We start from the raw sequence: 115343 nt of genomic DNA on the forward strand, positions 1-115343 counted from the left end.
GAAGGCCGAGCTCGTCCACCGCGAGACGTTCGGCACGACGCGCGAGCTCCGGGCCAAGCTCTCGGACTACGTGCACTGGTACAACAACTTCAGGATCCACTCGACGCTGGGTTACATGTCTCCGGTCGAGTTCAGGGAGGCGGGGCTGTCCCTCCCGGAATCGTCCAAATAGGTGTTGCCAATCCACCGATCCGGCCCTCAGGGTATCGGGTTCCCACATTCATCCGCACATGTGCGGATGAATGTGGGAGGTGTTCGGATAAAGTTGATAATCAAGGTAGCAAACCGTTCGGCCAACAATTCAATCTCCTAACCCCAATTGAAACAAAAGCGGCGCATACTGATAAACGTTTGACGCTGTTTATCAGTTTTACCAACCACATCGGAAGGTGTTTCATGGTCGCATTCGATCGCAATCCGCAAGACTTCAAGTATCTGCGCCTGCTGTCGAGACAGTTCCCCACCGAGCAATCCGCATTCACCGAGATCATCAACCTCTCGGCCATCCTCAACCTGCCCAAGGGCACCGAGCATTTTATGAGCGATGTGCATGGCGAGTACGAAGCCTTTATGCACATCCTCAACAACTGCTCGGGCGTCGTGCGCGAGCATGTCGACGAAATCTTTGGCGACACGCTCTCCTTTAACGAAAAGGGCGAGCTGTGCACGCTCATCTACTACCCGCGCGAGAAGATCGATCTGGTCCGCAGCCGGCACGAGGACTCGCCCACCTGGTACAAGACCATGCTCAACCAGCTCATTGTGGTTGCCCGCTCGCTTTCGAGCCGCTACACCCGCTCCAAGGTACGTAAGGCCATCCCGCGCGATTACGCCTACATCATCGACGAGCTGCTGCACACGCATCCGGACGAGAACAACTACCGCGTGCGTTATCACGAGCGCATTATCGAATCCATCTTGGAGACCGCCAGCGCCGACGACTTTATCGAGTCGCTCGCCTCGCTCATCAAGCGCCTCGCTGTGGACCACCTGCACTTGGTGGGCGACATCTTCGACCGCGGCGGCGGCGCGGCCAAGATTATGGACCGCCTGCTCACCTATCATTCGCTCGATATTCAGTGGGGCAATCACGACCTGTTGTGGATGGGCGCCGCTGCCGGCGAGCCCGCCTGCATCGCCACGGTGCTACGCAACAACCTGCGCTACGACAACTACGAGATTCTCGAGAACGACTACGGCATCTCGCTGCGCGAGCTTGTCGCCTTTGCCAACGCCACCTATACCGCCGGCGAGCCCATCAGCCCGCTCATCAAAGCCATCAACGTTCTACTCTTTAAGCTCGAGGGCCAGATTATCCAGCGCCACCCCGAGTTCGACATGGCCGACCGTCTACTGCTCGACAAGGTCGATCACGATGCCGGCACGGTCACCCTCGCCGATGGCAGCGTGTGGCCGCTCACGACTAACGACTTCCCCACCGTCGATCCAGCGGACCCCTACACGCTCACGCCCGAGGAGCAGCACATCATCGACAAGCTCGTGTCCGAGTTTGTCACCGCCGATCATCTGCATCGCCACATCGATTTCCTCTATACCCACGGCTCCATGTATAAGGTCGCCAACGGCAATCTGCTGTTCCACGGCTGCGTACCGCTCAACGAAGACGGCACCTTTAGCAGCATGAACTGCCTGGGTACCTGGCACGCCGGCCGCGATTATTTTGATTTTTGCGACTATATCGCCCGTCGCGCCTGGCGCGTCGGCGACCGCGATGCCCTCGATTGGATGTGGTACCTGTGGATCGGCTTTAACTCACCCGCCAGCGGACGCGTGGTGCGCACCTTCGAGCGCGCCTACATTGCCGATAAGAGCACGTGGGTCGAGCCGATGGACCCGTACTACACGCTCACCACGTCCTCGTCCGTTTGCGACGACATCATGCGGGAGTTTGGCGTCGCCCCCATGGCTTGCTCGCCGACGGGCCATATCATCAACGGCCATACGCCCGTCAAGACCACCAAGGGCGAGCAGCCCATCCGCGCCAACGGAAAGTTGCTGGTCATCGACGGCGGTTTCTGTCGCGCCTACCACCCCAAAACGGGCATCGCCGGCTACACGCTCATCTCGAGCTCGCGCGGATGCCGCCTCAAGTCGCACCAGGCCTTTACCAGCGTTGCCGAGGCGCTCACCCGCAACATCGATATCGAGAGCGAGACCAACCGCTTTGACGAGGCCGACCGGCGCCGCATGGTGAGCGACACCGATACCGGCGTCAAGATTCGCAGTCAGATCCAAGACCTGCGCCAGCTCCTCGATGCATATAGAAACGGTGCTATCGAGGAGCGCTCCTAGCCCCGCCTGTGGGGATTGGTTAAACTTGCTAGGTTTGTCATCCCCGCGGCGCCCCGGCGCCACCCTAAGGCAGGTACCATGCAAAAGCTCCTTGCGCAGATCATAAAGTTTGGCGTCGTCGGCGTCGTTGCCACCGTCATCGACTTTGGCATCATGAATCTGCTCCACTACGGCCTGGGCCTCAACATCTTGATCGCCAACACCAGCGGTTTTATCGTCTCGCTCATCTTTAACTACGTCGCGAGCATGAAGTACGTGTTTGCACACAAGGAGGGCATGAGCCGCCGCCGCGAGTTCATCATCTTTGTCGTGCTATCCGTTATTGGCCTGGCGCTCAACGACGGCATCGTGCTTGCCCTCAACGCCGGCCTGGGCCTCGAGGCCAATATCGCCAAGATTTGCGCTACCGCGCTCGTCATGGTCTACAACTTTGTAACGCGAAAGATCTTCCTAGAGGGCGAGCAGGCCAAATAGGTCGGCCTCCTCGTTGCACCACGGGGATCTGCGGATGACGCGCGTCAAGCGCAGCGTTGCCTGAGCCTTGCTCGTTTACGGGAAGATTTGCAGCGTTTGCGGATTTCCACTTGAATATTTGGCGAGTTCGTATAGTTCTTGCCAAAGACCTTACGTTTGCCATGCAAAAGCTCTAAAGTATCTTGTTGCTCGATTCATCAACGCATTGGATGTGATTACGTGCGCAACGCGCTGGCACAACCTCATACCAAGCAGTTCCTCAAGTTCGCTGTCGTGGGTCTTATCTCCTTTGGCGTCGACTGGGGCATGCTTATTGCGCTCGTCGAGCTGTTTCACCTCGACTTTTTGATGAGCACGACGGTCTCGTTTACCACGTCCGTCGTGGTCAACTACTGGCTCAGCATGAAGTACGTGTTCGACCATCGCGAGGGCATGAGCCGTAAGCGCGAGTTCACGATTTTTACCATCCTGTCGGTGATCGGTCTGGGCCTCAACGACCTGTACATGTTTGTGGGCGTCACGTTTTTGAGCATCGGCTACCAGGCCATGAAGGCCATCGCCACGTTCCTGGTCACCTGGTACAACTACTTTAGCCGTCGCTTTTTCCTCGAAGGCGCACGGTCGTAGACGGCCAAACATAATCTCGCTTCGCAGCCGGTTGGAATTCTCGTTCCAACCGGCTTTTTGTTTGCAGAGTCTGCCGAGGAAGGCGGGCTACGGTGCATGAATGGGACGCAGTTTCCCCATGAACGCCGTTCCGGAAAGTGTATCCCAGATTGCAGCCTCAGAATGGGATGCAGCTTCCGCAACGCCGTCCTAGCGGAAAGTATGTCCCGGAATTCACCTTCAGGGTGGGATGCAATTTCCGGTTGAGCCTCGATTGAGGAACCCCATCCCATCCGTATTAAAAGCGGGCGGCTCGGGTGTTGGTCCGAACCGCCCGCTCCGTGCGGTATGTCAAGGCATTTAGCCCGTTACGTAATACCAGACCACGCTGTCGCCATTGGAGAGAACATAGTTGCTGCAAGCCGTGTTGGGCGTTACGCCGTTGACGGAATACATCCAGCCGCTTGTACCACCGTGCTCCTTCTCAGCCAAACCACCGATAGCGGCGACATATGTGCCGTACGACGAACCGTGCGCATTGACGGAAAGGCCCAGTGCACACAAAGCATCGTAGGCCGTAGCGCCCTCGTTGAAGGTGAACGTACCGCCAGAAGACACAGGATTGCCCACGGCACTCGACGTCACAGAGACCGTCACAGTAATGTAGCCAGGCTGCTGCGAGCCGCCCTGATTGCCAGCAGAGGCGCTGTCGCCTTTGGATACAGACCCACCGTCAGACACCGAGCCGCCGCCCGAAGAGGAGCCGTTTGAAGAACTCGATCCACCAGCGGATTCGGAGTCCTGTCCGGCAGACGCGTTGTTGGACTTCTTGCCGCCCTTGTCTTCGGACTTCTTCTCTTTCGATTCCTTGCCCGACTTCTTGTCCGAAGACTCGGAAGCGTCCTTGGAATCCGATTCATTCGAGTCCTTGGACTCGGAGTCCACAGCGTCGGAAGACGAGGAGCCCGCTGTCTCCATCTTGCGAGAGGCGATAGAGCCAGAGTCGGCAACGCTCCTCCCCGCCACGGCCCGAGTGATCCAATCGATGGACCAGGCACCGCTGGCGGAAGGGTGAACAAAGCCCAGCGAGACGACAATCAGCGCGATGCAGACGGCCGTCAGAGAGCCAAGCAGCGCCTTGCGCCGAGGGGCGGACGCCGCCGAGGCGGCGCCCTTTTGCTTAGCATCGTCGAGCTGAATGAACGACGAGTCGGGTTGCTTGGAGTCGGCATCCTGAGGTTTATTGGACACAGCTCTCACCTACCGGCGCTTGGTAAACACGAACACGCCAATGACCGCAAGCCCGATCACGCCGGCCGCTACGCCGACAATGGCGAGCGGGTTGAAGCCAGACTGCTGCGCCAGAGCCTCAGCGGACTTCTTAGCGGTAGTCGCGGCAGCCGAGCCCGTATCGGACTTGGAGCTGGACTTGCCGGACTTCTTGTCAGACTTCTTGCTGTCCTTCTTGTCGCCCTTGCCGGAATCCTTCTTGGAATCCTTGCCGTCCTTGGTCTCGGTCGTGGTCGACGACACCGGCTTCTGCCCAGGCGAAACAGCGCCGCCGCTCTGCTGGCCGTTTGTGCCGTTACCGGAACCAGAACCAGCACCGGCATTACCCGAGCCGCCATTGGAGCCAGAGCCACCGTTACCGCCAGGGTTAACGGCATTCTTGGTCCACTTGGCGTAGAGCGTCATATCGGCCGTCACGACGTCTTTGGAGAAATTCCAAGCCTGATTACAATCGGCATCCTTATACCAGCCTGCAAAGGTGTAACCGGAGCGCTCGGGGTTCGCAGGGGCAATCATGGTCTTGTTTTGTGCGGTCATAGCGCTGGGAACCGTGCTGCCACCGCGCGTATCGAAGGCCACCGTATAACCCGGAGCAGCCTTGAGAGCAAATAGCGTACCGGAATCGTTGGTGTAGTAAAGGTTGCCCTGGACATCGGCGATCACGCTTGCAGTGCAATAGTTCGCATTGGAGCCAGACGGCGTATAGATCTCCACAGCCTCGCCAGTTGACTGGTTAAAGCAGTAGACAGCGCCCGGAGTCTTGTTGCAGGTAAAGTACACGTAGACATCGCTGCCCTGCACAGATGCAATCGGAGAGGCTTTGACCTCGGCCATTTTGCCCATATCGAGAGTTTTCTCGACCTTCATGGACGCAAGGTCGACAACCGTGAACTGGCCGTTATTCGAGGAGTCGCTTCCGCCAACATAGACCTTGCCGTTTGCCACGGCAGGCGTAGAGGTCGAGACCTTTGCGAACTCACAGGAGTCAGCAAGACGAAGGGCATCGCCTTCGCGAACGATCTTATAGAGCGTAGCCGGCTGACGACCGATCGCCAAAAAGACCGGGTTGCCACCCTCGGTACCGGCAGAAACGATCGTTGCACGAACGGGATTTCCAGACAGGCTCACAGAAGATTTGACCTTGCCGGATTTGCCGTCAATGAGCTTCACGCAGCCGCTCTCGTCACCGATAACAAGATCGGAGCCGGAAGCGGCGGCACCCGCCCAGTAGTAACCCTCGCCGGTCGAGGAACCGGTCTTTGTGATGACATCCGACCAGACGATCTTGCCCGTCGCAATATCGATGCAAACCATGGCCCCGCCCGTTGCGGTACCGGAAGCGCCGGCACCCGTGACAAACTCGGCGTATACACAGCCGTTCGCTACCGTCATGGTCGAATTCGCCTGATAGCGCCCGCCCGCGGCAGGAGCCTCGAGCGCAGAGGTCTTCCACACGCACTCAAGTGTCTCGGCAGAAAAGGCGTACACGGAACCATCGTCGTTTGCCGAGATAATCAGACCATCCGCGTACACAGGACGCGAGAAATAGTTAGTGGTCCCGCCCTTGGAAACGCGCGCAACAACCTTGCCCGCGTTGTCGATCTTGACGAGCTCGGAGTTCGTGGTAACGAAAACGTAGCCGCCCGCAATGATGGGGTCGCCCAGCGAAACCCACTTATCGGCAGCCGTGGCCAGATTGACCTTCCACAGCTCCGCGGCAGACTCGGTGGGCGTCGGCGTGTTCACGAGCGTCGTGCCGCCCGCATTGCCAAAGCCGTTCCAGCTTGCGGTCCAGTCCGGACGCGAAGCGAAGGGATTGACGATGAGGCCCTCGAGGGGCTTCTCGTTATCTGCAGTGTAGACCCACTGAACCTTGTCTCCCGGCTTGAGGGTAATCTGGCCCGCCATCTTTTGAGAATACTCGCCGTTGACATAGAGCTGCCAGTACCTACCGGTCGACTGGTCCCAGCCATAGGTCTTGCCGTTGCGGGTGATGCTGGCAAGGTAGAACGACGCACCGGACGTATCCTGGCTGTCATAGGTGAGACCTGCGGCCTTGAGCTCCTGCTCGGTAAGATCGGCAGCGGTGGATCCATCAGACATCTTGACGTCGCTGGCAAACGCCCATACGGAGTTGCCGCCATTCTCATCCGGTCCGATGAAGCTCACCGAGGCTTTGACGGTAGCCTTACTCGCATCGTCAAGGCTTGCGCCAAAGGCGGAGTAATACAGCACGACGCTATCGCCGGGGGCGAGGTGAACCTGGCCGGCGCCGACCTCAGACGCCTTCCCGTTAACAAAAAGCTGCCAGTACTTGCCCGTCGACGCATCCCAGCCCAGCTTGCGACCATCCGCCGAAGTGATATCACTCAGATAGTACCCTGCCGTGCCCACACCGGTCGCGGTATGGGTCATGCCCTTTAAGGCGTCTTCAATCACATCGCCGGCAGTCGAGCCGTAAACGACGCTCTTGGCGGAATCGGCCCAAACCTCGTCGTTGCCGTTGGCGTCGACGCCGACGAGCTTAAAGGCAACGGAAATCTTGGGGTCGGAATGATCGGCCGTACCAACAACGCGATACGTCGCTTTAACGCTCTGGTTAATGAGGCTCTGCAGCTTAGCGTTCTCGGGATGCGCCTTCGCCAGAGATTCGTACTTGGCGTACGTCAGGTTGCTCTCGACCGTAACAAGGGTATCGGCCTTGGGGCGCGTCACCTTTAGATTTTCGTTCGAGATGACCGAGGTGTCGCTCGTACGATACGTGCGCCAGTCGTTCCCCGACATCGCGTCGTATCCAGGAAGGTCTGCTGCCACAACGCCGGACAGCTTGCTGTCCTTACCCTTGCGGTACTCGATGCCGCCGTCTGCCGTAGGCACCGCCTCGGCAAAGGTCGACAGATTCTCGGTAACCGCGTCAACCGAAGCGTTAGCGCCGAGCAGAGACTTTGCGTAGGCATCCTTGACCTGCTGCATAAATGCCACAGCTTGGTCAATCTCGGAATCGTCGATGGGCTTAACCTTGATGACGATGTCGCGCGTTACGGTTATGCCGTCCTTGGCAAGCGTAGCCGTAATAACTACTTCATTCGAGACGCCTTTGGTATCACGGGTAACAACCACGCGGTAGCCGTTGACCTTCGCAACAGCCTCATTGTTCGATGCGTAGGAGAGTTTGGCGCCGGATGGAGCGTCGATGCCAGAACGACGGGTATTGGGCAGCTGGATGTCGCCCTCAACGGCATTGGCATCGATTACCTTTTGGGTAGCGAAATCCTTGAGCACAATGCGGTCAAGCGCAGCTGACAGCTCGGCCTTTTCGGCATCGATCTGCTCCTGAGTTTTCGCCTTGACGGTATAGGTGACAAGATAAGCCGTCCCGTTTGACGGGGCATTATTGTAGCCAGGAACCGCCAGCGAGAGCGTAGCCGTGAGCCAAGCAGTCTGGTCGGTCATACCGTGAGTATACGTAACCGTCGGATCGCCGTAGCTGGAATTCACCTTGGCAACAGAGTCATCAAGACTCATCCAGTCAATAGAAGCAACCTTTATACCGTTGATGCTGATTGAGCTGGGAAGCGTTCCCTGCGTGACGCCCGCCTCAATCTCGTCGGGCAGACCCTCAGCATGAGCCCATGCCGCCTTAAGATAGGCGATGACCTTGCCGCCGTCCCATGCGAGCGTCGATGCGCGACCGGGTGTATACGACACACTCTCGGAGCCAAGCGTCAGCGTATACGTCGGCGTAAACTGGCGAAGCAGCGAGTAATCAAGCGCGGAAGTCTTATCTGCAGGAGACAGGAAGAAATAGGAGATCTTTCCATCATCCGCGATGCCACCATCCTGCTTGGGATCGCGGCCGCCATAGGTTACGCCCGCAAGCGAAACCTTGATATCCGAGTAGCCCAAGTTGGCAAGCTTCGCCGAAAGCATGGAGCAGATGTTGGTATCGGTTCCCTGGGATGGATTGGGATACCAGCCTGAATAGCCATCGGCTTTGAGCTTCGCAACCGCCTCGTCCAGTTTCTTAGCCTCATCAGACTTGGGGGCCTCGGGCTCGGCAGAAGCCTCTACGGGATACTTGAGGCTTGCCGTGAACTCGTAGTCGCCGGCGCCGGCGCCATACGTAACACGGCATGCGACATACTTGCCGGCAAGATTGGAGGTCAGCTTGAGCTCACGAGCAGTTGCGCCTTCGATAGCGGTGTAGCCCGACGCCGTCGGAGCGGCAGACTGGCTATTGCCGACATACCACTGGTAACCCAGTTTCGCGTACTCGGTCTGGGAAATCTCGACGTCGTCCCAGTCGTAGTCGTCCCAATAATAGGCTGCGACCTTAACGGTATCGCCAACCTTGGCGATACCGCTGCCATAGGCAAGCCCCTTGCCGTCAGCATCAATAATTTCAGCCGAGTTAACGGTCACATATGCCGAACGTGCGGAAACGGCGACGGAGTCGGACGCATCGCCCTGCTCGGAAGCGACGGATACCGGCGCAGCCGAACCCTCTGTATTGACAGCATCACCAGCCGTCGCGTTATCGCTGCCAGCGGCATTTTCGGCGGCATCATCGTCGGCGCCTTCGGCAGCCGCGCCCTCGCCGCCCGTCGCAGCCTGGGCCACAGTCTCGGCAATGCCCTCGGTGCCCTCGGCCCAAAGTTGCGCCGGCGTGGTACCAAAAGCCATGGCAAAAGCCAGGAACGCCACCAGACCGCGCTTGGCTATGCCGCGGGCAATCGCTCCATGACGACGCCACGAGGCGCGCTGGCACTCGTCCTCAAACATATCCATTTGTCTCCTACTGTCTACACTTGGAGCATAGCCCAGCGGCTGCCCCACGTCATCGCGCACATTGCGCTCGAGTACCCCCATCGGGGTCCCCCCTTCCCTCCAGAGCCCAACGCGTACCGGCGGCATGCGCCGCGGCCGCGTGCAAGATGGGAGGCGATCCGACTTAACCTTACCGACCCGGGCGCGCCGTCCGATCTGCGGCGCGACCATCCCGGGCCAAGAGGAATTACGGTTACTGGTACAGCCGGGGACTTGCACCCCGATTCTCCCAAACGCGCAGGAAAACCGCGCATTCGTGCGTCTCCGCACCACCATCTAGGCCATCGATTATTACTGTCAATATGGTAGCACGCAAAAGGACCCCGCACGCAGGCGAAGCCCAAGGTAAAAGCTATGGTTTGCGATAGGAGAATGCGGTGACGGTCGCAGTCTCTACCGCTTGCCGCCGTGACTGTTGCGCCAGATCTCGCGGCCCAGCATCAGCGCCAGCGCCAGCGCACTCACGTAGCCCATAAAGCCAATGACCGGGATACCGAACACAACCGGCTCGATGCGCGCGTAGTACACCACCGACGAGCCGATAAACAGGCCGGCGATCACAATTGCCATCGACATGCGGTCGACAATTCCACCCAGCTGTCGCAGCGCCTTATCGCTGCTCATGATCTGCGTGTTCACCTTAAGCTGGCCGCGCGTGAGCATGCGCGACGCCAAGCCCAGATACTCGGCCGCCTCGAGCGAGCCTTTTGCCGCGCGATAGCTGCTCGCGGCAAGATCGTGCCCCATTTCGCGGACGCGCGCATAGGTGCTCTTCTCGTTTTTGATGTGCGTCTGGATGATCTGGATCATGTTGACGTCGGGCATATACTCGGTCAGCAGACCCTCGAGTGTCACCATGCCACGCGCGAACATCGTCACCACGCTCGGCAGCTCAACGTCGTTTTTGCGCGCCAGATTTAACAGCGAGGTTAAAAACTCGCCGATATCCAGGTCCTTAAGGTCGAGCCCTGCAAAGTCGGCGACGATAAAGTCCAAGTCGGACAAAAAGGCCGAATGGTCGAGCTCGGCAGAATCGCCGCGCGTCACGGCAAAGCGCATAAGCGAATCCTTGAGCTTGGGAACGTCACCTTCGGCCACGGCGAAAATCATATCCTTGACGATACCGCGGTCGTGACTCGACATGCGCCCGACCATGCCCAGGTCGATAAAGTAGACGATGCCGTCCTTGAGGATAATGTTTCCCGCATGCGGGTCGGCATGGAAAAAGCCGTCGTCGAGCACCTGCGTCGAGTAGTCCTCGACGATCGCGGCGCCAATCTTTTCCAAGTCATAACCCTCGGCCTCAAGGCGTTTGGGGTCGGCAATGGAGATGCCGTCGATGTAGTCCATGACCACGACGTGTTCGGTGCAAAGGTCCAAGTAGGATTTGGGACACGAGACGCCATGCACGCTTTTGTGGAAGTCATAGAAATCGTTGAGGTTTTGGGCCTCGGCCAAAAAGTTGGTCTCCTCGCGAAACGAGGTCCACAGCTCTTCGACCACGCCATGCAGGTCCACAAACTGGTCGGTGTTGACGAACTTGGAAACGATGCGCACCACCGAACGGATGATGTCGATGTCCTGAGCCATCACCTGCTGCGCGCCGGGGCGCTGCACCTTAACGGCCACGTCCTCGCCAGTCACCAGACGGGCGCGGTGCACCTGCGCGAGCGACGCGCTACCGAGCGGGTTGGGGTCAATCGCGTCGAATATCTGCCCCAGGCGCTGGCCGTATTCCTCTTCCAAACAGCGGAGCACTACCTCATACGGCACCGGCTCTACGTCGGAGCGCAGACGGCGCAGCTCGTCGCAAAACCGCTGCGGCAAAATCTCGGAGCGGTTAGCCAGAATCTGCCCCATCTTAACGAACATGGGGCCGAGCTCTTCGAGCAGACGACGCAGGCGCACCGGCGTGAGGTTATCCCACACGCGGTACTTTTTGATCAGGCGAACGATCTGACCGATGCGCTCACGACGACCTGCCGGCGTGAGCTGGTATTCCTCGTCCGGCGCCATCGCGTCGGGCTCCTCGGGGACCATATCGACAGCGCGCGGCTTCTTGCGAGCGCCCGAGACGGCGGCCTCGACCTCATCGACAACCGCCGCCTCGTCACCCAAGGGATCTTGATTGCTGTAATCGGTGGTGGAATCTGCCATCTGCGCTGCTACTCGGCCTCTTCGGCGTCCTCTGCGTCGTCGGGCTCAACGGACTCGACGGGCACCGAGGTCACGTTGTCCTCGACCGAATCGACGATGTCGCGCACATGGGCCAAAAAGGCCGTGCGCTCGGGGGCGGTCATGACGCGCACGCGGGCGAGGATGAGCTCGTCGAGCACGCGCTGGGCCGCGGTCTCGCCCTGCATGCCCAGGCGCTCGGTCAGGTCGGAGATGGTGCCGCCGGCCTGTTCGAACATGTCGGACACGCTGCGGGCGATATCGGGGGTGCCGGCGTCCTTGCGCACCTGCTCGCCCTTGGCATTGAGGTCGTCGAGGACCTTCTTGCCGCCCTCGACGGCAACGGCGGCGGCACCGAAGCCCACGTTGATGGCACCGTTAACAAGCTGATCGAATTTCATAACCATGGTTGGCTCCAATCGTGAACAACTTCATTGGCCTACTTGTACCCAAGATTGAGCAAACGACACAAAATCGTTTGTCACCGGGATAGAAATCGAGCGAGGCAAAGCCTTTGACGGCGTTTGCCTCGCTCGTTCGCTGCAATGTGGCTTTTACCTAATGTTATCGTTCATCGCGAAGGAATTCTTCATGGCACAGCTCGTGGTGTAGAGCACCTTGCCCAACAGGGCATCGGTCTCCACGCGCACAAGCTCGGCAAAGGCCTCGTTGGCGCGGGCGAGCTCGGCGGGCACCTCAGCCTCGGGCAGTGCGGCTACAACGGCGTCGACGTCGTGAATCTGCTTGTGGCCCATGCCGCCAACCTTCTCCTGATAATCCTCGACCGCGCGACCGCACTCATGGAAGCGGACATCGGCCAAGGCGCCAATCAGGCGATTCGCCCAATAGAAATTCTCGGACGTCACGCGAGCCTGCGTGTCGGCATAGTACTCGGGCATGGTCTCGACGTTGGCGTACAGCGGTACAAGCGCGTTAAACGAGTTAGAGCCAAACGCCATCCACTGCACGGCGCGATACGCCGGCTGCGCATAGGGGCGCAGCTGCAGCACGGCGAGCTGGCTGTTGCGGTTGATGCCGATGGGACGATAGGCGCCGCGCGTGGCGGGTGTGCCCTTGCTGCCGTAGCAGTCGTACTCCGTGCCCTGGTAGTGGCTCGAAAGCACGTACTTGATGTCCTCGAGGGTCACCTTGCGCTCGGGCACGCGACTCCAGGGAATGTCGTCGCTCTCGGGCGTGTAGTCGGCGTCGGGACCGTCCCACACATCGCTGGGGTTGAGGCAGCGCTGCATGTACCAGGCGCGCGGCGTGTTGTAGACGTGGTCGCTGTCGCTGTGCGAGCCAAAGGCCTCGCGCGGGTTAAAGACCGCGGCGGGACCGTCGCCCTCGACACCCAACGTCAGGTCCAGATGCCACTCGGCCATCCAGGAGCGCAGGTCGGCCGAGCACATGTGGTCGACCTGCGCGCCCTCGGCGTCGTCCAAGTCAAAGCTGTCGATACCCAGCTGGTTGGGCATGGTCACATAGGCGTCGTCGGGCACGCGCTTGGCGATCCAGTGGTGGCCACCGATGGTCTCGAGCCACCAGATCTCGTCAACGTCACTAAAGGCGATGCCGTTGTTCTCGTAGGTGCCGTAGCGCTCGAGCAGGTCGCCCAAAATGCGCACACCGTCGCGGGCGGATTTGGCGTATGGCAGCACCAGGGTCACCATGTCCTCCTCGCCCAAACCGCCGGGCTGCGCCGGCACATAGCCGTCCTCGCCCTCGTTACCCTTGGCGGGCACGAAATCCACGAGCGGATCGGCGCCGCGGACGCGCTCGTTGGTGGTGAGCGTCTCGGTTGCGGACATGCCAACATTGAGCTCGTTGAAACCGGCCTCGGCCCAAATGCCATGACCCGGGACAACGTCGGGGACGCTTGTGTAACGCATGGGATTGTCGGGCAGCTCAACGGTCAGGTGGCTCAGGACACTCGTGTAGACACGCGGCTGCTCGTCGGGATGCACTACGCGCATGCGCTTGGGCTCAAACACCCCATTGGACGAGTCCTCGTTGCGGGCAACCAGCGTCGACCCGTCGTAGCTCGCGTTCTTACCGACCAAAATCGTTGTGCACGGCATGCGCATCCTCCTTGAGCGAAAAAATCAAACGGCAACAGTGTATCGCTTCGGTGCAAAAAGGGCGAAACCACAGCCTCGGCAGCCCCCGTGGTCAAAAGCCTATTTCGATGTGCGCTCGGCCGCTTCAATCACGTGTTTGGCGAGAATCGCGGTGGTCACAGCCCCCACGCCGCCCGGCACGGGTGTGATGGCGCCAACGACCGGCTCCGCAGCATCAAAATCGACGTCGCCGACCAGCTTGCCGGCGGCCTCGTCCCAGTTAATGCCCACATCGATGATCGTCTGACCCTCGCGAACCGCATCCGCGCCAATCGTGCGCGCGCGCCCAACGGCCGCAACCACAACATCAGCCGCACGACACTCGGCAGCAAGGTCGCGCGTATGCGTATGGCACGTCGTCACCGTGGCATTGCGAGCCGTAAGCATGGCGGCAACGGGACGGCCAATCACCAGAGACCGACCGACGACCGCGACCTTGGCCCCATCCAGCTCAACACCGTAATGGTCCAGCAACGCCAACACGGCCTCAGCCGTGCAAGGAGCAAAGCCCTCGCCTCGCCCCGAAAGCGTGGTAAGCAGCGAGGCCGGCGTCATGGAGTCGACATCCTTGGCAGGATCGAGTGCCGCGGCAACCGCATCCTCGTCAAGCCCAGCGGGCAGCGGGCGAAACACTAGGCAGCCATGAACGGCGGGGTCGGCATTGATGTCCTTAATAGCCGCCAGCAGCTCATCCTGCGAAGCATCGGCAGGAAGCAAAACGCGGCGAGCCTCAATGCCAGCCTTTTCACAGCGCTTGAGGGCGCCGCGCTCGTACGACAGATCGTCCTCGCGCTCGCCCACACGAACGATGGCCAGCGTCGGCACAATGCCGCGTTCGCGCAAAGCAACGCAGCGAGCGGCAAGCTCCTCGGTCAAAGTACGGGCAACGGGAGTCCCTTTGAGCAGCTCGGCCATGGCTATCCCCTCTTCCTGGCTGCGTCGGCGGCACGGCGCGCCAGCGCATCGGCACGCGGCAGCCACGTATCCAGCAGCTCATCGCACGCCGCCTCGAGCTCCTCGGCGCGTGCCCGGTCTTTCATAGACGTAGTGTTGGCAAAGAGTGTCAGACTCGCGCCCTGCATGGCGGCGCGGCAGAACACGGCGCCACAAGCCACGTCGGACAGCAGCTGGCGCGACCCCTTGTCCGCCATGTCCTCGAGCAGCGCCAGCGCGCGCCCGCAGGCATCCATAATGCGATACGGTGGCATAGCCGCCACGTGCAGCGCATCCTGAATCGCAGCCGGTCGAGCCGGATCGTCACGCGGAATACCGTACGCCGCGGACACCTGCCCGTAGGCACGAACGTCCTCGGCGACCAGACCCACAAGTTCCTGCGCCAACTCATCCGCCTGGGCAAATGCGCGCGTCAAATCGTCCGCGCGATCGGCAAGGGCGGGATTCGTCGCTCCGTAGCGAGCAACCATCCCGCACAGCGAGGCGCCCAGCGCGCCCACGAATGCGCTCGCGCTACCACCGCCGGGAACGGGCTCGCGCGCGGCAAGCGCCTCGGCAAACCCTCGGCAGGTCTTATCCATCATCTCTTGGCTCATGTGCATGCACCCTCAATGCTTGCCAAGCTAATCGGACAGTCGGCGCCGCCCGAACGCATCGTGTATTTCGTGGTGCCTAGTCTAGCCCATAAGAGCATTCGCGTCAGTGCGCCCAGTTATCGCACTTTTCTATGGCGGGCGATAGGCGCAACATCGCTGCGCTTATCGCCAAGCAATCAATCCCGACCCCCTGTCAAGGTCAGTCTTGCGCCCAGCCCATTGGGCCATAGACACACCAAATGCCATCGCGCAAACCACACCGGCAAAACAAATGCATCTTTGTTGCGCAATCCGATGCAACAAAGATGCAGGTATGCGGAATAAATATGCAAGAAGCGTGAGAAAGATTGGCGTACCGATAAAGGCGCGAAATAGGGGTTTAGCAAAATGCCAGAAGCTCTATAATATTTATGCTGATTTAATACTTTTAGAGTCGAAGGAGTCTCAGCATGAAGTCGTTTTTGAAAACGGTCTCTCGTGCGGTCGCAGCGCTGTTTGCCGTTGCGCTCGTCACGATGGGCGTAGCTTCGCCTGCTTTCGCAGACGGTGCCCCCGGCACGATTACTACCGGCACGGTTACAAACACCACCCAAAACAAGCCGTATGACAACTTGACTGTCGCTATTAAAGAGGCAAATGACGGCGACATCATTAATCTCGGACCGGGTAATTACACTACTTATGTAGAAAACCAAGGCAAGCTCGCTGTTGGCAAGAGCCTCACTTTTGTCGGCTCCGGCAAAGACACGGTTTGGGGCATTGGCGCTAAATTCCCCAAACCCGAAAACTTTGGAACGGAATACAACGGCGATTATTCGTTTGACGGATCCAAGACCATTACATTCAAAAACATGACGCTGCACTCCGATAAGGCGGACTACCTTGGTTTCATCCGCATCGACAACACCGTTGTCGATAACTGCATCGTTGAAGGCAAAACGTTCTACTGGGGCTATAAGACCGCCAAGTTCGAGAAGACGACGTTCTACCCTCCAACTGGCGACTATGCCCTCTGGGCGTACAGCTCGGAGGTCATGACGTTTAACAACTGCACCTTTAACGCAACCGGTAAGGTCATCAACGTCTACAGAGAAGCCAGCACGCAGAACGTCACCATTAACGTGAATGATTGCACGTTCAACTCGAATGGCGACAAAAGCAAGCAGGCGTTGAATATCAACGACTCGACTATGGGTGACAATAAGTACATTCTCAACATTACTGGCAATAATACCGTCACGGCTGCGCGCGACGACATCACCTGCTCGCAGCTCTTTGGCTTTGGTGGCAAGGCAGAAACTAACAACAAGGGCAAAACTGACGTCTACATCAACGACGAGCTCGTGTGGTCCGGCGGCGAGAAGAAGACCCACTCCTACACCGACGGCGAGCGTGACAAAGCCTACGATGTCACCTACACCAACTGGACCCCTGCCGGCGCAGGCACTTGGACTCGTACGGGAACCCCTAAGTGCAGGTACTGCGGCTTCGTCAACCCGGATTTCGAGGAGAAGGCCTACGATCTCTCCTACGACCTGAACGGTTCCGAGGACAAGCAGACCGGCGATTTCGCTAAAGTCGAGCACATTGCCAAGACTAAGGTCACGGCCGATAAGCCGGCACGCAAGGGCTATTCCTTCGCAGGCTGGAACACGGCCGCGGACGGCTCCGGCACGAGCTACGAAGCTGGCGCCGATATTGTGCTCGAAGCCCCGGTAACGCTCTACGCCCAGTGGAAGAAGGACGAGCCCGCGCCCAAGCCTTCCGACAACAAGCCTTCCGACAACAAGCCTGCCGGCAAGCCTGCAAATAAGACCAAGGCAAACAAGCAGGATCTGCCCAACACGGGTGACGCCTCCGCCAACATCGTCGCTGCTATGGGCATCATGGCAATCGCCTGCTTTGTCGCCAGCGCTGTCGTGTCTAAGGTTCGCAAGTAATTTCAACTTCGAAACACGCCGCAGCAACTTGTTGCAACGCAAAGGGGTCCGCACCGCAAAAGGTGCGGACCCCTTTTTACACAAAAAGCTGTGGCGAGGCACCCACGATGACCAACCGGATGCGTCCGTCGTCAAGATCCGCAGCCCCGGCTACGCTCCGCCCCACCGCACCAAACATGGGACCAGTGGAAGGACGGAAAGGCTGGCTCTCCCCTCTTTTGCGCCCGGACATATTGCCACTTAACGGCGCAAATCTGGCCCTCAGAATGGGACACATGGCCCACCCTAGCGAGCCGTCCACGCGTACAGTAAAGGCAGGTAATCCATGGGCGGTTACAGATGAGGAGACACGACCATGAAAAAGAAGGCCTTTGCGATTCTCACCCTCTGCATCAGTCTCTTTGCTGCAGTTGCCCTGGTGGGTTGCGGCGGAAGCGGTGGCGCTACCGGCAGTGGCGGTGGCGGCGGCGCGGAAAAACCAGCCGTGGATATGAGGACCGACTTCATCTGGTTTAAGGTCGAGGTCCCCGAGGGCGTCGAGATCACCGACGTCGCTGGCGACACCGCCGATAGGGCCCAGTTTAAGTTCACCGAGAGCGAGCACGCCAGCGATCGCTTCATCCCTGTCTTCGACTCTGACAAGAACGCCGACGAGCTGTTCGACTACGAGGCAAAGTGGAAGGCCAACTCCGGGTGGACCGAGAGCGACCCCGTTAAGTACAACGGCAAGACCTGGCGCAGCGCCTACTTCACGCACTCCGGCGGTGTGACGACCGAGTACTTCACCGACGTTGACGGTGGCAGCGTGTATGTGCGCATCGACAACGTAGAAGAGCACAAGGACGCCGTCGAGACCATGATGAAGTCCCTGGAGTTTGCCGATGACATCGCCAAAGCCAAGACCGAGGCCATGGACGTCAAGCTCGACGATATCGAGATCAAGCGCTAAAGCTCCAACGGCATGCAGCAGCGCCGTTTTAGCTCAGCCGGGATGCAAGGTGTGACTCCTTGCATCCCGGTTTTTTGTGTTCGAAAGCGCCCGGTCACATCACCATATTGAGCACGTTGACGAATTCCTGCGCCTGGGAGCGGCTGCTCAGGCTAAAGACACAGGCAGTCAACAGCCGGTTACGTAGAAAAACGTCGCGGTCCTTGATCCTGTCGACCCTTTTCGCGGTCGCGCGCAGAACACCAAATCGTGTCCGCACGAGCAAATAAACTAATACCACAAGGAATATAAGCCGCCATCCAAGGATGGCGAAGTGAGACAAAGGGTTAGCAATAGCGAAGATTTAAGTCTAAAAACCCTTAGGAAGTGCTAATATATAGTTATTGAAAGAGGCTAAGATGCAGAGACGCGAATTGATCCGCATCCTCGAAGAAGCCGGCTTCATCTCGAAAGGAGGCACTAATCACGAGAAGTTCGTCAAAGGAGATAAACTCGTGCTCGTGAAACGCCACCGAGAGATTGAGGATCAAATTACCAAAAGAATCTTAAGGCAGGCAGGACTTCGATAGCTCATCCTCATCACATTCCGCATCGAGTTTTAGAGGAGGTCTTACATGGTTTACATATGGGAATTCGAGTTCTTTGATTCGGACGGCGTTGTCGACGCTGTGCCATGTGGCTCGCTGGGCGGAGGTGGAACGTTCGGATCCGACCTAAACGACGCTGTCGAAAGCGCCGCTGATTTTCTCGCATGCATGGTCGATGACCACCTAATGGGCGGCGTCGACCTGCCTGCGCCGGACTTTGGCCACGAGCCGCAGCACGGTGGCAAGATTATCGCCGTGGCCGTCAGTCGCGAACTCGGCGACATCCCCGCCGTCACCGCAGCGGATGCCGCGCGTATGCTCGGTGTTAGCTCAGCACGGGTATCGCAACTGATAAATGCAGGACTGTTGGATTCATGGAAGGATGGCACCAAGCGCATGGTGTCCAAAGCTTCCATCGAGGCACGACTCGCCGACGCACCAAAGGCAGGGCGCCCAAAAGAGGTCCCTATTGCTGTATAAAGCAATAGCGTTGCGGGTTTTTTCATTTGTCAGATTAGCTGACAAGCTCTCTCAATTCGGGACTCGCTGCGTCCCGAATTGAGCTGGACACACTGCCGCAGGTAGCCGCGCATCCTCAATCCAAAGTACGAGAGGTGTTCCCATGACAGACAGACCGAAAACAACGCTACGCGACTGTATTTACGGGCTTGCCGTCGGCGACGCGCTGGGCGTTCCTTACGAGTTCAGGCTCCGCGACACGTTCGAATGCACGGACATGATCGGCTACGGCACGCATGGGCAGCCCGCCGGTACCTGGAGCGACGACACATCTATGACGCTTGCTACCTGTGACTCGATTAGGGAGCTCGGGCATATCGACACCGCGGACATGCGCGACAAGTTCGTAGGCTGGATTGCCCGTGGCGAGTATACGATTGACGGTGTTTTCGATTATGGCGGCACGACCGCCCGCGCCCTGCACGCCGGCAAAGGAGGCTCTGGCGAGCGCGACAACGGCAACGGATCGCTCATGCGCATCGCGCCCTTGGCGTTCACCGATGCGACAGACGAAGAGATCAGCAAGGTCTCCGCGATCACGCACGTTCACAGAACGTCGACCGAGTCATGCGTCACGTTCATCGAGCTGATGAGGTCCGCGATGGACGGCGCGCTTCCCTCATGGGTGCTCCAGCTGAAAGACGTGCCCGAGCGTGAAATCAGGTCTGGCGGCTTCGTGCGCGACACCCTTAAGGCCGCCAGCTGGTGCTTTGTCAACACTAACAGTTACGAAGATTGCGTCCTTGCCGCCGTCAACCTGGGCGACGACACCGACACCACCGCAGCCGTCGCAGGCGCCCTCGCCGGCACAGCCTACGGCATGGACGCAATTCCGCAGGAGTGGATCGACACCCTGCGCGGCAAAGAGCTGATTGAGAGCTGCTTGTTTTAGATCGCGGCGGCAACAGAAACAAGCCAGGAGGCATCATGGAGAGGTCGATGTTGCGTGCGGGTGCGGGGGTCTTTGCGCAACTCCTTCAGCGCGTTCTCGTAGAGCGCCTTGTAGTCGGGCTCTTGACCGATCTCTCCGCCCTGTGCAGGGTCGATCGGATCGGTCTCGGCGGGCGTGGTCTCCTGGGCCATGCTCCCTCCATTTCCGCCCCGCACGGGGCATCGTCTTGCCCCGTGCGGGGCGCTTTTCGACATGAAAAGGCCACCCGTGCGGATGGCCTGGTTCAACGTTTTGGTCGGGGCGGCGGGACTCGAACCCGCACGGGCGATGCCCACGTGCTCCTGAGGCACGCGCGTCTGCCATTCCGCCACGCCCCGATGTGGGGTATAATCAAGTCGACCGGAGAAAGCTTGGGCTACGGGGCCCGGGCAGACCTCCGGTCATTTTTTTAGCTCGTATATTCGGCCGTTTTTACCACGAAGATCTTCGTTATATCCGGATCATCGAGAAGCTGTGCCATGCGGACAAGTGCCTCATCTTCCGTGATTCGGCTTTCCGTAATATCCAGAAGAAACTCGGGGCCTTGCCTATCGAGCTTCGCGGTGATCTCCCCTACCGCCTTCTTGACCTTTGGGGAGCTGATTGTCTTGAAGTCGCAGGTGACGCCGTCGAGGAGGACGTCCGATGTGTTACCGTCCGTGCCTTTATGGTCGTTCGGGTTCCTGAATTTAATCTTATGGCCAGTTTTTGCCAGCCACATCGCCTCCTGAAGCTCCTTTCCGTCGAGTTTCGAGAAGTCCTCGATCTCGATTGGGTTTTCAGGAACCACGGAGCGGACAGCCTTTGCGTAGCATTCGCGATACGTAGTTTTTGTCGAACCGTTTTTTAGGTGAGCCGCCCACGCGTCGTCGAGGGCTCCTTGGAGCGCTTCGGCTTCCGCACCCGCATCATCAGGATAATCTGGAATCTCCTTTTTCGATTTCTTGGCATCCTCGACGCGATCGCTCCATCTCTGTGCGTCCTTCGGATCGTGCCCCTCGACGAGCACTTCGTACTTGTCACCCGAGAAGCTCGGCACGATCTTGCACGTGCAGTGCCTGTGCCAGTGGTCGAACTGTCCTGCCGTCTTCCGGCTATGGTAGACCGCCCCGCGCCCGGCGAGCATGAGGCAGAAGGGGCACGTGTTGCGCCCACTCGTCACGCGGGCGAACTTCGCCCTTTCCCCCCTGTCGCGCTTCACGTTTCGCAGGATCGTCTTGGGATCATCCCCGCGCGTGCGGGGAGCAGTCGAGAATGTTGCGCTCGAGCGTCGAGCGGGTGGGATCATCCCCGCGCGTGCGGGGAGCAGCTCTCTCACTCTCCTTCTCAAAAGAATTAGGCGGGATCATCCCCGCGCGTGCGGGGAGCAGGCGCAGGCCGAGTGCGACAGGTGGGCGGCCACGGGATCATCCCCGCGCGTGCGGGGAGCAGCGGTCCAGTCTTGCGATGCGTTCGGTTTCGGAGGGATCATCCCCGCGCGTGCGGGGAGCAGCCGCTGATTCGCTTTAGATCCTCGTTATCGAAGGGATCATCCCCGCGCGTGCGGGGAGCAGTAGTTGCATTGATTGGACGTAGTAAATTTAACGGGATCATCCCCGCGCGTGCGGGGAGCAGTCCACGCACTTGCCGCCCCACCCCATGACGATGGGATCATCCCCGCGCGTGCGGGGAGCAGTAGCTCTTCCATTGGCACAGCTTCGAGCGGTCGGGATCATCCCCGCGCGTGCGGGGAGCAGCAGTCCGGTGACAAGGCGAAGGGTACGTTCGAGGGATCATCCCCGCGCGTGCGGGGAGCAGACGGTAGTGGTGCCCTTGCCGTCAGTAGTGACGGGATCATCCCCGCGCGTGCGGGGAGCAGCCGACGATATCTCGGATTGGTCTGGCGCTATCGGGATCATCCCCGCGTGTGCGGGGAGCAGCCGCTCGCCACATCAGCCATTCAATCACCCCTGGGATCATCCCCGCGTGTGCGGGGAGCAGTGCGTCGCCCCCGCCGGTACCGACCCGACACCGGGATCATCCCCGCGTGTGCGGGGAGCAGCGCCGCATCAAGTCGCGCGAGTTCATCCGCATGGGATCATCCCCGCGTGTGCGGGGAGCAGCCGACGATATCTCGGATTGGTCCGGCGCTATCGGGATCATCCCCGCGTGTGCGGGGAGCAGGGTGTCGACTCGGCCGATTGCGCTCCCAAGAGAGGGATCATCCCCGCGTGTGCGGGGAGCAGGCGTTAGGGTGTTCCGTCCAGTAGTTGATTACGGGATCATCCCCGCGTGTGCGGGGAGCAGTCAATTTCGGAAACGAGATTGTACCGATAGTCGGGATCATCCCCGCGTGTGCGGGGAGCAGGCCTACTCAAACGACATGGGCGATTTGAAGGCGGGATCATCCCCGCGTGTGCGGGGAGCAGGATTGCAAGGAACCATATGAGAAGGATGTCGAGGGATCATCCCCGCGTGTGCGGGGAGCAGGCGGCGATGCGTCCGCGCCCATCGAGGCGGCTGGGATCATCCCCGCGTGTGCGGGGAGCAGGGCGACCTGAAGGCATTCCCGCAAATCGGAACGGGATCATCCCCGCGTGTGCGGGGAGCAGCGCCGTCTGACGGACTGTGTACGCCATTTGCGGGGATCATCCCCGCGTGTGCGGGGAGCAGTTCCTTGTTGCTAGCTCGGGACGGCTTTTTTAGGGATCATCCCCGCGTGTGCGGGGAGCAGGCCATCCCGCGAACGAGAGCATCGCTTCTAGCGGGATCATCCCCGCGTGTGCGGGGAGCAGCGTTTTTCAAGAAAACTGCTTCTTCGCCGTTCGGGATCATCCCCGCGTGTGCGGGGAGCAGACTTAAAAATCCCAGCTCAAAACACCCTATCCCTTTGATGTGGACCCCATTTTAATCAGTTTGCTAAACAAGCTCAAGGTCGCCTCACAATCAGACTCGGCACGATGGGGTATTTGATTGTCAAGGTTCAAAAGGCCGAGCAGGGTCTTCAAGCGATAGTTCGGCGCATCGGGCATCTTCTTCTTTGCCAGTGTAATGGTGTCGATGCACTCATTGTCAAAATCGTCTAGGTCGCATTCTTCGCACGCTGCCTGCACGAAGCCGGTATCGAACGAAGCATTATGCGCAACCACTATGCGGCTCCCGACAAAGGAAAGCAGGTCGCTCACCGCTCGCTCAAGCTCGATCCCCTTTTCGGCAAGCATTTCATCGGTAATGCCTGTTAGCTCGACTATCTTCTTTGGGATGCCTTTCTCGTATCGAATAAGCTCATGGAGCCTGCCCGCCTCAACACCCTGCTCAACTTTGATGGCGGCAATCTCGATAATCGCATCTTTGTCTGGGTCCAGCCCCGTGGTCTCAACATCAAGTACAACGTATTCGCGCGGCTCGTCCGTTTCGGCTGCCACGCTCCCGCGACGCGCCTTCGATCGCATCGCCGCGTAACTCCAACCCACTCTCTTCGTGCCAAGGGCCTTCATGCGCGAAGGCGAAGGCCGCATCATCAGCTTGATGCCATCAAAATCGATAGGTTCCCACGCGGTGTTGTGCACTCGATAGTTGAGGTGTTGCTCGTTGCGTGCAGAAAAAACCATCGTGGCACGCCCTGTTTTGCATTCTTTGCAAATACGGCTCCAAAGCTCGTCCCTTACACGCGCGCTCACCCTGCCGACATACACGCCTAGGCTAATCTCCTGCAACCATTTCGTTAGGTCGCCGCGAAGTGCAAGAGGGCATTTTTCCAAAACAACAACAATCACCCGTTATCCTTCCACAAGCACTCCGTTATTCTCTTCGGTGGCATCCACCTGGACGTCGTTTTCCTTGCCATAGGAAACTCCAAAAGCAACGGCAGGGCGCCTCTCATCCCAGAGGAACATCGTATCGATATCAGGCTCGTCCTCTGTCTCGAAGTCGCCCAGCAGCAGACCCCTGATATCGCGAGCACAGCGCTCCATTATCTTCCCGTCAAGAAACGCATCACGAGTGCACCGACGCGTGTCCGCCCCGATATCCTCTGGAGGATCGGAAGCCACTTCGAAAGCGATGGGAATCGTCACCTCTGCTTTATACAAATCGGCAATGTCATACACAAACGAGCGCTCATGGCCAACGTGGACAAATCCCAATGCCGGAGAGCACCCCAGCGCTACAATCACGCTGTGAACGACTCCGTAAAGGCATGCATGGGCAGCCGACAGCGCCTGATTGATTGGGCTTGCATCAAGAAAATCATCGGGGTTGTATTCCCTCCCCTCCCATGGGACGTCGTATTGCTTCGACAGCCGCCGATAGAGTGTTCGAATCCGAGCTCCCTCGCGGCCACGGAGCTGCTGCATCGTGTAATTCGATACGTCCTCGCCGGGAAAGCGCATGCCGTACATCGCTCGTGCCACGGCAAGACGCCTTCGAGTGTTCGACACGAGTTCAGCCTGCGCGACAACCAACCGAGAAGAATGGGTGAGCGGCCGGCCGTGCGCATAGTAGCGAACGCCGTGCTCGCCCACCCAAATCACGCTTGTCCCCGAATCGCCGAGCAACTCAACCGCACGATGAGAGATATTGGTCCCAGGCCCCAGCATAAGCACTCCAAGAGAAGCCGCGGGGACATACGCCGTTCCGCGCGCATCGGTTATGCTCACTGCGCTATCTTGCCTGCTCACAAGACATCGCTCGACATAAAGAAACGTCATTCGCTCCTTTATCGTGGGCAGTGCGCGCAAATCAGGCTTGATCATGCCAGGATTATCGCCCATGCCGCTCACCTATCCAGTGGAACCAGCGTGAGAAGGCCGCATCCGAATCCTTTGGCATGCCCGATGCCACACACAAGCGCATGGCGCAAGGCATCAGCATCGGTCACGCGCAACACGCCATCGTACTGGGCGCGCGTAAAGGTGACTTTGTTTCCTTGGACACCCTTGGTAAACGAGATTCTGTTGGAATTACTAACAATCAAGCTCGGGCAGCCCTCATCGTCGCTCAAAACCTCAAAACCATTCCTTTGGGCACGTGATCCCCGCTCGGGCGCAAAAATGCTTGGCACTTCCTTGTCGGCGCCCTTATATGCTTGAGCTCCAACGAGCCAGGCAGTTTGCTCCAGAATGGTCAGGTGGCCAATTCTATTTCTCTTAGGTTCGCCCTCGCTGTTTAGCAGGTCGCTTTTGCCGCCACGCGTGCTTCTGTTGAGCGACGGATTCGCTACCAAGCGAAACGAATAGGTCTGTCCGTTCGAGATGCGCCCCAAAAACGGATCGTATCCGCGCGTGCCCCACTGCGGTTCGCAGTCGGGCCACCCGATTTGTTCATCAAGCCCTACCAAGCTCGGCTTGCCAGGGCTCACGATATAAAGGCGAGAACCCCCATCAGGCATTCTATCCACGCGCCAAAGCACGCGGCCGTCCCCGCTCGTCTGAGAAAAGGGGAAGCTGCCTGCAATCGCCGCATGCATGCGATAGGGCGAGGCGAGCATCGCACGCGACTCCCTCCGCGTCATATTGATGGGAAACTGGGTAAAGAACATCGGCTATACCTCCTTTCCTAGAGCAGACCAAGGATCATGGTCGGCCTGCGTGCCAACATATTTCGGGTTCCTAACCGTTGCTGTTGTATGGGCAACAGTACGAAAGCTGTATTGGCGATGCTCCTGCGAAAAGCTGATGGGCACGTCGCGCAGCGGAACATCGTAGCCCTCGCCTTCGTCAGAACCCTGCTTATCGTAGAGAATCTCCAGGTCAACGCTTTCTTTACCGCGGAACTTCCAGTTGCCCTGATATCTCTCGCTTGCTTCCCAGGGGTGACTGCGCAAAGCTTGGAGCAACGCCGCATCCTCAAACAGCCCAATATGTACTCTGCACGCGGGTGGACAGGAACGGCGACCTAGAAACAGGGGGAACGCCGGAGCGTCAAGCGCCTCGGCGCACCTTTGCAAGAGTCCCAAATCGCCCTCAAGGGCCGCAACAAACACAGCATCGGCCAGATAATGCCGACAAGTTAAAGGCAGGGCATCGCCCGACACCCATCGAGCGCTCTGCGAGTCCCACTTTCGTTTGTGCTCGGTTTGAAAGTCACTTAGAAACGTTCCTGGCTGATCGATACGCACGCCAAAGCGTAGTGCCGCAAGGTCATCAACGGGATCTGTTCGGTAACGACCCAAGGCTGCGGCAAGCAGACCTACAACGCCGCTCTTCGTCGGCTCGTGCTCTGTTCCGCGCTCGGTGAACCTGCTCGACGACCCCCATGATTGTAGCGGACCCGCCAATTTGAGCAGCAGGACCGCCATAGCTAGTCCACCTCTTCGGTTTGGTGGCCATTTTCGGCCAGATAAGCAGCACACGCTTGCGAGATTTGCGCAATTGCGGCGTCAAGATCACATGCCCCTTCGACACCCATGGCACTGGGAAGAGACTGCGCATCCGGAGATGCAGTTATAACGAACGTCTTTTGCGGGGTCGTTCCAAACGCCTTGTCAATCGCCTCTTCCTGTTTGGCCAAACGCTCACAACCAATTTCAATCTGGCTTTTCCCATACGACGCCTCAACAGGTTTTTCAAAGGCATTCACCAAGCTCACCGGTTGCGTATCCCTCAGTTGAAGGACAACCGCTCCGGGGAGTGTGCGGTTTGCAAACGAATTCTGCTTTCCCGTGGGCATGGAAGTAATGAATGCCTTCAAAAACGCCTCGATGCCGCGGCAAGCAACCGCAGCCGAACCGAGATTTTTACACAGATGCAACACATCAATAGTTGCATAGCGATACATTGTCGATGACGTGAACTCCGTTGTCTCAATCATTGCTGCGCCCGCATTGTCTTCGGGCGAGCAATCGTCAAGAGCAGTGAAATAATCGAATTCTGGATTCATCTTCCCGATGCCAATGGCGTGGGCAACCTGAACGGAGGCGTCGACATTCAAACTGGGATCAGTGGCGACCATTCTTCCGAACAGTGAAATATCTACCGTATCTTTGGACGCGGATTCTTGACTCTTCTTGTTCTTTACCGCACTCTTTACTTTCGAAACATCCTGCAAGCCCGCAACGCACTTTGCAAGCTCCTGAACCTCATAAGGACTTATAAACAATAGCGCCTTAAGCTTATAAGGGTCTATTTTTTTATCCTCGAATTTTGGTTCGTTATTTCCCTTTAGATAGGCTTTTAGACTTTTCTTCGCACTCTCTAGAGCTTCCTGCTCATCAATCTGCGCATCAAGCTTAGTCGCCTCCTTCGCAATTAACCTAACGGCATATTTGGTACGTGTTCCAAGATTTGCCTCATCCAGAAAGTCAGGGAACAAATCGCGCGCGGCCTTCTTCCACGCTTGGCTTGAAACCCTTGAGCGCTTGACTCCGCCGAAATATGCCGTTTTTGGACTGCCCGTATCATCTCGATTGATATTGCTCGGGGGGACGGTCTGAAGAATGTGGATATCGATGAACTGGGGCTTTTTCATAGCAGGTCCTTTCTTGGTCATTTCCCTCATCAACTATTCTTCCGAAGGGCTGGCATCGATGCCGGACTCGGCCTTTGGTATTCGACTATATTCACGCCCCCACGCAAGACGCACCTTATCTGCTGTATAGGGGTTTTGCAGTGTGTATAGCTGTGCTGCAAAACGCGCGTAATCAACGGGAATCTCGGCAGCTCGCAGCTGCTGTATAAGCTGCCTTGCATAGTGAAGCGTCTCTTCCATGGAATCGGCCGTTATAAAGGCCCTAAACCTTCGAGGCATTTCGCCCTCTTCGAGATTCGAGTAACGTCCCTTATCACTCCGCACGAGCTGTCGCAGGGCCGCACCAAACGAATGTTCATCGCCAGGCACATACATTGGCTTGGTTTTGCCCTGTTGATGAACCGCATAGAGCGTGAGCGCGGCATGAACCGCCGTCTCGGCCCACGATGGTTCGGCGCCTCTCCCCACAAGCTCGGCAGGCAGGCCCTCGAACACAAGTGACCATGCATCTGCGCTTGAGCCCATGGGCAAAAGAAGCGCATAGCGCAATGTTGCCAACTTTCGCGCTCCTCGTGGTTTTCTGCTGGCAGACAGATAGTCGTTTTGGATAGAGCATATGCGCCCGTGCACGAATGCGAGCATAAGCTGCTCTGGGCGTTGCTCCTTGGTTTTCGTCATGCTTGAACCTCTTTATCGTTTGGCTCGTCTTCTTCAAGCGGCAGATACTTTTTAAGGGCGGCGTTCAACTTAGCCTCTGCTTTCGAGGCCGTCATCCAATCTGCGGTTTCTCCCTTCTCGTTTTGAGCAGGAGCGCCAACGATTGCCTCCGGACCAGCTTCGCGAAGGAGGACATCGGCATGCGCTTTGATAATCACGCGTGCGGTACGGCGCCATCGACGCCTCTCTACCTCCGCGTTGCTGGTCTCGTTAAGAGCGGCAAGCCACTGACGAAACGGCGAATCAATCTCAAAGAAAGCCCGAGCACTCGCTTTCTCTTTCGCTGTTTCTTTTGGTTTTTCGTCCGGCTTCGCTTTCTGATACTCCCTTTCCGCGCTTCCTCCCGACGCTATGCGGAGGTTTGCGGCAAAACAGCCCAAGGCAAAAACCGCCTTTGATGTCGATGTCACAAGTTCCTTTGCAAGATTTACCAGGTCCTCTCCCTTGTCAGAGAGCAGATATGCACTTAATTCGACCTTGTCATCAAAAACAACGGTAACAGCTCCGCACTTAGCATCAACATATTCAAATCCTACGGCGTGGACGTTAACATAATCGCTCCAACGAAGCAGCGATCCTGAGCTTCTGCCACTCATCCTTTTTACCCAAGAGATAACCTCAGGAGGAACAATGCGAGACTCTTGTTCGGCGGCCCCTCCGAATATAGAAATGATACCCCGCCACATAGCTTGATCTCTCTCATGTTTACGAGGCAAAAACTCAATTCCGGAAGTCCTGGACGCCCCAACCCTCTCTTTCCAGGCAGTCATGCTTTCAATTTGGCGGAGCCTCTGATTGCTCTTTTCCATCTTTCGCCCGGCACTTACGATTGCATCGATCACATTCCGCTCGCATGGAATCAGCCGTACCCATCTCGATTGCCATGTGAAAAGCTCCGCGCGCCCGCGGGGGAAAGACTCCTCATGGCCGTCTGAGACCAGCAACGGATTAACCTCCCAACAAGGCTTATCATCCTCGAGGAACAGACAGTCCTCATCAGAACGAGAGGCAGTAGGCAAAAAATTTAAAAGAAGGGTATCTGTCAAAGAATCGCCTTCTAGATACATACAGCCCAATAGGCCATCTGGGCCTGGACCGCCAGGATATACCTTCCCGCCTTTAATAGATTCCGCTTTCTCCCCCAAAACTGGCTGTCCAGGAATTCCAAGAGCAAAAGCTTGCAGATGAACCAGCCATCTCGCTGCCTCGGCAAACGTCAATCTAGCGAGCCCAGAGCCTGCCCTTTGAAGAAATAGACGCTTATCCTCTCGAGACCAACTATCTCCAATAATCCTGTACAGGTTGTTCTCTTTTTTCTCGTTATCCTTCCAGCGCAAACCAACAACCTGCATAAAAGGCTGTTCCTCGTCAAACAAATCGAAACGATGGTGCCACTCGTCGAGGTATTCGTGAATCTGGTCGATGGGCAGTTCGTGCGCACGCCATAGGCGCCCCCAAACCTCCGCTGGAACGTCGTCATCATCGAGCGTCGGAGAAATTGCCCTTTGCAGCACTGCCAGCAAAACGCGCAGAATCGCAAAATCCTGTGTGGGTAGATCGTTAGCCAAGCACTTGATGCTTGACGCTTGCTCAAATAGCTCGAGCAGTGATACCTCGCGCGTCGCCCCGCCCAAATCGCGAACGCAGATCCATGGTTCGTCCACGAGGTTAAAACTCACATTCTGGCTCATTGCGCATCTCCTTTCTTCCTCACTGTTTCAACAAGTTCAAGCCCGGCCTTACGCGAATAGTGCATGCGATAGATAGCATCTTTCGTTTCTATTACCGTATCTAGGTTTGAATCAAACGCCAAGACCAGTTGACCTTGAAGCCATCTTGACTCTTGCCATCTGAGCGCCTGAGATTTTGTCTCCAGGGCATCAATTACCTGCTCAGACGATAGCCAGAATGGCAGGCTCACGGTACAACTCGCCGCAAGGCGGGCAACCTCATCGTCAGGCGCTTCACTACCGTCCCCTAAATAGCCCTGACACGGACGGCTCCCCTTTATGTCGGTGACCCAGGGAAGCAGCGTGAAACCGTCGTTGCCTACTTGGACCGCAATAACCTCAACCGTGTCACCAGAATCGCGAACGGCAGCGCGTGCTTTTGTCTCGTCTGCAAGCGAGAAGGTTTCATTCAGCCAGCCAATAAGACTTTGCGTCCCCTTCTGTGGCTTGCTCAGAAGCCAGGCATTTGCCTTGAGCTGCTTGTTCTCTTTTGCCTTCTCCAGCTCTTCTTCTGCGCTTTGCAAAGCATGAACCCATTCCGGTGCTGCGCCCGCATCGCACAACTCTTCCGCCGCAATGCTTCGTGAATACGTCCGCTCGACAAGGCCAGCAATATCGTGAGGCAGATTGACCATAGCCGTCCCCCCATCGGTACTCTTTGCCCTCAGCGACAGCAAGCTGCGCAAAAGCATCGCAGGGTGATAGACCTTCTCTATACCCCCATTCACCTTAGGCGGAGCAGTCGCCCAGTCCTCGATGCCCGTGATAAAGCAACGTGCTTGCCTGAGCTTCTCCGGACGCTGTCCCTGATTTTCCCCGCGTTCATGGCGGTGTAGGCGTCCCATTCGCTGCAGCAAAAGGTCGATAGGGGCTACATCGGTGATCATTACGTCGAAATCAATGTCGAGGGATTGCTCGATCACCTGCGTACCCACTACGATGAGTTTACTGGGCCTGTCGGCAGAGTCGGGACCAAGCAGTCGCAGCAGTTCCGCATCATTTTCCATGCGGTCGACGGCAATAAAGCGCGAATGGACGAGCTTTACGCACGAATCGCCAAAGGCAGTCTTCAACTGCTCGTAGGAGCTTTGGGCACGGGAAACCGTGTCTCGCAACACGCATGCGCAACCACCATCGGACAATAAGTCCTCCAATTGTGCAACCAGCGCAGAATCGTCGTCTTCCAATCGTTCGACAATAACGTTTGTTCCGATCGAAGGGTCATCGCATGCTCGGTACATGCTATCGTCTAGCGCTCCATTTCGGGTTGCCGTTGTAACGAGCGGGTACGACGGCTCCCCCGGTGCTTTACGAGGAGCTTCCGGAATATCTTTCCGCTTTGATGCGCGACGAGTGGATTTTCTATCCCTACCCCGATAGGCGTGGATGAGCTCGTTGCGGCGCTCAGCGGGAAGCGTTGCCGAAAGCAGTATGGTCGGCACGCCGTAAGCGCCAAGCCACGTGAGCACACGGTCAAGATAGACATTCATATAGGCATCGTAGGCATGAACCTCATCGATTATGACAACCTTGCCGGCAAGGCCCAAGTGCCTAAGCTGCACATGGCGCGCCTTGAGCGCCGCCATAAGCAGCTGGTCGACCGTGCCCACAACAAATGACGACAGAAGACCACGCTTCCTTCCGCTAAACCATTGGTGGGCGATCGTGTCTTCCTCAGAGCACCTATTTGCATCGTCCCCCATCCAAGTGTGTCCCCAGCTTCGCAGGCTGTCGTAGTCCGGGTTCAAAGCCGCCTTGCTATGCAAAAGTTGCATCGACTGCGTACTGCGGCCCCGCGAATCGGGAACGCACTCGAGCCAATCTTTAACGCGCTTGAACATCGCGTTGGAAGTTGCCATTGTCGGTAGAAGATAGGCGATTCCCCCAGCCCCGGTTTTCGGAGCCATAATCTCTGAGCACATCAGTGCGGCCTCTGTTTTGCCGTTGCCCATGGGCGCTTCGATAATGAGTAGCCCTGCGCCGTCCATGTCGGATGCCGCCTGCATCGCCTGCTCCTGCGCGGGTCGCAAGCTCGCATCCTCAGGAAGACCAATAAAGCGGTGATGAAACAGCTCTTGTCCCTCTTCCTTTACCGGCATCGCCTGCCACGCCGGGGGCAACGCCAGCGAAGCCCATGCGGCATCGGTGCGCTTGATAAATTCGTCATAAGAGCCGATGCAAGAGTCAAGAGGGAACAGATCTGAATTTGAGGCAATCCAATCGGCAACGATAACCAGCGCAGAGACGAGTGCTTGTTCTGGTTGAGGAACAGGTGACGAGCTAAAGACACTCTCGAACTTCGCCATCCCCGACTCCTCAAACATCCAGTCAAGAAGTTCCTCTTGGACGGCGCACCAATCGTCATCACCCAAGTTCTCGTTGGGAAAATTGCGCGATGCGCTCGCTATACCTTTGAGCACACTATCGGACGATGGCGTGGTTCCATGGTGCGCTCCCAGAATGCACCCGAATGTCCACGAGCAACTCCAACCGCGCCTATCAAGCCAATCTTCGAGGATCACCTCACTCATGAAGGCGTGCGATGGAGGGCGGTTCATGATGCGGGGGCTCGGAACCTGAAGCCCCGCTTGTTCAACAAGTTCTGCCCGCTCCGAGACCTTGTACTGGAAGCCCGGCGTCGCCTTACCAATGTCGTGAATACCAGCAAGCCAGGTAACGAGCGCCGCCGTTACAGAGTCGCCACAGCCAAATGCGTTCGCGATTTGGTGCTTGACAGGTTCCGCAAGCCATTCGTTCCAAAGCTTGCACGCAACACCCGCAGAATCGGCCATATGAACATAAAGAGGCGACCACAGGTTACGCTCTTCCGCACCGCCCGTTTTTGCCCATAGTGTACAGGCCCGTGAGCTTATGGGAATAGAGTCCATCATGGTCTTTTGCATTGCTCTCCCGTCCGCTTCTTCCTAGAACCCGAGAGGCTGGGAAACGCCTTGCGATTAGACTACTACCGCAAGCGGACATTTTTTAATAGCTATCGGCAGACGTAATGTTGCTCAACGTTTGTGCTGTGAGCATGAGCGTTTAATTGAGCGCCCACATGCCTTGTCGCCGCACAAAAATAGGGCGGCCCGCACCCCTGCGAGCCGCCCCTTCTCCTGGCTTTCACGCTACAGCAACAACTGGCACCGCTCCCCTACTTCCCAAATAGCGCACCCAGCAGGCCGCGACGTTTGGGCTTCTCTTCTCGGTAGGAGCCCTCGACTGCCGCCGCCGCCTGCCGCGGCTGTTCACCGCCTCCATGGCGCACGATCTGGTACAGAAACGGCGATTTAACGTATTTGACCTCGATGGGCGTGGCATGCACGGTACTTTCGCCAGACAGGTGCAGGCTCGGGTTGAGCGGTGCCACTACATGCGTCTCGCGCTTGTCGCTAAACACCACCGCGGCCGCGCGGCCCGTCTGGCCGTTTACGGCAATGCGCACCTGCTCGCCTTCGCGGCTGTCCGACGCCGGACGATCGACAAAGTAGACCGGCACCATCACCAGACCATCCTTGTGTTTGCGGGCCTTGCGCGCCCACGTGCGGATACTCTTTTTATTGAGCCCCAGCATCGCCTCGGCATCGTTGCCGGCAACGTCGAGCGCCAGCTTATCAATGACCACCTGGTCCTTGGTAGATGCATCGACGGAAACGACGCGGAAGTCGCCTTCCTGCATAGCGGGATCGAACGGCCCCACCTTGCCAAAGTCCCACGGCTCCAAAATGCCCATAAGACGAACGTCCAGGTAGTTTGCCCGCGGATATGCCCAGTCGAGCACCTCGTAGTACACCAAGGTCTCCTTGCTCAGCCCCTTGCCCGGGAAGGACGCCATCATGCGCAAATCCGCGAGCGCCATGGGAAAGTAGAAGAGCATCATGTCGTTTTGGATAGCGTCTTCTACATCGTGACCGGCAAAGACTTCCGCATACTGGTGCACCAGCTGCAGCGCGTTGGCACGTGCCTGCTGCGGCGAGATTTCGCAGGGAATACCCTGCTCGGGTACATACTCCGCACCAACGCCCATGGTCAGGCGCTTGCTAAAGGTACCGGGCTTGAGTAGGTCTGCAACGCCGATCTTATTGCCGCAGGACGGGCACTCAAACACGCGCTGGGTCGACTCGCCTTCGAAGGATGCGCCACAGAAGGGGCACGGGATGCTCACGTGCGTGGCCTCCTGGAACTCCTGCGCCGTGCCGCGGTCCTCCCACAGTAGATGCTCCAGAACCGACTGGTTGCGCCAGTGCGTATTAAAGAAATACCAGTCGGGGTCCACCGGGCGCTCGAGCTGCGACACATGGGTGAGCTTAAGCAGCCCATCGACAACTGTCAGCGGCGCATGGCGAATGCCCAGGGCGCTCTTGGGCTCCCCCGCATCGGCCTGCCACGGAACGACCGTGCCGCAATAGGCGCACTCAAAGCTGCGTTTAGCCTGGTGTGAGTACATGGGGCCGCCGCAGTTTTGGCATTTAATGGCAAACATCTCGTCCATGGATACGTCCTCCTTTACGCAGGGGCTGTCGACATTAAGTATGTCGAGCAGGCAGGCACAAGCCCATACCCATGTGGCCCAAAATGGAGCACCCGATCGGACAAAAAGCCCCGCTCGTTAGCTCCAGCAGACCATTGCTGCATTTTCTGAGCATCGGCGCACGGCGCGCCCATGCGAGCTACACTATCCCCTTAAACGAGGATGCGAGGAGGTACGCCATGCTATTTGTAAATCGGCTGGTACATACACTTGTTCCTGGCTGCGAGGGCGAGCCGGTCGATGCATCTTGTCGCACCAACGCGGGCTTTGCCGCAAGCCTCATCTGCATTGGCCTCAACATTACCCTGTGCCTGGCCAAGGGCATCGCGGGTCTGCTCGCCGGCTCTGTCTCGCTTGTCGCCGATGCCTTTAACAACCTCTCCGACGCCTCGAGCAACATTGTGAGCTTGCTCGGGTTCCGCCTCGCCAGCCGTCCGGCAGACGAAGGCCACCCCTATGGCCACGGCCGTTACGAATACCTCGCCGGCTTGTTTGTCGCCGTCCTCGTTTGTGCCGTCGGCATCAACCTGGTGCTCGAATCGATCTCCAAGATCATCAAACCCTCCCCCACCGCCTACACGCTGGTCTCCCTAGCCGCCCTCGTCTTGTCCATGCTCGTCAAATTATGGATGGCCGCATTCAACCGCGCGCTGGGCGACCGCATCGACTCGGAGACGCTCATCGCCACGGCGCAGGACTCCAAAAACGATGTCATCACCTCGGGCTCGGTCTTGGCGGCGGCGCTTATTTCGCAGACGACCGGCTTTGACCTCGATGGCTGGGCAGGCCTGAGTGTGGGTATCTTCATCTGCATCAGCGGCATGGGCCTGGTGCGCGACGCCATCAGCCCACTGTTGGGACAAGCGCCCGACCCCAAGCTCGTCCAGGAAATCCGCGACAGGATCATGTCGTACCCCCAGGTCTTGGGCACACACGACCTCATGGTGCACGACTACGGCCCCGGCCGTCAGTTTGCCAGCGCACACGTGGAAATGCCCGGCGAGGGCGATGCCTTTGAGCACCACGAGATTCTGGATACCATCGAACACGACATCAAACGCCAGATGGGCATCGACATCACGCTGCACTGCGACCCCATCGCCACCACCGGCGACGACCTGCGCGGCTGGGTCAAGCGCGGCATAGCGCAAATCGATCCCGCGCTCTCCATCCACGACCTTCACGAGCACGATGGCTTTGTGTCATTTGACCTGGTGCGTCCCGACGGCTTTCGCATCTCCGACGACGAGCTGTTGGAGCGCGTAACGCATATCGTGCACGAGCGCAGGCCCGATGCATCATGCGTTGTCACGTTTGACTCGGGCTTTAGCTCGCCCGACCGTCCGGCCGAACAGTTGTAGCCCCGCTCCGCTCGGCCGCTAGTTTCCCTGCGCGCCCGAAATGCCATTTTGCAGGGCATCCCAGGCGTTCGTTGCCATATCACCCAGATTCTGAGCAGTATCACCGAGGTTCTGGGCTGTGTCGCCCAGCTCTTGGGCCTTATCCCCAAGCTCCTGCGCCTTGTTGCTCAGGTCCTCCAGCGTGTTAGAGCTCGAGCTGTCCGTGGCGCCTTGATCAGCGGACGCATTGCCCGACGAGCCGTCCTTGCGCGTGAGCTGAATCTCAAGGTTGCCGTCACCGTTGTAGTAGGCAGATGTGACGACCCAGTTGGCATCGACGACGGGCGTCGAGCCGTCGTCGGTCAGAATCACGGCATTCGAAAGATCGGCCCCGCGCGACTTGAGGAGCTTCTTGGCGTTTGACCAGTACTGACCCGGGATATCGCTCAGGTCGACGGTGCCGGACTGGGCAGTCTCGGTCTGCTCGGCCGTGGTATCAGTCGTGGCGCCCCGCTTGTTGAGCATGCCCGACACAATGGCGAACACAATCGAAAGGGCAAAGAAGATCGCCAGCACGATGAGGATCTTCTTGATCACGCTCGACGAACGCGAAGGCTTCTTCTCCTCGTCCTCGCCATACTGGGGGATGGACTTGGGATACTCACGATACGGCTCGCGCGCGTATCGGTCGTGCGACTCGTAGCGCGGCTGTGCCGTGCGCGGCATATATGTCGTCTGCTGAGGTTGTGGAATGGGATTTTGCGGCAGGTTGTTATAGGCATCTGCCGCCGCATTGCCATACGGGTTCGGCGTCGCGTTGCCATACGAGTCCTGCGGTGCATAATCAAACGGATCCCGTGGTGTATCGCCATAGCCCATAACTCGTGTGGGTTCGGCAGACGTCTGTGTCGCATCGGGGACAGCATTGCCGGGATTCGGCACGATACGGGTCGTGTCGGCGCTACCGCCGGCCTGTGCGGAGCCATATCCGCCCATCACGGTCGTCTTATCCTGGTCCATGCAACGATTCCTTTCCGTCGCCCGTAAGCATCAAGTTATCCATGCATTCTACCCGCGTACAAGCCTATGACAGGCTAAGCCCGTCGGTATCTACAAGACGTGCGCGGGCCTAAGGATCAAAAAGCCCCGCCGGGCCTTGGTAGGCGCGGCGGGGCGGGCAAGCGGCTATGAGCAGCAGGCTTAGAACAGGCCGGTGATGTTGCCGTCGTTGTCGACGTCGATGTTCTCGGCCGCGGGAACCTTGGGTAGACCCGGCATGGTCAGAACGCTGCCGGTCAGCGCGACCACAAAGTGGGCACCGGCGGAAACCTTGAGCTCGCGCACGGTGATGCGGAAGCCCTCGGGCGCGCCCAGAGCCTTGGCGTTATCGCTGAAGCTGTACTGGGTCTTGGCGACGCACACCGGCAGGTTACCAAAGCCGTTCTCGCGCAGCTCGGCGAGCTGGCGCTTGGCAGCCGGCGTAAAGTCGACGCCATCGGCGCGGTAGACCTTGGTGGCAACGGCCTCCAGGGCGTCGGCCACATCGGCACCGTCCTCGTAGGCAAACTTGAGCTCGCTCGGCTGCTCAATCAGGCGCATGACCTCATCGGCCAGGTCGAGCGCACCCTCGCCGCCCTTGGCCCAAACCTCGGACAGCTTAACGTTGACGCCGAGCTTCTGGCACTCGGACTCGATGAGCGCAAGTTCGGCCTCGGTGTCCGTCGGGAAGCGGTTGATGGCGACCACGCAGGGAAGACCATAGACGTTCTGGATGTTGTCGACGTGACGCAGCAGGTTGGGCATACCGGCCTTGAGGGCCTCGAGGTTCTCGTCGTTGAGGTCGGCCTTGGCGACACCGCCGTTGTACTTAAGCGCGCGGGCAGTGGCGACGACCACGACGGCGCTGGGGCGAACGCCCGTCATGCGGCACTTGATGTCCAGGAACTTCTCGGCACCAAGGTCGGCGCCAAAGCCGGCCTCGGTAATCGCAACGTCGCCAAAACGCATGGCCATACGCGTTGCCATGATGGAGTTGCAGCCGTGGGCGATGTTGGCAAAGGGGCCGCCGTGGACAAACGCGGGCGTACCCTCGAGCGTCTGCACCAGGTTGGGCTTGAGCGCGTCCTTAAGCAGCGCGGCCATGGCGCCCTGGGCCTTAAGGTCGCGGGCGCGGACGGGCTCGCCGGCATAGCTGTAGCCGACAACGATCTCGCCCAAGCGCTCCTTAAGATCGTTGATGCTCGTGGACAGGCACAGGATTGCCATGACCTCGGAGGCAACGGTGATATCGAAGCCGTCCTCGCGCGGCACGCCCTGGGCCTTGCCGCCAATGCCATCGATAACATGGCGCAGTTGACGGTCGTTCATGTCGACGACGCGCTTCCAGGTGATGCGCTTAACATCGATGCCGAGCTGGTTGCCCTGCTGAATATGGTTGTCGAGCATGGCGGCCAGAAGGTTGTTGGCGGCACCGATAGCGTGGAAGTCTCCGGTAAAGTGCAGGTTAATATCCTCCATGGGGATGACCTGGGCCCAGCCGCCGCCGGCGGCACCGCCCTTTACGCCAAAGACGGGACCGAGCGAAGGTTCGCGCAGGGCAACGGCGCTCTTGACGCCGCGACGACGCAGACCGTCGGCCAGACCGATGGTCGTGGTGGTCTTGCCCTCGCCTGCGGGCGTGGGATTGATAGCGGTCACGAGGACAAGCTTGGCCTGGTGATCGGTCGGCTCGTTGAGCAGTGAATAGTCGACCTTAGCCTTGTCGAAGCCGTACGGAATCAGGTGCTTTACGTCGACGCCGGCGTTCTTGGCCACCTCGGTAATGGGCAGCGGCGTAACAGAACGTGCGATTTCGATGTCAGTAGGCATGGGCGGTCCTTTCGTTACCGGATGAGAAAAAGACCAATTCAGCATAGCACGGGCGCGCAATAGTAAAACGCCCATAACCGATGAACGGCGATATGTTTATCCAATGCCCAGCGATAGCCTACAGATGCGCTAAAACAAGCCCATTCCTACAGGGTCGGCTCGATACCCAAATGCTCGAATGTGCGCAGGGTTGCCTGGCGGCCCTGCGGTGTGCGAATCATCAATCCGCACTGCAACAGGTAGGGTTCGTAGACATCTTCGAGCGTACCCGGGTCCTCGCCCACCGCGCTGGCAAGGGTCGTCAGGCCCACGGCACGGCCGGAGAACGTCTTGGCGAGCGTCTCCAAGATGCGAATGTCCATCCAGTCCAGACCAAGCTCATCGATCTCAAAGAACTCGAGCGCCTGACGGCAAATGTCAAGCTCAATAGGACCGTTGCCGCGCACCTGGGCGTAATCGCGCACGCGCTTGAGCAGACGGTTAGCCAAGCGCGGCGTGCCACGCGAGCGTGAGCCGATCTCGAGCGCGCTCGGATGGTCTATTGTCACGCCCAAAATGGTTGCCGAGCGCGTCACAATCTGGGCAAGCTCCTCGACCGTGTAGTAGTCCAGGCGATACGAAATACCAAAACGGTCGCGCAGCGGGCCGGTCAGCATACCCGAGCGGGTCGTTGCCGCCACCAGCGTAAACTTGGGGATATCCAGGCGAATCGAGCGCGCCGCCGGGCCTTTGCCAATCACGATATCGAGCGCAAAGTCCTCCATCGCGGGATACAGGACTTCCTCGACCGAACGGTTGAGACGGTGGATCTCGTCGATAAACAGCACGTCACCCGGCTGTAAGTTGGTAAGGATGGCCGCCAGGTCGCCGGTGCGCGCGATGGCCGGGCCACTCGTCGTCTTAATCTGAGCGCCCAGCTCGTTGGCTATAACGGTGGCCAGCGTGGTCTTGCCCAGACCCGGAGGGCCCGAGAAGATCACGTGGTCGAGCGTCTCGCCACGGCTCTGCGCCGCCTCGATCAGCACGCGAAGGCTCTGCTTGATATGCTCCTGACCGCAGTAGTCGTCCAGGCGCTGGGGACGCAGGGTACGGTCGACATCGAGGTCCTCGGGCGTTAGCTCCGAGCCCACCATGCGCTCACCGTGCGCCATGGATGCCGCCGGCGAGTTGCCGGGCGTCGCCCACAGGTCCTGAGAGTCATCGGCTTCCCACATCACGCATCCATTCCGAGTCGCTTAAGCGCCGCGCCGAGCAGATCCTCGACACGCATATCCTGCCCATCATACCCGCTCAGAGCGACATCGGCCTCCTGCGGGCTAAAGCCCATGGAAAGGAGTGCCGCACGGGCATCATCGATGGCCGAGGGAGCGGCAGCGGGCACAGGCATCGCAACCTGTCCGGGAATCACGTCGACCGGCACAAAGCCCTTATCCTTGGCAAAGGTACTCTTGAGTTCCAGAATGAGGCGCTGAGCTGTCTTTTTACCCACACCGGAAACCTTGGCCATGCCCTTGTCGTCCTCGGCCATCACCAGCGAATACAGCTGCCCCACGGTATAGGTGGAAAGCACGGCGAGCGCCAAGCGCGGGCCAACGCCCGAGACGGACACGAGCCGGTCGAACATTGCGCGCTCATCCTTTGAGGAAAATCCGAAAAGTGTCATGGCGTCCTCGCGCACCTGCATACGCGTGTAGAGGCGGACCTCGCCGCCGGGCGTCGGCAACGTGGCCGCAGTGCTGCCCGAGATGCCGAGCTCAAAGCCAACGCCCGACACATCGACGACGGCCGAGCTCATCGTGGCCTCGACAAGCGTTCCGTGGAGCTGGGAGATCATCAGTATCCGGTTCCTCTCTGTTGATAGAACTCGCCGCCGGTAAGCGCGCGGGTGCGGCTGAGGTTAACGTGGCAGATGGCGCAGGCCAGGGCATCGGCGGCATGGTCGGGGTGCGGGTCGTGATCGAGCTGCGTAAGCGTGCGCACCATGTAGGCAACCTGCCGTTTGTCTGCGGCGCCGGTGCCCACAACAGCCTGCTTAATCTGCATAGGCGTGTATTCGCCAATCTCGAGCGCGCACTCCGAAAGCGCCACAAGCGCAGCGCCGCGGGCATGCGCCGTGGGGATGGCCGAACGAACGTTGGCGCCAAAGTAGATGCTCTCGATAGCAGCGGTATCGGGACGATAGCGTTCGACAACGCCCTTGAGGTCGCGGGCGATATGCGACAGGCGCACTGCGAGCGGACTTCCCGCACTGGTCTCGATGCAGCCATAGGCACGACAGCGAACCTCGCCACGTCGCTCCTCGATAATCCCCCACCCCGTATGGGCCAAACCAGGGTCGATACCCAAGATAACCAAGCCAACCTCCCCTCGTCACAAGCGCAGCGCAAGGCAAGGCCCCACGCACTATTCACGAACGTCTGTTCTAGAATAACACAACAGCGACCGTATCTGGCAAGCAAGGTCGAACCATAGGTTGAGCATAAGTCAGCGAGCGAGTCCCTGCCGTGGCAAGGTGTCGCGAAAGAGGAGCGCCGCGTACTTCTGTACGCAAGCGACGGTTTGAGCGGCAGATGGCCCGGCAGGGGCTCGCGTAGCGTCGACTCGTTACGCGGTTTGGCAAAACCGCGTAACCTTTGCCCCATCCCCAGTTTAGTTCTGCGAGAAAAAAGAAAACTGACGGGGATCCACCGGCGGATGTGGCATCGGCGTGCCCTGGGGCCCGCCCTGCGGTCCGCCCTGGCCGCCCATCATCCTTTCGATGGCGTCCTGGACCTCGCCCTCGAACTTTTTCATTCCCTCGTGCAAACGACGCTGACCGTCCTCAGAGCGCAGCTCCTCCATCTGCTCGGGCGAAATACCCAACAGCTCACCCAACAGACCCATCATCTCACCGCGCATGCGATCGCCCGTATCGCTATCGGCAAAGCGGCGCACTTCGGCGCGCGCCAGTGAATCAACCGTCATGCGCTCCTTGCCGTTGAGCCCCAAATCGGACCACGCAAGCATGTACGGCCAAACGCGCTCGGCAAACGAACGGGCCGAAACGATCGGCGCCGTCGGCAACATGCGACGGGCAGCCTCACCCTGTCGAACGAGCATCAGCAGCAGCGAGCAGGCCTCAGGCTTGCCAGCGGCCATCGGGATGTCGTCGAAAGATCGATTGCGGTCCACATGCGCCTCGAGCGCGCCATCGACCTCACCCGGCTCAAGCCCGCCGAGCAGCTGTGCCGCGCGGTCGAGCATATCGACCGGACCGTCGAGCGTCGAGAGCGCCTGCGCCAGCACTCGCTCCATACAATCTTCCACCGCGTTGAGCGTCACGAGCTCTTGGGGCACCACGGCAGACGTGCGGTTGCGCACGCGCGCCACAAACTCAAGCGTCGACAGGTACACATCGCCAAAGGGCGCAAAGTCGCCCTGGTAGCCGCCGGACAGTGCGGGCGCCGCTAGCGCGTACTCGGTCTTGGAGAGCGGGCTCAACGCCATGGCGCCCAGCTCGAGCGCCGTATCCTCGAGCATCAGGCCCAGTGCACGCGAGCGCAGACGCTCGGCATCGCCCGCCGACACGTCGCGATCGAGCACACGCGCCGCATCCGGTGCATCGCGCTCGACGGTGCGAATGTGCAGGCGCTCGGCAATCGCGCGGACGGCGGCACAGCGGGCAGCCTCGGCCTCTTCCTGAGCCGGCGTAAAGATACGGTTGCGCCCCAGCACAAGGCCAATCACATTACGCGGGCCCAGAGCGTCAACGGCAAGTGCCGCCAGCAGGGACGACGGCAAGTCACCCTCGAGTGCCACCACAGCACGCGACGTGCCGCGAGCGCGGGCATTGTCGCGCACGGCGAGCACCAGCGCCTGCCACAGCCACGCCTCGGAACGAAACTCGGGCAGTTCGTGATCTTCCAGGGCATCGAGCATCACGCCGCGCTGAATCTCCTGAACCAGCAGGCTCTCCTCAAAACACGGCGCCTGGGCCACCACGCGACCGCAGTCGTCGAGCACAAACGAACCGCCGGTATATACCGACTCGTCGTACGCACCGACCGGCGCCATGCAGGCAAACCACACGCTGCGCTTAGATGCGATCTTGCGGTAGGCACCGCTGCGAACGGCGGCGATGGCGGCAGTCTCGCGGTCGGTCATGTCAAACGCGTTGAATTGAAAATACGCAATAAGGTCAACACCGGTCGGCAACATCTCGAGTTCGCGGTCCAAGTCAAAAATCACGGCGATGCGCACGCCGTCCACGTCGAACACCGGCGGCGCCCAACGCGTGTCGTTGTTCTCGCCACGCTGCAGGGCAATGCTCGATCGCGCCGGCACCACACGACCGTCCTTGAGCATCATGTAGTCGAGCAGCGGCTGGCCCTCAAACGAAACCGCCGCGGGCACGATGCAGATCATATCGAGCTCTTGGATACGCTCGGCAACACCGGTCAGGCCTGTCAGCATGTCGTGCTCAAAGTCGGCAGTACCCACCAGGCCGCCGGGCAGAGCACCCATAAAGAGCGGAGCCGGGACGCACAGCACGCGCGCCCCGCGCTCGTGGGCCAGACGAGCCTGGTCCTCGATGCGACCGCAAATGCCCTCAATATCACCCAGGCGCATATCGATCTGTGCAAGCGCGAGCTTCATGGCCCAGCCCTTTCCGTCGTAAACCATCGAAACCGTAGTAAAAGCGCCGGCCGCATAATGCAGCCGGCGCTTGCATGTGCATATGCTAGCTATGATACCCCGAGCGGGGGCGCGCTCCTAGAACGTCGCGGACCACAGCCCATGCAGGTTGCAGTAGGCATAGACGGTACCGGTCTTGGAGCCGCCAGCGAAAAACGTCGCGGGCTTCATGCCGGGCTCAAGGTAATGGACCTCCAGGCGGCCCTCGGCCTCAAGCGCGATCCACTCGATGTAGTGCTCGGGCAGCATGGGGTGCTCCGTCGAGCCCACGCGCGCACGAATGACGTGGCCGTCGCGCTCGGTCTCGACAACAGGCACGTGCTTCTCGTGCGCCGCATCCTCGGTGTTTGCCGTCAGCTCCGTGCAGCCGGCAGGGGTCGCAACGTCGTCGCCAAGAGCGGCAACGAGCTTGCCGTCGGAGTCTTTAAAGAATTTCGCCATGATGTTCTCCTTTGCTGATGTGCCAATGTTCTCAATGGTTCTTATGCCCAAAGAGCGCCGAACCATCCATGGCATTACAAATGAACACATAACGGGTGAGGCAAGCGGTCGGGCCAGGACGAACCGGCGACCTGGCCCAGCCCGGCAGCCCCATCCCGCGCGCAGCTAGCGACCGTCGCCACCGAGCAGCGCCAGAACGTCCTCGCGCGTGAACAGCGCCGACGAAATGCCATCGCCGCCGAGCACACTGTTGACCAGGTCGCGCTTGGACTCCTGCATCTGCATGATGCGTTCCTCGATCGTGTCCTTGGCGATGAGCTTGTACACGGTCACGGTGTGCTGCTGGCCAATGCGGTGGGCGCGGTCGGTCGCCTGGTCCTGCGCCGCCACGTTCCACCACGGGTCGTAGTGGATGACCACGTCGGCAGCCGTCAAATTAAGGCCCACGCCGCCCGCCTTGAGCGAAATCAAGAACACCGGCACCTCGCCCGCTTGGAACTGCGCAACCATCTTGGCGCGGCTCTCTTTAGACGATGCGCCCGTAAGCTTAAGGAAGGCGATATCCTCCTTGGCCAGGCGCTTGCCGATGATATCGAGCATGCCCGTAAACTGGCTGAACAGCAAGATGCGATGACCGCCGTCGAGCGCGCCGTGGACGAGCTCCATACACGTATCGAGCTTGGCGCTTCCCGCCTTGTAGTCCGCGTAATGCAGATGAGGATCACAGCAGATCTGGCGCAGCTTGGTGAGCTCGGCAAGTACCTTGAGCTTATCTTTTTTGAACTCCCCGGCCTCGCGGTGCTGCACTTGCTGGGCAATGCGGTCCTGGTTGGCCAGGTAGAGCTTGCGCTGCTCGCCGGTGAGTTGCGCCATCACCGTATCCTCGATCTTCTCGGGCAGGTCGGCCACCACGTCTTCCTTGACGCGGCGCAGCACAAACGGCGACACGAGCGCCTGCAGGCGAGCGGCGCTGTCACCCTCGGCGTGCTCGACCGGGCTTTCGAAGCGCTTGGCAAACGACTCGCGCGTGCCGAGCAGGCCCGGCATCAAAAAGTCGAAGATGCTCCAGAGCTCGGACAAGCGGTTTTCGATGGGCGTGCCCGTCAAGGCAAAGCGCACGCCGGCAGGCAGACGCTTGGCGGCGCGAGCCACCTGCGTGAGCGGGTTTTTAATGTACTGGGCTTCATCCAGCACCACGCGGGCAAAGTCCTGCTCGACGTACTCGTCGATATCGCGGCGCATGAGGTCGTACGACGTCACGACCACGTTGTGCTCGGCCACGCCGGCAATTTGCACGCGACGTTGGGCCTTGGTGCCCACAATGGCGCACACATCAATCGAGGGGGCAAAGCGCTCCAGCTCGGCAGTCCAGTTGTACACGAGCGATGCGGGACATACCACGAGCGTGGGCTTAGCGTCCCCCGCCTCCACGCGCGCCAGGATATGCGCGATCATCTGGAGCGTTTTGCCCAGGCCCATGTCGTCGGCCAAGATGCCGCCAAGGCCCAGGTGTTCGAGCGAACCGAGCCACTGGTAGCCGTCGACCTGGTAGCCACGCAGCGTGGCCTTGAGCGCAGCGGGCACCGTAAAGTCCATCTTGCCGAGCGTGTCCAGGCGCTCGACGGTGCGACGGAATGCAGCGTCGCGATCGGCTTCGAGCGCGGGCGTGCGCGCAAGCATGCTGTCGACGAACAGGGTACTCGACGCGGGAAGCGACACGCCGTCGAGCAGGTCGACAGCATCGACCCCCAGATCCTCGGCAAGGCCAAACGCGGCGCGCGCTCCCTCGTCCAGGCGAATGATGTCGCCCGACGTGAGACGAGCAAACGTCTGGTGACGCTTGTAGGAATCGAGGTAGATGGCAAGGTCTGCCGCCGAAAGGCCGCTCGCGCCCAGTTCGACGTCGAGCAGGTTACTCTTGACGGTGGCGCGCACCGAAAGCTTGGGCGCAGGGCGGACCGAGATCTGGCGCAGGCGGTCGCTGAGCATGACCTCGCCCAGCTCGGACAGGGCAGACAGGCCCTCAGTCAGCAAGTGGAACAGGCTCTCGTCATCGCGTTCCTCAAACGCCAGGCCACCCTCGTAAAAGTCGAAATACAGAGCCGCCGTATCCATAACGCGAAACTCTGCCACCTCGTCGCGCGGCGGCACGCCCGGGCGCTGCTCTTCGAAGGGGCTGCCCGGAGCGCCCATGCTAAAGAGATCTGCCGACCAGTCGCCGTAGGTAACCGTAATTTTGCAGGTCACGAGCCCATCGTCGACGCCGATCGCCATGGCAAAGCTTGGCTCGGGCGCCACGGTATCGAGCACAGCGGGCGCGGTAAGGTCGGTGTAGTCGCGCAAGATAGGCAGCGCCATGCGGCAAAACTCACCCACCTGGTCGGCGGCGATATGGACCGGTGTGCGGCAGGGCAACAAGTGCGATAGGAACGGCGCGGCATGTTGGGCAAACGCCGTGTCGGTACGGCGCGCGCGGCGCGTATCGACCAGATAGGCGACGTCGCCCGAGGCAAAGCAGTACGTATCGGCCGGAAGGCGCAAGTCGTAGCTGCCCCCGGCTGCCGGCACAATCTTGGCAGCAATCAGCGGCGGGCGCTTAGCCGAGACTTCGTTCTCCCCTTCCGGCAACGACTCGACCGTCACCTCGTAGGCGCGGTGCGTCGTCGTCCCCCGCGACCAAGCAGGTTCAAAGGACATGGTCCTGCCACGCAGCAGGTCCAGCACGGACACGATGGAATACTCGGATATCGGCAGCTGACGCTCGGCGACAAAACCGCTGCGGGCAAAGTCGTACGATGCCGAGCGCGAGCTCGTAATATCGCCTAGGTAGGCGACCGTCATTGCAACAAAGTCGAGCAGCTTTGCCGATACATCATCGAAAGCCTCGGGCGCATGAAGGAACGTAAGCTTCTTGCCATAGGAGAACGTACCGCCGCGCACATAGGCATCGGCCATGCCGTCGATATCCTTAACCACGTAGGACACCGAGCCGCAGCGGATGCGGAACTCGAGCGCCCAGCTAAAGCGATCGGCAAACAGCGGATTGTAGTACGGCACCAGCGAGGGCTCCAGCACTGCTTTGGGCGCATCGGGGTCAATGGTGCCAGCGAGCTTGCGGCGCATGGCCACGAGTTTATCCATGCGCGCGTCCGAAAGATCGGAAAGCGCTGCCACAAGGCTCGGGCTCGTGGGCACGGGCGCCGGGAAGGGAAAGTTGGGGTTGACCGCAGATGCGCTGGGCGCGGGGCGTGTGGGCTGATTGGACTGTGCGGGCGACACCGTAAACGTGCGGACCGGCGTGCGCAAACCCTCGACGGGCTCGGCGCCGCTGGCATCCAGATACGCCAACGCCGTGGCGATGGCGTGCTTGCACATGCCGGAATAGCGGAAGGCGGCGGGGCAATCGCAGTCGTAGTCGACAACCTCGTGCTCGTCCATATCGAGCGCCACGTGCGTCTTATACAGGTCGCCGCGCGAGCCACGCACCGTGCCCTCGATATTCACGTTTTTGGAGAAGCGCGAGCCGGAGTCCTCAAACGACAGCACGGCGCCGTTGAGCATGAGCGAACGCCCCTTCATAAAGGTACTGCTGAGCGCCGCCTCCTTACGAAGCGTCTGCACAAACGTCCCCTGCGCCATCGCTTCCTCCAATCTCACCCGGGGTAGCTAATTTGGGACGGGGCTATTTTAGCTACCCCCATATGTCGGTTGAGATGTGTTCCGACCCCGACTCATTCGCCGTCAGCCAAAGGGTAGCTAAAAAAGCCCCGTCCCAAATTAGCTACCCCGCCAACGGCGTCCTTAGATCACCGTCACGCGACCTTGGTTGCCCACGATGGCCTTGGCCTCGGCCAACAGCGGAATCGAACGTGCGTTGACCTTAGCAGGTACCTCGGCACGCAGCACGCGCCCGTCCGCCTGCTCGATAAAGATCTCTACGCGGTCGCCGCCCGGGTTGGCGGTGAGCACCGTGGCAAGACGCGCCATGTTGCCCTGGCTAAAGCGGCTGTTGGGCACCATGACCTCAAACACCTTGGGCTTGTTGTTCTCCTCGTTGAGCTCAAGCGGCACGATCTCCTGCGCGATGATCTGGTCGCCGCGGTCCGAGCGCTCGAGCTTGCCCTTAATGCGCACAAACGCATCGGACAGCTGCGCGCCGGTCTCGGGGTCGACCTCGCCGTACAGATACCCCTCGGCCTCCTTGAAGGTCTTGGGGAACACCACGACCGTAGCCTCGCCTTCCATGTCCTCGAGCTGCACGATGCCCATGGGGTCGCCGTTTTTGGTCACGCGCTTGGACACGCTCGAGACCATACCGGCCCACCACAGCGCCTTGCCCTCGGGAATTTCCTGGTTGATGGTGCCGCCCGTGGGGTTCTGCACCTCGTAGCCGGTGTCGATCTGCGAGAACGAGAAGTCGCGCGCTTTGCTGAGCGCATACTCAAACGGGCGCAGCGGGTGGTCCGAGACATAGATGCCCAGAACCTCCTTCTCCTGGCTCAGCTTAAGGTGGCGGTCCCATTCCTGGCCATCCGGATCGGGTACGCTCACCTCAAAGCCCGAGCCCTCAACGTCGCCAAACATATCGAAGAACGACGTCTGGCCGCTCGCGCGATCCTTCTGGCGCTTTGCCGCGGCATCGATGATGTTCTCGGGGTTGTTCTTGTCCACAAAGTGCATCATCTGACGACGCGGATACCCCGTGGAGTCGAAGGCACCTGCCTTGATGAGCGATTCGATCACGCGACGGTTGGCCTGGCTCGAGTCCACGCGCTCGACAAAGTCATGCAGCGTCTTAAACGGACCGCCCGCCTCGCGCTCGGCGATAATCGCCTGCGCCACGCCGGTGCCCACGCCGCGGATGCCGGCCAGACCAAAGCGCACACCTTCCTTGGTAGCCGTGAACTCGGTACCGGACTCGTTGACATCTGGCGAAAGCACGGGGATGCCGTCGTGACGGCATGCCGAGACGTAGTGCACGATCTTGTCGGTCTTGCCCGTATAGGACGTCAGGACGGCCGCCATGTACTCGTGCGGATAGTGCGCCTTGAGCCACGCCGTCTGCATAACCAAGATGGCGTAGCCGGCGGAGTGCGACTTGTTAAAGGCGTAGGACGCGAACTCGAGAACATCGTCCCAAATCTTCTGGGCGACCTCGCGCGTGTAGTTGTTCTTGATAGCGCCGTTCATCCAGTGGTCGTAGGTGGTCTCGTCCGAGCCATCCTCCCAGTGGAGCACCGTCGACGTAAGCAGCTTGATCTTCTTCTTAGCCACGGGCTTACGGATACGCGAGTCTGATTCGCCCTTGGAGAAGCCGCACATCTCGACGGAGATGAGCATAACCTGCTCCTGGTAGACCATGGTGCCGTAGGTTTCGCCCAGGATGTCGTCCAAACGGTCGTCGTAGGAGACGGCCGGCTCCTTGCCGTTCATACGGTTGATGTAGGACGAAACCATGCCGGCGCCCAGCGGGCCCGGGCGGTACAGGGCGATCAATGCCACGACGTGCTTGTACTCGGTGGGCTTCATGTTCTTAATCGTGGCCGTCATGCCGGCGGACTCGACCTGGAAGACGCCGGCGGTGTGGCCGGAGCCCATGAGCTTAAAGATCTCGGGATCGTCAAAGGGAATCTCTTCCTCTTTGATGTCGATGCCGAAGTTCTTTTTGATGTTTGCCTTGGCCTTGGAGATAACCGTCAGCGTACGCAGACCCAAGAAGTCCATCTTGAGCAGGCCCATGTCGGCAACGGTATGGCCCTCGTACTGGGTAATCTCGACGCCGCCCTTGGTGTCGAGCTTGGTGGGCACGTGCTCGTTGACGGGGTCGCGGCAGATCAGAACGGCGCACGCATGCACGCCCTCGCCACGGGTGAGGCCCTCGATCGAGAGCGCCGTGTCGATGATGCGGCGGGCGTCGTCGTCCTTTTTATAGGCCTCGGCAAAGTCGGGGTTAAACAGATCCTCTTTGCCGGGTTGTTTTTCGAGCACCTGCTTGAGTTTGACCTTGGGGTCGCTCGAGACCATCTTGGACAGGCGCTGGCCCATGTAGACCGGGTAGTCCAGGACGCGCGCGGCGTCGTTGATGGCCTGCTTGGCCTTAATGGTCGAGTAGGTGATGACGTGGGTGACCTTCTCGGGACCGTAGAGCTGGCGAACGTGCTCCACGACCTCGAGACGCCGCTCATCGTCGAAGTCCATATCGATATCGGGCATCTCGGTACGCTGCGGGGACAGGAACCTCTCGAACATCAGACCGTTCTCGAGCGGGTCGAACGCGGTGATGTTCATGGCGTAGGCGACGATAGCGCCGGCGGCCGAGCCACGGCCGGGGCCGACGCCGATGCCGTTGTCCTTGGCCCATTGCACGTACTCGGCGACGATCAAAAAGTAGGCGGCAAAGCCCTTGTCGCAAATGACCTTGTATTCGTACTCAAAGCGCTCTTTGATGTTGACGCCACCGATCTCGCGCGTAGCCCAGTCGTCACCGTAGTGCTGGCGCAGGCCTTTCTCGCACTCGCGGCGGAACTGGCTCTCGTGCGTCTCGCCGGGATCGAGCAGCGGAAAGCGCGGCAGGATGATGGAGTCCCAGTCCAGCTCAACGTAGCACTTGTCGGCGATCTCGAGCGTGTTGTCGCAGGCCTCGGGGCAATACGGGAACATCGCCCGCATCTCCTCCTCGGTCTTCATGTAAAACTCCGAGCCGGTCATGCGCATGCGGTTGGGGTCGTCGACCTTGGCGTTCATGCCGATGCACATGATGACGTCCTGCACGGGCGCGTCCTCGCGGCGCAGGTAATGGAAGTCGTTGGTGGCGATGACCTTGACGCCCACCTGTTTGGCGATATCAATGAGCGTGCGGTCCATTTGCTCGTCGGTCAGGCCGTTATCGGTGGTGATGCCGTGTTCCTGGATCTCGATGTAGAAGTCGCCGGGGTCAAAAGTATCACGGAAGGTCTCGGCCCACTTGATGGCGCCCTCCATGTCACCCCGGTCGATGTATTTGGGGATGATGCCCGCGATGCAGGCGCTGGTGCAGATCATGCCCTTGGCGTGGCGGCGCAGGTTGTCGAGCGTCACGCGCGGCTTGTAGTAAAAGCCCTGCACGGCGGCCTCGGAGACCGTTTGCATCAGGTTGACGTAGCCCTCCTGGTCCTTGGCCAGAAGGATCATGTGGTAGAGCTCGGGTTTGTGGTCGCGGGCGAGCGTCTCGTCCGGCGTAAAGTAGACCTCGCAGCCAAAGATGGGCTTGATGACCAGAGGCGGCTTGAGCTCGTCGATATTGCCCTTCTCGTCCCACATGGCCATGTCCTTCACATACTGGGCATGCTCGCGCGGGTTTGCCTCGGGATCGGGCTCCACCAGCTCGTCGCGGCGGTCCTTTTCCAAGAAGGCCTTGTCGTGGCTCCACGTTTTGTACTCGGGCGTATTGTGGTTGACGGCGTCGCAGGCCAGCGCCAGATCGGGCACGCCATACATGTAGCCGTGGTCGGTAATGGCCACGGCAGGCATGCCCAGCTCTACGGCACGGTTGACCATATCCTGGATACGGGTTGCGCCGTCGAGCATGGAGAAAACAGTGTGGTTGTGCAGATGGACGAATGCCATGTGATGAGCTCCGATGCGGGTTCGTGTTCTGATTGAACGATTTTACCCCACGGCACGGACAGCGCCCGAACCTAGCCAAACCCACACGGGTAGCTAATTTGGGACGGGGCTTTTTTAGCTACCCTTTGACTGACGGCGAACGAGTCGGGGTCGGAATACATCTCAACCGATGTATGGGGGTAGCTAAAAGAGCCCCGTCCCAAATTAGCTACCCCTGAGCTGCAGTGGAATCGAAAAGGATTCCACCGCACGTTATTGAGGGCTAGAGGTTGTAGGTGACCACCTGGGGCTCGGCGAGCTCGACTAAGACAGCTGGGGCCGTCTGCTCCACGCGGACGAACTTGACGGTCACCGTCTTAAAGCCCGCCTTATGCAGAACATCCGAATAGACGCGCGCCTGCAGGGCGTGCTTCTCAAGCAGCTGGTCGGGTGTCTCATCCGGCGTGCCACCCGTCTTGTAATCGATAACCAGTGCGCGTGACGGATCGGCCGGGTCGGTCGCCAGCGCATCGATGGCGCCCTCGGCATATGCACCGTAGCGGGCAATGTCCTTGTCCTCGCAGCCCAGCGAGAAGAACGGCACTTCGGCACGGACGCACGGCCAGGCAAGAAGCTCGGCACGGACCGACGACCTGAGCCAGCGATTCAGGGCAACGTCAAAACGCTCGCGCTGCTCCGGCGTCAGGCACCACAGGCGCGTCAGCGCATCGGCACGCTCAGCGGGCAGCGCATCGGCACCCATCTCGATGAGCCACTGGCAGGCGGCATGGAACGCCGAGCCCAGCGCCATGGGGTTGCCGGCGGGCTCGACAGCAGCCACGTCTGCATCGGCCATCTCCGAGCCATCCGACTCGGCATCGTCGCCCGCCTCGTCCATGGGAACACGCGCCTCGGCGGCACGGTCTTCCGTCTCGGCATGGAGCGCCGCGGCGATCGACGAATAGCTGTACGAATCACGCGCCGGGAACGGACACGTGCCCATGCGCACGCCCGCCGCCTGGGGATATACGAGTTCAAACGAATCGGGCATGGGGTCGGCAGGACCGGGCACGGTTGAGTGCGCAGCATTATCGGCGACATCGGTATCGCCACGAACGAGCCTGCTCTCGGCATCCAGCGAAGCGTTGGCCTCAAACGCCTGCTCGCCAAAGGTAAAGTCCGAAAGCGAAATGAGCTCGTAGTCGCCCGGCTGGGAGTTGTCGAATACCAGGCGGTCGGCATCGAGCTGCGGCATGTCCAGAGCGTCGGTCGGCAGAATGCGGCACAGCACGTCGTAGGTCAGATCGGTCTCGACATCGAAGGTCGGCACCGTCACCTTGCCACGGCTCACGCCGGCATCCATCGCCAAGATCACCAGCTCGCGCGCACGGGTCATGGCAACGTAGAGCAAACGGGCCCGCTCCTCGAGCGAAAGCTGCAGGTCGTCGTTGCGCAGGCGGGCAAATGCCTCGGCGGGAGAACCCGTCGCACAGACGTCCTCCATGAGCTCCGGCGGTAGCCACAGCGACGTGCCCTTGCCCTTAAACGCATGCTCAAACTGCTTTTTGACGTCATCGCCCTTTACGAACGTGCCGTCCGCGAGTTTAACGCCGTCGAAGCGTACCGGCAGCGCCACGACCTGCGCTCCGCCCTCGACGCGACCCATCTGTGCCGCACCCGAGGACTTACGCACGCCAAAGCAATCGGCGACCGCCACGACCGGATATTCCAGACCCTTGGAGGCATGAACCGTCATGATGCGCACCGCGCCGTCGCCCTCCTCGTTGAGGGCGCCCGGGGCCTCCTTGCCCGCCAGGAAGCGATCGAAGGCAAGCGCAATGGAGCGCGGCGAGTTACCGAACTCGGCCTCCGCCTCGTCCACGGCATCGAGCGCCTTGAGCACGTTGGCGGCGATGGCCTTGCCCTCGGGGCCGCGCTGCGCCAGGCGCACGAACCAGCCGGAAGCATTGACCGCGTCGCGCGCGATGGCGGCGAACGAATCACGCCCCACGCGACGCAGTGCGTAGCGCAGCACCTCGCGGGCACGCGTCACGAGCGGCAAGCCCTGCAAGCCCGGCACATCGGAATCGCTCATGATGCCCGCGTCGATGTTGCGGCGCGACGTCTCGCCCGTCTGATCGTCGAGTTTGGTCGCCAGCGCCAGGAACTCCTGGGCGCCGAGTGCAAACATCGGCGAGGCCAGCAGTGGCATAAGGCCCTGCGCCGTATCGGCCGGATTGGCGAGGGCACAAACCAGGGCGCGCACCGTCTGCACCTCGGCAGCTTGGGCAAAGACTGAGCCGCCCGCGATGACGCAGTCGAGCCCCTGGTCACGGAAGGCCTGTGCGTAGACGTCTGCGTTGGTCATGCGGCCCAGCAGCAGCACCATGCCGCCCTGGGGCTGGCCGGCATCGGCAAGCGCGCGGAATCGCTCCGCGATCGCGCGGGCCTTGGCCTGTGTGCGCTCCTGCGTACTGCCGCCGGCAACAAAGAGGGCCTGGCGGCGCGAGGCATCCGCCACCAGCGTGTCCTTGCGGCCGTCGCTCGCCTCAAGATCCAAAAAGCCCTGCATAAGGCCGCCGTCATCGCCGTCGAAGACGCGGGCCACATAGCGCAGCACCTCGTCGTGGCTGCGGAAGTTGCGCACGAGCTTGACGAGCTCGCCGGCGGGGGTGTCGGCCACGGCAGTCGCCGCGGACGCCGCCGATCCCACTTTGCGCTCCTGGCGACGGAACACCTCGACCTCGGCGCCGCGGAAGCGATAGATCGACTGCTGCGCATCGCCCACGGTGCACAGTGCGCGCTCCCCCGCACCCGTCAGGTAGCGGATTAGATCGACCTGCATCTGATCGGTATCCTGAAACTCGTCGATCATGACCATCTTAAAGCGACCCTCGTACGCAGCACGAATGGCAGGGTAATCGCGCAGGGCCTCGTAGGCCATGCGCAGCAGGTCGTTATTATCGAGGGCGGACTGGGCAGCCTTCAGTGCGCGATACTCGGCCTCTACAGAGCGGGCCAAGCCCACCAGTGCATCGAGCGCGGGGGCACCGCAGGCAAGCACGATATTGATAAATGCATCGGCGGCCTCGGCCTTGAGCAGCTCGACCTGCTCCTTGGGGAAGGCCTTGCTCGCGCGCGGCATGGTGCACGACATCATGAGTCGCGCCGCATCGGCCATGGTCTTGCCGCTCGCCTCGAACGCGTCGATGGCGTCGAGCGCCGTCTGCGCCTTCTCGGTCGCGGCCTTGCTTGCGCCCAGCGCCGCGCGATAGGCATCGGCGAGCGCCGAGGTATCGGCCTGGCCGCGCGCCACGCGCACGTCGTCCATGCCGCCCGGCAGCTGGCTCGAGAGCTCCAGCAGGTCGCGTACCAGGCCCTTGATGGTCGTGCCGGCGCCAAAGGGGCCGCCCTCGCCCGCCATGGGATACCAGGCGTAGAGGGCCTTGAGCGATGCCGCGAGCTCGGGGGCGGCATCGGGTGCCGTCGCGCGGGCCAGCACATGCTCAACAGCCTGATCCATGAGCTCGTCGGTATCGGTGAGCACCGTGAACTCGGGGTCGATGCCCAACTCCAGCGCGTGTGCGCGCAGGATACGCGAGCACATGCCGTGAATGGTCGAGATCCACGCGTCGTCGACGGTCAGCGCTTCCTCGTCCATGCCCTCGTCGATAAGCGCACGGCGCACGCGATCGCGAATCTCGGCCGCGGCATCCTTGGTAAAGGTAATGGCGAGCACCTGGTCCAGATGCTCGACGAACGGACCGGATTCGGGCGAGAGCGCGTAGACGATGCGGCGCGTGAGGGTAAAGGTCTTGCCCGAACCGGCGCCCGCCGAGACAAACAGCGGACGGTCGAGCGTCTTGACGATCTGCAGCTGTTGCGGCATCAAGGTCGAAAGATCCATGGTCTACACGTCCCTCCTTACAAACGTTCCTTCGTGGTTATACGAGCAGCGGGCATGCGCGGCCTGCGTCGACGCCGGGTCGACAGCAGTGACGTTGCCCGCCTCGAGTTCGCGCAAGCGCTCGGCGATGCCGGCCTCCACGCGATCGAGCAGGGCGTCGAAGTCCATGCTGCCACCCTCGCCGGGGAAACCTTTCTTAAGGCCCGGGATGCGACCGTCGCCACGCTCCTCCTCGAGCAGCTCGGCGCTCGCGGCACCGCGCAACGCCGGCTTGCCGCCCTTGGTCGAAAAATAGAGCGCCGCACGGGTATCCAAATCCAGCGCCCGGCGCATGGCCTGGGCGTAGATGAGCGTTTGGGTATGTGGCGGCAACCAGCGCGGATCGTCGATGGGCGCCGTGCCCGATTCCTCGTCGCGCACCGTAGGGTCGGCGAGCTTAAACTCCTCAACGCCCGTGCGATGCTTGTAGTCAATCACCACAGCGCGATTCTCGGCATCCACATCCACACGGTCGATGCGCCCGCCGAGCGGCCAGCCGGCATACTCGACCTGGAGCTCGTTGAACGCAAACTCCAGGTAGCGCGGAGCGAAGGGGGCAAGCGCCTCGGACTCATAAGCAAGCACGCCCTCCAGCTGCGGCAGGATCTCGGCCACCTGACGCTCCTCCACCGCAGAGAGCGGTACCAGCGGGCCCTCGTTGCCACGCTTGCCGGCGTGCTCGGCCAAGGTCTCGGCAAAGACCTCGTGCAGCAGCTCCTGCGCACGCGGCAGGTTTTCGGGCGTCACACGCTCCATGCCCTCTTGGGGCAAACGGGCATGCAGATGTTCCAGCACGTCGTGGACAAAGTTGCCCTTCTCCATGTTGCCAAAACCCGCGTCGATAGACTGGGGCTTAACGCGATACGAGACGAACCAGCACAGCGGGCAGGTGGAATAGGCCTCGATCTGCGAGGCAGACGTCAGACGCGGTACAAGCGGCGCGTCCTCGCCCTCGCCGTCCCGACGGCGCAAGACCAGATATGGCACGGCCGCCTCGCTCAAATGCTGAGGAGCCTCGCATGCCACGCGCTCGCGCTTGAGGCCCTTGCCGGCTGCAGGGTCAAAATCACCTACGATATCGCCCTCGCCCACGCATGTCACCTGAGCGGCACCGGTGGCCTCGGCATGCGCCCGCAACTCGGTCCACACGGCAGCCGGATAGCACTCGCGCGCCTGGCGATCGTGCGTCACGCGCGCAAGCGCAACCGGGCCACGTGCCGCCCGCATCGCGTGGCCAAAGCGCACGCGCAACAAGGCCGCAGGCTCAAGCGTCACGCCCTCGCGACCAAGGTTCGCAGCCAACGTGGCCAGCGGTCCTTCCTCGTGTGAGAGCGGATAGCTGTCCAGATCGACATCGGCAAACAGCACGGCATCGTAGCTGCCGGGGCGCAGAGCCGCCACATCGGCAAGCGAGGCAAAGCGAACCTGGGCACGTGGCGCACCGTCAACCTCGTAGGTCTCGTAATCGTAGGCGGTGCTACGCTTGTCCACCTTGGTGCGAATGCCATCGAGCACGGGCACGGTCGCGGCCTGCGACACGTCGAGCGCGCGGGCGTCATTCATAAGGATGTCGATGGCGTGGCGCAGCAGGGCCGCCTCCGCTTGGCGACGAGCTTGGCCATCCAGGCTGCCCAGCGAGCGATCGGGCAACGCCTCGGCAACGGCAAGCATGGCCTTGAGCGCCGTCACGGGCTTGTCGCGCCACAGTGCCTGGAACACGTCCGAGACCACACACGGTACGTTCTTAAACCAGTTTTCGTCGCTCGCCGCCTTGCGTGCGCCCCTCACCTGGCCTTGCACGCTCTGCAGCAGGCTCTTAACGCCCGCGGTAGTCTTGCTACGCGAGAGACGCATATTCTTATCGAAGATACGGGCATTGGCTGCATCAGCGCCCGAAAGCGGGCTGTAGATCCAGTCGGCAAGCTCAGGCGCGGGCCACCACTCGGTCTTTGACGCCACACCCTCATCGGCCGCCTTCATGCGCTCGATCAAGCTGGCAAGCGCCGCAAACTGCCTGCCCGCAATGGATTGGGAAAACGCCGTGAATTCAGTTGTCTCGGCAGCGATATGACGAGCCGCCAGACGAGAGGCGAGCTCACCGAACAGCTGGGGTGCCCGGGCAGAAACAACGAGCACGCGTACGGGGTCGGCGGAGAGGCCGGCGGTATCGTCGGCCCCGAAACCCTGGCGCGCTTTTACCAGATCATCAATTGCGTCCGCATAAGCATGAGCGCGGGCGTGGGGGCCCGCGACCTCAATAAAGGCAGGCTGAGAGGTAGCTCCACAAGCGGCATCAGACGCGACGGCGTCCTCCCCCAGCGGCGCGACCTCAAACAGCACACCGCTGGCATCAAATGCCGCGGCAAGTTCCTCGCGCATCGCCGCCTGCTCGCGAGCAAGCAGCACGACGACCTCTCCCCCACTGTTCGCCACAGCAGACAGCAGCTCGAGCAGACCGTGCGTAAACGACGTGACGCCGCGTACACAGACGGCACGGGCGCACGCCGGCAGATTATCGGCCAGAGCGCTGGCCATAATGTCAGCCGCCTCGCAGGGCTCGACCATATCTCGACGGTCCAGACCGCCCGCGTAGGCACGCAAAAGCTCGAACACACGAGCCTCGGCATCGCTTTTTGGCTCAGGCCGGCAATTGTTGCCACGGCATCGCTCGGCAGCTGTCCCCGCCACACCTGGCAGCACATCGCGGGCCATGCGCGCAAGCATGCGCACCGTGCCCTGGCTGCGCGAAAGCGGCTGCAGGTCGACATCATCGAGACGCGTGACCATGTCCGAAAACAGCATCTGGCGCTGCAGGTTGTCGACGAAACCGCGCCCGTCGCCCAAAAGCTCCCAAAGCGAGCGAAGCCACGACACGGGCGTCTTGTAATCGATGCCCAGCGAAACGCCGGCTTCCGCCGCATCATGACGGCACAGGTCGAGCTCGGCAAACGTTGGCGCCAGCAGCACGGCACGCCCGTGGCGGGCAATAAGGTCGGCAAGCAGCGCCGACTCGGCATCGCTCAAATCCGTGCCGGCATTAGTGGTATAGATTCGAACAGGCATGGTCCTCCACTCAAACTGTTCGCAATAATCAATGCATCCATCCTACCCGCCCAAGCGGACACATTGCCACCGCAGCTTCATCTTTTGGCGCTTTGGAGACAAGTCGCTTTGCACCAATTATTCGACATATAAAAACCGCCCCCGGAGGAGCGGTTTTTCACAATTCGTTTTGCCGCGGCCTATTCGCCATCCTCCAGCTTAATGAGGATCTTGCGGTAGCCACCGTACTCGCCGTTGAGCGCCTTGGATACACGGCTCACCGTGGTGGACGAAGCGCCGGTACGGACCTGAACCTCGACATAGGGCTCGCCCTCGTCCAGGTAGCGCGCGACCTGCAGACGCTGCGATAGATCGCAAATCTCGCGCGGTGTGCAGATATCGGTCAAAAACGCTTGGATATCTTTCTCGTCGTCCAAAAGACTAAATGCGTGGACTAGCTGCTTGACATCAGGCTTGTCAAACATGTTCTCGATATTCATCGATCACCGCCAAACCCGCCAAAAGGCATCGAAGTTGATACTGGCACCGGGCATCGTTCGCCCATTCTATGCAATAGGGCAACGCATGTGGCTTTTGCCCGTAGCAGTTTAGCACACCACCAAACTAAAGTGACAAGACTCTCTGTCAGCGGCGCGTTTTTTAGGACGAACGCCGTTTTGAAACCGAATGCGCACGCAAGCTCCACGAATATCTGAGACAATGGGCGCCCAACGCAGAGGCGCACGCCAAGGCAACCGTCCGATTCGCCGCGGCAAACGAGCTTACGCGCCACCAACACGTCACGCGCACCGGAAAGGAACCCACCATGCGCTTCTTGCTCAACTGGCTTTTGACCTCAATCGCTATCGCGATCGCCACGTTCCTCGTCCCCGGCATTCAGCCCTTCGGCATGGCCGACGCCTGGGTCTGCTTTGCCTTTGTGGGACTGTTCCTCAACGTCGTCGACTCGCTCGTTAAGCCGCTCCTGACGGTCATCTCGCTGCCGCTCACCATTATCACGCTGGGTATTTTTCAGCTTGTAGTCAACAGCTTTATGCTCGAGCTTGCCAGCTACCTATCGGTAAATCTGCTGGGCGCGGGCATCTCCATTGCCAGCTTTGGGTCGGCCTTTATGGGTAGCATTTTGGTGTCCATCACTCGAAGCATCTTCGACAGCATCGCCAGGAACTAAAGCAACCGGATACGGACCGCCACAACACGCCAAAACGAAGGCCGTCCATCGCAACGATGGACGGCCTTCGCCTTTGTCAGGCCTCAGAGGACAAGAAAATCTACCATTTCTACCCCGTCCCCAAATGGCTGGTGGGGCTAGATGACGTAGTCGTAGCCCCCGTTGGGGGCGACGAGTGCATCGAGCGTCACACCGTCGAGGTAGTCGTTGATGAGCTTGTCCAGGTTCTTCCACACGTCGAGCGTGGGGCACTCATCAGATCGCGAGCAGCCCTTGCAGTCGCCATCCAGGCAGGCGACCGGCGCCAGGCTGCCCTCGGTCAGGCGCAAGATCTCTCCCACCGTGTACTGCTCGGGCGGGCGCGTGAGCACGTAGCCGCCGCCCTTGCCACGCATGCCCGAGAGCATGTTGGCGCGCACGAGCGTAGCCAAGATGTTCTCGAGATATTTCTCGGAAATCCCCTGTCGCGCCGCAATCTCTTTGAGCGGGATGCGACCGGCCGCCTGGTGCTCGGCCAGGTCGACCATAACGCGCAGGGCGTACCTGCCCTTAGTAGAAACCAACATATATAGTGCTGCCTTTCGGTCTTTTAATCCGTTGAAATTCTAGCCGAAAAATTGGCTTTGAAAATACCCATTCCAGTCAAGGTGGTTAATCGGCTCGTAATAATCTCCTATTTCCTATTGCATTACTAGGCTTTAGTGTCTACTATGCTTGCCAACAGGTAAATGAGCAACCTATAAGGTTTATGGGTTTATCTACTAGGCCACCGTAAAACCACACGGTATCCAGTCATTTGAACACTTTGGAGGTTCACCATGAGCAAGGTTTATACGTCCATCGATCAGCTTATCGGCCACACCCCGCTTTTGGAGCTCACTCACTTTGAGGCCGATGAGGACCTTAAGGCCCGCGTGCTCGTCAAATTGGAATACTTCAACCCCGCCGGATCCGTCAAAGACCGCGTCGCCAAGAACATGATTGACGAGGCCGAGAAGGCCGGCAAGCTCGTGCGCGGCGGCGACTATACCATCATCGAGCCCACGAGCGGCAACACCGGCGTCGGCATCGCCTCGGTGGCGGCGGCTCGCGGCTACAAGGTGATCATCACCATGCCCGAGACCATGTCCGTCGAGCGCCGCAAGCTTATGCAGGCATACGGCGCACAGCTCGTGCTCACCGACGGCTCCAAGGGCATGAAGGGCGCCATCGCCAGGGCCGAGGAGCTGCAGAAGGAGACCCCCAACAGCATCATCGCCGGCCAGTTCGTGAACCCCGCCAACCCCGCCATCCATAAGGCCACGACCGGCCCCGAGATCTGGAACGACACCGACGGCAAGGTCGACATCTTCGTCGCCGGCGTTGGCACCGGCGGCACCGTGACCGGTGTGGGCGAGTTCCTCAAGGAGCAGAACCCCGAGATTCAGGTTGTCGCCGTCGAGCCCGCCACCTCCCCGGTACTCTCCAAGGGCCAGGCCGGTCCGCACAAGATCCAGGGCATCGGTGCCGGCTTTGTGCCCGACGTCCTCGACACCCAGGTCTATGACGAGATCATCCCCGTCGAGAACGACGACGCCTTTGCCACCGGCCGCGCCGTGGGCCACAAGGAGGGCGTGCTCGTGGGCATTTCGTCCGGTGCCGCCGTGTGGGCCGCGCTGCAGCTGGCCAAGCGCCCCGAGAACGAGGGCAAGACCATCGTCGCACTGCTCGCCGATACCGGTGAGCGCTACCTGTCCACGGCACTGTTCCAGGACTAGAGCCTTTTTTCCCATAGGTTGAGCTCAGGGACGAACCTGCCTCCTCTCTCCCGGCGGTCTGAGCCCATCCCGTCAGGGTGTCCCACGAGACGTCCGAACTTGCTACAATGTCTGCGGCGCGGAACCAGCCTCCCGCGCCGCTTTTCTTTTTTGGCCACATGCCACCAAGGAGAACCTCCCCATGCACAACAAGCGCGTGCTCGTCGCCATGAGCGGCGGCGTCGATTCCAGCGTGACTGCCTATCTGCTCAAGTGCCAAGGCTACGAATGCGTCGGTGCCACTATGCGCCTCACCTGCCCTGCGCCCGATCCCGTCACGGGCATGAGCAAGGTCGACCGCGACATCGCCGATGCAAAGGCCGTCGCCGATCGCCTGGGGATACCTCACCATGTGCTCGACCTGCAGCAGGCCTTCGACCGCAACGTTATCGAGCGCTTCGTGACCGCCTACCAGGAGGGGCTGACGCCCAACCCGTGCATCATCTGCAACCGCCATATTAAGTTTGGCGCGCTGCTCGACGCGGCGCTCGATATGGGCTGCGACTACATTGCCACGGGTCACTACGCCAAAACGAGCCAAGCGCCCGATGGCACCTGGCAGCTGCACCGCGGCGAAGACTCCAAGAAGGACCAGAGTTACTTTTTGTATTCGCTCACGCAAGAGCGCCTGGCACGCACAATCTTTCCGCTGGCAGGGTTGGACAAAGAGCGCGACGTGCGCCGCATTGCCGCCGAGCAGGGCTTCATCAACGCCAAGAAGGCCGAGAGCGAGGATATCTGTTTTATCGCGGACGGCGACTACGCGGGCTATATCGAGCGCCGCTGTGGGCATGCCGCCGAGCCGGGCGATATTGTATGGCGCGACGGCAGCGTGGTCGGACGCCACAACGGCGCACTGCGCTATACCGTCGGCCAGCGCAAGGGCTTGGGCGTCGCGATGGCGCGCCCCGTGTATGTAACGGGCGTCGATGCCGCCAACAACATTGTGCATCTGGGCGAGGCTGAGGACCTGACGGCGACAGCACTCACGGCCAACGACTGGATCTGGAGCGCCCCTGCCGACCGCATGGAGGCAGAGCTCACGTCCGGCGACATTCGCGTGGGCACCAAGTACCGCTACCGTCAAAAGGACCAGGCAGCGACCCTTACACGTGGCGCCGACGGACAGATGCTTCTGACCTTTGACGAGCCGCAGCGCGCCGTCGCCCCCGGACAGGCCGTCGTTATCTATCGCGGCGACGTCGTCCTGGGCGGCGGCACGGTAACTGCCGCCATCAGGTAGCTGCAGGATTATCGCCGCACGTGTCGAAGCACTTCAACAGCAGCATTCACCTCGATAACGCGACGCTCGAGGCCGCGGCAAATGGACTCGAGCCGGCCCTCCGCTGTGGCCCATTCGCTCTGCGAAAGAATCTCGATCGCCTCATCAACAAATCCGTTGAGCCGCGATGAATCGAACCAATCGAGTGAGTCCGCAAGCGCCAGCTGGACGGAAGGGTCGGGCCCAAACGGCTTAGCAGAAAACCCAAACTCCCCAGCTGCGAGCACGGCAGTTGGTACGTTGTACCACAGGCAGTTGCCGCTATCGAACAGCGGAGCAGGCCTTATCTCCAGGGTGTCGACATTGCGGATGATGCCGAAGTTTCGCCAATGGCGATCGCTGTTGGCCAAAAGGGCATCGCAGACAATCATCTGCGACATAGACCTTCTCACGGCAGCCTCGTCTGCTCCATGCTTACCAAGGAAGCGGCAGTACCGGTCGTATGTCGAGTTTCCCCGCTGGTTACCAAGTGCGCCCTTAACGTAAACAGCCGGAACGTATTCCTCGCGGCCGTCAAGAAAGTCGTCGCACAGACACACAGGGCCATCGAACATCCGCTCAACCGTATAAGGAACAAACTCGCCCTCCGACAACAAGCGACGATGTAGAGCCGTTGCAACCGCCTCGTTAAAGGGACGCTGATCGTCCATGCCGCAACCTTTAGCCAAGACGCGAATGCCGTTTCGGATCATCCACGATTTAGGGAGCTCGCCCTCGGACGTGTTATCCGGATTTTTAAGACCGATGCCCTCCAGCCAACCCGAACGTCCCTCGGGCGCCGATCGCTCAAAATCATTCTCGAAGTAATTGAGGTTTCGCCATTTGAGCCCGTCGCATTCTGCCGGCCGCAGCCAATAGCAATCCGAAAGCGAGAGGCCCAGGCACTGAACCGGGACCTCGATGCCACTGGCAATTCCCAGTTCACGATAGCGCGAGACGAGTCCGGGGCGAACATCGGGCACCGACCGATGGCTCCACCACACGTTGAGCTCCCGTTTATTCACCGTAGGAGAAGAGCTCGAGCACGTGCCAAACGGCATTCGTTGTGCATCGAGGACCTCCGCGATTTCGAAGGGAAATTCGCGCGACGGATCAAATGAGACATGCGCGACCTCATGGTCGGCCGACATCAGCGTAAACTTGCGCCCCACATCGGCCGCAAGACGGCGTCCACGTTTGCGGACCTTTTGATAAGCGACCGCGGAATTGTACTCGACCATCTTCCGTCCGCCCACAATATCGCACGCGAGCGTTCCCGATGCGGCAAGTTGAGATATGCGGGCTTTCGTAACGCCCAGCAGGCGGGCAGCATCACCCATAGACAAGTACTCAGACGTATCCATACACCGCATCACCTCGTTAAGTAATTTACACGTTTAGTTAATAGATTACATACATCATAATACTAAACGACCCAAAGCGAAAAAAAGCCCGAGAAATCGGGCTTTAGCGATTGGTCAGCCGAGTCGCAAGCTGCTCCCCTAGCGCTGAACGTAGGCGCGAACCAGCTCGTAGGTATTGCGCACGCCGTCGATGTGGCTGCGCTCGTAGTTGTGGCTCGCGTACACGCCAGGGCCGATCAGGCCGTGACGGATGTCGTAGCCGGCGGAAAGCGTGGCCTCAACGTCCGAGCCGTAATGCGGGTACACGTCGATGGCGTAATCGAGCTCCAGCTCGCGCGCGATATTGGACAGCGTGGTCACCAGATCGTAGTTGTAGGGGCCGCCCGAATCCTTGGCGCAAATCGACACCATGCGCTCGGTGCAGCCCAGATCGTCACCCACGCAACCCATGTCAACGCTGATCATCTCGCGCGTGTCGGCCGGCACAAAGGCACCACCGTGGCCGACCTCCTCGTACACCGTAAAGAGCAGTGAAACCTTGCGCGAAAGCGTCACCTCGCCAGCGGCGACGGCACGCGCCAAGCCCAGCAAAATGGAGGCCGACAGCTTGTCATCCAGGAAGCGGCTCTTAATGTAGCCGCTCTCCGTCACCGTGGTACGCGGGTCCATAGCGATGATGTCGCCCGTCTGAATGCCCAGCTCAAGCACGTCATCCTTGCTGTCGACATTCTCATCGAGCAGGATTTCCATGTTCTTCTCGATGGTCTTGACCGGCTCGTCGGCCACGTGCGCCGAAGGCTCGGTATTGAGGACCACACCCGTGTACACATTGCCATCGCGCGTGTAGACGGTGCAGTTCTCGCCATCGGCCGTAGACCACTGATGCCCGCCGAGCGTCGTGGGACGCAGGCGACCATTGTCCTTAATGGAGCGCACCATGGCGCCCAGGGTATCGACATGGCTCGCCAACACAAGCGGCTCGCCCTCGCCGCCAAGCTCAACCAGCACGTTGCCCTTATTGGAACGCTCGGGGCCAAAGCCCATATCGCGCAACGTTTCCATTAGATAATCAGTCGCCGCACGGGTATAGCCCGTAGGCGAAGCAATCGAGGTAAGCGCCTTCAACTGGTCAGTAATATAGGAGAGCGTAGAATCCATCTTGGACACCAAAGTCACCCTTTCATATCGATTTAAACCCACAGCAACAATACCACCGCGAACCATCTTTTTACCTAGCGAGACAACCCATTGGGCTTCTCAGAGCGGCGCCCACCACGATAACGAGCCGGCGGGCCCCTGCCCGTTAGCCCCACAATCTTTCCGCAGGACAGAAGGAGGCCCCGCCGCACGTAGTGCGCAGCGGGGCCTCCGACATGTCCGAGGACGATTGTGGGGCTAACGGGCAGGGGCCCGCCGAACCATGTTAGGCAGCCGGGCAGATCTTCTTGAAGAGCTCGATGACGTCGTCGAGCGTCGCCTCACGCGGGTTGCCCGGGAAGCAGGCATCGGCCATGGCGTCCTTGGCCAGGACCTCGATCTCGTCAGCCTTCATGGCCTCGCAGACGTGCGGGATGTTCACGTCAGCGGAGAGCTGCTTAACGGCGGCGATAGCGGCGTCGGCAGCCTCATCGGTGCTCATGCCCGTGGTGTCAACGCCCATGGCGACGGCGACCTTGGCCAGGCGCTCGGCGCAAACCGGCTTGTTGAACTCCATGGCAATCGGCAGCAGCATGGCGCAAGCGACGCCGTGCGGGGTGTCGTAGTGAGCGGACAGGGTGTGAGCCATGGCGTGATCGATGCCCAGGCCAACGTTAGAGAAGCCCATGCCGGCGACATACTGACCAAGAGCCATGCCCTCGCGGCCGGAGCCAGGCTGGCCGGACTTGGCCTCGGCAACGGAGTCGCGCAGGTTCTCGCTGATCAGCTTGATGGCCTCAAAGTGGAACATGTCGGAGAGCTCCCAAGCGCCCTTGGTGGTGTAGCCCTCGATGGCGTGGGTCAGAGCGTCCATGCCGGTGGAAGCGGTCAGGCCGGCGGGCATGGAAGCCATCATGTCGGGGTCGACGACGGCGACCTCGGGGGCGTCGTTGGTGTCGACGCACACGAACTTGCGGACCTTCTCGGGGTCGGTGATGACGTAGTTGATGGTCACCTCAGCAGCGGTACCGGCGGTCGTCGGCACGGCGATGGTGAACACGGCGTGGTTCTTAGTGGGAGCAACGCCCTCGAGGCTGCGGACATCGGCGAACTCGGGGTTGTTGATGATGATGCCGATGGCCTTGGCAGTGTCCATAGAGGAGCCGCCACCGACGGTCACGATAGCATCAGCCTCGGCGGCCTTGAAGGCCTCGACGCCGTCCTTGACGTTCTGAATAGTGGGGTTGGGCTTGATCTCGGAGTAGAGGCTCCAAGCGATGCCGGCGGCATCGAGCTCGTCGGTCACCTTAGCGGTAACGCCAAACTTGACCAGATCGGGGTCGGAGCAGACGAAAATCTTCTTGTAGCCGCGACGCTGGAGCTCGCCGGGGATCTCCTTGATGGCGCCGGAACCATGATAAGAAATGGTGTTGAGAACGAAACGATTAGCCATTGATAGCCTCCCATCGTGTGCGGGGCACCCATTACGCCCCACGCTATGGCTCCCATCCTAACGCTTTTGAAGCGAAAAACGCGTGAGAATGTCAGATTATTTAAAGCGTTTCAACAACTGGTATCGTCACCGCCTGACCACTAAACAAAAAGGGGCGGCCGAGATGACCGTCCCCTCCCCATTATTGATCAGTGTGGCAAGGGGTCAGCCCCTTGCCACACCCTGCCGCTATTTTTGGCAGGCCTCTTTCCAATCTTCGCAGGCGCGCTTCCAGCGAAAACGCAGGTCGCGCTCGCGGTCGATAAACATGATGGCAAACGCCACGAACAGCAGCACGCTCGCCACCGCAATAGCGTGCAGCCCCATGCGCTCAATACACCAGTTTCCCAGCACAGCGCCAAACACAAAGGTAAAGATCACGCCAAAGTACAGCAGGCCGTTTTCCAAAAAGCCGCGCTTGTGGGTGATGATGTAGTCGTCCACGTTTTGCAGCGCGTTGCGCAGGTTACCGATGCACATGGTCGTGGCAATGCCGTGACCGTGGATCTTGCGGAAGCTCTCGACCTGCATACCGCAGGCAAACGAGATGAGGCAGTTGGCGAGCAAGTTGTAGCCGCCACCGGGGATAAAGCTCACGCCCAGCAAGATGACGGCTTCAAAGAACACCGTCACCTGGCGCCAGTGAATCACGCTGCCAAACCGTTCGTGTACCAGGTCGGCAAGCATAATGCCCACGGCAAACGACACCACAGGGAAGAAATAGCGCCCCGCGAGCGCCCAATTGCCCTCCGAGATGCTCACGCCCACCAGCAAGATGTTGCCCGTCTGCGCGTTGGCGAAAACATGGTCGCGCCCAATGTACGAATAAACGTCCATAAAGCCACCGGCGAGCGCCAAGATGATGCCCAGCTCAATAGACTCCGATATCTGTTTGGCACGCTGCATCGTCGTGCGCCCTCCTTGTTGACGACCCTCTCGTGCGTTGGCGGAAACATAGCCGCCGTTCATACTGTAACCCATTGACAACATGGCGCGCCCGCGAGACGGACTCCCCAACGCGCAGATACACCGTCTGGAAACAAACGGCGGGCGCGGCATCGACACCCGACACCTCGTGTACTCCACCAGTCTTTTTAGCCCCGTCCCAAAAAGACTGGTTACAATTACGTGCAGCATACAAACACCGGGAGGAATCGTGGCAAAAAAGCCCCAGGACGCTCAGCACAACCAGCACGGCAAGCATGCCCAACGCGGCCAGCAGCAAAAGCGTGGAAGCAAAGCCCAGGGCTCGCGCCCCGCGCATGTCCCGGCAGCGCCTGTCCGCCCCTGGCGCCCGGGCCGCGATAAGTTCCTCCCCGTCAGCCGCGCCGACATGGATGCGCGCGGCTGGGACCAGTGCGACTTTGTCTACATCTGCGGCGACGCCTACGTGGACCATCCCAGCTTTGGCATGGCCATCATCAGCCGCGTCCTCGACGCGCACGGCTACAAGGTGGGCATCATCTGCCAACCCGACTGGACCGACCCCGCCAGCATCACCGTGCTCGGCGAGCCGCGCTTGGGCTTTCTCGTCAGCGCCGGCAACATGGACTCCATGGTCAACCACTATTCGGTGACCAAGCACCGCCGCCACACCGACGCCTATACCCCCGGTGGCGAGGAGGGGCACCGCCCCAACCGTGCCGTCACGGTCTACGGCAACCTCATCCGCCAGACATTCAAGGACGCCCCCATCATTATCGGCGGCATCGAGGCAAGCCTGCGTCGCTTGGCCCACTACGACTACTGGCAGGACAAGCTCAAGCGCTCGGTACTGCTCGACTCGGGTGCCGACATCCTCATCTACGGCATGGGCGAGCACGCGATTGTCGAGATCGCCGACGCGCTCGACGCGGGACTGCCCGTCGATCAGATCACCTATATCAATGGCACCGTCTACCGCACGGGTTCGCTCGACGAGGTCTACGACTACGACCTGCTGCCCAGTTGGGACGACCTTACCGCCGACAAGCTCAACTACGCGCGCAGCTTTAACGTGCAGCAGCAGAATATGGACCCCATCACCGGACATCGCCTGGTAGAGCCCTACCCCAACAGCGTCTATGTGGTGCAGAACCCGCCGTCGGCGACGCTCACCACCGACGAGATGGACGAGGTGGCCGAGCTCCCCTACGCACGCGATTGGCATCCCGATTACGACGCGGCGGGCGGCGTGCCGGCCTTTGCCGAGATCAAGTTTTCGATCAGCTCCAACCGCGGCTGTTTTGGCGAGTGCTCGTTTTGCGCGCTCACCTTCCACCAGGGTCGCGTGCTGCAGATGCGCAGCCACGACTCGATCATGCGCGAAGCCGAGCTGCTCACGCGCGATCCCGAGTTTAAGGGCTATATCAACGACGTGGGCGGGCCGACGGCCAACTTTAGCCGTCCCGCCTGCGACAAGCAGCTCAAGCACGGCGTATGCAAGAACAAGCGATGCCTGTGGCCGAGCGTGTGCAAGAACATGGTGGTCGACGAGAGCGGCTACACCCAGCTGCTGCGCGACCTGCGCCAGCTGCCGGGCGTCAAGAAGGTCTTTGTCCGCAGCGGCATCCGCTTCGACTACACCATGGCCGATGCCTCGGACGAGTTTTTGCGCGAGCTGCTGGAGCACCACGTCTCGGGCCAGCTGCGCGTAGCACCCGAGCACGTGAGCGACGCGGTGCTGTCCGTGATGGGCAAACCGAGCCGAGCCGTCTACGACGCATTCTGCCGTAAATTTGAACGATTGAACCGCGAGTACGGACTCAAGCAGTACGTGGTGCCGTATCTGATCTCGAGCCACCCCGGATCGACGATGAAGGAAGCCGTGGACCTTGCCGAGGCCGTGCGAGACATGGGCTACATGCCCGAGCAGGTGCAGGACTTCTACCCCACGCCGTCCACCATGTCGACGTGCATGTACTACACCGGCGTGGACCCGCGCACCATGGAGCCGATCTATGTGGCGCGCGACCCGCACGAGAAGGCCATGCAGCGCGCGCTCATCCAGTATCGCAAGCCCGAGAACTACAAGCTCGTGCGCGAGGCGCTAGAGAAAGCCGGGCGTCGCGATTTGATCGGCTACACCAAGCATTGCCTGATCCGCCCCGTGCCGCCACGCCCGGGCGAGACATCTGCCGGCGGCGGACATGGCACCGGCAAGAAGGGCGGCAAGGGCCACGGTGGCGCTGGCGGCGCTGGAGCCAAGGGGCCCAAGGGCAGCAAGGGGCACAGCGGCATGTCGCGCGCGCAGAACACCGCCGGGCGCAACCGTGCGGCTCAGGGGCGTCAGGGTGCCAACGGAGGCGGTCGCCGCAACTAAGGCAGCAGTGCGCTCGCTGCGTCCATCCCACACGCGTGGCGCAGCGAGCGCATTGCCTCAACGAGGATGACGCCGGCGATAGCGACCGTGACCACCACGTCGAGCGGCGTGTTCACAAACCACAGCAGGCCCATGAGATACGACCCGGCATTAAAGGCAAAGTGCAGCAGGATCGTGTAGCGGAGCTTTCCGGTCGTCACGAGCACCCAACCAAAGCTGAGGGCGGCGGCACCCGCGTAGCAACCCTGCACCCAATTCATGTGCATAAAACCGAAGATTGCCGCCTGCAGCATAATCGCCGCGGCGACACCCCACGTGCTTGGGGCCGCCCAGGGCACTATGGCGCCGTCTTGCGCACTCGCACGACGCCGGCGCTTCCAGAGCGGACGGCACTGGGGATTAAACGCACGCAGCGAAAACTCAAAGATAACACCGCGCACCAGGAGCTCTTCGCAAAACGGCGCGCCGAGCACCGTGGTCAGGACGGCAAGAGGACTGGTATCGCCCATGCCCGTTTCCTCGACAAGCTCGCTGTAGTCGGCCGCGGCATCGGGCAACAGAGACAGCACGGCGTCGGTCACGTAGCTAACGACCACCTGCAGGGCAAGACCGATCACGATAACGCAGGCGATGCGTTTCCACGCCCCACGCGCTCCCCCGCCGAGCGGATGCTCGCTTTGCGAGCGCGCCATAAACGAGCGCGGCCACAGATAACGCCACCACAGCAGCGCCATCAAAAACGACGCCGTCTGAGCGGCGGCTTGGAACCATTGAATATCGAGATTGTCGATCGGATAGCCCGTCAGCACCGACACGGCATCGAGAACAGAAAACAGAACCACGCTCAGGGCTATATCGGCAGCGACAACGCCAAAACAGGCGAGCGCCCACGCTATCGCATTGAGCATGCCAGCCTCCTCAAAACCCGGTACTTGGGGACGTTCCTTAACTGCCGGCAGAAAATGAACGTCCCCAAGTACCGGCAGTTTGGGACAGTCATTGTTGATGAGAATCGGGTGCAGTGCCAAAGGCCCCGCTGGGCGAAATGTCGAACGGGAAGGTGCCGCAGCGATTGAACGCGGCGATAAACATGCGGATGGCGTTGGACGGCGTGGTGCCCACGAGCTGGGTTGCCGCCGCGAAGGCCGCCTTTTCCTCGGGCAAGACCTTCGCGACAACCGGGGTCATGTGTTCTGCCATGGCGCTTCCTTTTTGAAACAACGGTAGTGCGGATAGATGCGGGCCACGCGGCTGGGCGACGGGCTGTGAAGGCAACCCGATTGGCCCGCATCTGGAGATTGTTTCTGCGGCGTTAGTATTACTTGGTATTTCTATGTTATACCCGGCAGATAGAATACCACACCCGGTCCCATGGGGACGGAGAAAAGACGGATTATTTTGTTGCTGGGTTAGTATTTAGAGCGTGATGATGTCCGAGATATCGAGGGCCTAAGCGTCGGCGTATGGCGCGCCCAGGCTGGGTATCCGGCGCATGGCGCCCTATTGTCTTGCATAATTTCGCTTGCGTCATGCATAAATAGACGGGGGTGCCCCTTCCCGTCCAAACGTACCCCCGCTTGGACCGTGCAAAAACCGGAGTTTTCAGCATCGCGGCCCCCGCAGGCGGTGCCGCAAATCGTGGACGCCGCGCGATTGGCGTCGTTTTGGGGCACGGCGCGACGCGAAACGCGCGTTATCGCCGCGCCGGACGCCGCCAGCCAACCCAAATCGCCTGCCGAAGGATCCCGCTGGCTCAAAAAGACGATTCCGGCGCGTATGCAGTCACCCCGGCTTGCTGAAAACTCCCGAAAATGCACGGCGCGCCCCGGGGGACCCGTGCGCGCCACGAAAAACACGCCCGCATCCAAAAGAATGCGAGCGCGAAAGCCGGATGGCGGCAAGGGCGCCAGGCAGCGGGCGAAATCCCCGGCGTGTCCGCCCGGGCACCGCAGCCGCGGCGCGTCAGCAGAAAACCTCATGCCCTGCGTTGATGTCAGAGAGCCCATCCCCCGTATCAATCCTTTGCGCAAAACGGAAATGCCTCGTCCGCGCAAGCACGCGGACGAGGCATTAATCATGTTTTGCGGTCAGCGACTCTTTTGCGCCAGCGTCTTCTGCCTTTAGCTAAGCTCGGGCCAGTAACCCTTGTTGGCCTCGATCATGTCGTCGAGAACCTCCTTGGCGACCTTCATCGACGGCACGGTCTTGTTCAGCGTAAAGGCCTTGAGCGCCTTCTCGTACGAACCCTCGATCGTAGCCTCGACCAGGAGCTTCTCGGAGTTCAGCTGCTGCATCATGAGGCCCTGCTGGAACAGCGGAATGTTGTCGCGGCTGATGACTTCGGGGCCGTTCTTGCCAATGTAGGCAGGCAGCTCGACCATGGCGTCGTAGGGCATGTTGGGGATAGCGCCCTTGTTCTCGCAAATGACCAGGAAGCGCTGCTTGGTGTCGTTCTTCAGAGCGATAGCCAGGTCGGCAATCCAGTCGCCGTGGCTGCCCGCATAGAACGTGCTCTCGTCGATCTCGCCCGTCTTCTCGTAGTGATCGATACCATCAAAAAGGTTCTTCTCGCGCGTCTCCTCGACCTCATTCGCACGGGTGCGCTCGGGGTTGGAGTGCTCGACGAACTCCTTCTGCTGCAGGTAGTAGTTCAGATACGTGTTGGGCAGATACTCCGGGAAGCACTCCATGATCTCGTACACGCCCTTCCAGACGTAGTACCAGCTGCCCTTGGTGTGACGGTTCTGCTCGGGATGCTCGTCGGTGGCCTCCTCGGGCTTCTTGGACATCAGCGAGCTCATGCCCTTGAGGTACGAATCGGCCAGCAGAATCTCATGCTCCTTGATGTACTCGCGCAGCTGCGGGAGCACCTCCTCGCCCTTGTGGCGGATCGAGGTGAACCAACCAAAGTGGTTGAGGCCAAAGTAATCGTACTCGACATCCTTCTTGTCGATATCGAGCGCAGCGCAAACCACGTCGATAATCGCGATCGGCATGTCGCAGATGTTGATGATGCGAGCATTGGGACGCAGAACGCGGCAGGCCTCGGAGACGATGGCGGCAGGGTTAGAGTAGTTGAGAATCCAGTAGTCCTTCTTGGCGTACTTCTCAACGTCATCGATCAGCTCGACCATGGGGAAGATGGTACGCATGCCATAGGCAAGGCCGCCGCAACCGCAAGTCTCCTGACCCACGCAGCCGTGACGCAGCGGAATCTTCTCGTCCTGCTCGCGCATGGCATAGCCGCCCACGCGCATCTGGGCAAACACGAAGCTCGCGTCGGTAAAAGCCGTCTTTTTGTCGGTGGTCACCGTGAGCTTGATGTCCAGGCCGAGGTCCTCGTGCAAAATCCAGTCCACGAGCACGCCGATCTTGCGCTGGCGCTCCTCGTTGATGTCGTACAGACGAATCTCGTCAACATCGAGCTCGTCCTTGCGCAGGGCGATGGACTTGACGATGCCGGGGGTAAAGGTGGATCCGCCACCACACAGAGTAATGATCATTGTTTACTGCTCCTTCTCAATTGTGTTTTCGACCTTGTCGCGCATCTCGGCGACCTTCATGCCAAAGATGATCTGGATATTGTTGCCGTTGCGGTTGATGCCACTGTTGGGCACGTGGTTGATGAGGTCCTCATCGATGAGGTCCGGGTTCTTAACGTTCACGCGGAGACGCGTAAAGCAGTTCTCGAGCTCCTCGATGTTGTCCTTGCCGCCAAGACCTGCGACCAGGTCGGCAATGCCTGCATCGACGCCCTCTGCGGGAGCCGCGGCAACAGCGCCCTGTTTCACCGCAACAGATGCGGCGGCCTCGCCCTCGGCAACGGACTCGGCGAGCTCGGACTCCTCCTCGCGACCGGGAGTGTGGAGGTTGAGCTTCTTGATAAGGAGGGTGAAGAGGAAGAAGTACAGAGCGGCGTTGACGACTCCAAGCACCAGCATAACCGGCCAGTTGGTCTTGTCGACACCCAGGACCAGGTTGGAAACCACGACGTTGATGATGCCGCCTGCAGTCGAAGCGGGCACGGAGAGGACCTTGAGCAGGACCAGGAAGATGCCGGAAAGAACCGAGTGAACGACAAAGAGCACGGGAGCGGCAAAGACAAAGAGGAAGTCCATGGGCTCGGTCACGCAGGAGAGCACGACGGTGATGATCAGCGGGATGATAACAGCCTTGGTCTTGTCCTTGTTCCCCTTGTAAGCAGTGAAGATAAAGGCGAGACCGATACCGATGTAGGGCCACAGGTTGTTGAAGGCATAGCTGTTGAAGTAGGTGCTATCGGAGAAGGGCTGGCCCGTCATTGCCATCTCGGCGACACGGATGGGATAGGCGCCGGCGATAACCTGATCGCCCAGCGTCAGGGTGCCACCCACATCGGAGAACTGGAACGGGATGGAGATGAGGTGGTGCAGACCGGTGGGAACGAGCAGCTTGTTGAGCATGCCGTAGATAAACAGACCGATGTTGCCCGAATCCTTAATGATGCCGGCAACGGAGGAGATAGCACCCTGAACCGGAGGCCAAACGATGCAAAAGCCAGCGCCCATAAACCAGGAGATGATGATCATGATCAGGAACGGAAAGCGAACGCCCGAGAACATCGACAGGGCAATGGGGAACTGCTTGTTCGAGTACTTGTTGAATACGGCACCGGTGATGCAACCAAGAATGATGCCGCCAAACACGCCGGTATCGAGCACTTGGATGCCCATAACGGTGCTCTGGCCAGTTCCGGTAAGGCCGAGCATGCCGCTCGCCTCGGCAAGAGAGCCGGTGGCGTTGAGCACGATGTTGTTAGCCTGCAGGAACAGGAAGAACGACATCAGGGCGATCAGCGAAGCATGGCCCTTGTTCTTCTTTGCCATGGCGCCGGCGATGCCCACGCAGAACAGAATCGAGAGGTTGTTGATGATAAACATCAGCGACTGATAGACAACGGCGCCCACGAGCTGGAACGGACCGAAGCCCAGCACAGGGACCATGGCGCAGATGGTCTTGTTGGTCAGAATAATGCCCACGACGAGCAGAATGCCGGCAACCGAGAGATACATCATCGGCTGGACGATTGACTTCGCGAACACCTCCAACGGCGCTTTGAAATTGAACTTCTTTTTTGCGGTCATAGCGGTACTCCCCTTCCTTTTCCGCAAATTAAGACAGATGTGCCCTGGACAAGACCGTGAGCCTTGCCTTATATCAATCGATGTGTGGGCACGTTATGCCTAGAGACCAGGTTCTCCAAGCAGGTTAACAATGTGATACGCGAGATAACTCTTCTCGGCATTGGTAACGACAACGTTATAGGTAGACGACAAGTGGGCGGCTATGGCGTCCGCGCACGAGAATGCGCACGGATATGCCGTTTCATCGATTCGGAACAGCGCGTCGCCGTTGATTTGCCCTGCCGCGGGATCGAGCGCTCGCTGTGCGAAAAACTGCAGGTGACGAACGAAACGTTCATAAGGCAGCGAGGTGTCATCGAGGGTCGTAGCATAGCGCTTGGAAACAATCGCGAGCACGTCACGAACAAGCTGGACCGAAACAATCAAACGATCGGAGCGTTGCGGCATGGTGGCGTTGACGATGTGCAGCGTAATGAAACCCTGCTCTTCTTCGCTCATCTGGATGCCCATATACTCCTTGACAATCTGCAACGCACGGCCCGCAAGCGCATACTCCTTGCGATAGAACTGCTGGATCTCGAGCAGCAACGGATTCTCACAGGAGACGCCCTTGCGCTCGCGCTCCAAAGCAAGGCTGATATGGTCTGCGAGAGCAATGAGAATCTTGTCGTTGATATCAACATTGAGCTCTCGACGGAGCATCTGAACAATGTCCTCGGCAATCACGAGGTTGACGGTGGGGATGGACTCCAAAAGATGCGCCAAGCGGTCAATCGTACGCGAATCCTGAGAAGTTCCCTCCTGCAACGCGTAGGTCTTTTCGATCGACGCCTCATCGATGGCATCGCCGGCATGACGGCCAAAGCAGAGGCCTCGACCGATGACGATGAGCTCGGAGCCATCGTCCGAAGTGACCATTGCGACGTTGTTGTTAAAAACTCGCTTGATAACCACGGTACCCACCACAAGAACTTACTCAGAAAGCCAGACGACAGACTCTTTAACAACAACAGGGCCGGAAGCATGCTCACGAAGAGTCGAGTTCTCTGAGCGCTCGCACACGATAACGAAGACCGTGGGATCGAAGCCGGCGGCGCGGACCGCGTCGAAATCGACCTCGACGAGGGGCTGGCCCGCGTCGACATGGTCACCCTGGGCAACAAGCGCATGGAAGCCCTTGCCTTCAAGCTTAACAGTATCGATTCCGATATGCAGCATCACCTGAGCAGAGCTGTCGTCGGACATGATGCCCAGCGCGTGCTCAGTCGGAAACAGCGCCGCGACGGTGCCTGAAACAGGAGCGCACACCGTTCCCTCTTGGGGAACCACGGCAACGCCATCGCCCACCGCACGGCTGCTAAAAGCGGGGTCATTGGTATTTTCTAGATGAACAAGCTCGCCGGAAACGGGAGCGAGGATTTCGAACTCGGAAGCTGCAGTCTTCTGCTCATCCGAACCGCCCATTAGGCGAGAAAAGAAACCCACGGTAGCATGTCCCTTCATAAATATAGCCCAACCAAAATCAAGCGAATGCATCCATAGAGACACACCCGTTCAAAGACTTTGGTTAGGCCCACGTCCGAGGGACTCGGTAACCTTCCGCATTTCTTTTACGGAAGCTATTGTAGACAAGCCCAAAGCCGGAACAACCATTATGACCGATGAACGGTATTTTTTCTTCGATAAACGGTATTTAGGCGACACTTGGGGACACTCCTTGTTTGGTGCCTTGGGGACAGGTTACTTTGCACCAATCATGAGTTGCGGTGAAATAGGGACTGAAAAGCCGCTCAAAAGGCCAAAACAGTCCGTACTCCACCGCAACTTCAAGACGTTGGTGCATATGAACCCGTCCCCTTGCACCAAAAAGGGCCCCGAGCATAGTCTGCTCGAGGCCCAAACTCGTGTCGCCTTACCGCGCGACGCGTATGTTACTTGCGCTTGCCGCCGCCGTCACCGGGGCGACGGGAGCTGCCGCCGCGCTTGCCGCCACGATTGTTACCATAGCTGCCACGGTTATCGCGACCGCCGGCACGGCCACCACGGGAGCCGGCCTGGTTGCCGCCGCGACCGCCACGGTGGCCGCCGCGACGCTCTTCGCGGGTATCGTCGTAGTTGCGCCAGTCATCGCGACGATCTCGACTGGCACGCGGATCGCGACGATCGCGCGACTCGCCAGAACGGCCGGCGCCACTGCGGCCGCCATTGCCGCGAGCATCCTCGCGACGCTCACCGCCGCGGCCGCCGCGCTCTTCAAAGCGCTTGCCGCCACGGGACTCGCCGCCGCGGCCACCGCGCTCGTCATCGCGACCGGAACGACGACGGTCGCCCGCGCCGCGCTTGCCGCCGCGCGAGCCACGGCCCTCGTCCTCGCGCTCAACACGGCGTCGACCGCCGCGGTCCTCGTCCTCACGACGACGGCGGTGCGCCTCGCCCTGGAACTGCTTGGCACGGCGCTCGGCACGGTTGCCGCGCGGGGCCGGCTCGACGGCACCAGCACCTGCACGCTCCTCGGCAGCCACCTCGCGGGCCACGCTCTCCACGGCCTCGTCCACGCGAGCCTGAATGCCCTCGCGCACGCGGGTCTTGCCGCCGCGCTTGGGACGGCTCGGGCGCTCGCTGTCGCCACGACGCTCATCGCGACCGCGGTTGGAACGACCGGCCACATCGCCGTAATCGTCGCCGTTGCGCTTGCCGTCGCGACGCGCCTGCTCAAGCTTCTTCTTGCTCTTGGACTTACCGCGCTTGGTCTTCTTCTTCACCTTAAAGGCCGCAGGGTCGCGCTCGGGATCAACCGCGGGCGGATTGGGGCCCACGTGCAAGTCGCCGGCCTCGTAGATGTCGGCAGTCTTGTCCATGAGCTTCTCGATCTCGTAGAACTCATCCACGTCCTGCTCGGTCACAAACGTGATGGCCCAGCCCAGCTCGCCGGCGCGGCCCGTACGGCCAATACGGTGGATGTAGTCGGTCGGCTCGGCCGGCACGTCAAAGTTCACGACGTAGCGCACGTCGCTGATGTCGATGCCGCGGGCGAGCACGTCGGTTGCCACCAGCACGTCGACGGTACCGTCGCGGAAGGCCGAAAGCGCGCGCTCGCGCTGGGCCTGGCTGCGGTTGCCATGAATCGCGGCAGCCTTGATGCCCTTGCGCTCCAGACGACGGCAGCAGCTGTCGGCACGGTGCTTGGTGCGCATAAAGACGATGGTGCGCTCCGGGCCTTCCTTTTTGAGGAACTCGGGCAGCAGGTTGTTCTTGGCCTCGATGGACACCGGGAACACAAACTGGTCGACGGTGTCGGCGGTCGACGTGGCGGGCGCGATCTCCACGCGGGCCGGGTCGCTCACCAGATCGGTGATCTCGCCCACGGCCTCCTCGTCGAGGGTCGCCGAGAACAGCAGCGTCTGGCGCTCGGCCGGCGTCTCGCGCACAATACGGCGAACGGCGGGCAAAAAGCCCATGTCGAGCATGCGATCGGCTTCGTCGAGCACCAGCACCTTGACCTCGTCCAGGTGGCAGGCACCCTGTTCGATCAGATCGACCAGACGGCCCGGCGTTGCGACCAGGATATCGCAGCCGTACTTGAGAGCAGCGGTCTGCGGCTTGTAGCTCACGCCGCCCACGACGGTCACGGCAACATGGCCGGTGACGTCGGCGATCTTGCTCGCGACCTCGTCGATTTGCTGGGCGAGCTCGCGCGTAGGGGTGATGACGAGCATCACGGGGCCGCGGCCGTTGCCCTCGGGCTTTTTAGCACCGCGACGACGGTTACGGCCGCCGCGCTCGCGCACAGGTTTGGGAGGAGCGATGTGCTCCAGATTGTTCATGGTCGGCAGCAAAAAGGCGGCCGTCTTGCCGGTGCCGGTCTGAGCGGCGGCAAGCAGGTCGCGGCCCTCGAGCACCACGGGGATCGAGCCGGCCTGCACGGGCGTCGGCGCCGTGTAACCCAGGTTCTCGATGGCACGAAGTATCTCGTCCGAAAGACCCAGCTCATCAAAGGCGGGCAGGTTCTCGGTAGCGGACTCGACGGTCTCGGCGGCGCTGGCCTCGTCGGCCGCATCGAAGGCAGCCTGGGCCATGGCCTCGCGGGTCTCGTCCAGGATCTCGGCGTCGGTGACGTCGGATACAGAATTACGCATATGTTGTTGTTCCTTATCTGCACGCGCAAGGGGCACGGCATGCGGCCGCGCGGGCGTGCTTGGTAGTGCGCTAGTACATACAAAAACGGGTGCGCACAGAGAGGACGTTGCTCAGCACGCTGGCGATCGCTTTGGCAGCCCTATCACGCGCCGTCCAGACGCAGCAGCTCTAAGCGATGGAGCAGATTCGCCGCCGGTTAGTATACCCGTACTCCGTATGCCCCCACGTAAACCACAGATGACGGGGCGGACGGGGCGAGTCTGGGCCAATTGTCTCAATCTGTAACAGTTACGAGGCAAAACCAGGTCTACACGTTACGAATCGAGACAAACCAAAACCTCGTAAAACAACATCTCGATCTGTAACAGATAGAGGTCATTTTCCCTGCCAGATGTTACAGATCGAGATGTTAAGCAACCGCCGAATTGTTTGTCTCAATCTGTAACAGTAACTCGGCAAAAATGGAACTAGATGTTACAGATTGAGACGAAGGGCGAGGATGGTGCGCTAACTTGGCAGTCGACACCCGTATCGGAATGTCATACATTTCAACTTTTGCCATACACCCCCAGGGGGTATGGGTGTATAGTATCGGCATGTTAACAATTCCAACACCAAACCAAACTACAGAAAGGAGAGGCCATGGCTCAAGATAAGTTCGACGTAGGCGGCATGACATGCGCCGCCTGCCAGGCACACGTGGACCGTGCCGTGAGCAAGCTCGACGGCGTCCAAAGCGTCGCAGTCAACCTACTCGCCGGTTCCATGATGGTCGACTACGACCCCGCGAAGGTCTCCCCCGACGATATCTGCACCGCCGTCGACCGCGCGGGCTACTCGGCCTCACCCGTCAGCACGGGCACCGGTGCCGCCGGCTCAAACGGCAGCGCACAAGCCAGGTCTGGCGCCGCCCATATGGAGTCGCCCACTAAAAAGCTGGAGGCCGCCGCCTCTGCCATGCGCACCCGCCTCATCGTCTCGATCGTCTTCCTCATCCCACTGTTCTACATAGGCATGGGACACATGCTCGGCTGGCCGCTGCCCGGCATTTTCACCGACCATATCCACAGCATGACGCTCGCCCTCACCGAGCTCGTTCTGCTCATCCCCATCGTCTACGTCAACGACGCATACTTTATCAACGGGTTTAAATCGCTCGCGCACGGCGCGCCCACCATGGATGCCCTTATTGCCGTGGGCGCCACCGCTTCCATTGCCTGGTCGCTCTATGCCATGTTCATCATGGCCGACCAGCTGGCCACGGGGCAGGTGCACGAGGCCATGATGACAGGCATGGACAATCTGTATTTTGAGAGCGCGGGCACGATCCTGTCGCTCGTCACCGTGGGCAAATACCTCGAGACGCGCAGTAAGTCCAAAACCGGCGGCGCCATCGAGGCGTTCATCGATCTGGCGCCTAAAACCGCGACCGTCGTTGCCAACGACGGCAGCGAAACCACCGTCGACGTCGATAGCATCCTTCCCGGCCAGGTCCTGCGCGTGCACCCCGGCGAGTCAATCCCCGTCGACGGCGTGGTGCTCGAGGGTAGCTCGGCCGTGGACGAGAGTGCGCTCACCGGCGAGTCAATCCCCGTGGAAAAGGCCGCCGGCGACACCGTCAACGCCGCCACCGTCAACCGCACCGGCTCGTTTACCTTCCGCGCCACGCGGGTTGGTGCCGAGACATCACTCGCCAAGATTATCCAGCTCGTCGAGGACGCCAACGCCACCAAGGCGCCCATCGCCCGCATGGCCGACAAGGTCGCCGGCGTGTTCGTGCCCGTGGTGTTCGTGATCTCGGCCGTGACCTTTGCGGTGTGGATGGCACTGACCGGCAGCATAAACGAGGCGCTCACCTCCGCCGTGGCCGTGCTGGTGATCAGTTGTCCCTGCGCGCTCGGCCTAGCCACGCCCGTCGCCATTATGGTAGGCACCGGCAAGGGCGCCGAGATGGGCATTCTGTTTAAGAGCGCCGAGGCGCTGGAGAACCTGCGCGGCGTGGGTACCGTGGTGCTCGATAAGACGGGTACGGTCACCCGCGGCAAACCCGCCGTGACCGATATCGTGGTAGCCACGCGCGCCGATGGCTCGCCCGCCATGAGTGAAAAGGCGTTACTGAAGCTCGCTGCCGCGCTGGAGCGCTCGAGCGAGCATCCGCTGGCCGAGGCGATTATGACCGAGTGCGAGGCGCGCGGAATCGTGGCGCGCATGGTCGAGGACTTTGCCGCCGTGCCTGGACGAGGCGTTACGGCGCGCGAGGGGCAGAATACCATCGCAGCCGGCAACGTGCGTCTGATGAACGAGCTGGGCGCGGAGGTGCCCTCAGGACTTGCGGAGCGATTCGCCGCCGAGGGCAAGACACCGTTGTTCTTTGCCAAGAACGGCGAGCTTGTCGGCACCATTGCCGTGGCTGACGAGGTCAAGGAGACGAGCGCCGAGGCCATCGCTGTAATGCGTTCGCTCGGCGTCGACGTGCATATGCTCACCGGCGACAACCGCGTCACTGCCGAAGCAATCGCCCGCCGCGTAGGACTGAGCAGCAAGCAGGTCATCGCCGACGTGCTTCCCGCCGACAAGGAACGCCACGTGCGCGAACTGCAGGATGCGGGCGGCAAGGTCGCCATGGTGGGCGACGGCATCAACGACTCCCCCGCCCTGGCGCGCTCCGACGTGGGCCTTGCTATCGGCACCGGCGCCGACATCGCCAAGGAAGGGGCAGATGTGGTACTCATGCGCAGCGACCTCATGGACGTCGCCCGCGCTATCGAGCTTTCGCGCGCCACGATTCGCAACATCAAGCAAGACCTGTTCTGGGCGCTGTTCTACAACGGCATCGGCATTCCGCTCGCTGCGGGCGCGTTCTTCCCCCTCACCGGCTGGCAGCTCTCGCCGATGTTTGGCGCCGCGGCGATGAGCCTGTCGAGCGTGTGCGTCGTGTCCAATGCTCTGCGCCTGAAATCCTTTAAGCCTAAAGTGGCAAAATAGGCTCACCATTACGTCCATTTAGAACGGGTTTTCCAGGTGCACGAGATTGACCTGAAAGAGGAGCGACGCGTACTTTGGTACGCGAGCGACGGCTTGAAGGTCAAGGTCGGGTGCCTGGGAAAGCCAACATAACAGAGAGGAATACCCATGCGTTACACAATTAAGACTTCCGGCCTTATGTGTGGCCACTGCGACGCTACTGTCGAGACGGCACTGCTCAACGTTGCCGGCGTGACCGACGCCGATGCCGATCACGAGACTCAGACGGTACAGGTGGAGTGCGCCGACACCGTGGCCGCCGAGCAGCTCGCTGCCGCCGTCGAGAGCGCCGGCGAGAAGTTCCACGCCCTGTCCGTGACCGCAGCCTAGCAGCTACCAGAAGCATTCGACCCCATCGACCAGAAACGAGGACCCGCCATGATGGCAGACCACAAATCGGTGAACCGTATGCTCAGGACGGCGCGCGGCCAGATCGACGGCATCCTGCGGATGGTCGAGGAGGACCGCTACTGCGTCGATATTTCCACGCAGCTCATGGCCACACAGGCACTCCTCGCGCGCATTAACGCCGACGTACTCAAGGCGCATATCGAGGGCTGCGTGACTTCGGCAATCGAATCGGGCGACGAAGACCTCAAAGCCGCGAAGCTCGCCGAGATCGAACGCGTCGTCGACAAGCTCTCTAAGTAATCGGCGCATTGGGGACAGACCACTTTGCACCGTCTTGATGTTCCGAGGACGGGTATGTTTGCACCACATTGGTGCAGATTAACCTGTCCCCCTTGCTCTAAATCGGGTATAAAGGCGTGCGGCATATCGAACGAAAGGCAATTTGCATGAATGACTTTATGAAGGGCCGCAATGGCGCCGACGAGCTCACCATCGTGATGGGTTTTGCGGGCATCGTCATCGCGATGATCGGATCGATGGCCCGCGTCCAGTGGCTCAGTTGGATCGCCATCGCCGTCATCGTGATCGGCGTACTGCGCGGCCTGTCCAAAAACATCGACGCACGTCGCAAGGAGAACGAGGCCTTTGTCGCCGGCTCGGCTAAGGTCCCCGGCTTGGGCAAGTTTGTCGCCAGCTTGGGTGGCGGCGCTGCAGCGGCCAGCACCTCACGCGCGGCCGGCACCAGTAAGGAAGACTTTGAGCGCGCCAAGCGCACGGCCAAGAAGATGTGGAAGGGTCGCAAGACCACGGCATACCTCAAGTGCCCCAACTGCGGCCAGATGCTCTCCGTCCCCAAGGGCAAAGGCAAGATCCGCGTCACCTGCCCCAAGTGCCACGCCAAGATGGAGACGCGCTCGTAGCCGCCATACCGCAGGACATAATACAAGCCGAGGTCTCGCACTGGGACCTCGGCTTTTTTGAATACGACAAAGGGCCCGCCCCCGTCACACCTACGCCACGCCGTCGCGGGCAAGCTCCTCGGCAAGCGCCTCGGCTGGCATGGCCATAATCGTGTCGAGCTCGGCGTCCACCTCGGGAATACGCTTCACCTTGAGTTTGCGCACCAGATCGCCACGACACATCACGTGCATCGGCTCGCGCAGAGCACACAGGTCATCGAGCGGGTTCTCGCGCGTCACCAGGATATCGGCAGCCTTGCCGCACTCGATCGCACCGGTCTCGCCGCCCAGCCCCAGCAGCTCAGCATTGACCTGCGTAGCCGTATGCAGCGCAAACGCATTGCTCACGCCCACGTACTTGGCAAAATAGGCCACCTCGCGCCACATGTCGTACTGGGTCACGAACGGGCAGCTCGAATCCGTACCCAGGCCTACCTTGATACCGGCTTCCAGCGCCGCACGAGCGCTCTCGATAATGCCCGAGCACACGATATCGCCGTTCTTCTTTTGCGTGTCAGTCGAATGAGTCTTCTCCGGATCGAGCAGCACAAACGGCAGTGCGGGGCTGATCGTGCAGGTCACACTCGGCGCACGCCCCTCGAGCTGAGTTCCCGCGGCGCCGCGGTACAGCTCCAGGATCTCGGGCGTCAACGGAGCGCCGTGCTCGATCGTATCGACGCCGGCCTCGAGCGCGGCCTTCACGCCCTCGGTGCTCTCGACATGAGCCATAACCGGAAGGCCCATATCGTGCGCTGCCTTGCACGCCGCCGCGGCAACCTCCACCGGCATACGCAGCACGCCCGGCTCGCCCACCTCGGTCGCATCGAACACGCCGCCCGTTACGAACAGCTTAATGACGTCGGCACCGCGCGCATACAGGTCGCGCACCTGTTCGGCCGCCTCGGAGGGACTGTTGGCCACCTGGGCGAACAAGCCCGCGCCGTGGCCACCCGGCACCGTGACGCCCGTTCCCGGCGCCACCAAACGTGGACCCTGATACTTGCCGGCGTCGATAGCATCGCGCACGGCCAGATCGGCAAACAGCGGGTCGCCCGCGCCGCGCACCGTGGTCACGCCACTTGCCAGCTGCTGTTGGGCGCTGCCCTTAAGGATGCGGCGGACAATGGCGCGCCCCACGGGATTATCGAGCTTCTTCATCAGCGCGCCCGCATCGCCCGCCGAAACCGGCTTGCCCGAGCCACACAGATGCACATGCATATTGATGAGGCCCGGCATGAGATACGCCCCGGCCAGGTCGAGGACCTCGGCACCTGCAGGCGCCTGCGCAACAGCGCTCGGCCCCATCCACGTGATGACACCGCGCTCAACGGCCACGGCCATGTCGGGCTGCGGCTCCATATGCTCCGAACCATCCAGGACGGTCGCATTGATAAACAACGTGGAACGATCGGCAGACGCCATATCGAGCTCCTCCCTCACGATTAACTTGAACATTTGTCCATTATCACCTAATGCAGCAAACTAAAGTCGAACATATCGGTTAGCGGAGGGACGAGAGAGCTGTGAGGGCAAACGGAGACAGCACGGCAATGCTCCGGCCGTTCCAGCAAAACGTCTTGATTTGTAACAGGTAGACCAGGTTTTAGCAGCCAGATGTTACAGATTGAGATCTTTCGGCACCGCGTCCAGCCTTTGTCTCAATCTGTAACAGTTGGGTCGAATTTTGGCCGCTAGATGTTACAGATCGAGATATTCTCCAGCCCTGTCGTCAAACATCTAAATCTGTAACATGTAGACAGGTTTTCGGCCTCTAGATGTTACAGATTTAGATCTTTTAGCGGCAGCCAACCTTCTGTCTCGATCTGTAACAGTTACGAGGCCAAACGGCCCCTTGTTGTTACAGATCGAGACAAACTCGACGGGAACAACCACATCCGCGTTAGTCATATCCCTCAGCGCCCATACCACTGACGCTTCCATCCCTCAGCCAAATCGGCCCGCTGCGAAATACCCGCCAGCCTCATCTTTTCAGCTAGCTTCCCCGGGTTCTTGAGCTCATCAAACGTGAACCTCAGCACTTTGTGCCCGAGCAATGTCAGATGAGATTCTCGCTGACGCTCTGCTACGAACGGGTCGACCGACTCCCGGTCCCCACCATCCTGCAGGGTATACTTTCCTCTTCCGTCGAGCTCGCCAATCACGCACGTCCCGTCCTCGAGCCTCCAGAAATAATCGACCCGAAACACTTGGCCCGGATCGAGCGGATCGCGAAACTCCACCTGCAACTCTGGCACCGGAAAACCGTATGCAATAAAGAACGCTCGGAACCGAAACTCGCCACCGTTTTCGGACAGCCCGTCCGCATGCGACGCAATCACCTGAGCTCTGCGATACCCGCGTCTGCCCTCGCAATCGACCTGGAGCCGTTCGCAGAGGTCGTCGCGCGATATGCCCTTCGCCCGCAGCGCAGAATCGGCAATCGCCAGACCATATGAAAACGGCGCACGCAGCAGACAATCCTCCACCGTGCGCCAAAACGGCGTCACTCGCACGCCGTCGACGCGCTCAAGCGCACCCGACGCCTGCGGACGCAGCAGCCTATATCCCGTACTCAACGCCACCGAACAACCCGTCTTGACCAAGTAACGCGGCCCGAGCAGATCATTCGGCACCTCCAGACCCCATATCAGCGCGGCGTCATACCCCCAAAACGCCCAATCGGGATGAAACTCCGCAAGCCCCTTGATGGTCCGCCGAGCCCGCTCCGGCGGCGTCAGCGCATCCCATTCATGCTGAAAACAGAATAGGTGCGATTCGGGCTCCGCAATATCGTCTGTGCCCACATGGCGCCGCAGCCACATGAGCTCGGCATTGTCGTGTGTCACAAGCACCACGCCTTGTTCAGCCGCCTCCGTGAGCCTGGCAAGCATCCTATTCCGCGCCAAGGTGCTACGTACTGCATGTTTGTGTTTGAAAACGGTATTAGACACTTTCATCACTACCACGTCAGACAAATGGACCATCGTCACCGTTGCCTCCGCTGACAAATGTCTTGATCTGTAACAGGAAGACAGTCTTTGAGCCTCTAGTTGTTACAGATTTAGATTGTTCGGCACCGCGCCCAACCTTTGTCTCGATCTGTAACAGTTAGGTCGAATTTTGGCCTGCAAATGTTACAGATCAAGACATCCCCCCTGCCAGGTGCCAAACATCTCGATCTGTAACAGTTAGACGTTCTCCAGACCCCTAAACGTTACAGATTTAGACAAACCAGCAACGCCCAAGCATTCGTCTCGATCTGTAACGGGTAGACCGGTTTTTTGTCCCTAGACGTTACAGATCGAGATATAAAGGCAGAAGGCAAGGCAGGCGGCAGATGCCCATCCCCTACTCCCATTCCTGTTCGTAGATATTGAGAGACTTTACGTAGCGCCCCTGGGCACCCATGATGTCGCGAACCAGCCGTAAGAAGAAGCTGATACACGAGGTATCGAAGCCATCTTCTAGGTCCTCAGGATGCACGGCGCCAGGCCCGTCGACCGCCGTATCGCTCAGGCGCGCAATGTCGTAGAGGTAGAGCTGCCCCGCCGTCAGCCAGACATCGTCGACGCACGCGAGGCGCACCGCAATCGCGCCATCGCGCCAGTGCTCCTTTTGCACGATATGCGGATCGTAGACGTCAAAGCGACGGTCGGTACGCGTGTCACGCAGCGCGACCATACCGGTCGCGGGATCCTTATCCAAAATGCCAAAGCGCGAAAAATAGTGCGTGCCGCGTACCTGTTCGAGCCGTCTGAGCGAGACAGGCGAAAGCGACGCCGGCGGCTCGTCAACATACAGCTCAAGCAGCGTCTTGCCATGGTAATAGGGACGCTCGAACAGCAGCCAATCGGTAAATGCCATGTTATAGGCCATGATTTCATTTTGCGAGGGCTCCTCGCAATAGCTGAGCCATGGATCGACTATCACTTCGAACTGTGTACGCGCCGCCTCCAAAAACTGAAACTTGCGAAGCATCCAAAACTGGGCCATGCCGGCAATATCGTCACCGACGGCCTCGGCCATACGTCCCCGGTCCAAAACATGATCAGCCATGGCATCCTCCTCAAACTGATAAACCTCAATTTGAGCTTACGAGGAGGGCGGGTGGTCGCCGCCATCACGGGCGAAATGGGCATCGGGCTGCAAACCAGATGCTGACCAAGCACTTGACGGGATACTTGCAGATTATGCAAATTGCCACAAAATTGCGGGTAGAACTAGACAAATCACCCGCGCCGCTGTCCGCAAACAACTAAAGCCGCCACATAAACAGCAGAGCGCAACGAGCGCAAACGCCAACGGGTAGGCATCCAAACGTCGGCAAACGAGCAAAACGCTCGCAAACCCGCAAGGAGTGTCCCCGGATGCCGGCACGTAAGGAACGTCCCCAGCTGCCGGCACTTGGGGACGTTCCTTATATGCCGGCCGTTGGGGACAGCCCTTGCCGATTCGATTGTTGAGCAACTCCGTGATTGTCTTACAGCCCCAGCGCCTCGGCGACCTCGGCTGCGCAGGCGAGGGCATCGGCCATGGCACTCACCACGAGCGAGCTGCCGTTGCGGGCATCGCCGGCCACATACACCGGCGCGGCATCCGCGGCAACGCCATCCACGCGAGCCGCAAGATGCGAGTCCTCGGAGGCCATCACGGGCAACGGACGGCCCGCCGTGGCAATAGGCACGTCAACAGCGTCGAACACGCCGTGCTCCGGACCCGTAAAGCCACAGGCGATCAGCACCAGCTGGGCCGGCACCTCGTGCTCGGAGCCCGCAATGCGCTCGGGCTTGCCGGCCGACCAGTCCAGATCGACCACGCGCAGGCCCGCGGCCGCGCCCTTCTTGTCCAGCAATACCTCGAGCGTATCCACGCCCCAAGCACGCATCTCGCCGCCCATGGCAGCGATAGCCTCCTGCTGACCGTAGTCGGTCTTCTTAACGTTGGGCCACTGCGGCCAAGAATTGCTCGCCGCACGCTTATCGGGCGCGGCCGGCAAGAACTCAAACTGACGCACACTGCGTGCACCCTGGCGCACCGCGGTACCCACGCAGTCGTTGCCGGTATCGCCGCCGCCAATGACCACAACGTCCAGGCCGCGCGCGTTCACCGCGGGCTCACCGCCATCGAGCACCGAGACGGTCGAAGCCGTCAGGTAGTCCACGGCATACACCACGCCCGGGGCATCCACATTCGTAGCCAAAAGACCGCGGGGCGTACGAGCACCGGCAGCCACCACAACGGCGTCAAAACCATTGAGCTTGGCCGCCACCGCAGGGTTCGTAACGTCAGTACCCAGCTCAAAGACAATGCCCAGCTCGCGCATGAGCGCCACGCGGCGCTCGACCACGGACTTCTCGAGCTTCATGTTGGGAATGCCGTACATGAGCAGACCGCCTGGGCGGTCGTCGCGCTCAAACACCGTCACGCGGGCACCGCGACGCGCAAGTTCCCATGCAGCCACCAGGCCAGCCGGGCCGGAACCAACCACGGCGACCGAGGGTGCGTCCTCCCCTGCCGGCTCAAAGCGACGCGGGCCGCCGTTTGCCCATTCGTGGTCGCTGATCGCGCGCTCGTTATCGTGAATCGTTGTGGGCTGGCCGTCGACCGAACCCAGGTTGCATGCAGCCTCGCACAGTGCCGGGCATACGCGGCTCGTAAACTCGGGCATGGGCGAGGTGAGCGACAGGCGCTCGGCCGCATCGTCCCAGCGACCGCGATACACCAGCTCGTTCCACTCGGGAATCAGGTTATGCAGCGGACAGCCACTCGGACGCGCCTTGCCAAAGCTCGCACCCATCTGGCAAAACGCCACGCCGCACATCATGCAGCGGCTCGCCTGGGCGCGGCGCGCATCGTCGTCGAGCTCCACATACAGCGGATCGAAATCGCGGCTGCGCTCCTCCACGGGGCGCAGCTCGTGGGTCACGCGATCGATATCAAGAAAAGCACCGGGCTTACCCATGGCACTTACGCCTCCTTCTTGGTCGAAGCAGCAGGGCTGGCAGCCACGGGCGCACCGCCCGCGACATCAAAGCGAGCGACATCCGCGGCGCTCGCGCGGCCGGTCACGATGTCAAACGCCAACTCCTCGGCCTGCGCGTGCGTCTTGCCCACGGCCTCGGCCGCAGCGACAATCGCCAGCACGCGCTCGTACTCGGTCGGAATGACCTTCACAAAGTGCTTACTCATCGTCTCAAAGCTGTAGAGCAGCTTAATGCCGCGCGGGCTCTGCGTCGCGTCCACGTGCTCCTGGATGAGCGCGCGAATCTGCGCCAGCTCGACAGCCGTCGGGGCCTTGAGTTCCACGCTCTCGTGGTTCACACGGGCTTCGAGCGTGCCGTACTGGTCAAAGACATAGGCCACGCCACCCGTCATACCGGCGGCGAAGTTCTGCCCGACCTCGCCCAAGATGAGCGCCAGGCCGCCCGTCATGTACTCGCAGCCATGGTTGCCGCAGCCCTCGACCACCACAGTGGCACCGGAGTTACGCACGCCAAAGCGCTGGCCTGCCAGGCCGTTAATAAAGCCGCGGCCGCTCGTGGCACCAAAGAACGCCACGTTGCCCACGATGATGTTCTCGTCGAACTTGTAGGTCGCATGCGGGTTGGGGCGCACCGACACCTCGCCGCCCGAAAGGCCCTTGCCAAAGTAGTCGTTGGCGTCGCCGCACACGTTGAGCGTAATGCCGCGCGGCAGAAAGGCGCCAAAGCTCTGACCGGCCGAACCATCGCAATCGATGGTGATGGAGCCGGCGGGCAGGCCCTCGGGATGCGCCTTGGTCACCGCATTGCCCAGGATGGTGCCCACGCAACGGTTGACGTTGGCGATATCGGCGCGGAAGCGAATCGGGCGCAGGTGTGCACGGGCATCGGCCGTATAGGGCACGAACAACGTGGAGTCGAGCGTCTTGTCGAGCTCGCTGTCCGCAGCCATCTGCGGCAGGAAGTGGCGACCGTCGGCGCCCGGGATATGGGCACCGAACTCGCAGGTCGCGCTCGCCAGCACGGGCGACAGATCAAGCAGGTTGGCCTTGCGGTTGCCCGGTACCTCGATCTGGCGCAGGCACTCGGGATGGCCGACCATCTCGTCGACGGTGCGGAAGCCCAGGCTCGCCATGACCTCACGCAGCTGCTCGGCAACAAAGAGCATAAAGTGCTCAACGTGCTCGGGCTTGCCGCGGAAGCCGCGACGCAGGCGACAGTTTTGCGTGGCGATGCCGGCCGGGCAGGTGTCCTGCTGGCAGTCGCGCTGCATGAGGCAGCCCATGGAGATGAGCGGCATGGTCGCAAAGCCAAACTCCTCGGCGCCCAGCAGGCAGGCGACGGCAACATCGGTGCCGTCCATGAGCTTGCCGTCGGCCTCAAGCACCACGCGGGAGCGCAGGCCGTTTTGCAGCAACGTCTGCTGAGCCTCGGCAAGGCCGAGCTCCAGCGGCAGGCCGGCGTGCCAAATGGAATCGCGCGCCGCGGCACCCGAGCCGCCATTGTGGCCGCTGATCAAGATCTTGTCGGCGGCACCCTTGGCCACACCGGTGGCGATGGTGCCGACGCCGGCCTCGCTGACCAGCTTGACCGACACGCGCGCACCGGGGTTGGCGTTCTTAAGATCAAAGATCAGCTCTGCCAGGTCCTCGATGGAGTAGATGTCGTGGTGCGGCGGAGGCGAGATCAGGCCGATGCCGGGCGTGGACTGACGGACCTCGGCGATCCAGGGGTAGACCTTCTTACCGGGCAGGTGGCCACCCTCGCCGGGCTTGGCGCCCTGGGCCATCTTGATCTGAATCTCGAAGGCGCTGCACAGGTAGCGGCTCGTTACGCCAAAGCGCGCACTTGCCACCTGCTTGATGGCGGAGTTCTTGGAGTCACCGTTAGCCAGCGGGGTCTCGCGACGCGGATCCTCGCCGCCCTCGCCCGAGTTAGAGCGTCCATGCAGGCGGTTCATGGCGATGGCCATGCACTCGTGCGCCTCTTTGCTGATAGAACCGTACGACATGGCACCGGTGTTAAAGCGGCGGACGATGTTGCGCGCGGGCTCCACCTCGTCGAGCGAAACCGGCGTGCAGCCGTTGGCATTAAAGTCGAGCAAGTCACGCAGGCGCACGGCACGGCCGGTGCGGTGCAGGCGGGCGCTGTACTCCTTAAAGGTGTCGTAGCTGTCCTCACGACAGGCGGTCTGCAGCAAGTAGACAGTCTGCGGATCGATGAGGTGATCCTCGCCGCCGAGCGGGCGCCACTTGGTCAGACCCAGCGTGGGCAGCTGATCGGGAGCCGGGCTCTTAAGGATTGCGAGCGCGGCGTCGTAGCGCTCGTTTTGCTCGCGCTCAACGTCCTCGACACCCATACCGCCCACGCGGCTCACCGTGCCGGCGAAGTACGCGTTGACGAACTCCGGCGTAAAGCCCACGGCCTCGAAGATCTGCGCCGAATGGTAGCTCTGCACCGTGGAGATGCCCATCTTGGACATGATGGAAACGATGCCGGCGGTCGCAGCCTTATTGTAGTTGGCGATGCCCTGCTCGGCTGTCACGTCCAGATCGCCGTGCGCCGCCAAGTCGCGAATGCACGCATGCGCGTTGTACGGATAGATGCCGCTCGCGGAGTAGCCCACCAGCGCCGCAAAGTCGTGCGGAGACACGGCGTCGCCACACTCCACCACAATGTCGGCAAAGGTACGCACGCCGGCGCGGATCAGGTGGTTGTGCACGCAGCCCACGGCGAGCAGCGACGGCACGGGTACCTCGTCCGCTCCGGCGCGATCGCTCAACACCACGATGTTCACGCCGTCGCGGACCGCAGCCTCAACGTCCTCTGCAAGCTGCTTGAGCGCAGCCTGCAGCGCGCCCTCTCCGGCATCGCGGCGGTAAACGGCACGGAAACGGCAGGTCTTAAAGCCAACACGGTCAATCGCGCAAATGCGGTCGAACTCCTCCTCGCTCAGCAGCGGGCGCTCCAGACGCACCAGTTGGCAGGCCGTACGAGAGTCCTCGAGCAGGTTGCCGTGGTTGCCCAGGTAGAGCGTGGTCGAGGTGACCATATGCTCGCGCAGGGCGTCGATCGGCGGGTTCGTGACCTGGGCGAACAGTTGATAGAAGTAGTCAAAGAACGAGCGCGTCTTCTTGGACAGGCAGGCCAGCGGCGCATCGATACCCATCGAGGCGAGCGGGGCCTTGCCCTGCTGGGCCATGGGGCGCACGACCTCGTCAACATCATCCCAGTGGTAGCCGAGCTTGGCCATACGCACGGCGGCAGGCACCTCGGCATCCTCGGCGGGCGTTGCCGCGGCGGGCTTGTCGAGCGCGTCAACGGTCAGCGTCTCCTCGGCAATCCAGTCGCGGTAGGGCTTTTCCTTGGCATAGCGGGCGCGCAGCTCGTCATTGTAGATCACACGGCCGCGGGCAAAATCGACCTCGAGCATCTGGCCCGGTCCCAAACAACCGCTTGTCAGGATATTCTCGGGACGCACCTCGATGGTGCCCACCTCACTTGCCAGCATAAAGCGGCCGTCGCGCGTCACGTAGTAGCGAGCCGGGCGCAGGCCGTTGCGGTCAAGGGCGGCACCCAGCGTACGGCCGTCGGTAAAGGCGATGGCCGCCGGGCCGTCCCAGGGCTCCATGAGCATGGACTGGTAGGCATCGTAGGCGCGACGCTCCTCGCTCAGGTTGTCGTTGTGGTCCCACGGCTCGGGCAGCAACATGGACGCGGCACGCGTAAGCGGACGGCCGTTCATGACCAAAAACTCGAGTACATTATCCAGAATCGCGGAGTCGGAACCCTCACGGTTGATGATGGGCATCACACGCTCAAGATCATGCTGCAGCACGGGACTGTACAGGTTAGGTTCGCGGGCGCGAATCCAGTTGACGTTGCCCTTGAGGGTGTTGATCTCGCCGTTGTGGATAATAAAGCGGTTGGGATGTGCGCGCTCCCAGCTAGGCGTGGTGTTGGTGGAGTAGCGCGAGTGGACGAGCGCCACGGCCGTCTTGACGGCGGCGTCGTTGAGATCGATAAAGAAGCGGCGCATCTGCGTGGCGACCAGCATGCCCTTGTACACGATGGTGCGCGAGCTCATGGAGCACACATAGAAGATCTTGTCGCGCAGGGCAAACTCGGCGTCGGCCTTCTTTTCGATGGTGCGGCGGCACACGTACAGGCGACGCTCAAAGGCATCGCCGGCGGGCGTGTCGTCCGGACGGCCCAGGAAGGCCTGCAGGATGGTGGGCATGCAGGCGCGGGCCGTCTCGCCCAGATCGTGAGGGTCGACCGGCACCTCGCGCCAAAAGAGCAGCGGCACGCCGGCCTCGGCACAGCCTTCCTCAAACACGCGGCGGGCATCCTCTACGCCCTTGTCGTCCTGCGGGAAGAACAGCATGGCCACGCCATAGTCGCCCTCTGCCGGCAGAATCTGGCCGCACTTTTGAGCCTCTTTGCGGAAAAAGTGATGCGGAACCTGGAACAGGATGCCGGCGCCGTCGCCGGTATTCTTCTCGAGTCCCGTGCCACCGCGGTGCTCCAAGTTGACCAGAATGGACAGCGCATCGTCCAGAATCTGGTGGTGGCGCTCACCGTTGATATCGGCAAGCGCGCCGATGCCACATGCATCGTGGTCGAATTCGGGGCGATAAAGGCCCTGCTGCTGAGCGGAATCTGCCTGCATCGCGATCCTCCCCTAGATATTTAGACAGTCAGTTGAATAGGCATACTAGAAGCATCGCCGGCCCATTGTGTTTCCCGCCCGTTTCGAAACAATTGCGTAACGCACGCCCTACGAGTGGACACCGCGGAGCTCAAGGGCAACAACAAGGGCCCCAGGTTCGGCCTGTAAGCTCACCGCTTCAAACATCTCAATCTGTAACAGGAGGACCCAATTTCGACGACTAACTGTTACGGATTGAGATGTTCTCGAAAGACGGTTCCGAATGTCTCAATCTGTAACACGAAGGGCCGGTTTTGGCGGTCAGCTGTTACGGATCGAGATTTTCCATAGGACCATTTCTTCCTGTCTCGATCTGTAACACCTAGGCCCAATTTCCATCCCTAGTTGTTACAGATCAAGACATTTCGGCAACCCCCTTTTACCATCACAACAATTTTGTTAGTCATGATCAAATTTTGAGCCTAAAACGGGTATCCTTTGCGGCGTCAAACAAACGGCACGCAGGAGTGCACCATGATCGACCATCTCAAACATCACTTTGGCTCCCCGCGCACCGGCGGCCACGGCGGACTCGACATCGCACGGCATATCGGCCCCGGGTTGCTCGTGACCGTCGGCTTTATCGACCCGGGCAATTGGGCCTCCAATATGGCCGCCGGCTCGCAGTTTGGCTACGCGCTGCTGTGGATCGTCACGCTATCCACGATCATGCTCATCGTGCTGCAACACAACGCGGCTCACTTGGGCATCGCCACGGGCATGTGTCTTGCCGAGGCCACGACGCGCCACCTGCCCCGCCTCGTCGGGCGTGCGATACTCGGCAGCGCGTATCTAGCCACGGTCGCCACCGCCATGGCCGAAGTCCTGGGCGGTGCGATCGCACTTCAAATGCTCTTTGGCCTGCCCGTACGTGCCGGCTGTATCATCGTGGCGGCGGCATCGATTGCCATGCTCATGACAAGCTCCTACAAACGCGCCGAACGCTGGATCATCGCCTTCGTGGGCGTGGTGGGACTTTCGTTTTTAGCCGAGCTTCTGCTGGTCAAGGTCGACTGGCCGCAAGCCGCCACAAGCTGGATTACACCCAGTATGCCCACCGGCTCAGTCGCGATTATCGTAAGTGTCCTAGGCGCGGTCGTTATGCCCCACAACCTCTTCCTGCACTCCGAGGTCATCCAATCCATGCACTTCGAAGGCCAAGGCGAGCAGGTTATCGAAGAACGCCTGCACTACGAGCTCTTCGACACGCTCTTTTCGATGGGTGTGGGCTGGGCAATCAACTCGGCCATGGTCATCCTGGCCGCAACGACCTTCTTTGCGCACGGCATTGTCGTAGACGACCTCGCCGTCGCAGCGGCCACGCTCTCCCCCATTCTGGGCCCGGCAAGCTCGACCATCTTTGCGGTGGCACTGCTGTTTGCGGGCATATCGAGTAGCGTGACGGCGGGCATGGCGGCGGGCACCATCACCGCGGGCATATTCGACGAGGAATACGACATCCACGACCGACATTCCTCGATCGGAGTGGCAGCCTGTTTCGTCGGCGCAGTGGCGGCGTGCCTGATCGTCCCGAATCCTTTTGAGGGTCTCATTTGGAGTCAGGCACTGTTGTCGCTTCAGCTGCCGATTACGGTCTTTGTGCTCATACGACTCACCAGCTCGCCCCGCGTCATGGGCAAATACGCCAACTCGCGCCCGCTCAACGCGTTGCTCGTAGGGATCGGTGTCATCGTGACGATTCTCGACATCGTGCTGCTAACGGGGATGTAATGGGATGGCGTGACTGTCCAGATATAACGTCTCAATCTGTAACACGTGAGGCCGTTTTGAGCCCTTAGATGTTACAGATTGAGATTTTCTGAGAGATAGTTTCAGTTTGTCTCGATCTGTAACAAGTGGACCCAATTTCCGCGCCCAGATGTTACAGATCGAGATATTTCTTCAGCCCCAACCTTTTGTCTCGATCTGTAACAAGTAGAGGGGTTTTACGTGCCTAAATGTTATAGATTGAGATTTTGAGAATGATGGTTTTGGTTTGTCTCGTTCTGTAACAGGAAGACCCGTTTTGAGCCGTTAGATGTTGCAGGTTAAGACAAAAGGTCGGCCGGACTCACAACAGACAGGATCGGCTAATAGCAGCCGTGATCCCTTGGGGACGGAGGAAAAGGGCCCCGGCCGGGATATCCGACCGGGGCCCTTGGACAGAGCTATATGTTGCTGCAAGTCGTGTGTCTACGAGCTACTCCTCGACGAGCTCAAACTGATCGGGACCGACGCCACACACCGGGCACACGTAATCCTCGGGCAGTTCGGGCGTGTCGACCTCTACCTCGTAACCGCAAACGGTGCACACGAACTTGTACGTCTTCTTTTCCTCGGCCATGATGTTCTCCTCTCGAACGTGGCTGCTGATGTACTTTGCTTATTAGTATATATTCTTAATAATATAATGCAAGCGGTTTTACCGCATTTCTACCCTTGGTACGAAGACGCCTTGGGCGGCGTCTTGCCCTTCAGGACCTTATGGTAGTAATCGTAGGTGAGCGGCGTCTCGTCGCTCAGGCGCTCGGCATCCTCGACCTCGCCGATAAACAGTAGATGCGTGCCCACATCCACTGTGTCGATCAAACGGCAGCTAAACAAGGCCGCCGCATGCTCGGGAACATAGGGCATGCCCAGTGCGGTCTCGCACGTCTCGTACTTGGCAAATTTGTCATAGTTGCTGCTGGTACGGAATCCAAAGTTACCAATGTAGGGCATATCGGCCGTCTGATCGATCACGGTCAGCGCAAAGGCCTTGGCAGACGAGATAACGCTAGACGTGACATTTTCCTTGTTCACGGCAACCGAAATGCGCGGCGGCGTGGACGTCACCTGCACCGCGGTGTTGATAATGCAGCCGGCGCGCGACCCATCTGCCGCGGCACTCACCACATACAGCCCGCAGGGCATCGTAAAGAACGCAGTTTTATCCAAAACGATCACTCCCCTAACTCGGAATTGAGCCTTGCAGACGTATATACCCACAATGAGACATATGTGTCAGAACGGTAAGAAAAATGAGCCACACGCAGTTGCGGTGAAAAAGTCCCTATTTAAGCCTGGATACCCAACAAACAGAAACTATTCCACCGCAACTTGCGAGGAGCAGACCGGGAGTACGACAACAGTGATGGATGAACATCCCCGCCCGCCCGGATATCAACCCTTAGCGATTACGCTCCTTAAGCGCGCGATCGATTTCGCGCTGAACGTCACGTTTGGCCATGTCCTCGCGTTTGTCATAGAGCTTTTTGCCACGGCCCAGGCCCAACAGCAGCTTAACGCGACCATCGGCATTAAAGTAGAGCTCGAGCGGCACCAGTGCATAGCCGCGGTTGCGCAGTTTGCCGTCAAGAAAATCAATCTCCTTGCGATGCAGCAGCAGACGGCGCCGGCGATCGGGATCACGGTTCCACACGCCACCGTGACTATAGGGATGGATGTGCAAACCCACCAGCCAGCACTCGCCGCCGCGAATCAGCGCAAAAGTATCGGTAATCTGACAGGCGCGCTCGCGAATCGACTTGACCTCGGTACCGCTCAGCTCAATGCCGCATTCGAATGTCTCGTCGATAAAGTATTCGTGATGCGCCGAACGATTCTTGGAGATGAGCTTGCGCTCGCGCTTACTGGGCATCGCCGGCCTCCTCGGCGTCATCGGCTTTCCCGCTCGCGGCCTCGCGTTTGGCCTTGCGCTCGGCGTTGAGCTCGGCATCGCTTTCGCGCACCAGCTTAATGATCGCCGCGCATGCCTCCTCGCCCACCAGGTCGCGGGCACGGACCGTCAGGCGTGTAGCCTCCTGCTTGTCACCGTCACCCGCAGCGTCGGTCGCACACATAATCAGACAAATGGCAATCTCGGCCGAAGGCGAGGTCGGTACGCCCTGCAACGCCAGCTCGCCCATCACATGCTCATCACTCTCGTCGGCGGCATCCGGATAGGTGGCATGGATCTTGCTGAGCAAGCGCGTCGTATGTGAATCGCCAGGGGCCAAGCGCAGCGCCAGACGTGCGCACCCCACGGCCGCCGAGACGTTCTCGGTCTCGGGCTCCAAAAAGTACTGGCCCAAGTTGGCGTAGGCGCGGGCGGCGCACCTGCCGTCACTCGCACGCTCCAGCACCGAAAACGAAAGCGAAGCCCACTCCTGCTTGTCCTCGAGCGCACGGAACAGCTCGGCCAGATCCAGTCGGTAGTTGCAGTTCATGGGGTCCCAGCGCACGGCCTGCATCAAGGCATTGCGGGCGCTAACATAATCCTGCTGACGGATGTAGGCAAACGCCATGTCGGAGTACAGGCGATCAAAGGGCACCTCGACCTGCACCAGCTCGCGTGGATCCTTTTCCACGCGGCGGTAGGCCAGGCGCTCAAACTTGCTATCGAAGCTAAAGTACTGGCGGTTCTCCTCCGTTTTGCACTCGGCATCGATATACTCCTCGGCGAGCTCCACCAAACGCTCCAGCAGCGGCGTCGCCGTGGCCAGGTCTCCCTGCGCCAGGTAATTCTCGGCATACGTAATGTCTTGTAGGCTGATAGGCAGGTCCATGGCAACTCCTCGGTCCAGGTGAAACGCGGCTCATTCCACACATGCGGTGTATACACAAAACCCGGGTCTCTTGCGAGGCCCGGGCATTCAATTTGTGGTAGCCCGGGCGTGAATTATCCCGAACTTTTCCAAGTGTATCACAGCGTTGGGATACTGCCGCTCAAAGGTGGTTTTGGCGTGCTGCTCGCTGCTTAATAGTTACTTCCAGGCGTACTCACGGCACCATCGTCAGGGTAGCGGAAAGAGTATGAAATCCCGCGCTTGTCGAGCTCGTAGGCTAGTTTTCGAGCAACGGCGTTGGGCCATCCAAAAGGCCCTTCGTCTCGACCGTACTTGTCATACATCTGCTGGTCTCGGTAGTATGTGATCGGAACCAGCACTGGGTTCTTACCAAATTGCTCGACATGCTTGGCAACGACGCCGAGCATATAGCTGACCTGGGTTGCCTGTGACTCTGCGACGTTGTCGAGATAGGCAAAGGCATCGTCTGGCACGGCATAAGGAAATGATGGTTTTTCCCAGCGCTTAATCGTCTGCAAGTGCACACCGAGCGCATCGGCAACATTTTGCTGGGAAAGGCCACACGCCTCACGCAGTGCCTTGAAATCCGCCTTTGTCCTCAGCCTGCAAGCGTCCTTTTCTATAACGACTTTAGAGTCCCAATTGCCTGAGTAGCTGTAAATCTCACTCAAAGCAGACCTCAGATCTGCCATGTCATCGCACTCAACCTCGGTAACGTCGCCATCGGCTTCAGTGATTGTATAGACTCCATCGCCGTCCCAGGATTCGCTGACGTCCTTGTCGAGCTGCTCTCCGTGGTCGTGTTTCTGCATGACCTCATTCCAGTCAACACCATCGCGCTCGACAAAGTATCCATTGCCGTGCTGGATTCCATCATCGTCAACGTCGGTCACATACTCGAATATTTCGCTTGCAATGGCGTCGAGGTCGTAATCCTCAGCGAAATCACCACAGACAGGCTTAATTGCCTGGTCGATAACATCCTGGATGCTAGTGTACTTCATGATTGTTAACCCCATTCTGTGCTTAACATGTATGTCTCGGTGATGCTTAAAAGACTTGGTGGCAGCGGATTGTGTACGAGCGCTTGATCGAATAGCAGGAGTCATTCGCAGAAAGCGTCATCTTTGCAACCCACTCACGAGCCTCGCGTTCGGTGGCATAAACGTTAACGTCATCGACGCTCATAACGTCAAAGAGATCGTCATCATAGAAGATGTTGACGCGGGAAACGATGTAGCACTCTCCGCTCTCGGTGATACAGGGACGCTTACGAACGTCGTTAAGAGCCAGGATCTCTTCGTCGGTGATGCGGTTGATGTCAGTCATGATGTTCTCCCCTCGGGATTGCAGGTGCCTCTTGCCCCTGTCGTTGTCTTTATTATGCTACCTTTGGTAGCAGTACGCAAGTATTATCTTGAACTTTTTTGCCAAAAAAAATGCCCACCCCGGCAGAGCCGGAGTGGGCGAAGCACTATTTGCGGTTAATAAAAAGGCACATGGCGAGCACGCCGACAGCTGCTCCCAGCTGTGCGCCTAAAAGCACCAGGAGGATGTTGCCTAGCATCTCAGCTCCTAACTAAGCTGCATAGAGCTTACGCTTGATTGCCTGAGCGACTGCTTTGTTGGTGTCGGGTCCGTGGTAGCCATCAGCGCCGCACGAGCCGACCGATATGCCGTTTGCGATAAGCCATTGCTGGTGCTTGTGGATGGTGCCGCTGCTCATCTGCCGCGCCTGCACGCCACCGACGCCTGGATAGATGGCGCATCCGACCTTGCGCTGCAAGGCGAGCACCATGTCGGAGCCACATCCCTTGCCGGTCTTGGTCCATTCGACGCATCCATGGTCGACCGCCCAGAAATATCTCTGGTGAGCTACATGCTGACCAGAGATCACTCCATCCATGGTCGTGCCGAGCTGCTTTTGGATTGCTCGCGTGAACTTTTGGCCCCAGTAACGCACGTCGCCGAGATCTGGATCGGTGTTGTCGGCGACCTCGGTGTTGGCGCCCGAAAGCGTCTTGCCGTCGTTGATCCAGTAGAGCGTGCCGTCCCACGGATAGGAGTAGTACGCCTTGATATTGGACTCGCGGCTGTTTTGGTCGCCCTTGGTGCCAGTGATGGTGCCCTTCTCAGAGATGGAGAATTGCGCCAAGAGATCACCACGCTTTGAGCCGTAAGGAGAGATACACACGGCGGTGTGGCACTTTTCGTTGAGGTAGATATCGCCGCGCTGCGCAGACTTGACACCCATTTTGCGCCAACCGAAAAGACCTGTCTTGAGCAGCTGATAGCGCATGTTGCCGGTATATGTGGCACCGAATGTGTAGATGCCGACGGCGCGAAGTGCCGTGATGACGGCAGACGAGCAATCGCGGTCGCCGCCGGCAATTGTCACGGTCGTTCCATCAGAAAGCCTGATAGTCTCGGTGGTGCCGTCGCCCATGCGATTGTATTGCGAGTATCCATGACCGGAGCCGCCGTCATGGGTGACGAGGTGCTCCATGACCTGCGCGAATGCCTCGCGCTGGGTAATCGCCATGGCTAGTCATCCTTGACATCGCCGAGCGCGAGCAGCGCATCGAGCCATTTGTCGGTGATTCCAACGCTCTTGAAAGATGCGTAGGCAACCTGGACGCCGCCAACGCATGCAAAGATTGATGTCACCCAGGCGCCTGGGTCAGCCGGCATACCGCTTGCCATTGCCGTGAGCGCGCCACACATAACCGATACTGCGATCGCAGTCCATCGAGCGGCGCTGCCGGTCATTGCCTTGGTCTTGATGGCCTGCACGATGTATGGAGCCACGAGCACCGTGGCCACCGTGAGGCCCGCCTGAATCTCTGTCATTTTGTATCCCTATCTTGTAGATTCTCTGTCGTAGAGCAGGTCGACTCTGTCGCAGATGTGGTCGACCTTTTGCGCCATGCCCTGGCTGCGCGCCTTGCTATGAACTAGATCTGAGTGGAGGACATCATTTGACGCCACGACGGATTCCATCAGGGTTTTCATGGCCTCCATGAGTGAATTTGACCGCTCCATCTGAGCTGCAATCCGACCCTCCATCTCAGACCGCTCGCGGTCGCGCTGGGCTCGCTCCTTCACCTCGTCTTGCTTGCGCTCCTCGCGCTTGATGTCGAGGGCGCTCTTGCGTTCGTTTTGGAGCTTGTACTCTTCGAGAAATTGCTTGCCGAAATAAAAGGCGATGAGGGCCAACAGTACGCCTCCAAGCCACGCCGGGCCATATGGGACGAAGAGCTTTAGAATTTCCATTAATTCACCCCCTTTGCCCCTTCCCAGGGCTAGCCACCATCAGCCAGCGCAAAAGAAAAGTCCCCTTTCGGGGCCAGTCCTACTTGTCAAGAATCTTTTTGACGGACGCGCGCCAAATGACGTTCACGTCATCAATCTTCCAAGGCTCGCCGGTCTTTGGATTGATCGCCCCATCCTTGATGAGGGTCGCGTAGATTGCTGCCATTAGACTTCACCTCCCGCAGTTGCGATCATGTCGCCGAGCTCGGCGAGCGCCTGAAACGCAGTCTCAAGCTGCTTTCCGTTGTCGGAGACAGCCCGCTCAGTCGCATCGATGCGCTCGTCGACCGTGCGATTGCCGGCGATCTGCTGCTCGGCGATTGCATCGAAGTCGGCCTCGATTTCCTCAGGAGTTGGCGTGCCGATGCGCTGGAAAAACAACGTGTTGCAGCGCCAAATCTTGTAAGGCGTGCCGTCAGGACCGTTATCGACGGTGTCCTCGGTGATGTCCTTGCGGAGCCAGATGTTGGCGATTGGACCGTCCTGGATGACCGTCACCTTTGCGGGCTCACGGTCGCAAAACTCAAGCTCAAATTGCATGAGAACTCCTAAATCTGTCGTGTCTAGCGATTACCTTTTTGGCTTGGCGTCGTGCCGGATAGAGGCCGTTGTCATCGCAGAATCTCTGGCTGTCGGTGTGCTTGAACCATCCGCAGTAGGCGATCAGTCGGCGCGCCATCCTCAGATTCGTCGGTTTTCGACGGAATCGGAATAGCGCTCGACGGCCCTTGCGAAAGGTCTTGTCGCGGATAGTGATACGCTTGCGCCTGACCACGGGCCCGGCGACGTCCGTCGGCTCATCGTCGGTTGCCTTGCAGACCTTCCATGGCTTGAGATTTAGTCCAAACTCAGCCTTGAGGTACTTCGCGAGGTCTCGCGCTGCGCACTTGAGATTGCGCTTGTCGCTTCCGAACAACCAGATGTCATCGACGTACCATGCCTGATGCTCGACAAGCGCCATGCGCTTGCCGCGGCGAGTTTTGTGCATGTCCTCGACATGGTGGTAGCCAAAGCTCAGGATGAGCAGCGCCATCCTGAGCGAGAAATAGCTGCCGATCATCAGGTGACCGTCCGGATACGAGTCCATGATCGCCTTGGCGATACCGAGCACAACGCTCGAGCGCACATACTTTTCGAGCACTCGCATGACGTCAGAGCACCTCACGGACTCATAGCAGGATTTGACATCAAGATGCACATGGTAGGCGCACTGATTGACCCACTTCTGCACCGTTGGCGCCGCGCGAAACTGTCCCATACCAGGTCTGTTGACCTGCCAGTAGCCGGTTTTCGCGCGCATGAGCGAATCGATGGCGAGGTCGACGGTGTAGCCGCAGATTTGCTGCTTGACACCCTCGACGCCAATGTTGCGCATCTTTCCGCCGTCTTGCCTCGGCCTCGTGCTCAAGGGCTCAAATCGTAGTGTGCCGGCATTGGCCTCGGCTACGATCTCGGCGATAAGGACATCAGGTGAGCCGTATTCCTTGTACACTCGCCATTCATTGGTCCGGCCCGATTCGCCGGACCGCCAATTCTCATAGGCCATGCCGACGAAATTAGCATCGACGGCAAGGCCATTGCAGTAACTTTTCATTCGACCAATTCAGCTCTCTGATTGCATTCCGAGCGGTCGGCAAATGACTACTGGCCCGGTGGTCTTATATGCCATTTCACTTAGTTAAGCCAGGCGAGCCCGATGCTTCCACCGGGTACGCTACCGTGCGGGTTTTTATGGGAGCTATCAATCAGATTCGCGCGAGGCGTTGTTCCACCTCGCCCTGTCCGGCCTGTTGTTGAGGTTCGCGCGGCGCAAGCCAGCGTTGGAGCCATTCCTGAGGTTGCCGAACACCTGGACGAAAGGAATTACACCTGCATGCACGGCAGGTCCCTGGGCCGTTTTTCAGGGGCGCCGCCCCTCTGCCGACTACGCCGCCAGAGGCGGCACGTCGGCATTCACCCTGTTTCGACCATTTGTCGAGACGCGCGAGGCGTCGTCCCACCACGCCCCGCCCGGCCCGCTGTTGAGGGACGCGCGGCGCAAGCCAGCGTGGGAGCCATCCCAGAGGTTGCCGAACACCCGGACTTCATACGTATCGGTTTTCTTGCCGCCGTAGTACCAGATGCTGTCACCGACACCTGCGCCGGTGGAGCCGCCGGTGCCGTAAGGCACCAGAGAGCCCTTGCCCTTGACCATCGCCGACGGGTACATCTCGCCATCGGCGGACTTGATCGGCAAAGTGAAAATCTTAGTGTAGTCGGAGGTCACGGAGGTAGCAGATTTGGACGTGTCCTCGACAAGGTAGTAGCCATAGCCGTCATCATCGCCCTTGACGAGCTGATCGCCGAGAATCTCCCAGGCTCCGAGCATGACCTCAATGCCTTGGATGGCAAAGGGCTCGCGACCGGATTTATTGTCGTAAGGCGAGCCGTCGCCGACGATGCCGACGGTCGTGCCGGGATTCCACGGAGCCGTGGAGACGATCTGACCAACCTCAGTCGAGATATTGCCACAGTCGAGCGTCAGCACGACGTTGTCACCATCGACCGTTTTCTTGATGATATTGGCCTGATCAGCGATGTCGAAAGCATCGGCATTTCCACGGTCTCGACCTGCGACCGTGGTGGTGCCGACCATGATGGCGGATCCGATGGGCCACTTGTCAGCGACGGTCTTGGCGATGGTTACGGTGGGCGCACCGGTGCCTGCCACCGTGACTGGCGTCTGCTCGGTATGATTCGAGCAGCCGGCGAAATTGGCCTGGCTCGACTTGTGAGCGTACTTGAGAAGATTCATCTCGTACAGATAGTCATAATCGGCTGCGGTGTAGCCGCTGTACTCGGTGCCCTTCTTCTTAGCGGCCTCGTTCATCGAGTTGTGCGAGCAGCTGCGGGTCCAGAGCTTGGCGCCGGCGACCGAGCAGGGCTTTCCGGCGGAGTCCTTGGATGCCCCGAATGCAGCGCGGCACATGAATGGCTCAAGAGTGCCGTCGATGCGCAGCGATCGGTCCTCCGGGACGTATCCCACGTGTGGACGGTCTGAGCAGGCGACGCGGTACTTGCCATCGACTATGCCATGGAATACGTAGCGCACTGGTGCGAGTGCGAAAACATCGCGACCGTCGGTATAGCTGAAATTGCCGAAAGAGCGCATGCCGGTGATGTGCCAGGTGCCGGCATCGTCCTTGTAGCCGTTGACATGCTCGTAGCGGAACGGGCCGACGCCGATGTAAGGGTCGGTGCCGGGCTTGAGCAGCGTAGACGGCACAGGATTGGCGATATCGGCGTTTGCGAGGCTCTTGGTGAGAGTCTGGACGGCATCGAGCGTCTGGTCGACGGCATAGATCTTGCCGTCACTCTCGGAGCTTAGCCATCGCTGGATGGACTTGACGGTGAATTCGCCCTTGGCGGCATCCCACTCCGGATAGGGCGCCGGTGCGACATTCAGGCTCAGAATGGCATCGGCGACATCGCCAAAGCCCTTCTCAAAAGTGTCGTTTACTGGAAAGATGTGATCCATTTATCCCTCCTGGACGGTCGTATCGACGATTACAGGCCATGTGTCGCCGTTCTCATCGGCAATGCGCTTGAAATACATGCTCTTATCGGCAGAAATGGAGCCTCGCGCCTCCTCTGCCGCGAGACGTGCATCGGCGGCGGCATCAGCCGTCTCCTTGATGGCAGCGGCGGCGCTGTCTGCAGATTTACCGGCGCTCAAGGCACTGGCCGCGGCAGCATCCTCGGACTCCTTGGCAGCGGTGGCAGATGCTGTCGCATCATCGCGAGCCGCCTTTGCAGTAGCGGCGGCAGTGGCGAGCTTGTCGTGCATCTCGGTAAATGATGTATCGCGCTCGATCTCGTTAGCCGCACGCTCATTTTCAGCGGAGACACGCGCCAGCTCATCGGTCGAGCGCTTGGTCTCGGCAGCATCGCGCAGCTTCTCCGACTCAACTCGCGCGGTCTCGGCGTTGACGCGCTTGGTCTCGGCAGCGGCGCGATATTTCTCGGACTCGACTCGCGCAGTCTCGGCTGTCGAGCGCTTTGTCTCTGCAGCGGCGCGAGATTTCTCGGCATCGGCACGCGAGGTCTCGGAGGTCGAGCGGTTGGTCTCGGCAGCTGCTCGAGACTTCTCGGCCTCGGCTCGCGCGGTCTCAGCGGTAGCGCGTGCAGACTCGGCATCAGCGCGCTTTGTCTCGGCAGCGACGCGCGCCTGCTCGTCGGATTTCGCCTGCTCGAAAATCGGAATGTAGAGCGTCGCCTGCTGACCGCCGATGTCGGCGTTTTGCAGGACCTTGACCGAGCACGACTCGGTCGTGTCGAGATAGTCCTCGCCCCTGTAGATCTCGTAGTACCAATGTGCGAGGCCGGCATCGGTCGACATCTCAGCCGGAAGCACATGGCGGACCATGCCGGCTGGAGCGTTAGCGACCTCGATCTCGGTCGGGCCCACGAGCTGACCGGTGCCGGTGGTGCCGATGAATCGCACGGTGCAGCCGGTGAGATCATACGGGATGCCCTTTGAGGCGATGCTCACCGTGAGATCACGATTTCCGCGCTCGCCGCGACGCAGCGGGTCGATTCGCTGCTCCCTAAAGGCATTCTCGGGCTTTTTGGTGTCAAACGTAAGCTCTTGAGCCATAAAGCACCTTTCTTTTTACTTGATTAGCTTTGCGATTGCGGCGCACTGTCCGCTCGACATGACGAGGACCAGGACGGTGTCGCCGACCTTTGCGTCGCAGTACCGCGAGCAGGAGGTCAGGTTCTCGGCGGCGGCAAGCCGCACCTGGTATGCGCCGTCCTTCACCTCCATGACCTTGCCTCGCACGTGGTAATCGGGCGAGCGCGGCGCTTGACTGAGCCGCAAGGCGCGCTCGGCCTCGCGTACCATGCTGTCAGCCATGGTCTGGCCTCCTTTACGCTGCGATGACCTGACCGGTCACATCGACCAGCAGGTCGCGCCTGATGAATTCTCGAATCTTGATATTTGTCTCTGCGGTCGGTGTGCACGAGGTATCGATTGAGGTGATCGCTCCCTGGCGCTTTATGCCCGAGTAGAGCACGCCGACGGCATCGTTGATTTCCACCGGCACGAGCAGCGTCTTGACCTTGGTGTACTGGATCTCGGAGCTGCCATCGAGCAGCTTCTTTCGCGCGAGCGCCTTGAGGTTTTCAAGCCGCTCATCCTTGGTCTCACCATCGAGCTCGCTGACCTGCTCGACGGTTGAGTTCTCACGCCACGATCGCGAGGGCAGAGATGCTCTGCTCTCAGGGTCGATGTTACGAGCCTGAGCGACATACGTCTCATCATCCGTCTCATAGGTGAGCACCACGATGTTTGGCGTATTGCGCCAGTCGTTTTCAGACGAGATTCCCGGCATGAGCGTCGAGGTCTCGTCATTGGCGAATGTCCAGGCGAGCTCGCGCGCGGTCGGCTCGACGTAGGGCTTGAGGATGACCGTGCCGTAGGCATCGGTATCCGCTGATCCATAGCCGGCGGCATCTAGCAGGTAGTTGACCACATCCAGCAAAGAGTCATCAGGCGCGAACGTGTGGCCGCAACTCAACAGGTAGCCGGATGACTGGCAGTTGGTACGCAGTCCGGCGCCGGTGATGATCTTATTGGCGGCGGCGATGGCGTTGGTGCCAGCCGTGACCGTATATGGCACCTTGAGCTTGGTATCGGACAGCACCTTGAGAAGCGAATAGAGCTTCGCGCTGCCAGACTGCCGCACACCTCCACCATCGAGCGAGGTGTAGTCAGGCTCGTCAGATTCCACGAGGACAGTCGCGCGTCTCTGCTCGACCGTCACGCCGTTTCGGTCGCGGAAAGTGTAGATGAGCGCGAGTGCGTCAACCTCATCGGGCGCGGTGCCGAAATAATTGAGCGAACCTGACGTCTTGAGCGTATCGAATGCCGAGCGGTTGATACTAGCGCTCTCGATGTTGCCGTAGAGTCCGAGCTCTTCCCATGTTCCCCACTTGATTCGACGGTAGAGCCATCCGGCATCGTAGCGCGCGTCCTTCCAGTCGGCCATCAGACCTCACCGCCATCGACTCTCGTGATGGACACCGAGACCGAGGCGCTGTAATCCTCGAAGCCGTCATACTCCTCATCGATTTTCGCCGATGCGGAGCAATGGAAAACATCACCAGACAAGCCCTTGTAGATCTTGTCACCGGAGGCGAAGGTCATGCTCTCGAATGCGCGAGCTTGATCGCGCGACTCGACCCATCCCGAGAATTCAATCTTGAGTGAGCGTTGACGCGATTGGACGAGCAGAGGCCACGTCCTGCCATCGAGCTCGACGATCTCATCGGACGGGCGCGTCGGCGTGCGCGAGCCTGATGGCTCCCACATCGCCTGAGCTATACCGCCATCGTAGATAATGAACCACCACGGCGTCTCAATGATTCCGGTGGCGGTCGACGTGTTGACGGCGCCGGTGCCGGAGGTCGTGACGGCCTCATAGGTGTACTCGACATTGAGAGGAGCGAAACGGTCGATGACCTCGGCACCGTCGCTCATGTCCGAGCCTATCTTAATGCGACCGGTCTCAGTCACACGGTAGAGGTCGAGGCGCACGGCAGTGGCGAGCTCGCTGTCGCGCGAGAGCCTGACCTGCACGGTCGCGCATCCGGTGACCGGGTCCGTCTCGACGAAGATGTTTCCGCGCTGAGGAAGTCGGAACTTGGTCTTGACAGTGCGTTTCGTGGTCGCCGTGAGCGACGAGGTCGATCGGGACGTGACGTTGATGACGTAGGTCTCGCCATCGAACGGGACCCACTCGTCGGTCGTGATTGTGGTCGTGAGTGACTTGCCGAGCGACTTTGTAAAGACCGTCTCGTCGCCGCGCGTGATCGTGAGCGTCGATGACTGCACGGTGCCAGATTGGTCGATATACGTCAGCTTTACCGAGATCGGCACGTCAGTGATGACGAAGCCGTCCGCAGGCTGCTCGATGACCACGGTCGGGCGCTGACGCACGGTGAAGGTACGGTTGGCCGACCAGGGACCAAAATTATCATCGGCGCCCTTTGTGCGGACGCGCCATACGACCTGCTGATTGACGCCATAGACGTTTGTCTTGACGATTGTGCTCTGGTTGCCGGCGACTTCATCGACCGTCCAAGTGACTCCACCGTCGGTGCTGATGGCGAGCTCTGCCTTTTGCTGGTCTGAGCCGTCATACGGGTTGTGTCGCCACTGGTATGCGACCGTCGGCTCGTTGGATGCGATGACACCAGACGATGCCGGTGTCACGAGTGTCGGCGCCATAGGCGGGCAGATCGTCACGACGGCATCGGACTCGGACCACGCGCTGACGAGGTCGCCGCGCACGTTGCGGGCGCGCAGTTTGAACGTGCCGCCGCCGAGATCGACGTCGAAAGTCTTTACGACGCCGTCGACTGAGATAGAGTCTCCCCATCCTCCCCAGCCGGTACTCCCCTGCTTGCATATCTGATACTCGAGCGATGTGGCCGTGTTCGAGCTGTTGTCGAGCACGGCGGTGACGATCGTGTTGCTCTTGCGCGCAACCGAGACGAATTCCGGCGGTGACGGCGTGTTGTAGACGGGTCCGGCGTACTGGTATCCAGGCGCCGAGCCGCTGTAGTTGTTTGGTATGACTCGCCACTCATACGAGTGGTCAGGTGCGGTTGATGCGGTCCATGACGTCGGCGAGTTGGTAAGGTCGGCTACATTCGACCATGCACCGCCGTCGATGCGCTGGTCGATGTAGATGTGTCGGTACGGACGGGCGGCATGGGCGTTGTTTCCCCACGACAGCTTCGCGGAGCTGTCCGATTGGCGCTCTACCTTGAGACCGGAAATGTTGTAGGGCTGCCATTCCGGCGCGCTGACCGTCTCTACGCCGTCGACCGACGATTTGTGGTAGGCGCCGGAGTATGAGGTATAGTCAGCCGATATGTTCGAGCGAGCCGTATAGCCGTAACCAGGGTCTCCCCAGTCACACCAGCCGGTGTCCGCATAGATGCCTTGACCGTAGAGCCTGACGGTCTGTCCCCAGCTCGTCTTGAGCACTGTGCCGTTAAAAGACGAATTGGCGGACACCTCGACGTAATAGCGCGCCTGGACGTGGACGATGTCGTCACGGTAGTTGCTGAAGCTGTAGGCGACAACGACGCGGAACAGTGCGCTGGGGCCAGCCCAATTGCCGTAATGGTATCCCATGCGCTACCTCCCATTGGCAGTCATGGCCTGGTCGATGGCGCCGAAAACCTTGTATGCGACCGCATCGGCGATCTCATCGGCGTTGCCCTGGGCGTAGACGGTAATCTGCAAGTTATTGGTCGAAGATGCGGCAGCATGGCGCTCAAATGTGTCCTCGATAAAGCCGCGAAGGATCGAGAGCGGCAGCACAGCCTCAGGACCGGCCTCGCCGCCGACCATGGCGCGGTCGCCGTTGAGTCCGAAAAGCGTTGGCCTGGTTAGGATGCCGCCTTTGGCGTACCACTCGACGCTAATCTTGGGCGTCCTCGGCGGGACGATGGAGAAATCACCGCTGATGGAGAAGTGCGGCAGGTTGATGTGTGGCAGCTGCAGCTTGCAGCCACTGAAAAATCCCGAAATCGCATTTAGCGCTCCGGACACAGTAGATTTCGCTGCGCCGAGCTTATCTGAGAAGAAAGTAACGACACCCTGTAGGGCTCCGCCCACGATTGAGGTGATCGCATTAAACTGACCGGAAAAAACGGAAACCACTGAACCAAGAATTCCGCTGATCGCACCGGCAAGGCCATTTAAAATTCCAGACGCTATAGAGGACAGACCATTTAAAATCGTCTGCACTCCATTTTGCGCCATCGTAAAATCGCCGGTAAAAACACCGACAATTACGCCAAGAACGGTATCAATTACACCTTGGATGACCGCCATCCCGCCGGTTATGACTTGGAGCAAGCCCGATGCAAAAGCCATGGCACCTGAGACGATGAAACCGAATCCGGTGATGTAGCCATCGACCAAGGATTGAAGCGCCGGCAGAAGGCCGGTCGTGAAAAATACCGCCAGGGCATCGAGCACCGGTTGGATCTGCGCGACCGCCTGTGAAATCGTGTCACAGATCTGCTGCCAAATCCCCATGACCGTGTTGCGGAAGCTGTCATTGGTATTCCACAGGTAGACGAGCGCTGCCGTCGCCGCGGCAATCGCGATTGCGACAAGTCCGATCGGTGAGAGCAGGAAACTGACTGCACTGCTAAGTGCCGTGACACCGCCTGAGACGGCGGCAAGAATCGGCACGATGTTCGCGCCGATGGCAAATGCCGCGATGCCGGCGGCACCGCCGGCCACGGCGGGCGCGATTTGGTCGAAGTTGTCGATGAGCGTGCCGATTGCCGGGACCACATCGTTGCTGATGGTCTGGACGCCATCGCGCAATGGCTCCTTGAATTTGTCGTAGAGCTTGAGGCCGACTTCCTCGAGCGCTGAGTCGAGATTGCTCAGGTCGCCGGCGAGGTTGTCGGTCATGGTCGCGGCCATGTCCTGAGCCGCGCCATTGGAGTTATACAGCTCGTCGCGGAAACTGCCGAGCTCGTCGGTTCCGGCATTGAGGATGAGGTTGAGGCCCTTGATGGAGTCAGCCGTAAAGGTCGATTGCAGCGCGCTCGCCTTTTCAGCGTCGCCCATTCCATTCGTCGCACTCTCGACATCGCGCATGATGTCGACCATGTCGCGGTAGTTGCCGTTAGCGTCCATCACGGCGATACTCGCGTCGCCGATCTTGATGGCACCATCGGACATCTTCGCCGTCATGTCTCGCATGACGGCGTTTAGTGCAGTACCGGCCTCGGAACCCTTGAGTCCCTGATTGGACAGCTCGGAGATAAAGGCCGTCGTGGTCTGGACATCCATGCCGGCGGCGTTGCAGTTGGCGGCGCAATTCTTGAATGCGGCGCCAAGCTGCTCGACATTGGTATTGGCGTTTCCCTGGGCATACGCCAGAACATCCGTCATTGTGGCGGCGTCGCTCGCCTGCATCGAGAATGCCGACAGGTAGTCGGTGAGCAGGTCTGATGCCGATGCGAGGTCCATCGAGCCAGCCTGTGCGAGCGTGAGCACACCATTGATGCCGTCGAGCGATTGCTCGGTATCCCAGCCGGCAAGCGCCATGTAGCCGAATGCGTCGGCTACCTGAGCTGCCGAGAACGTGGTCGTGCCGCCGAGCTCTCGTGACTTAGCCTCAAGGCGCGCCATGTCATCGGCGCTCGCGCCGGACAGCGCCTGGACGTTTGACAGCGACAGCTCGAAGGTCTTGCCGAGGTCGATGACCTCCTTGGCGGTATCCTTTGCACCCTGAGCGACGCGCGAGAGCGCATCGCTCGCGAGATTGGACAACACGCCCTTTGCGACCGTGAAGCCGTCGTTTGCGCGGTCTGCTGAATCGGCGAGGTTATCCTCCTCGCGCGCAAGCTCTGACGCGGCGTCCTCGGCGGCGCGCATCTTGGACTCATTTTGACGGAGCTCTGAATTGAGCTCACGAATATTGCCCTCAAGCTCCTTGGCCTCGGTCGAGTCCTTGCCCTTGGCGATGACGGCATCGGCATATGCCGTCTGCAGTTGCTTGAGATTCGAACGCTGCTCGCTGATCTTGTTGGACAGCTGCGTGTAGGCGCTCTCGGCCTGTTGCTCGGCGTCGGCCTGCTTCTCGATCTCGGTGCTCGTCTGGCTGATGGCGGCACGGACGTTCTGCTGCGCGGCCTTTGCCTGGTTGAGCTGATTGGTGAGCTTCTGGGACGATGCCGAGTTCTCGCCAAAGGCTGCGTTGGACGCCTCGAGCTGTGAGGCGAGTGCGTTGATCTTCTGCTGTAGCGTCTCGTCCTGCTGTTCGAGCAGCTTCTTCTTGCGCGTCAGCGCCTCGACCGATGCGCCGGTGTTCTTCATCTGAGCAGCATTGAGCTTGAGCTCGCCACGGAGCGTGGTCATGGTCGAGTTGGCCGACTTGATGGCGGCACGGAATTGCTCTGTTTCAGCCTTGAATTTGATTTCGACCGTATTCTTGCTCGCCACTACTTCTTTGCCTCCTCTCTGAGCTTGTTCTCGACAGCCGATTGCCAGAGGTCGTAGGCGTTTTTATTCGCCATGACGCTCAGCAAAAATGGGATATCGGCGTTAAAAAAAATGTCCTCGGACATGCCGAGGACGAGGACGTAAAAGGCGTAGGCATCTTCAACGTCAGTGATCTCAAATTTCGGAGGACGCGCAACCAGCTTGGTTTTCTCCTTTGCGCCTAGTTCCCGAGCGCGCTTTCGGAATGGCTCTGAAAACGCGCCATCTCTTTTGGGGAGATAAGCGCCATCGCAGCCATCGTGACGGCGTTGACGTCGGCGGGCGCCACGGCGATAAACTCGTCCTGCGTGAGCGCATCGGCGAGCGTGCCGTTGTCCTCGATGTACTGGCAAAGATATCCGCAATACACGATGTCGAGCATCTTGAGCACGTCATCGGCAGCTCCCTCCATGACCACATGGCTGAATTGCGAATAGAGCTGTTTGTTGAGCGCTCGGAGCTTGATGAGCAGTCCCCAGGTGATCGTGAGCTTGAGCTTTGTGCCGTCACTCATCTCGATCTCGGTCGAGGCATTGATGTTGCGCTTGGGCTTTGGCATTTCGCGTCCTCCATAATGGCCGAGGCGCAAAAGCGCCCCGGCATCGGCTAGTTAATCTCCTGTACGAGGTCAGGGTCGACCTTGCGGATCTCGGCAAGGCGGTTATCGGTGATGTTGAGCACATCGCCGACGGCGTGAATGCGCTTGGAGCGGCGGTCGATAAAGGACTTAACGACCTGGACTTTCACCTTTTTGGTCGCCATGGCTACTCAGCCGCCTTGACGAGCTCCGGTGTGAAGCTCTCCATCCAGGCGTTCTTGACATCCTCGGTGGCATCTTCGAGGTCACACTCGTAGTGGCCGAAGCCATTTTCATCCGGCGAGAATCCGATTTCGACCTCGAACTCGGCGACCTCCTCGGCACCGTTCTCGATCTTAGATGCAGGACCGGTATTCATCACGCAGACGGGCCATGCCTTGAGCTTCTCGTTTTCGTCCTCATCAAAGACGCGACCGGTCAGCACGAATTCCGGATGAACGGACGAGCGACCGTAGGCGGTGACGCCAGGCTTGAGCTTGTCGGAATTCATGGCCATGAGGCGGTTATAGAGGTCTCGGGGCATGTGCGCGGTCAGCTTGAGCGTGCCGCTACCTGTGCCGCGCGTGCGCTTCTTTGCGACCACGCCTCGGCACTTCTTCGTGATCTGGATGACCTCGGTCTCCTCCTCAAGGGAGCCGATGCACCCGATCGGGCACGTCTCGGTGCCGAGCTTCACGACGAGCTCACGCACTTCATACTCGGAAAAGACGGTAGTTTTGATCGCCATCTCAACTCCATTCATTTGTTATTGCCTGCACGCAGCGCTCGACAATCCTCGGGATTACCGACTCTGCGCCACGCTTGAAAAATTGCTGATTTCCGGCATGCCTATTGGTGTTGCTGCCGTCATCCGGAAAGTAGAGGTATTGGTAGTTGCCCTTGGCAGCGACCGTTACGGCAAGATTCTCATTCGTTCGGTATTCGGGCCAATCGGACACCTTGGCCGATGCCTTGTGGCCTTTAAAGGTCCTGCCCGATGCATGGATGAGCGGGTTGATGCCACGATAGATGACAGGTCCCGATTCGTTATGCAATACCTCGTTGATGGCGCGCTCGGCGTTGTCTGGATACTGCTGAGCCGCCACGGTGACGGCGGCAAAATCGGCCTCGCCGATAAACGCCCAGCCGCTCACGACTTAACAGCCTTGACGAATCGAAGCGTCATCATCTCAACGACATCCTTGGTACCGGGCTTGGTCGTGTAGTAGTAGCCGATGGCGGTGCTGTGGTCCAGGCGCATGCCCGGGATTGCGGTCATCGCGGCGATCACCTCGGCGGCGGCGCCATCAGGCACATAGCTCTCGCGCACCATCGCGACCGAATACACATTCGTGAACCCGGTCAAGTTATCCTTCGCTCTGGTTTCCTCACGGG

Annotated in this window: 90 protein-coding genes, 1 tRNA gene and 1 CRISPR repeat array (1 of these 92 running past the window's edge); of the genes, 19 read left to right on the forward strand and 72 right to left on the reverse strand. The window is 60.0% G+C overall.

Features of this window, described 5'->3' with window-relative positions; all coding sequences use genetic code 11:
- The 4 genes from ACTQV4_RS03370 to ACTQV4_RS03385 all read left to right on the forward strand — a co-directional run.
- A partial coding sequence (locus ACTQV4_RS03370; RefSeq protein ID WP_441569141.1) for an IS3 family transposase occupies positions 1-172 on the forward strand: 172 nt, incomplete at its 5' end.
- A 224-nt stretch (positions 173-396) separates the two neighbouring features.
- The gene (locus tag ACTQV4_RS03375) at positions 397-2313 is read left to right on the forward strand and encodes a fructose-1,6-bisphosphatase (RefSeq protein WP_441546380.1); all 1917 of its coding nucleotides are present in this window, start codon (positions 397-399) and stop codon (positions 2311-2313) included.
- 78 nt (positions 2314-2391) lie between these two features.
- Positions 2392-2787, forward strand: a complete 396-nt coding sequence (locus ACTQV4_RS03380; RefSeq protein ID WP_427719820.1) for a GtrA family protein — start codon at positions 2392-2394, stop codon at positions 2785-2787.
- 219 nt (positions 2788-3006) lie between these two features.
- A complete protein-coding gene (locus ACTQV4_RS03385) occupies positions 3007-3414 on the forward strand; it encodes a GtrA family protein (protein WP_370450581.1) in 408 nt (135 codons plus the stop codon).
- 339 nt (positions 3415-3753) lie between these two features.
- On the opposite strand, the gene ACTQV4_RS03390 is transcribed toward ACTQV4_RS03385, so the two are convergent.
- The 7 genes from ACTQV4_RS03390 to ACTQV4_RS03420 all read right to left on the reverse strand — a co-directional run bounded on the left by ACTQV4_RS03390 (position 3754) and on the right by ACTQV4_RS03420 (position 15352).
- Positions 3754-4644, reverse strand: a complete 891-nt coding sequence (locus ACTQV4_RS03390) for a DUF4430 domain-containing protein (protein ID WP_441546379.1) — start codon at positions 4642-4644, stop codon at positions 3754-3756.
- A 9-nt stretch (positions 4645-4653) separates the two neighbouring features.
- Positions 4654-9471, reverse strand: a complete 4818-nt coding sequence (locus ACTQV4_RS03395) for a DUF4430 domain-containing protein (protein WP_441569286.1) — start codon at positions 9469-9471, stop codon at positions 4654-4656.
- Between the two features lie 432 nt (positions 9472-9903).
- Positions 9904-11667, reverse strand: coding sequence for an ABC1 kinase family protein (locus tag ACTQV4_RS03400; protein WP_441546377.1), 1764 nt, complete (start codon positions 11665-11667; stop codon positions 9904-9906).
- Positions 11668-11675: 8 nt separating this feature from the next.
- Positions 11676-12092: a hypothetical protein gene (locus ACTQV4_RS03405; RefSeq protein ID WP_154515830.1), complete on the reverse strand. Its 417-nt coding sequence runs from the start codon at positions 12090-12092 to the stop codon at positions 11676-11678.
- Between the two features lie 147 nt (positions 12093-12239).
- Entirely contained in the window at positions 12240-13763 is a 1524-nt protein-coding gene (locus ACTQV4_RS03410; protein WP_441569287.1) for a C69 family dipeptidase, read from the reverse strand.
- Between the two features lie 99 nt (positions 13764-13862).
- Positions 13863-14717: a bifunctional 5,10-methylenetetrahydrofolate dehydrogenase/5,10-methenyltetrahydrofolate cyclohydrolase gene (locus ACTQV4_RS03415; RefSeq protein WP_441569288.1), complete on the reverse strand. Its 855-nt coding sequence runs from the start codon at positions 14715-14717 to the stop codon at positions 13863-13865.
- Between the two features lie 2 nt (positions 14718-14719).
- On the reverse strand, positions 14720-15352 hold the full coding sequence (locus ACTQV4_RS03420) for a cyclodeaminase/cyclohydrolase family protein (RefSeq protein WP_427795748.1): 633 nt from the start codon (positions 15350-15352) through the stop codon (positions 14720-14722).
- A 449-nt stretch (positions 15353-15801) separates the two neighbouring features.
- Between ACTQV4_RS03420 and ACTQV4_RS03425 the strand changes: the two genes are divergently transcribed.
- From ACTQV4_RS03425 to ACTQV4_RS03445, 5 genes are all read left to right on the forward strand, one after another.
- On the forward strand, positions 15802-17292 hold the full coding sequence (locus ACTQV4_RS03425) for an InlB B-repeat-containing protein (protein WP_441569289.1): 1491 nt from the start codon (positions 15802-15804) through the stop codon (positions 17290-17292).
- 355 nt (positions 17293-17647) lie between these two features.
- Positions 17648-18241: a hypothetical protein gene (locus ACTQV4_RS03430; protein WP_441042047.1), complete on the forward strand. Its 594-nt coding sequence runs from the start codon at positions 17648-17650 to the stop codon at positions 18239-18241.
- A gap of 398 nt (positions 18242-18639) precedes the next feature.
- The gene (locus ACTQV4_RS03435) at positions 18640-18810 is read left to right on the forward strand and encodes a type II toxin-antitoxin system HicA family toxin (protein ID WP_427795745.1); all 171 of its coding nucleotides are present in this window, start codon (positions 18640-18642) and stop codon (positions 18808-18810) included.
- A 45-nt stretch (positions 18811-18855) separates the two neighbouring features.
- Positions 18856-19308: a helix-turn-helix domain-containing protein gene (locus tag ACTQV4_RS03440; protein ID WP_427795744.1), complete on the forward strand. Its 453-nt coding sequence runs from the start codon at positions 18856-18858 to the stop codon at positions 19306-19308.
- Positions 19309-19450: 142 nt separating this feature from the next.
- Positions 19451-20239: an ADP-ribosylglycohydrolase family protein gene (locus tag ACTQV4_RS03445; RefSeq protein WP_441569290.1), complete on the forward strand. Its 789-nt coding sequence runs from the start codon at positions 19451-19453 to the stop codon at positions 20237-20239.
- On the opposite strand, the gene ACTQV4_RS03450 is transcribed toward ACTQV4_RS03445, so the two are convergent.
- From ACTQV4_RS03450 to ACTQV4_RS03505, 12 genes are all read right to left on the reverse strand, one after another.
- Positions 20236-20430, reverse strand: a complete 195-nt coding sequence (locus ACTQV4_RS03450) for a hypothetical protein (protein ID WP_441569291.1) — start codon at positions 20428-20430, stop codon at positions 20236-20238. The genes ACTQV4_RS03445 and ACTQV4_RS03450 overlap by 4 nt on opposite strands.
- Before the next feature lie 101 nt (positions 20431-20531).
- Positions 20532-20616 (reverse strand) — tRNA-Leu (locus ACTQV4_RS03455).
- 71 nt (positions 20617-20687) lie between these two features.
- Positions 20688-21479, reverse strand: a complete 792-nt coding sequence (locus ACTQV4_RS03460; RefSeq protein WP_441032294.1) for a VG15 protein — start codon at positions 21477-21479, stop codon at positions 20688-20690.
- 18 nt (positions 21480-21497) lie between these two features.
- A CRISPR array of direct repeats spans positions 21498-23113; the repeat unit is 29 nt; unit sequence GGGATCATCCCCGCGTGTGCGGGGAGCAG.
- Positions 23114-23139: 26 nt separating this feature from the next.
- Positions 23140-24033 carry a type I-E CRISPR-associated endoribonuclease Cas2e gene (cas2e, locus tag ACTQV4_RS03465; RefSeq protein ID WP_441569292.1) on the reverse strand — a complete coding sequence of 298 codons (894 nt, stop codon included), beginning with the start codon at positions 24031-24033 and terminating at the stop codon, positions 23140-23142.
- Between the two features lie 3 nt (positions 24034-24036).
- Positions 24037-25029 (reverse strand): type I-E CRISPR-associated endonuclease Cas1e, encoded by a 993-nt coding sequence (gene cas1e / locus ACTQV4_RS03470; RefSeq protein WP_441569293.1) that lies wholly within the window; start codon positions 25027-25029, stop codon positions 24037-24039.
- Between the two features lie 5 nt (positions 25030-25034).
- On the reverse strand, positions 25035-25796 hold the full coding sequence (gene cas6e / locus ACTQV4_RS03475) for a type I-E CRISPR-associated protein Cas6/Cse3/CasE (RefSeq protein ID WP_441032287.1): 762 nt from the start codon (positions 25794-25796) through the stop codon (positions 25035-25037).
- A 3-nt stretch (positions 25797-25799) separates the two neighbouring features.
- Positions 25800-26555, reverse strand: coding sequence for a type I-E CRISPR-associated protein Cas5/CasD (gene cas5e, locus ACTQV4_RS03480; protein ID WP_441569294.1), 756 nt, complete (start codon positions 26553-26555; stop codon positions 25800-25802).
- Positions 26556-26557: 2 nt separating this feature from the next.
- The gene (cas7e, locus tag ACTQV4_RS03485) at positions 26558-27724 is read right to left on the reverse strand and encodes a type I-E CRISPR-associated protein Cas7/Cse4/CasC (RefSeq protein ID WP_441569295.1); all 1167 of its coding nucleotides are present in this window, start codon (positions 27722-27724) and stop codon (positions 26558-26560) included.
- Between the two features lie 33 nt (positions 27725-27757).
- Positions 27758-28402 (reverse strand): type I-E CRISPR-associated protein Cse2/CasB, encoded by a 645-nt coding sequence (gene casB, locus ACTQV4_RS03490; protein WP_441569296.1) that lies wholly within the window; start codon positions 28400-28402, stop codon positions 27758-27760.
- Positions 28399-30132: a type I-E CRISPR-associated protein Cse1/CasA gene (casA, locus tag ACTQV4_RS03495; RefSeq protein WP_441569297.1), complete on the reverse strand. Its 1734-nt coding sequence runs from the start codon at positions 30130-30132 to the stop codon at positions 28399-28401. The genes casB and casA overlap by 4 nt, the downstream gene beginning before the upstream one ends.
- Complete coding sequence (cas3, locus tag ACTQV4_RS03500) at positions 30129-33074, reverse strand: CRISPR-associated helicase Cas3' (RefSeq protein ID WP_441569298.1); 2946 nt, start codon at positions 33072-33074, stop codon at positions 30129-30131. Before cas3 ends, casA begins: the two co-directional genes overlap by 4 nt.
- A gap of 251 nt (positions 33075-33325) precedes the next feature.
- A complete protein-coding gene (locus ACTQV4_RS03505) occupies positions 33326-34663 on the reverse strand; it encodes a hypothetical protein (RefSeq protein WP_441569299.1) in 1338 nt (445 codons plus the stop codon).
- A gap of 218 nt (positions 34664-34881) precedes the next feature.
- On the opposite strand from ACTQV4_RS03505, the gene ACTQV4_RS03510 reads away from it, so the two are divergent.
- Complete coding sequence (locus ACTQV4_RS03510) at positions 34882-36063, forward strand: cation diffusion facilitator family transporter (RefSeq protein WP_441569300.1); 1182 nt, start codon at positions 34882-34884, stop codon at positions 36061-36063.
- Between the two features lie 18 nt (positions 36064-36081).
- Here ACTQV4_RS03510 and ACTQV4_RS03515 read toward each other — a convergent pair whose 3' ends face one another.
- The 12 genes from ACTQV4_RS03515 to ACTQV4_RS03570 form a co-directional block, all read right to left on the reverse strand.
- Complete coding sequence (locus ACTQV4_RS03515; protein WP_441569301.1) at positions 36082-37062, reverse strand: hypothetical protein; 981 nt, start codon at positions 37060-37062, stop codon at positions 36082-36084.
- A 180-nt stretch (positions 37063-37242) separates the two neighbouring features.
- The gene (locus tag ACTQV4_RS03520) at positions 37243-38910 is read right to left on the reverse strand and encodes a formate--tetrahydrofolate ligase (protein ID WP_427794639.1); all 1668 of its coding nucleotides are present in this window, start codon (positions 38908-38910) and stop codon (positions 37243-37245) included.
- 146 nt (positions 38911-39056) lie between these two features.
- Positions 39057-40124, reverse strand: coding sequence for a Holliday junction branch migration DNA helicase RuvB (gene ruvB, locus ACTQV4_RS03525; RefSeq protein WP_152073622.1), 1068 nt, complete (start codon positions 40122-40124; stop codon positions 39057-39059).
- The gene (gene ruvA / locus ACTQV4_RS03530) at positions 40124-40744 is read right to left on the reverse strand and encodes a Holliday junction branch migration protein RuvA (protein WP_441569302.1); all 621 of its coding nucleotides are present in this window, start codon (positions 40742-40744) and stop codon (positions 40124-40126) included. The genes ruvB and ruvA overlap by 1 nt, the downstream gene beginning before the upstream one ends.
- Positions 40744-41265 (reverse strand): crossover junction endodeoxyribonuclease RuvC, encoded by a 522-nt coding sequence (gene ruvC / locus ACTQV4_RS03535; RefSeq protein ID WP_035137351.1) that lies wholly within the window; start codon positions 41263-41265, stop codon positions 40744-40746. Before ruvC ends, ruvA begins: the two co-directional genes overlap by 1 nt.
- 294 nt (positions 41266-41559) lie before the next feature.
- Positions 41560-43572: a hypothetical protein gene (locus tag ACTQV4_RS03540; RefSeq protein ID WP_441569303.1), complete on the reverse strand. Its 2013-nt coding sequence runs from the start codon at positions 43570-43572 to the stop codon at positions 41560-41562.
- Between the two features lie 90 nt (positions 43573-43662).
- A complete protein-coding gene (locus ACTQV4_RS03545; protein ID WP_427747728.1) occupies positions 43663-44025 on the reverse strand; it encodes a desulfoferrodoxin family protein in 363 nt (120 codons plus the stop codon).
- A 165-nt stretch (positions 44026-44190) separates the two neighbouring features.
- Positions 44191-47664, reverse strand: coding sequence for a DEAD/DEAH box helicase (locus ACTQV4_RS03550; protein WP_441569304.1), 3474 nt, complete (start codon positions 47662-47664; stop codon positions 44191-44193).
- Positions 47665-47826: 162 nt separating this feature from the next.
- Complete coding sequence (gene dnaE / locus ACTQV4_RS03555) at positions 47827-51630, reverse strand: DNA polymerase III subunit alpha (RefSeq protein ID WP_427717806.1); 3804 nt, start codon at positions 51628-51630, stop codon at positions 47827-47829.
- Positions 51631-51892: 262 nt separating this feature from the next.
- Entirely contained in the window at positions 51893-55516 is a 3624-nt protein-coding gene (locus tag ACTQV4_RS03560; protein ID WP_441569305.1) for a UvrD-helicase domain-containing protein, read from the reverse strand.
- A 3-nt stretch (positions 55517-55519) separates the two neighbouring features.
- On the reverse strand, positions 55520-58618 hold the full coding sequence (locus ACTQV4_RS03565) for a PD-(D/E)XK nuclease family protein (protein WP_441569306.1): 3099 nt from the start codon (positions 58616-58618) through the stop codon (positions 55520-55522).
- Positions 58619-58797: 179 nt separating this feature from the next.
- Entirely contained in the window at positions 58798-59097 is a 300-nt protein-coding gene (locus ACTQV4_RS03570; RefSeq protein WP_154515917.1) for a YerC/YecD family TrpR-related protein, read from the reverse strand.
- Positions 59098-59423: 326 nt separating this feature from the next.
- Between ACTQV4_RS03570 and ACTQV4_RS03575 the strand changes: the two genes are divergently transcribed.
- Complete coding sequence (locus ACTQV4_RS03575; protein ID WP_427717799.1) at positions 59424-59789, forward strand: phage holin family protein; 366 nt, start codon at positions 59424-59426, stop codon at positions 59787-59789.
- A 137-nt stretch (positions 59790-59926) separates the two neighbouring features.
- Here ACTQV4_RS03575 and ACTQV4_RS03580 read toward each other — a convergent pair whose 3' ends face one another.
- The gene (locus ACTQV4_RS03580; protein ID WP_154515923.1) at positions 59927-60355 is read right to left on the reverse strand and encodes an RrF2 family transcriptional regulator; all 429 of its coding nucleotides are present in this window, start codon (positions 60353-60355) and stop codon (positions 59927-59929) included.
- Between the two features lie 252 nt (positions 60356-60607).
- Between ACTQV4_RS03580 and cysK the strand changes: the two genes are divergently transcribed.
- Both cysK and mnmA read left to right on the forward strand, forming a co-directional pair.
- Positions 60608-61546 (forward strand): cysteine synthase A, encoded by a 939-nt coding sequence (gene cysK / locus ACTQV4_RS03585; protein ID WP_441545505.1) that lies wholly within the window; start codon positions 60608-60610, stop codon positions 61544-61546.
- Positions 61547-61604: 58 nt separating this feature from the next.
- The gene (gene mnmA / locus ACTQV4_RS03590) at positions 61605-62828 is read left to right on the forward strand and encodes a tRNA 2-thiouridine(34) synthase MnmA (protein WP_441545509.1); all 1224 of its coding nucleotides are present in this window, start codon (positions 61605-61607) and stop codon (positions 62826-62828) included.
- Positions 62829-62836: 8 nt separating this feature from the next.
- Here mnmA and ACTQV4_RS03595 read toward each other — a convergent pair whose 3' ends face one another.
- The 4 genes from ACTQV4_RS03595 to ACTQV4_RS03610 all read right to left on the reverse strand — a co-directional run bounded on the left by ACTQV4_RS03595 (position 62837) and on the right by ACTQV4_RS03610 (position 67745).
- On the reverse strand, positions 62837-64210 hold the full coding sequence (locus tag ACTQV4_RS03595) for a hypothetical protein (protein WP_441569307.1): 1374 nt from the start codon (positions 64208-64210) through the stop codon (positions 62837-62839).
- Between the two features lie 138 nt (positions 64211-64348).
- Positions 64349-65368 carry a M42 family metallopeptidase gene (locus ACTQV4_RS03600; protein WP_117635086.1) on the reverse strand — a complete coding sequence of 340 codons (1020 nt, stop codon included), beginning with the start codon at positions 65366-65368 and terminating at the stop codon, positions 64349-64351.
- Between the two features lie 265 nt (positions 65369-65633).
- Positions 65634-66800 (reverse strand): lactaldehyde reductase, encoded by a 1167-nt coding sequence (fucO, locus tag ACTQV4_RS03605; RefSeq protein WP_154515935.1) that lies wholly within the window; start codon positions 66798-66800, stop codon positions 65634-65636.
- A 228-nt stretch (positions 66801-67028) separates the two neighbouring features.
- On the reverse strand, positions 67029-67745 hold the full coding sequence (locus ACTQV4_RS03610; RefSeq protein ID WP_154515938.1) for a YoaK family protein: 717 nt from the start codon (positions 67743-67745) through the stop codon (positions 67029-67031).
- Between the two features lie 250 nt (positions 67746-67995).
- Between ACTQV4_RS03610 and ACTQV4_RS03615 the strand changes: the two genes are divergently transcribed.
- Positions 67996-70140 (forward strand): YgiQ family radical SAM protein, encoded by a 2145-nt coding sequence (locus ACTQV4_RS03615; protein ID WP_441569308.1) that lies wholly within the window; start codon positions 67996-67998, stop codon positions 70138-70140.
- Here the strand turns inward: ACTQV4_RS03615 and ACTQV4_RS03620 are convergent.
- From ACTQV4_RS03620 to ACTQV4_RS03650, 7 genes are all read right to left on the reverse strand, one after another.
- Positions 70137-71048, reverse strand: a complete 912-nt coding sequence (locus ACTQV4_RS03620) for a CPBP family intramembrane glutamic endopeptidase (RefSeq protein WP_441569309.1) — start codon at positions 71046-71048, stop codon at positions 70137-70139. The two genes, ACTQV4_RS03615 and ACTQV4_RS03620, sit on opposite strands and share 4 nt — an antisense overlap.
- An 88-nt stretch (positions 71049-71136) precedes the next feature.
- The gene (locus ACTQV4_RS03625; RefSeq protein ID WP_117647680.1) at positions 71137-71340 is read right to left on the reverse strand and encodes a type II toxin-antitoxin system RelB/DinJ family antitoxin; all 204 of its coding nucleotides are present in this window, start codon (positions 71338-71340) and stop codon (positions 71137-71139) included.
- A gap of 920 nt (positions 71341-72260) precedes the next feature.
- The gene (locus tag ACTQV4_RS03630; protein ID WP_427795718.1) at positions 72261-73643 is read right to left on the reverse strand and encodes a 6-phospho-alpha-glucosidase; all 1383 of its coding nucleotides are present in this window, start codon (positions 73641-73643) and stop codon (positions 72261-72263) included.
- Between the two features lie 3 nt (positions 73644-73646).
- Entirely contained in the window at positions 73647-75263 is a 1617-nt protein-coding gene (locus tag ACTQV4_RS03635) for a PTS transporter subunit EIIC (RefSeq protein WP_441032990.1), read from the reverse strand.
- Positions 75264-75362: 99 nt separating this feature from the next.
- Positions 75363-76217 (reverse strand): PRD domain-containing protein, encoded by an 855-nt coding sequence (locus tag ACTQV4_RS03640; protein ID WP_441032987.1) that lies wholly within the window; start codon positions 76215-76217, stop codon positions 75363-75365.
- Positions 76218-76235: 18 nt separating this feature from the next.
- The gene (locus ACTQV4_RS03645; protein ID WP_427795715.1) at positions 76236-76748 is read right to left on the reverse strand and encodes a PTS sugar transporter subunit IIA; all 513 of its coding nucleotides are present in this window, start codon (positions 76746-76748) and stop codon (positions 76236-76238) included.
- Positions 76749-77194: 446 nt separating this feature from the next.
- Positions 77195-79399, reverse strand: coding sequence for a DEAD/DEAH box helicase (locus ACTQV4_RS03650; RefSeq protein WP_441540504.1), 2205 nt, complete (start codon positions 79397-79399; stop codon positions 77195-77197).
- A gap of 643 nt (positions 79400-80042) precedes the next feature.
- On the opposite strand from ACTQV4_RS03650, the gene ACTQV4_RS03655 reads away from it, so the two are divergent.
- The 4 genes from ACTQV4_RS03655 (at position 80043) to ACTQV4_RS03670 (ending at position 83695) form a co-directional block, all read left to right on the forward strand.
- The gene (locus tag ACTQV4_RS03655) at positions 80043-82385 is read left to right on the forward strand and encodes a heavy metal translocating P-type ATPase (RefSeq protein WP_441569310.1); all 2343 of its coding nucleotides are present in this window, start codon (positions 80043-80045) and stop codon (positions 82383-82385) included.
- Between the two features lie 147 nt (positions 82386-82532).
- Complete coding sequence (locus tag ACTQV4_RS03660) at positions 82533-82754, forward strand: heavy-metal-associated domain-containing protein (protein ID WP_154515953.1); 222 nt, start codon at positions 82533-82535, stop codon at positions 82752-82754.
- A gap of 51 nt (positions 82755-82805) precedes the next feature.
- Positions 82806-83075, forward strand: a complete 270-nt coding sequence (locus ACTQV4_RS03665) for a metal-sensing transcriptional repressor (RefSeq protein WP_427717778.1) — start codon at positions 82806-82808, stop codon at positions 83073-83075.
- Between the two features lie 146 nt (positions 83076-83221).
- Positions 83222-83695, forward strand: a complete 474-nt coding sequence (locus ACTQV4_RS03670) for a hypothetical protein (protein WP_427717775.1) — start codon at positions 83222-83224, stop codon at positions 83693-83695.
- Positions 83696-83785: 90 nt separating this feature from the next.
- On the opposite strand, the gene ACTQV4_RS03675 is transcribed toward ACTQV4_RS03670, so the two are convergent.
- From ACTQV4_RS03675 to gltB, 5 genes are all read right to left on the reverse strand, one after another.
- A complete protein-coding gene (locus ACTQV4_RS03675; RefSeq protein ID WP_441569311.1) occupies positions 83786-85189 on the reverse strand; it encodes an amidohydrolase family protein in 1404 nt (467 codons plus the stop codon).
- Between the two features lie 458 nt (positions 85190-85647).
- Positions 85648-86580: a hypothetical protein gene (locus ACTQV4_RS03680; protein ID WP_441569312.1), complete on the reverse strand. Its 933-nt coding sequence runs from the start codon at positions 86578-86580 to the stop codon at positions 85648-85650.
- Between the two features lie 502 nt (positions 86581-87082).
- On the reverse strand, positions 87083-87790 hold the full coding sequence (locus ACTQV4_RS03685; protein WP_441569313.1) for a hypothetical protein: 708 nt from the start codon (positions 87788-87790) through the stop codon (positions 87083-87085).
- A 424-nt stretch (positions 87791-88214) separates the two neighbouring features.
- The gene (locus ACTQV4_RS03690; RefSeq protein ID WP_441569314.1) at positions 88215-89696 is read right to left on the reverse strand and encodes a glutamate synthase subunit beta; all 1482 of its coding nucleotides are present in this window, start codon (positions 89694-89696) and stop codon (positions 88215-88217) included.
- 5 nt (positions 89697-89701) lie between these two features.
- Complete coding sequence (gene gltB, locus ACTQV4_RS03695) at positions 89702-94387, reverse strand: glutamate synthase large subunit (protein ID WP_441569315.1); 4686 nt, start codon at positions 94385-94387, stop codon at positions 89702-89704.
- Positions 94388-94900: 513 nt separating this feature from the next.
- Between gltB and ACTQV4_RS03700 the strand changes: the two genes are divergently transcribed.
- Positions 94901-96157: an Nramp family divalent metal transporter gene (locus ACTQV4_RS03700; protein ID WP_441054826.1), complete on the forward strand. Its 1257-nt coding sequence runs from the start codon at positions 94901-94903 to the stop codon at positions 96155-96157.
- 469 nt (positions 96158-96626) lie between these two features.
- Here the strand turns inward: ACTQV4_RS03700 and ACTQV4_RS03705 are convergent, their stop codons facing one another.
- The 24 genes from ACTQV4_RS03705 to ACTQV4_RS03820 form a co-directional block, all read right to left on the reverse strand.
- Positions 96627-96770, reverse strand: a complete 144-nt coding sequence (locus ACTQV4_RS03705; RefSeq protein WP_035137395.1) for a rubredoxin-like domain-containing protein — start codon at positions 96768-96770, stop codon at positions 96627-96629.
- 89 nt (positions 96771-96859) lie between these two features.
- On the reverse strand, positions 96860-97363 hold the full coding sequence (locus ACTQV4_RS03710; RefSeq protein WP_441569316.1) for a flavin reductase family protein: 504 nt from the start codon (positions 97361-97363) through the stop codon (positions 96860-96862).
- Between the two features lie 232 nt (positions 97364-97595).
- The gene (gene smpB, locus ACTQV4_RS03715) at positions 97596-98066 is read right to left on the reverse strand and encodes an SsrA-binding protein SmpB (protein ID WP_196025254.1); all 471 of its coding nucleotides are present in this window, start codon (positions 98064-98066) and stop codon (positions 97596-97598) included.
- Positions 98056-98973: a hypothetical protein gene (locus ACTQV4_RS03720; protein WP_427727424.1), complete on the reverse strand. Its 918-nt coding sequence runs from the start codon at positions 98971-98973 to the stop codon at positions 98056-98058. The genes smpB and ACTQV4_RS03720 overlap by 11 nt, the downstream gene beginning before the upstream one ends.
- A gap of 191 nt (positions 98974-99164) precedes the next feature.
- Positions 99165-99998: a helix-turn-helix domain-containing protein gene (locus ACTQV4_RS03725; RefSeq protein WP_441569317.1), complete on the reverse strand. Its 834-nt coding sequence runs from the start codon at positions 99996-99998 to the stop codon at positions 99165-99167.
- Positions 99999-100044: 46 nt separating this feature from the next.
- Positions 100045-100323, reverse strand: a complete 279-nt coding sequence (locus ACTQV4_RS03730; RefSeq protein WP_441569318.1) for a hypothetical protein — start codon at positions 100321-100323, stop codon at positions 100045-100047.
- Between the two features lie 250 nt (positions 100324-100573).
- The gene (locus tag ACTQV4_RS03735) at positions 100574-101536 is read right to left on the reverse strand and encodes a hypothetical protein (RefSeq protein WP_441569319.1); all 963 of its coding nucleotides are present in this window, start codon (positions 101534-101536) and stop codon (positions 100574-100576) included.
- A gap of 2 nt (positions 101537-101538) precedes the next feature.
- Positions 101539-101844, reverse strand: coding sequence for a hypothetical protein (locus ACTQV4_RS03740; RefSeq protein ID WP_441569320.1), 306 nt, complete (start codon positions 101842-101844; stop codon positions 101539-101541).
- A 9-nt stretch (positions 101845-101853) separates the two neighbouring features.
- Complete coding sequence (locus ACTQV4_RS03745; RefSeq protein ID WP_441569321.1) at positions 101854-102267, reverse strand: hypothetical protein; 414 nt, start codon at positions 102265-102267, stop codon at positions 101854-101856.
- 79 nt (positions 102268-102346) lie between these two features.
- Positions 102347-102472 carry a hypothetical protein gene (locus ACTQV4_RS03750; protein WP_441569322.1) on the reverse strand — a complete coding sequence of 42 codons (126 nt, stop codon included), beginning with the start codon at positions 102470-102472 and terminating at the stop codon, positions 102347-102349.
- On the reverse strand, positions 102472-102846 hold the full coding sequence (locus ACTQV4_RS03755) for a hypothetical protein (RefSeq protein WP_441569323.1): 375 nt from the start codon (positions 102844-102846) through the stop codon (positions 102472-102474). Before ACTQV4_RS03755 ends, ACTQV4_RS03750 begins: the two co-directional genes overlap by 1 nt.
- Positions 102836-103900: a hypothetical protein gene (locus tag ACTQV4_RS03760; protein WP_441569324.1), complete on the reverse strand. Its 1065-nt coding sequence runs from the start codon at positions 103898-103900 to the stop codon at positions 102836-102838. Before ACTQV4_RS03760 ends, ACTQV4_RS03755 begins: the two co-directional genes overlap by 11 nt.
- 330 nt (positions 103901-104230) lie before the next feature.
- Entirely contained in the window at positions 104231-105823 is a 1593-nt protein-coding gene (locus ACTQV4_RS03765; RefSeq protein WP_441569325.1) for a hypothetical protein, read from the reverse strand.
- Complete coding sequence (locus tag ACTQV4_RS03770) at positions 105824-106942, reverse strand: BppU family phage baseplate upper protein (RefSeq protein WP_441569326.1); 1119 nt, start codon at positions 106940-106942, stop codon at positions 105824-105826.
- Between the two features lie 15 nt (positions 106943-106957).
- Positions 106958-107203 (reverse strand): hypothetical protein, encoded by a 246-nt coding sequence (locus tag ACTQV4_RS03775; protein ID WP_441569327.1) that lies wholly within the window; start codon positions 107201-107203, stop codon positions 106958-106960.
- A gap of 13 nt (positions 107204-107216) precedes the next feature.
- The gene (locus tag ACTQV4_RS03780; RefSeq protein ID WP_441569328.1) at positions 107217-108338 is read right to left on the reverse strand and encodes a hypothetical protein; all 1122 of its coding nucleotides are present in this window, start codon (positions 108336-108338) and stop codon (positions 107217-107219) included.
- On the reverse strand, positions 108338-110494 hold the full coding sequence (locus ACTQV4_RS03785) for a hypothetical protein (RefSeq protein ID WP_441569329.1): 2157 nt from the start codon (positions 110492-110494) through the stop codon (positions 108338-108340). The genes ACTQV4_RS03780 and ACTQV4_RS03785 overlap by 1 nt, the downstream gene beginning before the upstream one ends.
- A 3-nt stretch (positions 110495-110497) precedes the next feature.
- The gene (locus tag ACTQV4_RS03790; protein ID WP_441569330.1) at positions 110498-113332 is read right to left on the reverse strand and encodes a phage tail tape measure protein; all 2835 of its coding nucleotides are present in this window, start codon (positions 113330-113332) and stop codon (positions 110498-110500) included.
- Positions 113332-113457 carry a hypothetical protein gene (locus ACTQV4_RS03795; protein WP_441569331.1) on the reverse strand — a complete coding sequence of 42 codons (126 nt, stop codon included), beginning with the start codon at positions 113455-113457 and terminating at the stop codon, positions 113332-113334. Before ACTQV4_RS03795 ends, ACTQV4_RS03790 begins: the two co-directional genes overlap by 1 nt.
- A 95-nt stretch (positions 113458-113552) precedes the next feature.
- On the reverse strand, positions 113553-113930 hold the full coding sequence (locus ACTQV4_RS03800; protein ID WP_441569332.1) for a hypothetical protein: 378 nt from the start codon (positions 113928-113930) through the stop codon (positions 113553-113555).
- Between the two features lie 47 nt (positions 113931-113977).
- Positions 113978-114133, reverse strand: a complete 156-nt coding sequence (locus ACTQV4_RS03805) for a hypothetical protein (RefSeq protein ID WP_441569333.1) — start codon at positions 114131-114133, stop codon at positions 113978-113980.
- A 2-nt stretch (positions 114134-114135) separates the two neighbouring features.
- Entirely contained in the window at positions 114136-114696 is a 561-nt protein-coding gene (locus ACTQV4_RS03810) for a hypothetical protein (RefSeq protein ID WP_441569334.1), read from the reverse strand.
- Between the two features lies 1 nt (position 114697).
- The gene (locus ACTQV4_RS03815) at positions 114698-115102 is read right to left on the reverse strand and encodes a hypothetical protein (protein ID WP_441569335.1); all 405 of its coding nucleotides are present in this window, start codon (positions 115100-115102) and stop codon (positions 114698-114700) included.
- Positions 115099-115343 carry the 3' portion of a hypothetical protein gene (locus ACTQV4_RS03820; RefSeq protein ID WP_441569336.1) on the reverse strand. Its footprint extends 124 nt past the window's final position, so 245 of the gene's 369 nt are visible here — the last part of the coding sequence; its start codon lies off the right edge, out of view; its stop codon occupies positions 115099-115101. The genes ACTQV4_RS03815 and ACTQV4_RS03820 overlap by 4 nt, the downstream gene beginning before the upstream one ends.

The sequence above is a fragment of the Collinsella sp. LCP19S3_B11 genome (assembly GCF_052121915.1).
In the GTDB taxonomy this organism is placed as follows: Bacteria; Actinomycetota; Coriobacteriia; order Coriobacteriales; family Coriobacteriaceae; genus Collinsella.

Bases quoted from the DNA above. Each gene is read 5' to 3' on its own strand.
- ACTQV4_RS03375 (WP_441546380.1), top strand. From the start codon at position 397: ATGGTCGCATTCGATCGCAATCCGCAAGACTTCAAGTATCTGCGCCTG.
- ACTQV4_RS03380 (WP_427719820.1), top strand. From the start codon at position 2,392: ATGCAAAAGCTCCTTGCGCAGATCATAAAGTTTGGCGTCGTCGGCGTC.
- ACTQV4_RS03395 (WP_441569286.1), bottom strand. From the start codon at position 9,471: ATGGATATGTTTGAGGACGAGTGCCAGCGCGCCTCGTGGCGTCGTCAT.
- ACTQV4_RS03400 (WP_441546377.1), bottom strand. From the start codon at position 11,667: ATGGCAGATTCCACCACCGATTACAGCAATCAAGATCCCTTGGGTGAC.
- ACTQV4_RS03405 (WP_154515830.1), bottom strand. From the start codon at position 12,092: ATGGTTATGAAATTCGATCAGCTTGTTAACGGTGCCATCAACGTGGGC.
- ACTQV4_RS03410 (WP_441569287.1), bottom strand. From the start codon at position 13,763: ATGCCGTGCACAACGATTTTGGTCGGTAAGAACGCGAGCTACGACGGG.
- ACTQV4_RS03415 (WP_441569288.1), bottom strand. From the start codon at position 14,717: ATGGCCGAGCTGCTCAAAGGGACTCCCGTTGCCCGTACTTTGACCGAG.
- ACTQV4_RS03420 (WP_427795748.1), bottom strand. From the start codon at position 15,352: ATGAGCCAAGAGATGATGGATAAGACCTGCCGAGGGTTTGCCGAGGCG.
- ACTQV4_RS03425 (WP_441569289.1), top strand. From the start codon at position 15,802: ATGAAGTCGTTTTTGAAAACGGTCTCTCGTGCGGTCGCAGCGCTGTTT.
- ACTQV4_RS03430 (WP_441042047.1), top strand. From the start codon at position 17,648: ATGAAAAAGAAGGCCTTTGCGATTCTCACCCTCTGCATCAGTCTCTTT.
- ACTQV4_RS03435 (WP_427795745.1), top strand. From the start codon at position 18,640: ATGCAGAGACGCGAATTGATCCGCATCCTCGAAGAAGCCGGCTTCATC.
- ACTQV4_RS03440 (WP_427795744.1), top strand. From the start codon at position 18,856: ATGGTTTACATATGGGAATTCGAGTTCTTTGATTCGGACGGCGTTGTC.
- ACTQV4_RS03445 (WP_441569290.1), top strand. From the start codon at position 19,451: ATGACAGACAGACCGAAAACAACGCTACGCGACTGTATTTACGGGCTT.
- ACTQV4_RS03450 (WP_441569291.1), bottom strand. From the start codon at position 20,430: ATGGCCCAGGAGACCACGCCCGCCGAGACCGATCCGATCGACCCTGCA.
- cas1e (WP_441569293.1), bottom strand. From the start codon at position 25,029: ATGGGCGATAATCCTGGCATGATCAAGCCTGATTTGCGCGCACTGCCC.
- cas6e (WP_441032287.1), bottom strand. From the start codon at position 25,796: ATGTTCTTTACCCAGTTTCCCATCAATATGACGCGGAGGGAGTCGCGT.
- cas5e (WP_441569294.1), bottom strand. From the start codon at position 26,555: ATGGCGGTCCTGCTGCTCAAATTGGCGGGTCCGCTACAATCATGGGGG.
- cas7e (WP_441569295.1), bottom strand. From the start codon at position 27,724: ATGAAAAAGCCCCAGTTCATCGATATCCACATTCTTCAGACCGTCCCC.
- casB (WP_441569296.1), bottom strand. From the start codon at position 28,402: ATGACGAAAACCAAGGAGCAACGCCCAGAGCAGCTTATGCTCGCATTC.
- casA (WP_441569297.1), bottom strand. From the start codon at position 30,132: ATGAGCCAGAATGTGAGTTTTAACCTCGTGGACGAACCATGGATCTGC.
- cas3 (WP_441569298.1), bottom strand. From the start codon at position 33,074: ATGCAAAAGACCATGATGGACTCTATTCCCATAAGCTCACGGGCCTGT.
- ACTQV4_RS03505 (WP_441569299.1), bottom strand. From the start codon at position 34,663: ATGGACGAGATGTTTGCCATTAAATGCCAAAACTGCGGCGGCCCCATG.
- ACTQV4_RS03510 (WP_441569300.1), top strand. From the start codon at position 34,882: ATGCTATTTGTAAATCGGCTGGTACATACACTTGTTCCTGGCTGCGAG.
- ACTQV4_RS03515 (WP_441569301.1), bottom strand. From the start codon at position 37,062: ATGGACCAGGATAAGACGACCGTGATGGGCGGATATGGCTCCGCACAG.
- ACTQV4_RS03520 (WP_427794639.1), bottom strand. From the start codon at position 38,910: ATGCCTACTGACATCGAAATCGCACGTTCTGTTACGCCGCTGCCCATT.
- ruvB (WP_152073622.1), bottom strand. From the start codon at position 40,124: ATGTGGGAAGCCGATGACTCTCAGGACCTGTGGGCGACGCCCGGCAAC.
- ruvA (WP_441569302.1), bottom strand. From the start codon at position 40,744: ATGATCTCCCAGCTCCACGGAACGCTTGTCGAGGCCACGATGAGCTCG.
- ACTQV4_RS03540 (WP_441569303.1), bottom strand. From the start codon at position 43,572: ATGGTTTACGACGGAAAGGGCTGGGCCATGAAGCTCGCGCTTGCACAG.
- ACTQV4_RS03545 (WP_427747728.1), bottom strand. From the start codon at position 44,025: ATGGCGAAATTCTTTAAAGACTCCGACGGCAAGCTCGTTGCCGCTCTT.
- ACTQV4_RS03550 (WP_441569304.1), bottom strand. From the start codon at position 47,664: ATGGCGCAGGGGACGTTTGTGCAGACGCTTCGTAAGGAGGCGGCGCTC.
- dnaE (WP_427717806.1), bottom strand. From the start codon at position 51,630: ATGGCATTCGTCCATCTGCACAACCACACTGTTTTCTCCATGCTCGAC.
- ACTQV4_RS03560 (WP_441569305.1), bottom strand. From the start codon at position 55,516: ATGGATCTTTCGACCTTGATGCCGCAACAGCTGCAGATCGTCAAGACG.
- ACTQV4_RS03565 (WP_441569306.1), bottom strand. From the start codon at position 58,618: ATGCCTGTTCGAATCTATACCACTAATGCCGGCACGGATTTGAGCGAT.
- ACTQV4_RS03570 (WP_154515917.1), bottom strand. From the start codon at position 59,097: ATGAATATCGAGAACATGTTTGACAAGCCTGATGTCAAGCAGCTAGTC.
- ACTQV4_RS03575 (WP_427717799.1), top strand. From the start codon at position 59,424: ATGCGCTTCTTGCTCAACTGGCTTTTGACCTCAATCGCTATCGCGATC.
- ACTQV4_RS03580 (WP_154515923.1), bottom strand. From the start codon at position 60,355: ATGTTGGTTTCTACTAAGGGCAGGTACGCCCTGCGCGTTATGGTCGAC.
- cysK (WP_441545505.1), top strand. From the start codon at position 60,608: ATGAGCAAGGTTTATACGTCCATCGATCAGCTTATCGGCCACACCCCG.
- ACTQV4_RS03595 (WP_441569307.1), bottom strand. From the start codon at position 64,210: ATGGATACGTCTGAGTACTTGTCTATGGGTGATGCTGCCCGCCTGCTG.
- ACTQV4_RS03600 (WP_117635086.1), bottom strand. From the start codon at position 65,368: ATGGATTCTACGCTCTCCTATATTACTGACCAGTTGAAGGCGCTTACC.
- fucO (WP_154515935.1), bottom strand. From the start codon at position 66,800: ATGGCTAATCGTTTCGTTCTCAACACCATTTCTTATCATGGTTCCGGC.
- ACTQV4_RS03610 (WP_154515938.1), bottom strand. From the start codon at position 67,745: ATGCAGCGTGCCAAACAGATATCGGAGTCTATTGAGCTGGGCATCATC.
- ACTQV4_RS03620 (WP_441569309.1), bottom strand. From the start codon at position 71,048: ATGCTCAATGCGATAGCGTGGGCGCTCGCCTGTTTTGGCGTTGTCGCT.
- ACTQV4_RS03625 (WP_117647680.1), bottom strand. From the start codon at position 71,340: ATGGCAGAACACATGACCCCGGTTGTCGCGAAGGTCTTGCCCGAGGAA.
- ACTQV4_RS03630 (WP_427795718.1), bottom strand. From the start codon at position 73,643: ATGATCATTACTCTGTGTGGTGGCGGATCCACCTTTACCCCCGGCATC.
- ACTQV4_RS03635 (WP_441032990.1), bottom strand. From the start codon at position 75,263: ATGACCGCAAAAAAGAAGTTCAATTTCAAAGCGCCGTTGGAGGTGTTC.
- ACTQV4_RS03650 (WP_441540504.1), bottom strand. From the start codon at position 79,399: ATGCGTAATTCTGTATCCGACGTCACCGACGCCGAGATCCTGGACGAG.
- ACTQV4_RS03655 (WP_441569310.1), top strand. From the start codon at position 80,043: ATGGCTCAAGATAAGTTCGACGTAGGCGGCATGACATGCGCCGCCTGC.
- ACTQV4_RS03660 (WP_154515953.1), top strand. From the start codon at position 82,533: ATGCGTTACACAATTAAGACTTCCGGCCTTATGTGTGGCCACTGCGAC.
- ACTQV4_RS03665 (WP_427717778.1), top strand. From the start codon at position 82,806: ATGGCAGACCACAAATCGGTGAACCGTATGCTCAGGACGGCGCGCGGC.
- ACTQV4_RS03670 (WP_427717775.1), top strand. From the start codon at position 83,222: ATGAATGACTTTATGAAGGGCCGCAATGGCGCCGACGAGCTCACCATC.
- ACTQV4_RS03675 (WP_441569311.1), bottom strand. From the start codon at position 85,189: ATGTTCAAGTTAATCGTGAGGGAGGAGCTCGATATGGCGTCTGCCGAT.
- ACTQV4_RS03685 (WP_441569313.1), bottom strand. From the start codon at position 87,790: ATGGCTGATCATGTTTTGGACCGGGGACGTATGGCCGAGGCCGTCGGT.
- ACTQV4_RS03690 (WP_441569314.1), bottom strand. From the start codon at position 89,696: ATGGGTAAGCCCGGTGCTTTTCTTGATATCGATCGCGTGACCCACGAG.
- gltB (WP_441569315.1), bottom strand. From the start codon at position 94,387: ATGCAGGCAGATTCCGCTCAGCAGCAGGGCCTTTATCGCCCCGAATTC.
- ACTQV4_RS03700 (WP_441054826.1), top strand. From the start codon at position 94,901: ATGATCGACCATCTCAAACATCACTTTGGCTCCCCGCGCACCGGCGGC.
- ACTQV4_RS03705 (WP_035137395.1), bottom strand. From the start codon at position 96,770: ATGGCCGAGGAAAAGAAGACGTACAAGTTCGTGTGCACCGTTTGCGGT.
- smpB (WP_196025254.1), bottom strand. From the start codon at position 98,066: ATGCCCAGTAAGCGCGAGCGCAAGCTCATCTCCAAGAATCGTTCGGCG.
- ACTQV4_RS03720 (WP_427727424.1), bottom strand. From the start codon at position 98,973: ATGGACCTGCCTATCAGCCTACAAGACATTACGTATGCCGAGAATTAC.
- ACTQV4_RS03725 (WP_441569317.1), bottom strand. From the start codon at position 99,998: ATGAAGTACACTAGCATCCAGGATGTTATCGACCAGGCAATTAAGCCT.
- ACTQV4_RS03730 (WP_441569318.1), bottom strand. From the start codon at position 100,323: ATGACTGACATCAACCGCATCACCGACGAAGAGATCCTGGCTCTTAAC.
- ACTQV4_RS03735 (WP_441569319.1), bottom strand. From the start codon at position 101,536: ATGGCGATTACCCAGCGCGAGGCATTCGCGCAGGTCATGGAGCACCTC.
- ACTQV4_RS03740 (WP_441569320.1), bottom strand. From the start codon at position 101,844: ATGACAGAGATTCAGGCGGGCCTCACGGTGGCCACGGTGCTCGTGGCT.
- ACTQV4_RS03745 (WP_441569321.1), bottom strand. From the start codon at position 102,267: ATGGAAATTCTAAAGCTCTTCGTCCCATATGGCCCGGCGTGGCTTGGA.
- ACTQV4_RS03750 (WP_441569322.1), bottom strand. From the start codon at position 102,472: ATGGCAGCAATCTACGCGACCCTCATCAAGGATGGGGCGATCAATCCA.
- ACTQV4_RS03755 (WP_441569323.1), bottom strand. From the start codon at position 102,846: ATGCAATTTGAGCTTGAGTTTTGCGACCGTGAGCCCGCAAAGGTGACG.
- ACTQV4_RS03760 (WP_441569324.1), bottom strand. From the start codon at position 103,900: ATGAAAAGTTACTGCAATGGCCTTGCCGTCGATGCTAATTTCGTCGGC.
- ACTQV4_RS03765 (WP_441569325.1), bottom strand. From the start codon at position 105,823: ATGGATCACATCTTTCCAGTAAACGACACTTTTGAGAAGGGCTTTGGC.
- ACTQV4_RS03770 (WP_441569326.1), bottom strand. From the start codon at position 106,942: ATGGCTCAAGAGCTTACGTTTGACACCAAAAAGCCCGAGAATGCCTTT.
- ACTQV4_RS03775 (WP_441569327.1), bottom strand. From the start codon at position 107,203: ATGGCTGACAGCATGGTACGCGAGGCCGAGCGCGCCTTGCGGCTCAGT.
- ACTQV4_RS03780 (WP_441569328.1), bottom strand. From the start codon at position 108,338: ATGGCCGACTGGAAGGACGCGCGCTACGATGCCGGATGGCTCTACCGT.
- ACTQV4_RS03785 (WP_441569329.1), bottom strand. From the start codon at position 110,494: ATGGGATACCATTACGGCAATTGGGCTGGCCCCAGCGCACTGTTCCGC.
- ACTQV4_RS03795 (WP_441569331.1), bottom strand. From the start codon at position 113,457: ATGTCCGAGGACATTTTTTTTAACGCCGATATCCCATTTTTGCTGAGC.
- ACTQV4_RS03800 (WP_441569332.1), bottom strand. From the start codon at position 113,930: ATGCCAAAGCCCAAGCGCAACATCAATGCCTCGACCGAGATCGAGATG.
- ACTQV4_RS03805 (WP_441569333.1), bottom strand. From the start codon at position 114,133: ATGGCGACCAAAAAGGTGAAAGTCCAGGTCGTTAAGTCCTTTATCGAC.
- ACTQV4_RS03810 (WP_441569334.1), bottom strand. From the start codon at position 114,696: ATGGCGATCAAAACTACCGTCTTTTCCGAGTATGAAGTGCGTGAGCTC.